Consider the following 114,626-nt stretch of genomic DNA (forward strand, 5'->3'; position numbering starts at 1 on the left):
CCTCTCGGTATTGGGGTGCGTGTGGTAACCACACCGATACCGGAGGTCCTCACCTACTTTCGGAAGCCACGCCGTTCACAACCTGCCTGGTCATTACAACTAGACCACCACGGCGCCGTGGTCGCGGCCCGCCGGGCCCGTTCCGGTCACGCTGCGCCAGGCGCGCGCCAACAGCTCGATGGCCTCGCTGAGCTGGTCGTCGGGCAGCGTGTAGGGCACCCGGATGAAGCGCTCGAGGGTGCCGTCCACCCCGAACCGTGGGCCCGGCGGAATCTCGAGACCCATCCGGGATGCGGCTGCGGACAGCGCGGAGCTCATGGGAGCGGGCAGCCGCACCCACAGCGACATGCCGCCGCGGCTCGGATCGGGGCGCCAGTCGGGCAGGTGCTCCGCGAGGAGCGCCAGCAGAAGTGCGCGCCGTCCGCGCAGGATCTCCCGCCGCTCTGGCAACAGATCGTCGGCTATGCCCAAAAGCCTTGCCGCGGCTAGCTGTTCGACGATCGGCGTCCCCATGTCGACGGCGGGCCGCATGGCGCCGATGGTGATCAGCGCGCTGCGTTCGGCCCGGATCCAGCCGATGCGCAGACCGCCCCAGCACGACTTCGACATCGACCCGACGGTGAGTACCAGATCGCGCCGCGAGGTCATGGACGCGGCGAGCGGCGCTGGGACCGCCTCGTCGAGCCACATGTCGGTGATCGTCTCGTCGACGATCGTGCGGGTGCGCGTCTCGGCGATGATCTGCGCCAGGCGTCGTCGGCCCTCGGGTGGCAGGGTCATCCCCGTCGGATTGTGGTTGTCCGGAATGAGATAGGCCAAATTCGGCGACAGCTGGCGCACCGCAGCGTCGATCGCGTCGAGTTCCCAGCCCTGGTGGGTCATCGCCACCGGGACGGGTCGCAGCCCCTTGGTGGCCATCGCCGCGAGCACGCCGTGGTAGGTCGGCTGCTCGACGAGCACGCGTTCGCCCGGCTGGGTGTAGGTCGCCATGATGAGGCCGATGGCGTGCAGCGCGCCCGTGGTCACCACGATCTCGTCCGGTTCGGTGGGAAGGCCTCTGCGGCAATATCTTTCGGCGATCGCCTCCCGGAGCGGCGCAACCCCGACCAATTCGATGCCGATGTCGTGCAGGTACGGCGTGACCTGTTCGGCGGCCTCGACGAAGGCGCGGGACACGGCGGCGGCGGGCGCGGCCAGGGTCGCGGCGGCGAGGTTCGCCGACGCAGTCCCGACGATGGTGGGAGTGGTGGCGGTGGCCGACACCGGCAGCGCCGTCGTGCTGCGCGCGCCTTGACGCCCCCTGAGGTAGCCGTCCTCGCGCATCTGGGTGTACGCCGCGGTGACCGTCGTGCGTGAGACGCGCAGGGCGTCGGCCAGAGCTCGCTCGCTGGGCACCTGTGCGCCGACCGGCAGTCGGCCGTCGACGATCAGCATGCGAAGCCCGTCGGAGAGCCCCTGGTAGGCCGGTCCGCTGGCGCTGGCGGTACGCCAGTTGCCCAGCTCGCGGGCCAAGAGGTCCACATCGAGCCGCCGCCCCGCCAGTTCTACGCTCATTGAGGCCAGTTTGCCGCAACTGGATATTGATGGCAAGGCCAGTCCTGGCCGAACATGGACTCATGGCACAACACTGGACCTCGAGAATGACCCGCAAGGCACGGGAGCTGGGGCGCGTCTACCGCAATTCACCCCGCATCGGCGACTTCGTCGCGGAGGACTCGGACTCGCGCCGGATCCGCAACGACCTCGACGCCATCCGCGCGCGCTTCCCCGACCACGCGTGAAGCGTGGCTTCGGGCGGGGGGCCGCCCTGCTCGTGGGCCTCGTCGGATACGGCTTCTCGATGGCCGTCATGGTTCGCGCGGGGTTGGGTCTGGACCCGTGGGACGTCTTCCACCAGGGCCTGGCCAACCGCACCGGCATGACGATGGGTGTCGCCACGGCCGTGGTGGGCGTCGCCGTGCTGCTCGCCTGGATCCCGCTGCGCAACCGGCCCGGCATCGGCACCGTCGCCAACGTGATCGTCATCGCGGTGACCGTCGACGCCGCGCTGGCCGTCCTGCCCGAGCCCACCGGTCTGCCGGTGCGCGTCGCGATGATGCTCGGCGCGGTACTGCTCAACGCGGTCAGCACGGTGCTCTACATCGCCGCGGGTCTTGGCCCGGGACCGCGTGACGGCCTGATGACCGGCCTGGTGGCACGCACGGGTCGGTCGGTCCGGCTGGTCCGCACGTCCATCGAGGCGACCGTGCTGGTCGTCGGGTGGCTGCTCGGCGGCACCGTCGGGATCGGCACGGTCGTCTACGCGTTCGGGATCGGCCCGCTGGTGCAGCTGACCCTACGGCTGACGCCGCAACGGTGGCTCGCCGTGAGCGGGTGGGCCGTCACCACACCCCGCCTGACTACGATGAGCGAGTGCCAGCCGACCCCAGCGACCGAGACGACGACGTCGACCCAGACCTGCTGATCGACTTGGCCAAGGTCACGCTCCGACGCGGTGGCAAGACCCTCGTCGGACCCGTCACCTGGGCCGTCGAACTCGACGAACGCTGGGTCGTCATCGGCCCCAACGGGGCGGGTAAGACGTCGCTGCTGCGCATCGCCGCGGCGATGGAGCATCCCTCGACCGGCACTGCGTACGTGCTCGGCGAGCGGCTCGGCAAGACCGACATGGCCGAGCTTCGGGCCCGCGTCGGACTGAGCAGTTCGGCGCTGAGCCAACGCGTCCCCGCTGACGAGGTGGTCCGCGATCTGGTCGTCTCCGCCGGGTACGCCGTGCTCGGGCGGTGGCGCGAGAAGTACGAGGACGTCGACTACGAGCAGGCCGTCGACATGCTGGAGAGCCTCGGCGCCGAACACCTCGCCGAACGCACCTACGGCACCCTCTCCGAAGGTGAGCGCAAGCGGGTGCTGATCGCGCGATCACTCATGACCGACCCGGAACTGCTGCTGCTCGACGAACCGGCCGCCGGACTGGACCTGGGTGGTCGGGAGGAATTGGTGTCCCGGCTGGCCGATCTCGCCGCTGATCCCGACGCCCCCGCCACCGTGCTGGTCACCCACCACGTCGAGGAGATCCCGCCCGGCTTCAGCCACTGCTTGCTGCTGTCGGAGGGCAAGGTCGTCGCGGCCGGCCTCTTGACCGACGTGCTCACCTCTGAGAATTTGTCCACGGCGTTCGGCCAGTCCATCGCCCTCGACGTGATCGACGGCCGCTACTTCGCGCGCCGCACCCGCAGTCGCGCCGCGCACAGGAGGAGAGCCCAGTGACCAGCCCGGTGACCGAAGCCGATCCGCTCGTTCCGAGGCCGGCGGCCACGGTCATGCTCCTTCGCGACGGACGCGGCGGCCCCGCGGGTGACATCGAGGTCTTCCTGATGCGCCGCCACGCCGCCATGGACTTCGTGGCCGGAGTGATGGTGTTCCCGGGCGGCGGGGTCGACGAGCGCGACCGCGGAGCCGACATCGCCTGGTTCGGCCCCGAGCCGTCGTGGTGGGCCGACCGCCTCCACGTGGATCCGGATCTCGCTGAGGCGCTGGTCTGCGCCGCCGCCCGCGAGACGTTCGAGGAGTCGGGGGTTCTCTTCGCGGGACCAGCCGACGATCCCGACCAGATCGTCGGCGACGCCTCGGTGTACGGCGAGGCCCGGATCGCGCTGGCCAACAACTCGTTTTCGTTCGCCGACTTCCTGCGCACGGAGAACCTGGTGCTTCGGGCCGACCTGCTGCGACCCTGGGCCAACTGGGTGACGCCGAAGGAGGAGCGCACCCGTCGCTACGACACGTACTTCTTCGTCGGTGCGCTGCCCGAGGGTCAGCGGGCCGACGGAGAGAACACCGAAACCGACCAGGCGGCCTGGGTGACCCCGCAGGCGGGTCTCGACGACTTCGCCGAGGGGCGGTCCTTCCTGTTGCCGCCGACTTGGACCCAACTGGACTCCCTCAACGGGCACACCGTCGCGGAGGTGCTCGCGGTGCAACGCCAGATCGAGACGGTCGAACCGCACCTGGCGGCCGACAAGGACACCGGCAACTGGGAGATCGAGTTCTTCAACAGCGACCGCTACAACGCGGCACGCAACCGGCGGGGGCCGGCCGGGTACGACAAGCCGTGAGGGAGTTCGTCAGCGCGCACGTCAAGGACGGCATCGGCACCCTGCTGCTGTCCCGCCCACCGACGAACGCCCTGACTCGGCAGATGTACCGCGAGATCGCCTCTACGGCAACGGAACTCGGTGCCAATGCCGACGTCACGGCCGTCGTCGTCTTCGGTGGGCACGAGATCTTCTCAGCCGGAGTCGACGTGTCGGAGGCGCGCACCCTGGACGCCGATGCCACGACCGTCGCCGCGGCGGTCGCGCAGCGGGCGGTGACCGCCGTCGCCGAGATCCCGAAGCCGACGGTTGCCGCGGTCACCGGCTACGCGCTCGGCAGCGGGCTGACCCTGGCTCTGGCCGCGGACTGGCGCATCGCCGGCGACAACGCCAAGTGGGGTGCCACGCAGATCCTCGAGGGCCTGACGCCGTCGGAGGACGAGGCCCGGCGGCTCGCCCGGGCAATCGGTGACGCCCACGCGAAGGAACTGGTGTTCAGTGGGCGCTTCGCCCATGCGCCGGAGGCCCGGGACCTTGGTCTGGTCGACGAGCTGGTGGCCCCGGACCACGTGTACGACGCCGCCGTGGCGTGGGCGCGGCGCTTCGTCGACGTCCCGGTGGAGACGTTGGCGGCGGCCAAGGCGGCATTTCGCCCGACCTCACCGGGCCGTTAGGCTGCCCTACATGACGAGTACCGACCGCGAGCCCAGGTCCGATGTCGCCGCCGGGGCGGCTCCGGCCCCCAACCCGCACGCCACGGCCGAGGAAGTCGAGGCGGCCCGCCACGACACCAAGCTGGCGCAGGTGCTGTACCACGACTGGGAAGCCGAGACCTACGACGACAAGTGGTCGATCTCCTATGACCAGCGGTGCATCGACTACGCGCGGGGTCGCTTCGACGCCATCGTCCCCGACGAGCTGCAGCGCGAGCTGCCCTACGACCGGGCGCTCGAGCTGGGCTGCGGCACCGGGTTCTTCCTGCTGAATCTGGTGCAGTCGGGGGTGGCCCGCCGCGGCTCGGTCACCGACCTCTCGCCGGGCATGGTCAAGGTGGCCGTGCGCAACGGTCAGGGTCTCGGGCTCGACATCGACGGCAAGGTCGCCGACGCCGAGGGCATCCCATTCGACGACGACACCTTCGACCTGGTGGTCGGCCACGCCGTGCTGCACCACATCCCCGACGTGGAACTCTCGCTGCGCGAGGTCGTGCGGGTGCTCAAGCCGGGTGGGCGCTTCGTGTTCGCCGGCGAGCCCACCACCACGGGCAACGTGTACGCGCGCAACCTGTCGACGTTGACCTGGCGGGTGGCCACGACCGTCACCAAGCTGCCGGGGCTCGACGGCTGGCGTCGCCCCCAGGAGGAGCTCGACGAGTCCTCGCGCGCGGCGGCGCTGGAGGCCGTCGTCGACCTGCACACCTTCGAGCCGGGTGACCTGGAGCGGATGGCCACCAACGCCGGCGCCGTCGAGGTCCGCACCGCCAGCGAGGAATTCACCGCGGCCATGCTCGGCTGGCCGATCCGGACCTTCGAGGCGTCGGTGCCTCCCGGCCGATTGGGTTGGGGCTGGGCGAAGTTCGCCTTCAAGAGCTGGACGTCGTTGAGCTGGGTCGACTCCAACGTCTGGCGTCACGTCGTGCCGAAGGGCTGGTTCTACAACGTGATGGTCACCGGGGTCAAGCCGTCCTGAACGGTGGTGGGCTGAGCTTCACCCTCGACGACGTCGCCTATCTCGGCGGCGACCAGGGGGAGGCGGCGCTCGCCAAGGTCGACGCCCTCGCGCTCACCGACGCGAGCCGCATCTCCGACATCGCCTCCGTACGTTCGGGTTTCGGCGATCGGGCGGCCGTCCTGATCGAGACGACGTTGCTTCGGCGCAAGGCGAAGGTCAAGTTCGCCGACGCCGGCCGGTGGTTGTTCACCGCAGAAGCGCTGGAACAGGCCACCGCCGCGGCGGTGGCCGCACACCGTGCACACCGGTTGGCCGGCCGCGCCGTCCACGACGTCACCTGTTCGGTCGGAACGGAACTCGCGGCCCTGGTCGGTCGCGCCGACGGCGTCGTCGGCAGCGACGTCGACGAGGTGCGCGTCGCAATGGCCCGGCACAACGTCGGAGGTGACGGCTCGTCGGTCCTGTTGTGCCGCGCCGACGCGCTGGCCCCCGTCACACGGGGCACCACCGTCGTCGCCGACCCGGCACGACGCAGTGGCGGGCGGCGCACGTTCGACCCGCGCGACTACACCCCGGCGCTCGACGATCTGCTCGACGTGTACGCCGACCGCGACCTGGTCGTGAAGTGCGCCCCCGGAATCGATTTCGACCAGGTCCGTCGACTGGGTTTCGACGGCGAGATCGAGGTGACGTCACTGGGCGGCGGGGTTCGCGAGGCGTGCCTGTGGTCACCGGGGCTGACCACGCGCGGGGTGACCCGACGGGCCACCATCCTGGACCGCGCCGAGGAGATCACCGACGCCGAAGCCGACGACTGCCCCGTCGCCGCGCCGGGCCGCTGGATCGTCGATCCCGACGGCGCGGTGGTCAGAGCGGGTCTGGTGCGGCACTACGGTGCCCGGCACGGACTGTGGCAACTCGACCCGGCGATCGCCTACCTCTCCGGTGACGAATTGCCCACCGGGGTGCGGGGATTCGAGGTGATCGCGGAGTTCGGGCTCGCCGAACGCGCGCTGCGCCGGGAACTCTCGGCCCGCGACGTCGGCGCGCTGGAGATCCTGGTCCGGGGAGTCTCCGTCGACCCCGACGAGCTGCGGACCCGGTTGCGGCTGCGGGGTTCTGCGCGGCTGTCGCTGGTGATCACCCGAATCGGCGCCGGAAGTGCGAGCCGAACGGTGGTCTACCTTTGCCGACCCTCCCGCTGAGCCCGCGGGTAAGGTGGCGTCGGCGGCGCCGGTGCCGCACGTCGATGGAGGCCCGATAGATGCGCATGTCCACGCTGGCGTCGGCCGTCTCGGTGGTCGCGGTGCTCGGTGTGTCGAGCATGGGGGTGGCCGTCGCGGCGCCGCCCAAGTGCGCCGACCTCAACGGTGTCGTCGACGCCAACCAGATCTGCCAGATCCAGGCCACCGACCCCGGATACTCGGTCGACATCAGCTTTCCCGTCGACTACCCGGACGCCACGGCGGCGTTCGACTACGTCAGGGAAACCCGTGACGGGTTCCTCAACGTGGCGCAGATGCCCGACTCCCGCCTGATGCCCTACGAATTGGACACCACTGCCACCTCGTTCGGCTCGACCGTCCCGCCCAGGGCCACCCAGAGCCTGGTGTTCAAGACCTACCAGGGCGTGGGCGGTGCGCACCCGACGACCTTCTACAAGGCCTTCAACTGGGACCAGGTCCTGAAGAAGCCGATCACGATCGACACCCTCTTCCGGGCGGGCACCGCGCCGTTCCCGGTCATCCTTCCGCTGGTGCAGGCCGAGGTCGACAAGCAACTTGGCCAACCGGTGACCATCTCACCCGGGGACGGTCTCGACCCGACGAAGTACCAGAACTTCGCCCTCACCGACGACTCGCTGATCTTCTTCTTCAGCCAGGGCGACGTGCTGCCCGAGGCTGCCGGGGCGCTGCAGGTCGCGATTCCGCGCGGGCCCGTCGCCGCCATGTTCGCCTGACGCGGTCAGGACGGGGCGAAGCCGAACACCCGACCGTCGCTGGTGGCGGTCACGATGCGTCGGTCGTGGCCCACCGACACCCCAACCGGATAGCCCGTGGCGCCCGGCAGCGGATAGCTGTTGAGCGTGTGTCCGTCGGCGGGGTCGAACACCAACAGCGCCATGCCCTCACCGGCACGGGACACCGTATAGGCGGCCGGACCGGCCAGGCTCGACGTCGACAGCGGTTCCACGTCGTCGCGCGTCCACGCGACCTCCCCGTGGTCGCCGCCGTCCTTGAGCGCCACCAATTTGGTGTCGGGGCCGCCGCCGGAGACGATCAGGCCGTCCGGTGACACCGACGGCGGAGTCTGCGGCTGGAAGTTCAGCGGCACCGACCACTTCGGCGTGCCGTCGGTGGTGTTCAGCGCCCACAGGTGGCCGTCGCGTCCGTTGACGTAGACCGTGGTCCCGTCGGCCGACAACACGGGGCTGCCGAGCGGGCCGCCACCCACGGCCGTGCTGGTCCAGTCCCTGGACAGCAACGGGGACTGACCCGGCCGGTACCGCAATCCCACCAGCTCGGGGGCGGGGGCGTCGGGTAGCCACAGTGTCGTCACGACGACGTCCGTCGCCGCCGAGAACGCCGGCGCCGCGGCCACCGGGCACCCCGAGCGGCCCAGCTGGCAGTCGGCGAGGCCGCGCTCGGAATCCTTCGGGTCGACGCCCTCCACCAGGTCCAACGGCGTGCCGACGACGGTGCCGCGGTGTGCGTCGTAGACCAGGACCTGACCGAGGTGCGTCACCACCAGCAGTTCACCGGGGGACAGCAGCCGCGGTGTCTGCGGCAGACCGATCACCGGGTTGCGCCACCGGATCCACTGCGTGGGTGGAAACGACAGAATGGCGCCGGGCTGACCGACGTACAGGTTGTCGAAGCCGTCGAACAAGGGGCTGGAGATGCCGCCGCCCTGCCACAACCGGCTGCACCAGCGCTGCCGGGCCCTGTTGTCGTTCTCCCACACCATCAGTGAGCAGCCGCCGGCGGACTGGGCGTTGACGGCCAGGTAGTCACCGGAGCCCAGGGCGGCCTGCGACTGAACCTGGCCCTTGACCGAGCGGATCCAGTCCAGACGCAGGGTGCGCGCGCCCTCGACGGGGGCGGAACTGCTGTTGGCCGCGTCGCCGTACTGGGCCGACCATCCCTCGGCGGGATGGGCCTCCACCCACGAGTCGGTGTTGCCGCACGAGCTCGTCGAAAGCGTCACGAGCACCGCGGCCGCGACGGCTGCCATCCGGCGCACGGTCTTTCCAGGAGCAGACATCGAGTCCCGACCCTATCGGAGAGGGTGCGACGAAAGTCGCCAGCGCAGCAACGCGGCGAGCCGGAGAGCTGAGGCGCGGGTCCGGCGCTCAAGTAGGCTGTGCCGCCATGACCACGATGTGGGGCGCTCCGATTCACAAGCGCTGGCGGGGTTCGAGACTGCGCGACCCGCGGCAAGCCAAGTTCCTCACCAGGGATTCACTGCGGTGGGTGCTGGCCAACAAGGCGTACTCGCCGTGGTACCTGGTGCGCTACGTGCGGTTGCTCAAGTTCAAGCTCGCCAACCCGCACATCGTCACTCGCGGCATGGTGTTCCTCGGCAAGGGCGTCGAGATCCAGGCGACCCCGGAGCTCTCCTACATGGAGATCGGCCGCTGGGTGCACATCGGCGACAAGAACACGATCCGCTGCCACGAGGGCTCGCTGCGCATCGGCGACAAGGTCGTCCTGGGCCGGGACAACGTGATCAACACCTACCTCGACATCGAGTTGGGCGATTCGGTGCTCATGGCCGACTGGTGCTACGTCTGTGACTTCGACCACCGGATGGACAGCATCGAACTGCCGATCAAGGACCAGGGCATCGTCAAGGCACCCGTGCGGATCGGGCCGGACACCTGGGTTGCCACCAAGGTGACGGTGCTGCGTGGGACGTCGGTGGGTCGCGGGTGCGTGCTGGGCAGCCACGCCGTGGTGAAGGGCGACATCCCCGACTTCTCCATCGCCGTCGGAGCGCCCGCGAAGGTGGTCAAGAACCGAAAGCTCGCCTGGGAGACCTCGGCCGCGCAGCGTGCCGAGCTGGCGGCGGCGCTGGCCGACATCGAACGCAAGAAGGCAGCCCGCTGAGCGGTCGTCGTCAGCCCCGGCCGGGCAACGCGTGCTCCACGATGAGCGCCCGCCGATGTGGTTCGCGCTCACGGCGTTTCGCCGACAGATAGACCTGCGCGGTCTCGGCGGCCACGGTGTGCCAGTCGAACGCCGAGTCGAGGCGTTCGCGGGCGGCCACCGCGTGGCGCTGGGCGGCCGCGGGATCGTCGAGGACCGCGCGCACCGCGGTGGCCAGGGCGGCCACGTCCCGCGGCGGGAACGACCTGCCCGTCTGCCCGTCGAGGACGGCCTCGCCGAGCCCGCCGACGTTGGAGGTCACCAGGGGAGCGCCGGTCGCGGCGGCCTCGAGCGCGACGATGCCGAACGGTTCGTAGTGGCTGGGGAGCACTGCGGCGTCGCACTCGTGTAGAAGGGCGACGAGCTGCTCGTGGTCGACGCGGCCGACGAAGTCGACGGCCTTGAGCACCTTGTGCCTTCGCGCCTGCTCCAGCAGCCAGTCCTGCTGGGTGCCGTCGCCGGCGACGGTCAAGGTGGTGCCGGGATGGGTCCGACGGATGCGCGGCAGCGCCGCAATGGCGTCGTGCACGCCCTTCTCGTACTCGAGGCGGCCGAGGTAGAGCAGTCGTGCCGGTCCCCGCCGTGGCCTGCGACGCGCGAAGGGCCAGAGGCCGGCGTCGATCCCGTTGCGGATCACCCTCGACTCGGACAGTCCCGGGCCGAACAGCGCGGTGATCTCCTCGCCCATCGACGCCGAACACGTGATGAGGGAATCGGATTCGCGCACCAGCCACGACTCCACCGCGTGCACCTGACGGCTGATCTTCCCCGACACCCACCCCGAGTGCCGTCCCGCCTCGGTCGCGTGGATCGTCGAGACCAGCGGGACGTCGAAGTGCTCGGCGAGGGCGATCGCGGGATGGGCTACCAGCCAATCGTGGGCGTGGACCACGTCGGGACGCCAGCCGAGCGCGAGCCCGGCACGGACCATCGAGTGCCCCATGGCCAGCGTCCAGGCCATCATGTCGGTGCCGAAGTCGAACTCGTGGGGATCCTCGGCGGCGGCGATCACGCGCACGCCCTCGCTGACGTCGTCGCCCGAGGGGTGGGTGCTGGGGTCGGTGCCGGTGGGGCGCCTGCTCAGGACGACGACCTCGTGACCCGCGTCGGCCAGGGCGGTGGCGAGGTGGTGCACGTGGCGGCCAAGCCCGCCGATGACGACCGGCGGGTACTCCCACGAGACGAGAAGGACCTTCATGGAACGCTCACCGGGGGAGCCGCCTGGCGTCGAGGGCACCGAACAGCCCGTCGGCGCGGTTCCAGTCAGCCGCAAGCCGTTCGGCGTGCTCGCGCCGGCCCGCCGCGAGCGCGTCGGCGATCTCGCGGGTGGCGTGGGCGTGGAGGTGGGCGCGGTAGCGGGCGTACTCCGCTGCGGTGTCCTTGCTGACCATGAACGGCCAGTCGCTGGACACGGTGAGCAGCGCCTCGCGCAGGATCTGGTCGGCGACGACGTCACGCGGCGTGGGTACGCCCACCGCGGAGTGCTGGGTCAGCGCCTTGTCCACCGCGGCAAGCGCGGTGTCGACGACCTCGGCGTTGAGCCGCACCAAATCGGTGACCCGGTCCCCGTTCCACACCTGCCAGTTCTTGCCCGAACCCCAAGAGCTGGACGGCAATTCGACGGGGGCACCGACGAACCCGCCCTCGACGGCGTCGGACAGCGTGCCGACGCGGACCCCGGCCTCGGGCAGCGCACGCAGCACCCGCTCCAGCCAGACCGGTCCTTCGTGCCACCAGTGCCCGAAGAGTTCGGTGTCGAAGGCCGCCACGACGTGGGCCGGTCGCCCGATGCGCTCGGACTCGGAGACCAGTCTGCGGCGGACGGCGTCGACGAAGTCGGCGACGTGGACGTCGACCGCGTGGTCGGCACGGTCCGGTTCGTAGGCGGCCTTGTCCTCCGACGGCACCGCCCGTCCGGTCACGCGGGCCGGCTTGAGACCGGTGAGGTGGTCGTAGGTGTGGAAGTCCCGGTACGCGGCGTGGCCCGGATAGCCCGACTTCGGCGACCACACGCGATAGCTCACCGTGAGATCGCGTCCGAACGCGACGACGTCGGTGTCGGCGACGGGACGACCCAGGGCGGTGTCACCGTGCAGGGTGGGACCGTCCACCATGAAGTGGGTCACGTCGGCGGCGGCGTACTCGCGTTCCAGTCCCGGCGAGTAGGCGCACTCCGGTGCCCAAATGCCGTGGGGGACATGGGCGAAGCGTTGGCCGGCGTCGGCCAGACCCTCACGCAGGGCAAACTCCCGCAACCGCGGGTGCAGCAGGGGCTGGAACGGGTGCGCCAGGGGGCCGCCGAGCAGCTCGATCGCGTCGGCGTCGACCAGCTGGCGCAGCAGCGGGCTGCCGCCGTGGCGCCAGTGTGAGGAGAAGTCGTCGAGTGCCCGCCCCGCCTCCTCGTATTCGCGAATCCCGAACGCGCGCATCGCCTCCGGAGCCGTGTAGCCGCTGCCGCCGGCGCTACGTCGAACCGCGGCCTCCTGTCCGCGAAGTTGCCAGTTCGCCAGCCAGCTGTGCATGCCGGTGAGGCTGTAGGGGTCGTCCAGCTGGGCGGCCACGACGGGGGTGACGCCCAGGGTGAGCAGGTGACTGCGGCCCTCGTCGGACAGGCGGCGCAGTAGGCGGGTCAACGGCAGGTACGCCGTCGCCCACGACTGGTAGAGCCACTCCTCGCCGACCGGCCACCGTCCGTGATGTGCCAACCACGGCAGGTGGGTGTGCAGAACCAGGGTGAAGAGCCCGGGGGTCGCGGGCGGCGAGTTCACGGTCGCACCGCGATGGCCACCAGATCCAGGCTCTCGTCGACGGGACGCTCGGCGGCGTCGAGCAGGTCGAAGTCCTCGGTGCGCACCGACGCGACGTCGGCCAGCAGCTCGGCCGGCCACGGCGCGTTGGCGACGGCCCGCGCGATCTGGGCGTCGATGATCGAACCCCCGTGCCGGGCGTCGAGTTCGGCGAGTCCGGCGCCGTGGAACACCCCGAGCATGGCCTCGACGCGGAAGCCCGAGTCGGTGAGCAGCTCGGTGAGTTCGGCGGCGTCGAGCTCGCGGGTGTGGAACGGGTTTATCGGGGTGTCGCGGCCGGGCGAGAAGGTGATCCGGTTGGGCGTCGACATCAGCAGGACCCCGCCCGGCCGAAGCACACGGGCGCACTCGTCGACGAACTGCCCCTGGTCCCACAGGTGCTCGATGACCTGGAAGTTCACCACGACGTCCACGGCATCGTCGGCCAACGGCAGCTCGGCCAGATTTCCCTGACGCATGTCGACGCGGGGGTAGCGGGCGCGGACGTGGGCCACCGCGGAGTCGTCGTAGTCCAGCCCGATGACGTGGCGAGCTACGCCGGCGATGAGGTCGGCGCCGTACCCCTCTCCGGATCCGGCCTCGAGCACGACGCGGTCCGCGCAACGCTGCAGCAGCCGCTGGTAGACCACCTCGTGCCGGCGGAACCAGTAATTCTCCTCGGCCAAGCCGGGGACGGTGCGCTCTCCCGTCAGCGGGAGGGCGTCCGCGCTCGAGAGGGCGGCGTCGGAGGAATCGGAATGGGTAAATGCGCTCATTGCCAACGCAGGCTAACCCAGCTATGGCCATTGTCACGGCTTCGCAAGGTTCATAAGCCGGTGGGAGGGGCAGAAGGTTAGACAACACCAGTTATGGTGTGGGGGCATACCGCCCCAAGTTACTGACTAGTAACATGATGGCAGTTGTATCAATCGTGATATGGGCAGGCCGGCTGAGGCCTCATCGAGGAGGACGAACCACACTCATGACGAACATCGTGGTCCTGATCAAACAGGTTCCTGATTACGAGGATCGGCATCTCACCGACGGTGACTGGACCCTTGACCGGGCCGGCAGCGATCCGGTGTTGGACGAGATCAACGAAAAGGCCGTCGAGGTCGCGCTGCAGCTCAAGGAGAAGCACGCGGACGCCGGCTACAACGTGGTCGTGCTGACCGCGGGCCCGGCAAGCGCCGAGACCGCGATCCGCCGGGCACTGTCCATGGGCGCCGACTCCGCCTACCACCTCGTCGACGACGGTCTGCACGGCTCCGACATCGTCCAGACGTCGTGGGCGCTGGCCCGGTCGCTCGGCCAGATCGAGGACATCGGCGTGGTCATCGCCGGCAACGAGACCAGTGACGGCGTCGGCGGCGCGGTTCCCGCGATCCTCGCCCAGTTCCTTGGCCTGCCGCAGTTGACCTCGATGCGCAGCATCGACATCGCCGACGGCAAGGTCACCGGCGAGCGCGAGACCGACGACGGCATCTTCGGCCTCGAGGCGACGCTGCCCGCGATCGTCAGCATCAACGAGAAGGTCGTCGACGACGCCCGCTTCCCCTCGTTCAAGGGCATCATGGCGGCCAAGAAGAAGCCCGTCGAGACCCTGACGCTGGCGGGCATCGGCGTCGAAGCCGACGAGGTCGGTGGACAGTACGCGGGTTCCACCGTGGTCTCGGCCACGCCGAAGCCGCCGAAGACCGCAGGCGAGAAGGTCACCGACGAGGGCGAGGGTGGCAAGCAGATCGCCGACTACCTGGTCGCCCAGAAGCTCCTCTGAGCGTCGCGCACCCGTCCCAGACCCCCACTTCCTAGAGAGCGATCGAGAACCAATGGCTGAAGTACTCGTGCTCGTCGAGCACGCTGAAGGAAATCTGAAGAACGTCACCGGGGAGCTCATCACCGCAGCGCGCGCGCTGGGTGAGCCCTCCGCCGTGGTCATCGGTGCGCCTGGCACCGCGGAGAAGCTGACCGACGGCCTCAAGGAGCTGGGCGCGGCGAAGATCTACGTCGCCGAGTCCGAGCTCGTCGAGCAGTATCTGGTCACGCCCAAGGTGGACGTGCTCAACGCGCTGGTCGAGTCGGCGTCGCCGGTGGCCGTCGTGGTCGTCGCCAGCGCCGAGGGCAAGGAAATCGCCGGACGCGTCGCGGCCGAGACCGGCTCCGGCGTGCTCATCGACCTGGTCGGCATCAAGGAGGGTCCCATCGGGGTGCACTCCATCTTCGGTGGCGCCTACACCACCGAGGCCAAGGCCGAGGGTGACGGACCCGTCCTCGCGCTACGTCCGGGCGCCGTCGAGTCCGAGCCGGCCGCGGGTGCCGGTGAGGTCGTCACCGTCGAGGTGCCGGCACCGGCCGAGAACGCGACCAAGATCACCTCGCGTCAGCCGGCGCAGAAGAGCGCGCGTCCCGAGCTGAGCGAGGCGAAGATCGTCGTCGCCGGTGGCCGCGGCGTCGGCAGCAAGGAGAACTTCGGCATCGTCGAGGAACTCGCGGACGCGTTCGGTGGCGCCGTGGGTGCCTCCCGTGCGGCCGTCGACTCCGGCTTCTACGAGGGTCAGTTCCAGGTGGGCCAGACCGGCAAGACGGTCTCGCCGCAGCTGTACCTGGCGCTCGGCATCTCCGGTGCCATCCAGCACCGCGCGGGCATGCAGACCTCGAAGACCATCGTCGCCGTCAACAAGGACGAGGAAGCGCCGATCTTCGAGATCGCCGACTACGGCATCGTGGGCGACCTGTTCAAGGTCACCCCGCAGCTGACCGACGCGGTCAAGGCGCGCAAGGGCTAAACCCCCACCGTTCGACGCAGACCCCGGTGCACCTCGGTGCGCCGGGGTTTTGCGTTGTCGAGACCCTGGCGTCATCGGACTACGGACTTTCCAGGGGTCGAAAGACACCCACCCGGTGCGAGAGTCGACTGGTCACATCAACCAGAGGGGTTCGACAATGAGGATCACAGTCATCGGGGCCACCGGTCAGGTCGGCTCGAAGGTGGTCGAACTGCTGCGCGCCGGAGGACACGACGTCGTCGCCGCGTCGCGGGAGACCGGCGCCGACGTGCTCACCGGCGCCGGCCTGACCGAGGCACTCACCGGCGCGCAGGTACTCGTCGACGTGGTCAACTCGCCGTCCTTCGACGACGACCCGGTGCTCGAGTTCTTCACCGCCTCGTCGGCCAACCTGGTGGCCGCCGCCAAGAAGACCGGCGTAGGCCACTACGTCGCACTGTCGATCGTCGGCGTGGACGGCCTGCCCGACAGCGGCTACATGCGCGCCAAGATGGTGCAGGAGAAGACGATCGTCGAGTCGGGGCTGCCCTACACGATCGTGCGGGCGACGCAGTTCCAGGAGTTCGCCGAGGCCATCACTGGATCCCTGGTGGTCGACGGCGAGGTGCGTGCGCCCGACGCGCTCATCCAGCCGATCGCGGCAGCAGACGTCTCGGCCACGGTGGCACGCGCCGCCGTCGCCGCGCCCGTCGGCGGGACGGTCGACGTCGGTGGACCGGAGAAGATGTCGTTCGCCGACATGGCCCGTGCCGTTCTGACGACCAAGGGGGCCGAGACGCCCGTCGTCGTCGACCCCTCGGCCACCTACTTCGGCACCCACGTCGAGCAGGACAGCCTGGTCACCGGGCCGGGCACGCCACTGGCTCCCACCCGCTTCGCGGACTGGCTGGCGGCCCGATGAACCAGGGGGAGACCCGCGGGGCCAAGAGTCCCTTCACCGTGATCCAAAGCGTCACACCGCCGTTCATCCCGCCGGACGCCGAGGTAATGACCGTGGTCATCGAATGGCCGGCAGGCAGCCCAGGGGCGCCACCGCACCGGCACCCCGGCGGTCCGGCGTTCGGGTACGTCCTCGAAGGCGAAATGCTGTTCGAGCTCGAAGGTGAGGCGCCACGCGTCATCGGGGCCGGAGAGGCGTTCTGGGAGCCGGGTGGTGACGTCATCCACTACTCGGATGCCAACAACCGCGACGACGGACCGCTGCGCTTCGTGGTGACCATGCTGTGCGTGCCCGGGCAGCCCATGCTCGTTTACGTCGAACCCGACGAGCTGGAACGGTTGACGGACCGGCGGGTGCCCCGCTCGCAGCACTGACCATTCGGGCGCAGACGTAGGGTTGCGCCGTGGACTTGCTTCTCGGAATCGACATGGGCACCGGAAGCACGAAGGGTGTCCTGGTGGACCCGGCGGGCGTCGTGCTGGCGTCGGCGACGATCCCGCATTCGATGAGCCTTCCGCGGCCCGGCTGGGCCGAGGTCGACGCCGAGGCCACGTGGTGGCGCGAGGTGTGCGAGATGAGCAAACGGCTGACGCGGGAGGTGCCTCCCGGGTCCACGGTGGCCGCGATGTGCGTCAGTGGGGTTGGTCCGTGCCTGGTGCTCTGCGACGACGACCTGAACCCGCTTCGGCCGGCGATCCTCTACGGCGTCGACACCCGGGCGACCGCCGAAATACGGTCCCTGACAGAGGAATTCGGGGCCGACGCGATCCTGGAACAAGCCGGCACGCTGCTGTCCAGTCAGGCGGTCGGGCCAAAGCTGGAATGGGTCCGGCGACACGAGCCCGACGTGTTCGCCCAGGCTACGGGGTGGTACGGATCCAACTCCTACGTCGCCGCCAAGCTCACCGGCGAGTACGCGATCGACCACCACACCGCCAGTCAGTGCGACCCGCTGTACGCGACGCGTGACTTCCGGTGGAACACCGAATGGGCGACACGGATCTGTGGACACCTGCCACTGCCCCGCTTGGTGTGGCCCCAGGAGGTCGTCGGGCGCGTGCACGCCGAGGCGGCCGCCGCCACCGGGGTTCCCCGGGGCACGCCCGTGGTGGCCGGCACGGTCGACGCGTACGCCGAGGCGTTCTCGGTCGGCGTCCGAAACCCCGGTGACCAGATGCTGATGTACGGCTCGACCATGTTCCTGGTGCAGATCATCGACGAGTACCACAGCGATCCCGCACTGTGGACGACGGCGGGCATCGAGCCTGGATCGTTGGCGTTGGCGGCGGGCACGTCCACGGCGGGCACCATGATCGGCTGGTTGCAGACCATCACCGGCGGTGCGTCCTTCGACGAGTTGACCGCCGAGGCGGCGGCGGTCCCGGCTGGCTCCGAGGGACTGATCGCGCTGCCGTATCTGGCGGGGGAGCGGACCCCGGTGTTCGACCCCGACGCCCGGGGCCTGTTTGCCGGTCTGACCCTGCGCCACGGACGCGGACACTTGTTCCGAGCGGCCTACGAGGGCATCGGCTTCGGGGTCAGGCAGATCCTGGAGATGTTCGACGACGCGCACACCGGACGCCGGACCGTGGCCGTCGGTGGCGGGCTGCGCAGTCCCGTCTGGGCGCAGGCGGTCAGCGACATCACCGGCCGTCCGCAATTGGTCGCCGAGCAGGGGATCGGTGCGAGCTACGGCGGTGCGCTCATGGCTGCAATCGGTGTGGAACTGGTTGCCCCGCAGACGGACTGGGCCACGATCACCCACGAGATCACCCCGAACCCGGACCACCGTGCGATGTACGACGAACTGTACGGCGTGTGGCGTGAGCTGTATCCCGCCACCAGGTCGCTGGTGCACCAGCTCGGTAAGCTCGGCAGGTGATGTCGGACCCCGCTCCTAGAATGGTGGCATGTCCTCGGCGACAACGTCTTTGAGCTCTCAGGAGCGCATGGAGTTGTTGTTCGGGGAGATGGAGGAGTTGGCCGGGCAGCGCAATGCGATCGACAGTAGGTTGGTGGAGATCGCCGCCGAGATCGAGGGTGACGGGATTTGGGGTGCCACCGGGGTGCGGTCGGTGCCGGCGTTGGTGGCCTGGAAGTTGGGGATTTCGCCGCGCAACGCGGAGACGATGGTGACGGTGGCGCGGCGGCTCGAGGAGTTCCCCAGGTGTGCGGCGATGATGCGCGACGGTCAGCTGTCGTTGGATCAGATCGGGGTGATCGCCGAGCGGGCCGGTGAGGGGTCCGACGAGCATTACGCCCAGCTGGCGTCGGTGGCCACGGTGACCCAGCTGCGTTTTGCGATCACGCTCGAACCCCGTCCCACGCCCGACCGGACGCCGGAGCCGGAGCGGTCGTTCCGTAAGACCGTCGGCGAGACGTCCACCACCTACAAGATCACGCTGCCGAAGGTGGAGGCGGCGAAGTTCGAGGCGGGGTTGGACTCGCACCGCGACGCGTTGATCGCCGAGTGGCGACGCGACCACGGCGGTGACTCCGACACCGACCACTCCGACACCGACCACTCCGACACCGATGCCGATGACTACGTCGGCGACGTGCACGGCGGTGCCCGGCACGGCGAGACTGCGGAGGAAGTCTCGGTTCGGGTGCCGCCGTTCCCCACCACCGTCGACGCGTTCACCAGCCTGGTGGAGGCCGGGTGGGACGCCGACGTGGCGCGGCGTCCGCATGGTCAGCACACCACCGTGGTCGTCCACCTCGACGTCGAGAACCGCAACGCCGCGCTACATCTCGGATCGTTCCTGTCCGACGGGGACCGCCGGCTCCTGATGTGTGAAGCGGATTGTGAGATCTGGCTGGAACGCCACGGCCAGGTGATCGGCTCCGGGCGGGCCACCCGGCAGATCAGCCGCCGCCTGCGCCGGGCGTTGGAGCACCGCGACCGCTGCTGCGTGGTCCCCGGGTGCGGGGCGACCCGCGGTTTGCACGCCCACCACCTCCGGCATTGGGAGGACGGCGGGCCGACCGACCTCGACAACCTGGTGTTGCTCTGCCCCTTCCACCACCGTCTGCACCACAGTGGCGGGATCACCATCACCGGCCCCGCCGCACACCTCGTCGTCACCGACGCCGACGGCGAACCACTGAACCCGGGATCATTGGCCCGCACACCGACCCAACCCCCACCGGCGGTGAAACCGTGCCGCGGCCCGCTCGGGGAACGCGCCCAATGGTGGTGGTACACACCGTTCGAACCCCAACCACCACCCACGACAAGCTGACCGGTCGCACGTCGACGGCGTTGGCGGATAACCAAATTCACGCATGCGCGTGGATCAGTCGTCCATGTGAGATCAGGGATGCGGTCTGCTTGAGCCGCTGGGCGCGGACGCTCACGTCGTAGCTCTGAACGTGCTCGACGGCGGCGAACTCCTCGGAGAGGTAGCGGTAGAGGTGGTCGACGTCGCGGCAAATGGCGATGGCCATCAGGTTGTTTCGACCGCTGATGGCGGCCACTGAGGCAATCTCGGGGTGTGCCGCGATCTGCCGACCGACGCCGTCGAGGTGTGGCGGCGCGGTCGTCAGCCAAATCATCGCGTTGACGTCGAACCCAAGACGTTGGGGCAGGACGTCGAGGTCGTAGGTCAAGGTGCCCGCGGCCTCGAGCGCGGCGAGGCGGCGCGCCACCCGAGGCGTGGACCACCCGGTGTCTTGGGCCAGGCGCGAGTGGGGTGCGCGGCCGTCCGCGGCGAGCGCGTCGAAGAGTGGTTGGTCCTCGTCGGTTGGCGCCGCAGGCCGAACGGTCGGCGGCGCGGCGGTGGACCGCTGCAGGACGTGACGGACCTGATCGGCGTCCAGGGTGTGACCGTAGGCGGTCCACGGTTCGGTGCCCACCTCACCGAACGTGTGGAGGATCAGGTCGACGTCGAGGTCGAGCACCGACGTGGTGCGCGGCAGCCGACGGAGCAGTCCGTCGGGGCCTTCGGCCAGCGGTGCGCGGACGACGCATACCAGCTCGCTCCAGCCCGAGAGGATGTTGGCGTGGGTGACCTCCGGTCGCCGCACCAGGGCCTCGGCGAGGCGTGGGATGTCGTCGGGTTTGGCGTGGACGCGGACCACCCACTGGGCGTCACCGTGCACCCTCGGGTTCAGCAGACCGACGACGCGCACCGCGCCGTCACGGCGCAGCCGGTGGTAGCGGCGGGCCACCGTCTGTTCGGGCGCGTCGACCGTGTCGGCGATCAGGCGGAACGACGCCCTCGGTGAGATCTGGAGCGCGTGAATGATGTGGCCGTCGAGGGCATCGATCATGGGGATAACGGTACGCACTCATGGCGAACGTTGACGATTTCCAACCGTCTCGTGCGGGATCGTGGCTGACTCCCACGTTCCGCTGGCAGGCTCGGGCCATGCACTGGACGGACGACACGATCCTCATCACCGGCGGCGGCAGCGGCATCGGAGCAGGTCTCGCCGCCGCCCTGCACCGGGCCGGCAACCAGGTCGTCATCGCCGGGCGCCGTAGGGAGGCGCTGCACGCCGTGGCGCGCCGGCACCCCGGTATCGCGTACCTGCCGCTGGACCAGAGCGACGCGGGCGCCGTCCGCACCTTCGCCGACGAGGTCCTGAAACGCCATCCGCGGTTGAACGTGCTGATCAACAACGCGGGAATCGTGCGCACCGAAGATCTGCACGCCCCAGATCCGGACGTCATGGGCGACGTGGTCTCGACGAACTTGCTCGGTCCGCTCCTGCTCACCGCGCATCTGCTGCCCGCGCTCGGGCGCAGGCCGTCCGCGGCGATCGTGAACGTCACCTCCTCACTCGCCTTCGTGCCCAAGGCTGACCTTCCCACCTACTGTGCCACCAAGGCGGCGATGCACTCCTACACCGAGTCGCTGCGATTCCAGTTGCGCGACAGCCGGATTCGAGTGATCGAGATCCCGCCGCCCCGGGTCTACACCGAGGAGGACGCGGTCGACGACGACGCTGGCGTGGGCGTGGACGGCTTCGTCCGGGACGTCATGTCGCAGCTGACCTCTCGATCCGCGACGCGCGAGGTCGTCGTCGACGCCGCCGCGCTGCTGCGGTTCGCCGAACGCCGCGGCGACTACCAAGAGGTGTACGCGAAGGTCAACGACAAGGAACTGAAGGGGACCCCATGAAGATTGGCATCGGATTGCCCAACCACATCGCCGAAGTCGCCGGGACGGTGGTCGTCGAGTGTGCGCGTCGCGCCGAGCAGCGTGGGTTCGACGCCGTGACCACGATCGACCGACTGATCTACCCAAGCCTCGACTCGGTGACCACCCTGGCGCTGGCCGCAGGTGCCACCTCGCACGTCGACCTGGTGACCAACGTCCTGCTGGCGCCGCTCTACCCGCCGGTCCTCCTGGCCAAGCAACTGGCGACCCTGTCCGACGCTTCCGGCGGTCGGCTCGTCCTCGGCGTCGGAGTCGGCGCCCGACCCGACGACTATCGCGGTGCCGGAGTCGAGTTCGATTCTCGGGGGCCGATTCTGGACGACGCCGCGAACGTCTGGCGCCGGGTGTGGTCGGGTGAGCCCTTCGACGGTGAGACGGCGCTGTGCCCGGCGCCGGTGACCATCCCCGTGCTGTTCGGTGGAAAGGGGAAACCCACGTTGCGACGGGTGGCCACGCTCGGCGACGGCTGGGCCGGTGGCGCCGTGCGCGACTACGAGACCCAGGCGTCCTTCGCCGAGCAGATCCGCGCGGGGTGGGTGAAGGCGGGCCGTGCGGGCCGTCCGCTGATGCAGACGTCGGTGAACTTCGCCCTCGGCGACGATTCCGTCGTCGCGGAGGGACGGCGCAGCCTGGGCCGGTACTACGGCAACAAGCCGGACTACGCGGCGCTCAACGTCGCGGACATGGTGGCCACGCCGGAGGATGCCCACGGCACGGTGCAGCGGTATCGCGACATGGGCTTCGACCGGTTGCTGTTCCATCCGAGCGTGGCCTCGCTGGACCAGGTCGACCGCCTCGCCGACGCCGTGCTGTAGATCAGTCGGTCAGTGCGGGACTGGTCAAGATGTCGTTGGCCGTCACCGGGTCGGTGACCAGACGGTTGAAGTAACCGCCGCGCGCGCCGGCGATGATCGACTCGACCTTCTCCTTGCCGATGGCCACGGCGATCGTCGCCGGAATGTGCCGCAGGACTTCGAGTTCGACGGCGATCAGGCGGTCGCCGTTCTCGAAGTCGACCGGCTGGCCGTCGCGGTCGTAGAACCGCGAACACACGTCCCCGACGGCGGAGCGCAACGACGTCGAGCCCGTCGGGACGAACCGGGGGATGTCCGAGCGGGTCAGCGGGGGAGCGCCGATGCCCATCAGCGCGCACCGCGCGTGGGGCCAAAGATGAAGCACCCGTTGGATGCTCGGATCGTTCAGCAGCGACTGGTAGAGCTCCACGCCGGGCAGGCCGGGGGCGAAGAGGTAGTTCGCCCGGCCGCCGATCCGGTTGGCGACCAGGCGGGTGATCTCGTTGGTCTGGTACCACTCCTCGGGCTGGTCGTGGCCGCCGACTGTCGGGGCGACGACGACGCCGGGTAGCGGCGTCAGCTCGTACTGGGCCACTTCGTACACCGTGCGTCCGGACGACACCAGCAGCACGTCGCCCGGCAGCAGCCCGGCCTCGCCGAGTGCGCGCGCCACGGCGGGTGCGAGAACGCGTCCCATCACGTCGACGACGGTGCGGCCCGAGCCCGGAGCCGGGAGTTGCGCGCTGAGGTAGACCGACGTGACGTTGAGTGCTCGGGCCAGCCGATCGGCCAGGTCACCGGTGCGCGCCTCGGCGGGTGGCACCACCTCGATGCGGACGATGCCTTGCCGCTTGGCTTCCGACAGCAGCCTGCTGACGGTGGCGCGGCTGGTCCCGAGTCGTTCGGCCACCTCGGCTTGGGTGGCGTCGTCCTCGTAGTACAGCCGGGCCGCCGTGTACAGCAGCGAGGCGGCGAAGTGACTGGCCTCGCCGTCCTGGGGAACGGAGTCGACCGGTTCATTCGCCGGCATGGGCTGAGCCGACCTGGGCATGGACGCAGTATGGCACCGCACCGGAACCCCTGCACATCTGTTCAGAGAAGAATTTTGCTGAACAATCGTTCTGGACAAATGTGCAAGCGCTCGATAATGTGACCTCAGCCACAGCCGAAGGAGCTCCTGAAATGCCCGAACAGATCCCAGAGAAGATGCAGGCCGTCGTCTGTCACGGTCCCAACGACTACCGCCTCGAGGAGGTCGCGGTCCCGCAGCGCAAGCCCGGCGAAGCGCTGATCCGGGTCGAGGCGGTCGGCATCTGCGCCAGCGATCTGAAGTGCTACCACGGGGCGGCCAAGTTCTGGGGTGACGAGAACCGTCCCGCCTGGACCGAGACGATGGTCATCCCCGGCCACGAATTCGTCGGTCGCGTCGTCGAACTCGACGACGCCGCCGCCAGCCGATGGGGCATCGCCGTCGGCGACCGCGTCACCTCAGAGCAGATCGTGCCCTGCTGGGAGTGCCGCTTCTGCAAGCGTGGGCAGTACCACATGTGCCAGCCCCACGACCTGTACGGATTCAAGCGCCGCACCCCCGGGGCCATGGCCGGGTACATGACCTACCCGGTGGAAGCGTTGGTGCACAAGATCTCCGGTGACATCCCGCCCGCACACGCCGCCTTCGTCGAGCCGCTGTCGTGCTCGCTGCACGCCGTCGAGCGGGCCCAGATCACGTTCGAGGACACCGTCGTCGTGGCCGGTTGTGGGCCCATCGGACTGGGCATGATCGCCGGCGCCCGCGCCAAGAATCCGATGCACGTCATCGCGTTGGACATGGCGCCCGAGAAGCTGGCGCTCGCCAAGAAATGCGGTGCCGACATCACGATCAACATCGCCTCCGAAGACGTCGAGAAGATCGTCAAGGACCTCACCGGCGGCTACGGCGCCGACGTCTACCTGGAGGGCACCGGACACCCGTCCGCCGTGCCGCAGGGACTCAACTCCCTGCGCAAGCTGGGGCGGTACGTCGAGTACGGCGTCTTCGGTAGTGACGTCACGGTCGACTGGAGCATCATCAGCGACGACAAGGAGCTCGACGTCCTCGGTGCACACCTCGGACCGTACTGCTGGCCGGCGGCCATCAAGATGATCGAGTCCGGCGTGCTTCCCCTCGACGAGATCTGCACCCACCAACTGCCGCTCAGCGAGTTCCAGAAGGGCTTGGACCTCGTCGGCAGCGGCAAGGAATCGGTCAAGGTCTCCCTGATCCCGGCGTAGTCCACCATCCCCGCAGGACCCCACGAAGGACACGAAGATGAGTCGAGATCGCATATTCCGGGCCGGCCCGGGTGGTCCCCAGATGTCGCGACGAAACATGTTGGCGGCCTTGGGCGTTGCCGGAGCTGCTGCCGCCAGCCTGCCCGTCCTCAGTGCCTGCGGGGTCGGTGGCAAGGCCAGTGCACCCAATGGCGCCGGGGAGGTCAGCGGCGGCTTCGACTGGAAGAAGGCGTCCGGGCAGACCATCAACATCCTGCAGACCCCGCACCCCTACCAGCTGTCGTATCAGCCCCTGCTGGCCGAGTTCACCGAGCTCACCGGCATCACGGTGAACGTCGACCTGGTGCCCGAAGCCGACTACTTCACCAAGCTGAACACCGAGCTGGCCGGGGGGTCGGGCAAGCACGACGCGTTCATGCTCGGGGCCTACTTCATTTGGCAGTACGGGCCACCTGGGTGGGTCGAGGACTTGAATCCGTGGCTGCACAACGCCTCGGCGACCAGCGCCGAGTACGACTTCGAGGACATCTTCGAGGGCCTGCGCACCTCCACCCGGTGGGACTTCACCCTCGGCAACCCGCTCGGCACCGGCGGTCAGTGGGCGATTCCCTGGGGTTTCGAGAACAACGTCGTCGCCTACAACAAGCGGATCTTCGACGAGAAGGGCATCACGAAGCTGCCCGACAAACTCGACGACTTCATCCAGTTGGCCGTCGACCTGACCGACCGTTCGCAGAACCGCTACGGCATCTCCACCCGCGGTTCGAAGTCGTGGGCGACGATTCATCCGGGTTTCATGACGCAGTACACCCGGGAGGGTGCCGTCGACTACACGTTCAACGGTTCCGAGCTGATCGCCGAAATGGACAGCGACAAGGCGATCGCCTTCACCAAGAAGTGGATCGACATGCAGCATCAGGCCGGGCCGACGTCGTGGACCACCTACGACTATCCCAACGCCACCGGCGATCTCGGCGACGGCAAGGCGATGATGGTCTTCGACGCCGACAGCGCCACCTACCCGAAGAACAAGCCCGGTGCGAGCAAGGAGGCGGGCAACCTCGGCTGGTATCCGGGTCCCGCCGGTCCCGACGGCAACTACAAGACCAACCTGTGGACGTGGAGCTGGGCCATGTCCGCCAACAGCCGAAACAAGTTGCCCGCCTGGCTGTTCATCCAGTGGGCCACCGGCAAGGACTCGATGAACAAGGCGGTCGAGGGTGGTACCTACGCCGACCCGGTGCGAAAGTCGGTGTTCGACACCACCTTCAAGAGGGTGGCGGCGGATCAGTTCGGCTATCTCGAGACGTTCGAGACCGTGATCGGCCAGTCCAAGATCCAGTTCACCCCGCAGAAGAAGTTCTTCGACACCACGCAGAACTGGGCCGTAGCTCTGCAGGACATCTACGGCGGCGACGACGCTGCGTCGCGCCTACGCAGCCTCGCCAAGACCAACACCTCCAAGGTCAACCTCTAGGGAGTTCTGGCAGCCATGACCACTCAAACCCCGAAGGCACCGGCGACGTCGCCGGATCGGCCTGCCGACGCGCAGCGGCGCACCCTGCCCGAGGTGCCGACCTGGCGCCGCAAGCTCCGTCCCTACCTGCTGTCGATACCGGCCCTGGTCATCGTCATCGGCATCCTGTACCCGTTCGTGGTGGGCGCCTACTACGCCTTCCTCAACTACGCGGCGGTCAACCCGAACCCGCACTTCGTCTGGTTCGACAACTTCAAGTCCGTTCTCGGGGACCAGGTCTTCTGGTACAGCGTGCGCACGACGGCGATCTTCGCCGTCCTCGCCACCCTGGTCGAGACCGCTCTGGGAGTCGGACTGGCCCTGCTGCTCAACCGCTCCAGCATCATCGGCAAGATCTTCGAGAAGGTCTTGATCCTGCCGCTGATGATCGCCCCGGTGATCGCGGGCGTCATCTGGAAACTGATGTTCAACCCGCAGTTCGGCATCCTGAATCACGTTCTGGGGCTGGGCAACACCTTCGACTGGTTGTCCAGCAGCAACGCCCTGTTCTCGGTGATCCTGGTCGACCTGTGGATCTTCACCCCGTTCGTGGCGATCCTGGTGCTGGCCGGTATCCGGTCGCTGCCGAAGGAGCCTTTCGAGGCGTCCGAGGTCGACGGAGCCAGTTGGTTCTACATGTTCCGCAAGCTCATGCTGCCGATGCTCTGGCCCTACATCCTGGTCGCCGTCATCTTCCGCTTCATGGACAACCTCAAGGTGTTCGACCACATCTACGTGCTCACCGCCGGTGGGCCCGGCGTGGCCACCAGAACCCTGCAGATCGGCGCGTTCGAGGACTCGATCATCAACCTCGACTACTCGCGAGGCAGCACCTACATGCTGCTGCTCTGGATCATCGTGTTCATCACCGCGCGCTATCTCGTCAGCGTGCTCGGCAAGGCGCAGCGTCGTGCTGCGGGAGCGGAGTCCTAATGGCACTCGCGAAGTTCAAGCCCACCCGCAGTGAACTCCTGCCCGGGCAGAAGCGGCTCGGCGTCGGCTCCGTCGTCGCCGACATCGGGGTGGTCGTCTGGTTCGTGTTCTCGCTGTTCCCCATCGTGTGGATGGTGATCCTGGCGCTGAAGAACGCCGAGGAGCAGACCACCACCTACTTCCAGTTCAGTCCCAGCTGGTCGAACTTCGCCACCGTGTTGTCCGACAAGGGCACTCAGATGACCAGCGTCGACTTCAAGACCGCGATGTTGACCAGCCTGATCAACTGCGGCGGCGCCGTCATCGTCTCGCTGGTCATCGGCATCCCCGCGGCGTATGCGGCGGGACGCTGGAAGTACAAGGGCAGCAACGACTTGATGTTCCAGATGCTGTCGTTCCGGTTCGCCCCGGAACTCATGGTGATCGTTCCGCTGTTCGTGATCTACAACCAGATCGGACTCTTCGACACCAAGGTCGGAATGATCTGGGTGCTGCAGCTGGTCACCATGCCGCTGGTGGTGTGGATCCTGCGGTCATACTTCGAGGACCTGCCGGAGGACCTGGAGCAGGCGGCCCTGCTCGACGGCTACAGCCGCACCCGGGCATTCGTCATGGTGGCACTGCCCATCGTGCGGCCCGGCATCGCCGCGGCGGCGCTCCTGGCGTTCATCTTCGCCTGGAACAACTACGTCTTCCCGCTGATCCTGGCCGACAGCAACGCGGGCACGGTGACCGTCGCCATCACCAAGTTCCTCGGCGGCGGTGGGCAGGCGTACTACAACCTGACGGCCGCGGCGGCGATCATCGCCGCGCTGCCACCACTGATATTGGCGCTCACCATCCAGAGATATCTGGTGCGGGGCCTGTCCTTTGGGGCGGTGAAGGCCTGATGGCTACGGTAACCCTCAAGAGTCTGTCCAAGTCCTACGGAAAGACGCAGGCGGTGCGAGACCTCTCGGTCGACATCGCCGACGGCGAGTTCTTCGTCATCCTCGGGCCCAGCGGCGCCGGGAAGACGACGACGCTGAAGTCGGTGGCCGGCCTGGTCGACGTCGACGGCGGCTCGGTGACCATCGGCGGCAACGACGTCACCCTGGTGGAGCCCTACCACCGCAACGTCGCCATGGCCTTCGAGAGCTACGCGCTCTACCCGCAGAAGACGGTCAGCGAGAACCTGGCGTCGCCGCTGAAGTCCGGGCGGACGGGCAAGTACACCGACGCGCAACAGAAGGAGCGCATCGACCAGGTCACCACGACCCTCGGAATCAACCACCTGCTCAAGCGATTCCCGCGAGAACTGTCCAACGGCCAGCGGCAACGGGTGGCGCTCGGTCGGGTGCTGGTGCGTCCCGCCGACGTCTACCTGCTCGACGAACCGCTCAGCCATCTGGACGCGAAGCTGCGGGCGGCGATGCGGGCAGAGCTCAAGCAACTGGGCGCCATGTCGAAGACCACCACGGTCTACGTGACACACGACTACCAGGAGGCACTGGCCCTCGGTGACCGCATCGCGGTGCTGAGGGAGGGTTCGCTGGTGCAGATCGGCACCCCGGAGGAGATCTGGCGCAGTCCCGCCGACACGTTCGTCGCCCGAGCCCTCGGGCAGCCGGAGATCAACCTGCTCGACGGGGAGGTCGAGGACGGCCGAATTCGGCTCGGCGGCGGCGCGTTCGACGTGCCGGTACCCACCGGGGTCGACGTGCGAGGGGGAGACCGCGTGCGAGTGGGGTTGCGGCCCTGCGACCTCCACGTGATCGCCGGTCCGAGTCAGGACGGTTCGGCGCCGCGGCTGACGGGCACGATCACCCTGGCCGAACGACTCGGTCGCAACATCGAGCTGACGGTGGACATGGGCGGCGAGCAGCTGATCGTGCTGGCGTCCGGACGCGAGGGCGTCGACGAAGGCGGCCAGGTCTCGATGACCGTGGCCGAGCACGACGTTCACGTGTTCGCCGCGGGTGAGGGTGACACCTCACGACTGGGCGCGGGCCACGAGACCTTGGAGGCAGCACAGTGACCACCACGACCACCGCCGCGGCGGGTCCCACGACCGCCACGGCCCAGAGCCTGACCCTGACCGACCTGGTGAAGACCTACATGGCCAAGGGGCGGGAGAGCTTCGCAGCGGTGAAGGGCATCAACCTCGACATCGCGCCGGGGGAGCTGATCGCCCTGCTGGGTCCCTCGGGCTGCGGCAAGACCACCACCCTGCGGATGATCGCCGGGCTGGAGACGGTGACCAGCGGCTCGATCAAAATCGGCGACCGGGAGATCTCGCAGCTGCCCGCGTCGAAGCGCGGCATCGGGGTGGGCTTCGAGAGTTACGCGCTGTACCCGCCGATGTCGGTGCGCGAGAACCTTCTGTACGGACTCAAGGCCCGCAAGGTCAAGGGTGCCGAGCAGATGGTGTCGTCGATCAGCACCCGGCTGGAGATGGACGACATGATGGACCTGCGCCCGGCGGGGTTGTCCAGCGGCCAGAAGCAGCGCGTGGCGCTGGCGCGCGCCCTGGTGCGCAACCCGCCCGTGCTGCTGCTCGACGAGCCGCTCAGCCACCTGGATGCCTCGGCCCGGCAACGGGTCCGGCGCGAATTGAAGGTCCTGCAAAGGGAATTCGGCTACACCACGATCGTCGTCACCCACGACCAGGTCGAGGCGCTGTCGCTGGCCGACAGGCTCGCGGTGATGGACGCCGGGGTGGTGCAACAGTTCGGCACGCCCGACGAGGTGTTCGACGACCCGGCCAACCTGTTCGTCGCCCAGTTCGTCGGTGAACCGCAGATCAACGTGGTCCACGGTGTGGCGAGGTCCGACGGCGGCACGGTTCGGGTCGAGATCGGTTCGGACGCAGGATCGTTGGAGACCACCGTGACCGGCGTGGCCGACGGCACCGAGGTCGCCGTGGGCATTCGCCCGCAGGATGCCACGGTGTCGGCCGCGCAGGGGACGGGGCTGCAGACCACCGTCGCGTACTTCGAGCACCTCCTCGAGTTCGGCCTGGCCACCACCACGGTGGCGGGCGTGCAGGAGGGCATCGTCGTGCAGACGCCAGCGCAGGAACGCTACGAACCCGAGCAGAAGGTCGTCGTCGGTGCCCCGCCCGAGCGGGTGTACCTTTTCGACACCGAGACGGGAGATCGACTGCGATGACGAAGCTGTTCAACGACCCTGCGCGGTTCACCGAGGACATGCTCGTCGGGTTCCTGGACGCCAATTCGACGTACGTCGCGGGCGTCCCGGGCGGCGTGGTGCGCGCCCACGAGACCCCGCCGGGAAAGGTGGCCGTCGTCATCGGCGGCGGTTCGGGGCACTATCCGGCGTTCTGCGGAACGGTCGGGCCAGGCTTCGCCGACGGTGCGGTAGTCGGCAACATCTTCACCTCGCCGTCCGCCGAGGAGGCCGCGTCGGTGGCACGCGCCGCCCACGGTGACGCGGGCGTTCTGCTGACCACCGGCAACTACGCCGGCGACGTGATGAACTTCGGTCTCGCCGTGACCCAGCTCCGCGGCGAGGGAATCGACGCCCACTACTTCGCGGTGACCGACGACATCGCCAGCGCGCCCGCCGGTGAGGAAGCCAAGAGACGCGGCATCGCAGGCGATTTCACCGTGTTCAAGTGCGCCTCGGCCGCGGCGGAGGACGGCCTCGACATCGCCGGCGTCATCCGCGTGGCGGAAGCCGCCAACGCGGCCACCAGAACTCTCGGCGTGGCGTTCGACGGGTGCACGCTGCCCGGTGCCGACGCCCCGCTGTTCACGGTGCCCGACAAGCAGATGGGCGTCGGCCTTGGCATTCACGGTGAGCCGGGCGTGCGCGACGAGCCGATGCCGTCGGCCGCCGACCTCGCGGTGACCCTCGTCGAGGGCGTGCTGGAGGACCAGCCGACCACCGACTTCCGGCGGATCGCGGTGATCCTCAACGGGCTCGGTCGCACGAAGTACGAGGAGCTGTTCGTCGTGTGGGGCACGGCGTCCCGGCTGCTGCGGGAGCGTGGCTACGAGGTCGTCGAACCCGAGGTCGGCGAACTGGTCACCAGCCTCGACATGGCCGGGTGCTCGCTGACCGTGATGTGGCTCGACGACGAACTCGAGAAGTACTGGACGGCGCCGGCCGACACGCCGGCATACCGCAAGGGCGTTGCGGGACAGACCGATTCGGGCGAGCGACGCACGGACGCCGCCGCCGATGCGGCGGCCCCCACGCAGGACGTGGCGGAGCTCGCCGACGACGACGGCCGCGCCGGTGGGCGCTTCGTCGTCAAGGCACTCGACGCCGTGGCGGGAATGCTGGCCGGCGTCGAAGAAGAGCTGGGCCGCATCGACGCCGTCGCCGGCGACGGCGACCACGGTCGCGGCATGGTCAAGGGCTCCTCGGCGGCTCGCGTCGCCGCGGCCGCCGCCTCCAAGAGCGGCGCGGGCCAGGGTTCGGTCCTCGCGGCGGCGGGTCGGGAGTGGGCCGCGAAGGCCGGTGGCACGTCCGGGGTGCTCTGGGGCGCGCTGCTCAACGCCGTCGGTGCCCGGCTGGGCGACACCGGGCGGCCCGACTCGGACACCGTCGCGGCGGCGATGCGCGACGGCTACGACGCCCTCATCCAGCTCGGCGGCGCCTCGCCGGGGGACAAGACGATGCTCGACGCCATGCTGCCGTTCGTCGAGGAACTGCAGCGTCGGGTGTCCGACGGCGAGACGTGGCAGGCTTCATGGCGGGCCGCCGCCCAGGTCGCCACCGACGCCGCTCGTGGCACGGCGGACATGCGACCACGGGTCGGGCGGGCCCGACCGCTCGCGGAGCGCAGCGTCGGAACCCCCGATGCCGGCGCGACGTCGTTGGCGATGATCGCCCACACCGTCGCCGATTGCTTCGCACGTAAATCCGAGGGAGAGAGTCAATGACCGGTCTACGAATCGTCGTCGGGTGCGACGACGCAGGATCCGAATACAAGGAGGCCCTCAAGCGGGACCTCATGGCCGACGACCGCGTCTCCGACGTCACCGACGTCGGTGTCGGCACCGACGAACACACCGCCTATCCGCACGTCGCGGTCGCCGCCGCCCGACTCGTCGCCGAGGGGAAGGCCGACCGTGCGCTGCTGGTGTGCGGGACCGGGCTCGGCGTGGCGATCAGCGCCAACAAGGTGCCCGGCATCCGCGCGGTCACCGCGCACGACGGGTTCTCGGTGGAGCGGTCGGTGCTGTCCAACAACGCACAGGTGCTGTGCTTCGGGCAACGCGTGATCGGACTGGAATTGGCGCGGCGCCTGGCCCGTGAATGGCTGGGCTACGAATTCGACCCGACCAGTGCCTCTGCTGAGAAGGTCGACGCGATCTGTGGTTACGAATCGGAGTCCGTCGCGCCCTGATACGCCTCGCGCGCAGTTTGCGACCACATTGATTGGTGACAGCCAAGTCGGCGTACTGAGTGTTCCCGTCGTTGAGCTGGAGTTTCGGCTCGAGGGTGTGGCCTCAGCGACGAAAGGTGCCCGTGACGTGCGGATCCCACGAGCTGCTCTGCCGGGGATCGGCCACCCGACGGGGGGAAGAATATTGTGTGCCATTCGTAGTCAGCGGCTCTGATTCACGGCACAATCTCGATAGCTGGCCTCAATGATGTGGGACGATTGTCGGTAAGTGCCCACCGCGTGGGCCGCTAGCTGGTACGAGGAGGTCGCCTTGTCAACGCATCTGCGCGTCGCTGCGGGCGCCTGCGTGCTCTCGACCGGCTTCATGATCGCCGGTGCCGGCGGAGCGGTCGCCTCGGCGGACGTGGATTCCGACGGTTCGGCGTCCGGCGCGGCAGCCGGCCCCACCCACAACCCGGTGGGGACCTTCGCCGACAACGTGCGCAAGGCCGTGGAGAACTCGTTGCAAGGCACGGTTCAAGGTGTCACCGGCGCGCTGAGCACGCTGACCAGGCCCGGCCAGATTCCGTCGATGATCCCCAAGTCGCCGAAGACGACGTTTGGCGGCAGCCCGACGGTGTACGGCAGCACGGCGCCCACCACCGCGACGCCCGCGACGCCGACGCCGCCGGAGGAGTCGGCGACCACCGCACCCGAACAAGCCGCATCCGACCAGGCCGCGCCCGAGCAGACGGCACCCGAACAGACGGCGCCGGACCAGCAAGTCGATCCGGCTCCGGTGTCGGCGCCCGCCGCGCCCCCGCAGGCCAACAAGAACCCGGGCGCCCCGGTGGCGAACGCGGTTACTTCGCTCGCCAACTCGATCGCCGCGGTCCCCGGCGTCGTCGCCGGCCTCCCGACGTCGACGACACCGATCTCCGACGTGCTCGCCTCCCTCGAGAACGTCCTCACCTCCGCCGGCGACGCCGGTACGTCGCTCACGACGCTGCCGTCCGACCTCGCCGGTCTGCTCGGCGTGGACACGACGGTCGCGACCCCGTCCATCGGAGCCTCGACCGGCCTGCCCCGGCAGATGAGGACCGTCACCCCCGATCCCGCGACACCCGTGTGGTCCGCGGCGCCCGACCTCTCCTCCCTTCTCGGGGCGGCGGGCGACCCCGCCACGGTCGCGCCCGCCCTGCCGGTCGTCCCGATGGACGTCGCGACCAAGGGCCCCGTCAGCGGCCCCGTCGAGGCGACGCCGCCGGCGAGCGCCCCGGAGCCGTCGGGCAAGAACGACGTGCTCTCCACGGTGGAACACGCCATCGGGGCGTTCGTCGCCACGGTGTCGCTCACCGCGCTGGCAGCCTGGGCGCTCCCCGGCATCCTGGGACTGCTCACCACCTGTGCCGCGGGCATCCGCGTCGGTTATCGCCAGGCCAGGGCGGCGTCGGCGTTGCCGAACACGGCCATCTCGCGGTTCGTCGGCTCAGGGCCGGTGGGCGTCGTGCGCTCCAGCTCACAGGTCGAGATGCGTTCGCGCACACCACGTGTCGTGCAGCCCGCGGTCAAGGTCGACCGTCGGCCGGCCCTGCGGGTCGTGGGTTCGGAGTCCTCGACGACGCAGGTCCTCGACAAGGCCGTCTAGGGCTGCCGAGTCCAACTCGTCACCTGGCGTGCATTGACACGTCACGCTGTGCTTGCTCAGGCGCTGTCCTACTGAAGCACCGTGGCCGCCATGAGCACTGCCTCCGTACTCATCGCCGCTGATCAACCCGCCGCTGCAGCCACGACGACGCCGCGCTACACCCTCCTGCTCTCCACCGACCCCACTCTCGTCGACGACGCCCAACGCCTGCGTCACGAGGTGTTCACCTCAGAGCCCGGGTTCGAGCTCGTCGGAGGCGCCGACGGGCGGGACTCCGACCGATTCGACGAATACTGCGACCACCTCCTTGTCAGGGAGGATCACTCGGGCGAACTCGTCGGCTGCTACCGGATGCTGCCGCCGCCAGGCGCGATCGCCGCCGGTGGGCTCTACAGCGCCACCGAATTCGACGTCCGCGAACTCGACGCGCTGCGGCCGTCGCTGGTCGAAATGGGACGAGCCGTCGTGCGCCAGGATCACCGCAACGGCGGTGTCGTCCTGCTGATGTGGGCGGGCATCCTGGCCTACCTCGACCGCAGCGGCTACGACTACGTCACCGGCTGCGTGTCGGTGCCCGTGCAGGGCTCGCCCGACGAGGCGCCGGGCTCCCAGATCCGTGGTGTGCGCGACTTCGTCCGCAAGCGCCACGCGTCGCCCTTCACCGTCCACCCGCACCGACCGGTCGTCCTGGACGGCATGGGGCTCGACGAGATCGCGCCGCCCGCCCGAGCCACCCTGCCGCCGCTGATGCGGGGCTACCTCCGACTGGGCGCCGAGGTGTGCGGCGACCCGGCTCACGACCCCGACTTCGGCGTCGGCGACTTCCCCGCGCTGCTCGACAAGCGCCACGCCGACGTCAGGTACCTGCAGCGTTTGCGGTCGGTGTCGCAGGCGAGCGACATGTCCGACGGGACGGCCCGATGAGCAGCCACACGGTGGTCGACAGCCCATGGCTGCCCAGGGCGTCGTGTGACGCGTCGTGCGTACGGTGCGACACCGTGCACGGCGTGCGTCGCGTCGTGATGATGGCGCGCACGGCCGTTCGCGTCGTGTGCGCACTGTTGGTGCTGCCCACCGCGGTCCTGCTCGCGCTGCCCATGCCCGGCAAGGCGCGCGCACAGCGCCTGTACTGCCGGCTGATGCTCCGCTGCCTCGGCGTGCGGGTCACCACCTCCGGCGGGCCCATTCGCAACCTCAGCGGCGTGCTGGTGGTCAGCGGCCACGTGTCCTGGGTCGACGTCTTCGTCATCGGCGCCGTGCTGCCCGGCTCGTTCGTCGCCCGCGCGGACCTCGTCGACTGGCCCGCACTGGGTGTCCTCGCCCGACTGATGAAGGTCATCCCGATCGAACGCGCCAGCCTGCGACGACTGCCCGAGGTCGTGAGCACCGTCGCCGACCGGTTGGCCGCCGGCCAGACGGTCGTCGCCTTCCCCGAGGGCACGACGTGGTGCGGCGTCGCCTACGGCAGCTTCCGGCCCGCGATGTTCCAGGGCGCCGTCGACGCGGGCCGGCCCGTGCAACCGCTGCGGCTGACCTATCACCACCGCGACGGGCAGCCGTCGACCATCCCCGCCTTCATCGGCGACGACTCGCTCCTGCAGTCGGTCCGGCGGGTCCTCACCGCTCGTCTCACCGTGTGTCAGGTACGCGTGCAGTCTTTGCAGCTGCCCGGCGACGACCGTCGCGAGCTGGCGGCCAGATGCGAGGCCGCGGTGCGTGGTGAGACGGTGCTCGAGGCCCGTCCGGCCCACGGGCACGCGCTGGTCGCCTGAGGCAGACCGGCCTGCCGGTATCCTTGACGGGCCATGAGCGCCGTCTACCTGGATCACGCCGCCACCACCCCGATGCATCCCGCCGCCATCGAGGCCATGACGGCAGCGCTGGCGACGGTCGGCAACGCGTCGTCCCTGCACACTGCGGGCCGCGCGGCCCGTCGCCGGATGGAGGAGGCGCGCGAGACGCTGGCCGGGCTCCTCGGGGCACGCCCCTCGGAGATCATCTTCACCGCCGGCGGCACCGAGAGTGACAACCTCGCCGTCAAGGGCATCTTCTGGGCCCGCCGCGACGCCGAGCCCACGCGTCGCAGAATCGTCACCACCCCGGTCGAGCACCACGCAATCCTCGACGCGGTGGAGTGGCTGGTCGACCACGAGGGCGCCGAGGTCACCTGGCTGCCCGTCGGCCCCGACGGCGGGGTCACCGCGGCCGCCCTCCGGCAGGCGCTCGACGAGCACGACGACGTCGCGCTGGTGACGATCATGTGGGCGAACAACGAGGTCGGCACCATCATGCCGATCCCCGAACTGGCCGCCGTCGCCGCCGAGTTCGACGTGCCGATGCACAGCGACGCCATCCAAGCCGTCGGCCAGCTGCCGGTCGACTTCGCGGCCAGCGGGCTGTCCGCGATGAGCGTGGCGGCTCACAAGTTTGGCGGCCCCACCGGCGTCGGGGCGCTGCTGCTGCGTCGCGACACCGCCTGCGTGCCGCTGCTGCACGGCGGGGGGCAGGAGCGTGACGTCCGCTCTGGCACTCCGGACGTGGCGGGCGCAGTGGCGATGGCTGCGGCAGCTCAGGTGGCCGTCGACGGTCTGGACGTCAACCGGGCGCGCATCTCGGCGTTGCGGGACAGGCTGGTCGACGGGGTGCTGTCGGCCATGGACGACGTGGACCTGAACGGGGCCGACGGCGACGCCCGACTTCCGGGCAACACGCACTTCACCTTTCGCGGCTGCGAGGGCGATGCACTGCTGATGTTGTTGGACGCCAAGGGAATCGAGTGCTCCACCGGGTCGGCTTGCACCGCCGGCGTGGCGCGGCCGTCGCACGTCCTGATCGCCATGGGCGCCGACCCGGTGAGCGCGCGCGGCTCCCTGCGATTCTCGTTGGGGCACACCAGCACCGAGGCCGACGTGGACGCCGTTCTCGCCGTGCTGCCCGCGGCGGTGGACCGGGCCCGACAGGCCGCGTTGGCCAGTGCGGGGCTGAAGTAATCATGCGCGTCCTGGTTGCGATGAGCGGCGGCGTCGACTCGTCGGTGGCCGCCGCGAGGATGGTCGACGCCGGCCACGACGTGGTCGGAGTTCACCTGGCCCTGTCGTCGGCGCCGGGCACGTTGCGCACCGGCTCCCGCGGGTGCTGCTCGAAGGAGGACGCGGGTGACGCCCGGCGGGTCGCCGACATCCTCGACATCCCGTTCTACGTCTGGGACTTCGCCGACCGCTTCAAGGAAGACGTGATCGACGACTTCGTTGCGTCCTACGCACGCGGCGAGACCCCCAATCCCTGTGTGCGATGCAACGAGAAGGTCAAGTTCTCGGCCCTCTCGGCCCGCGCCCTCGCGCTTGGGTTCGACGCGCTGGCCACCGGTCACTACGCCCGCCTCGTCGACGGCCGGCTGCGCCGCGCGGTCGACGGCGACAAGGACCAGTCCTACGTCCTCGGCGTGCTGACCGCCCGGCAGCTGGCGACCGCGATCTTCCCGATCGGGGACACCCCCAAGCCCCGGATCCGCGAAGAGGCCGCCGAGCGCGGCCTGGCGGTGGCGGGCAAGCCCGACAGCCACGACATCTGCTTCATCCCGTCGGGTGACACCAAGGCCTTCCTCGGTGCCCGGATCGGCGTCCGGCGCGGCGCCGTCGTCGACGCGGGCGGCACCGTGCTGGCCGAACACGACGGCGTCCACGGGTTCACGATCGGACAGCGCAAGGGCCTTGGCATCGCCGGACCCGGGCCGGACGGCCTACCCCGATACGTCACGGCCATCGACGCCGAGAGCGGCACCGTCCACGTCGGCGGCGCCGGCGACCTCGACGTGTGGCATCTGGTCGGGGAGCGGCCGGTGTTCACGGCGGGGTCGCCGCTGGACGGGCCCGTGGAGTGCGAGGTTCAGGTCCGCGCCCACGGTGGCATCGCCGCCGCCGTGGCGGAGGTACGCGACGGCACCCTGGTCGCCAACCTTCGGAGCCCGCTGCGTGGGGTCGCAACCGGCCAGACGATGGTGCTCTACCGTCCCGACCCCGAGGGCGACGAGGTTCTCGCGAGCGCCACGATTGCGGTCGCCGACCGGCAGCGCTAATCGGGGATGCGCTCCAGGATGTTCGTCATCACGATGTCGGGCACCGACTCCGGAAATTCGCAGAACGTGACCTCGACCAGGGCCACGGACTTCAGCCGGTAGTCCCGACCGCACTCGCTGCTGGTGCGGGTGCGGATGGCGTCGTGGCCCGCCGTCCAGTCCCCGATGTACCCGGCGGTCGACGATCCGCACGCGTCGACCCGCCCGACCAGGCCGTCGAACGCCTCGCGCGCCGCCGCGACGTCGCGGTACGCCCCCACGCCCTGCGAGATCAACGCGCCCATCGGCGGGTTCTGGTAGGTCGTCTTGTGGAAGTCCTCGAGCTGGCTGCCGAACGTCTGCGTCTCGGCGAACAGCCACGCGCACTGTGGTGGGACGCGGTCGGCGAGCACGCCGACGTCGACTGGCGACTTGCCGTCCATGCTGGGGATGATCGTGAGATCGTCGCCGCCGCCGGTGATGGCCCGCATCCGGGACTGGTCGAGCAGCACGTCGTCCGCGTCGACCGGCGACCGCGACGGCTCGTCGATTCCCGGCGCGGACGCCACGGGAGTGCCGGCGACGGTGGTGCTGCACCCGACCGCGAGCGCGGCCGCGCACACCGCCAGCAGCAACCTCGGGCGGGACGCGGGCATGCTCGACGGTAACTCGCCACTGCGGTCATCGAATAGTGTTGGCCGCGTGAGCGTTTTCGCCGCGGCAACCGGCATCGGATCCTGGCCAGGCACGACGGCCCGTGAGGCAGCCGAAGTGGTGGTCGGTGAGCTGCACGACTTGACGCACCTCGTCGAGCTGCCCGCCCGCGGGGTGGGCGCCGATCTGATCGGTCGCGCGGGCGCCCTGCTGGTCGACGTCGGCATCGACACCGTGCCCCGCGGCTACCGCTTGGCCCCCGGTCGAAGCTCCGCCCTGCGCCGCGCGGTGAGCCTCCTCGACGAGGACGTCGACGCCCTCGAAGAGGCGTGGGAGCGGGCGGGTTTACGGGGTGGATCGCGGACCGTCAAGGTGCAGGCACCGGGGCCGATCACGCTGGCGGCGCACCTGGAACTGCCCAACGGGCATCGCGCGATCACCGATGCGGGGGCGGTGCGCGACCTCGTCGACAGCCTCGCCGAGGGCGTCGCACTTCACCGGTCCGAGCTCGCCCGCCGCCTCGACGTGCCGGTCGTGGTCCAGCTCGACGAGCCGTCGCTGCCCGCCGCGCTGGCCGGGCGCCTCACCGGGGTGACCAGTTTCTCACCCGTTCATCCGGTCGACGAAGCGGTGGCGCAGGGCCTGCTCGACGCGTGCGTCGAGAGAATCGGCGGCGACGTCTCCCTGCACTGCTGTGCCGCTGATCTGCCGTGGAAGTTGTTGCAGCGCAGCACTTTGACTGCGATATCGGTCGACGTCGCCACGTTGTCCGCGGCCGACCTGGACGGCATCGGCGAGTTCGTGGAGTCGGGCCGGGTCGTGATGCTCGGGGTGATCCCCGTGCAGGCGCCCGACCGCCCGACGTCGCCGCGGGAGGTGGCCACGGCTGCCGCGTCGATCACCGACCGGCTGGGCTTCTCCAGGGAGGTGCTGCGCGACCGCACCGGTGTCACGCCGGCCTGCGGTCTCGCCGGCGCCACCCAGGAGTGGGCGCGCACCGCGATCGAGTTGGCACAGAAGGTGGCCGATGGCATCGCCCAGGATCCCAGCGCGGCGTAGGGTTTGCTCAGTTACCCCAATCGGTCAGGGAGCTCCGTGGTCACGTCGTCGATGCGCCTCGCGGCCGGTGTCGCCGTTGCGCTGGCGATCACCATGGCCGGCGGCCCCGGCGCGGCCGTTGCCGTTGCGGACCGGGGGCATTTCGGGTCGCCCTCGGGCCATTCCCGCGACGGTGGACATTCCCGCGGTGACCGCCACGATTCTCGCGGGCCTCGGCAGCAACGCGGACCACGTGGCGACGACCACCCCGGCGGGTCGCAGGGCGGGCACGTCACCGCGGGCAGGGGTTCCCCAAGCCTCGTCGTCGTGCCGGCGACGGCGACATCGACGGCGTCACGGGGGGTCGCCGCCGCGGCGGCGCCACCCGCCGCACCAATCGTCGCGCCCGTCTCTCCGTCGCCCGCCAGGACCGGCCGTGGCGGCGTCAGCCCCGTTCAGCCGGCGGCGGCTCCTCGCCCTCCGCGTGCCGTCTTCGGCAACGGACGCCCACCCGCCCCGGTGCGTGTCCCCACCGTCGTGAGTGAGGCGCCGACCCCACCGCGTTTCGTCGTCGCCGTGCGGCCGCCCGTCGCGCCCATCCTCGCGCCCGTCGCGACGCCTGCGCCCGTGGCCGTGCGGGCCGCTCCGGCACCGCCACTCGAGTTGCCGGCGCCGCCGTCGTGGGCGACGGTGCGGCCGGGCTGGCCCACCGGCACGATATTCGGCATCGCCGGCTTGCTCCTGGCGCCGATCGCCGGCGTGTGGCTGGGTCACCGCCAGGCGCGCGCGACGAAGTCGGCCTCGCAGCTCGTCAGCCGGTAGGCGCGAGTCTTACGGCGTCCGCAGATCCTTGCGCAGGATCTTCCCCGACGCGGACTTGGGGATCGCGTCGATGAAGGCCACCTGTCGCACCTTCTTGTACGGGGCGACGTGCTCGGCGACGAAGTCCATCACCTCGCGTTCGGTCAGTTCGGCACCGGATTGCTTGACTACGAACGCCTTTGGCACCTCTTCGCCCGACTCCGAGTCGGTGACGCCGATGACGGCGGCATCGGCGACGGCGGGGTGGGTGAGCAGCACCGCTTCCAGCTCGGCCGGCGGCACCTGATAGCCCTTGTACTTGATGAGCTCCTTGAGCCGGTCGACGATGTACACGCACCCCGACGAGTCCACGCGGGCGACGTCGCCGGTGTGCAGGAACCCGTCGTCGTCGACGGTCGAGCGGGTGGCCTCGTCGTTGTTCAGGTAGCCGGGCATCACGTTGGGACCCTTGAACCAGAGTTCCCCGGTTTCGCTGAGTCCCGATGCGGGAGGGTCGATTTCGGCGCCGGACTCGTCGACGATCTTGCTGACGGCGTTTGGCACGGTCCAGCCACACGAGCTCAACGGCGCGACGGTGCCGACGAGCTCCAGGCCGCCGTCGAAGGGGGCGACGTGGCTGACGGGGCTGAGCTCGCTCATCCCGTAGCCCTGTACCACCTGGCACCCGAGGCGCTGCTTGACGGCACGGCCCAGATCTTCGTCCAGTGGCGCCGCGCCCGACATGATTCCGCGCAGGCTCGACAGGTCGTACTGCTCGACGACGGGATGCTTGGCCAGGGCGACCGCGACGGGGGGCGCGATGAAGGCGTAGGTACACCTGTGCGTCTGAATGTTGTCGAGGAACTCCAGCAGATCGAAGCTCGGCATGATGACCAACCGGGCCCGGGCGTGCATCGCGGCGTTCAGAAGCACCGTCATGCCGTAGATGTGGAAGAAGGGCAGCACGGCGAGGATCCGGTCGTCGGCCCGCATTCCCTGCAGCGGACGGATCTGCGCGACGTTGGCCGCCAGGTTGCGATGCGTGAGCATCACGCCCTTCGGATTGCCCGTCGTCCCCGAGCTGTAGGGCAGGGCCGCCAGGTGGGTGGCCGGGTCGAAGGTCACCTCCGGCGCGGGGAGTGCGGCGCCGAGCAGGTCGTCGGCGTTGGGATGTCCGTCCGCGGCTTCACCGGGTCCGTCGAGCACGACCACCCGGTCGGCGGTCAGCCCGATCGAGGCGGCGCCGTCGGCGGCCTGGGCCAGCAGCGGCGTCACCGTGATCAGCATCGACGCCTTCGCGTCGGTCAGCTGCTTGGCGACGTCCTTCGCGGTGAACAACGCGTTGATCGTGGTGGCGGTGGCGCCGGCGCGCAGGATGCCGTGGAAGGCGATCGCGAATGCCGAACTGTTGGGCGCCAGCAGACCGACCACGTCGCCGACGCCGACGCCGCGGGCAGCCAGGGCTCCGGCGAACGCGTCGACGCGGGCGACCATGTCGCGGTACGTCGTCTCGGCACCGGACTTGGCGTCGACCAACGCGACGCGCTCGGCGTCCTGGTCGTCGAGGTCGGCGAAGAGGTAGTCGTACAGATTGGTGGTGGGAACGTGGACCTGGGGGAAGGGGCTCGAGAAACTCATCGTGCCTCCGATCGAACCATGGCCCGCTGAGTGCCGGTCATCGGTCGTCGAGCTCCTTCAGTAACCGCTTGGGTGCGACAAGTCGGTAGGACGCGTCGACGAGCTCGCGGACCTCGTCCCAGTCGACCGCGGCGACGGTGAAGTCGAGACCGAGCCAACCGGAAACGCCCACGTAGGCGGGGTAGAAGAACCGCTCGTCCTGCTGCAGCGCCACGCGCTCGGTCTCGTCGACCTTGACCATCACGCAGTGGTTCACCGCTGTCATCTCACCGGTCTGCTTGGTGCTTCCGCCGTACATGGCGAACATCTTGGTGGCGAAGAAGCCGGGCCTGCCGTGGGAGATCCTTTCGTGCGCACCGGGGTAGGCGAGGGCGATCTCACGCAGTGGGGCCAGCCCGGGATCGTCGTCGCGGAACGCGATCGGATGCGACACGTCGCCAGCGTATCGCCGGATTGGGCACCTGACGTCGGCCGTCGTTCCGGAGTCGGCGTTCGGCGGGCGTGTCCCTGGCCTCCGATAACCTTCGAGCGTGAGCTCACCCGACGCCGACGTCCGTCGCGAATGGCAACAGCTGGCCGACGACGTGCGCGGTCACCAGTTCCGCTACTACGTCAAGGACGCGCCCATCGTCTCCGACGGGGAGTTCGACCGGCTGCTCGGCGAGCTGAACGCCCTGGAGGAGCGCCACCCCGAACTGCGGACGCCCGATTCGCCGACGCAGCTCGTCGGGGGAGCGGGTTTCGCGACGGACTTCAGTTCGGCCGACCACCTCGAACGAATGTTGAGCCTGGACAACGTCTTCACCCCCGACGAGCTGGTGGCCTGGGCGTCGCGGTTGACCGGTGAGATCGGCGCCGACCCGGAGTTTCTGTGCGAGCTGAAGATCGACGGCGTGGCGCTGGCGCTGGTGTACCGCGACGGCGTGCTGACCCGCGCCGCCACCCGCGGCGACGGACGCACGGGCGAGGACGTGACGCTCAACGCGCGCACGATCTCCGACATCCCGGAACGCTTGGCGCCCAGCGACGACCATCCCATCCCGGCGGTCCTGGAGGTGCGCGGCGAGGTCTTCTTCCGGCTCGCCGACTTCGAAGACCTCAACGCCGGGCTGGTCGCCGAGGGCAAGGCTCCGTTCGCCAACCCGCGCAACAGCGCCGCCGGCTCGCTGCGGCAAAAGAATCCCGCGGTGACGGCGCGGCGCAAACTGCGGATGATCTGCCACGGCCTCGGGCGTGCGGAGGGCTTCAGCCCCGCCACGCTGCACGACGCCTACCTCGCGCTGAAGGCCTGGGGGCTGCCGGTGTCGGACCACACCACCCGGGTCACGGGCATCGACGCCGTCGCCGAGCGGGTCGCCTACTGGGGCGAGCACCGCCACGACGTCGAGCACGAAATCGACGGCCTGGTGGTCAAACTCGACGACGTGGCGCTGCAGCGTCGGCTGGGCGCGACCTCACGCGCCCCGCGGTGGGCGATCGCCTACAAGTATCCGCCCGAGGAAGCCACCACCAAGCTGCTCGACATCCGCGTCAACGTCGGTCGCACCGGGCGGGTCACGCCGTTCGCCTACATGGAGCCGGTGAAGATCGCCGGGTCGACCGTCGGGCTGGCGACGCTGCACAACGCCTCCGAGGTCAAGCGCAAGGGCGTGCTCATCGGCGACACCGTGGTGATCCGCAAGGCCGGCGACGTCATCCCCGAGGTGCTCGGGCCCGTGGTGGACGTCCGCGACGGAACCGAGCGCGGGTTCGAGATGCCGACCAACTGTCCCGAGTGTGGCACCACGCTGGCCCCCGCCAAGGAGGGTGACGCCGACATCCGGTGCCCCAACTCGCGGACGTGTCCGGCGCAACTGCGCGAGCGCGTGTTCCACGTCGCCGGGCGCGGTGCGTTCGACATCGAGGGGCTGGGCTACGAGGCGGCCGTTGCGCTGCTGCAGTCGGGGGTGATCACCGACGAGGGCGACCTGTTCACGCTCACCGCCGACGACCTGTTGCGCACCCAGTTGTTCACGACGCAGAAGGGTGAGCTCTCGGCCAACGGAAAGCGCCTCCTCGCCAACCTGGACAGGGCGAAGCAGCAGCCGCTGTGGCGCGTGCTGGTGGCGCTGTCCATCCGGCACGTCGGGCCGACGGCGGCCAGGGCGCTGGCCGGCGAGTTCGGCAGCCTCGAGGCCATCGAGGCCGCGAGCGAGGAGCAGCTGGCGGCCAGTGAGGGCGTGGGCCCGACGATCGCCGCCGCGGTGATCGACTGGTTCACCGTCGACTGGCATCGAGCCATCGTCGACAAGTGGCGGGCGGCCGGGGTGCGCATGCACGACGAGCGCGACGAGAGCGTCCCGCGGACGTTGGAGGGCCTGTCGGTGGTGGTGACCGGGTCACTGCCCGGGTTCTCGCGCGACGAGGCCAAGGAGGCCATCCTGGCGCGTGGCGGCAAGGCGGCCGGCTCGGTCTCCAAGAAGACCGCCTACGTGGTGGCGGGCGACGCGCCGGGCTCCAAGTACGACAAGGCGATCGAGCTCGGCGTCCCGGTCCTCGACGAGGACGGCTTCCGACGACTGCTTCAGGACGGTCCCGACGGCGTCTGATCGCCGGTTTGTCCCGTCCGTGTGGGGGAATGCCGTCGGAGACACACCCTCGAGGAGGCGACGATGGCGGCGATCTGCGACACCTGCGGCAACCACTACGACAAGGCGTTCACCGTGACGTGGGCCGACGGCCGCACCGCGACGTTCGACAGCGTCGAGTGCGCCGCGATGCAACTGGCTCCCGAGTGCGCACACTGCGGGTGCTGCATTCTCGGCCACGGCGTGGAGACCGAAGACGCGATGTTTTGTTGCGCGCACTGCGCCCGCAAGGACAGCAACGCCGACGTCAACGACCGTTTTCCGGTGCCGGCCGGCGGCTGAGGGTCAGCGCAGGATCGTCGCGACGATGCCGCTGAGGTAGCCCAGCCGGGCCACCTCGGACGGGCGGAAGGCCGGGCCGCCGGGGCGACCGAGGACCACGGCGGTGGCGTGCTCGCCCAGCGGTGCCGCCGCCAACGTGGTGTCGAAGTCGCGCCACACCTGCGGAATCCATTCGGCCGTGCCGTCCAGCGCCTCGGCGTGCTCGAGCGGCAGCCAGGGCGCGGACTCGGCGGCGGTCTCGGGCACCCCGTGGCTGCCCGCCATCATGTGAATCCCGTCGTCGTCGAGTCGCATGACCATGCACCAGCCCACCCGCAGCACCTTCGGGGCCTCGTCCACCAGCACCTGCAGCTTGCTCTGCTTGCCGGGCGCTGCGGCGATGTGGTCGATCAGCTCCAGCTCGCGGTGGGCCTCCAGCAGTCCGGTGTGCGGTCGGATGCTGTCGACGTAGACGCCGTTGAGCTTCTCGGCGGCCGTGATGAGCATGTCGGGCATGGCGCCGGGCGGCAGGTCGACGACCAGGTCGTCGACGGCGTAGCCGGCCGCGCGCTCCACGACGTCGAGCGACAGGATGTCCGCGCCGACCGAGCCAAGTGCCACGGCCAGAGAGCCCAGGCTGCCGGGCCTGTCTTCCAGTTCGACGCGCAGCAGATATGACGGCACGGGCAACACTGTTTCACGGAGGGCAGGAGCGGAGCGACTCGGGAGATTTCACGGAGGGCAGGAGCGGAGCGACTCGGGAGATTTCACGGAGGGCAGGAGCGCAGCGACTCGAAAGCCGCACCGGCAGGCTCCGGCGCGGCCCGCCCACCACGGTGACTAGGCTTCGGTGTCGTGTCGCAGATCTCGCGGGACGACGTCGCCCACCTGGCACGTCTGGCCCGTCTCACCCTGACCGACGGCGAACTGGATGGTTTCGCCGGCCAACTCGACGCCATCCTGGAGCACGTCAGTGCCATCCAGGCCGTCGACGTCACCGGCGTGGAGGCCACGGACAACCCTCTCAAAGAGGTCAACGTCACCCGGCCCGACGTGGTGCAACCGTGCCTGACGCAGGAGCAGGCCCTGGCCGCCGCTCCCAACGCCGTCGACGGCCGGTTCGCGGTGCCGCGCATCCTTGGGGAGGAGCAGTGAGCGACCTGATTCGTCTGGACGCCGCCACGCTCGGCGCCAAGATCGCGAGCAAGGAGGTCAGCTCGACGGAGGTCGTGCAGGCGCACCTCGACCAGATCGCCGCCACGGACGGCGAGTACCACGCGTTCCTGCACGTCGCGGGCGACGCCGCCCTGGCCGAGGCGGCCCGCGTCGACGCCGCCGTGGCCGACGGCGAGACCCTGCCGTCTCCGCTGGCCGGTGTCCCGCTCGCGCTCAAGGACGTGTTCACCACCGCCGACATGCCGACGACCTGCGGTTCGAAGATCCTCGAGGGCTGGCAGTCCCCGTACGACGCAACCGTCACCGCGCGGCTGCGGGCGGCGGGAATCCCGATCCTGGGCAAGACCAACATGGACGAGTTCGCCATGGGCAGCTCGACCGAGAACTCCGCCTACGGGCCGACCCGCAACCCGTGGAACGTCGAACGCGTGCCAGGTGGCTCCGGGGGCGGCAGCGCCGCGGCGCTCGCGGCCTTCCAGGCCCCGTTGGCCATCGGCTCCGACACCGGTGGCTCCATTCGCCAACCGGCGGCGCTCACCGCCACCGTCGGCGTCAAGCCGACCTACGGCACCGTGTCGCGGTACGGGCTCGTCGCCTGTGCCTCGTCGCTGGACCAGGGCGGCCCCTGTGCCCGCACCGTGCTCGACACGGCGCTGCTGCACCAGGTCATCGCGGGTCACGATCCTCGGGACTCGACCTCGGTGACCGCCGCGGTTCCCGACGTCGTGGCCGCCGCCAAGGCGGGGGCGGCGGGGGACCTCACCGGCGTCCGCGTCGGCATCGTCAAGCAGCTGCGCAGCGGCGAGGGCTACCAGGCGGGGGTGCTGGATTCGTTCAACGCCGCGGTCGAACAGCTCACCGCCCTCGGCGCCGAGGTCAGCGAAGTCGACTGCCCGAACTTCGACCACTCGATGGCGGCCTACTACCTGATCCTGCCGTCCGAGGTGTCGAGCAACCTCGCCCGCTTCGACGCGATGCGCTACGGACTGCGGGTCGGCGACGACGGCACCCACAGCGCCGAAGAGGTCATGGCGATGACCCGGGCGGCCGGATTCGGTCCAGAAGTCAAGCGCCGCATCATGATTGGCACCTACGCGTTGTCGGCGGGCTACTACGACGCGTACTACAACCAGGCGCAGAAGGTGCGGACGCTGATCGCTGGGGACCTCGAGCGGGCCTACCAAAGCGTCGACGTCCTGGTCTCGCCCGCCACCCCGACCACGGCGTTCCGCCTCGGCGAGAAGGTCGACGATCCGCTCGCGATGTATCTCTTCGACCTGTGCACCCTGCCCCTGAACCTCGCCGGGCACTGCGGAATGTCGGTCCCGTCGGGGCTGGCCGAGGACGACGGATTGCCCGTCGGCCTGCAGATCATGGCGCCCGCACTGGCCGACGACCGGCTCTACCGCGTCGGTGCGGCCTACGAGGTCGCCCGCGGTGCGCTGCCGACGGCGATCTGACGGGGGAGGATAGAGGCATGCGGATTGGAGTTCTCACCGGCGGCGGCGACTGCCCCGGCCTGAATGCGGTCATCAGGGCGGTCGTGCGGACGTGCGACGTCCGCTACAAGTCTTCGGTCGTCGGGTTCCTCGACGGCTGGCGGGGCCTGATGGAGGACCGTCGCATCCAGCTCGCCAACGACGATCGCAACGACCGGTTGCTCACCAAGGGCGGCACCATCCTCGGCACCGCCCGGGTCAACCCGGACAAGCTGCTCGCCGGCCTGGACCAGATCAAGCAGACCATGGAGGACAACGGGATCGACGTGTTGATCCCCATCGGCGGCGAGGGCACGCTCACGGCGGCGCACTGGCTGTCCGAGGAGAACGTGCCCGTCGTCGGGGTGCCGAAGACCATCGACAACGACATCGACTGCACCGACGTGACCTTTGGTCACGACACGGCGCTCCAGGTGGCCACCGACGCAATCGACCGGCTGCACAGCACGGCCGAATCCCATCAGCGGGTGATGCTCGTGGAGGTGATGGGCCGCCACGCGGGCTGGATCGCGTTGAACGCCGGCCTGGCCTCCGGCGCGCACATGACCCTCATCCCCGAGCAGCCCTTCGACGTCGAAGAGGTCTGCCGGCTGATCAAGCAGCGCTTCGTCCGCGGTGATTCCCACTTCATCTGCGTGGTCGCCGAGGGCGCGAAGCCGGCCGAGGGCTCGATGCAGTTGCGCGACGGCGGCATCGACGAGTTCGGCCACGTGAGGTTCACGGGCGTGGCTCATCAGTTGGGCGTCGAGATCGAGAAGCGGATCAAGAAGGAAGTGCGCACCACGGTGCTGGGCCACGTCCAGCGCGGTGGCACCCCGACCGCGTACGACCGGGTGCTGGCCACCCGGTTCGGCGTCAACGCCGCCGACGCCGCGCACTCCGGCGAGTACGGAATGATGGTCTCGCTGCGCGGGCAGGAGATCGGCCGGGTGCCGCTGGCCGAAGCCGTGAAGCAGTTGAAGCTGGTGCCGCAGGGCCGCTACGTCGACGCCGCCGACTTCTTCGGCTGACCCTCCTAACTAGGATCGAGTCATGACTGTCGCCTCCGCCGAACTGATCGACTACGACGAGGTCATCTCTCGCTACGAGCCCGTGATGGGCATGGAGGTCCACGTCGAACTGTCGACGGCGACCAAGATGTTCTGCGGGTGTGCGAACAACTTCGGCGCGGAGCCCAACACCAATGTCTGCCCGGTGTGCCTCGGGCTGCCCGGTGCCTTGCCCGTCGTCAACGGCTCGGCCGTCGAGTCCGCCATCCGCATCGGCCTCGCACTGAATTGCGAGATCGCCCCGTGGGGTCGCTTCGCGCGGAAGAACTACTTCTACCCCGATCAGCCGAAGAACTACCAGATCAGCCAGTACGACGAGCCCATCGCCGTCAACGGCTACCTCGACGTCCCCCTCGACGACGGCACCACCTGGCGGGTGGAGATCGAGCGCGCGCACATGGAGGAGGACACCGGCAAGCTGACGCACCTCGGCAGTGTCACGGGCCGCATCGCCGGCGCCACCACGTCGCTGCTCGACTTCAACCGGGCCGGGGTGCCGTTGGTCGAGATCGTCACCAGGCCCATCGAGGGCGCTGGGGCGCGAGCGCCCGAGATCGCCCGGTCCTACGTGACCGCCCTGCGGGACCTGTTGCGCGGCCTGGACGTATCCGACGTCCGGATGGACCAGGGGTCCATGCGCTGCGACGCCAACGTCTCGCTCAAGCTCGTCGGGGCGGCCGAGTTCGGCACCAGGACCGAGACCAAGAACGTCAACTCGCTCAAGAGCGTCGAGGTGGCCGTCCGTTACGAGATGCGAAGGCAGGCCGCCGTTCTCGATGCCGGCGGCGAGATCATTCAGGAGACCCGGCACTTCCACGAGGACGGTTACACCAGTGCAGGCCGTCGCAAGGAGACCGCCGAGGACTACCGGTACTTCCCCGAGCCCGACCTCGAGCCGGTCGCGCCGAGCGACGAACTCGTCGAGCGGCTGCGGGCCACCATCCCCGAGCTGCCGTGGTTGCAGCGCAACCGGATTCAGCAGGACTGGGGCATCTCCGACGAGGTGATGCGCGACCTGGTCAACAACGGCGTCATCGACCTGGTCACCGCCACCGTCGCGGAGGGTGCCTCCAGTGAGGCCGCCCGCGCGCTCTGGGGCAACTTCTTGGTCCAGAAGGCGAACGAAAGGGGCGTGACGGCAGCCGAATTGGCCATCACCCCCAAGCAGGTCGCCGCCGTGGTCAAGCTGATGGACGACGGCAAGCTGTCGAACAAGTTGGCCCGTGAGGTGATCGAGGGCGTACTGGCCGGCGAGGGCGAACCCGAGCAGGTGATGACCGACCGCGGCTTGGCGGTCGTGCGCGACGACTCGGTCATCCAGGCCGCCGTCGACGAGGCGCTCGCCGCCAATCCCGACATCGCCGACAAGATCCGCGGCGGCAAGGTGCAGGCCGCCGGAGCGGTGGTCGGCGCCGTCATGAAGGCCACCAAGGGTCAGGCCGACGCGGCGCGGGTCAGGGAACTGGTACTGGCCGCCTGCGGCGTCACGGGCTGACCGCAGCGCTCAGTGCCGCGGTGCCCGCAACGGACGTCGCTCGACGTGGCCGGTCTCATGGTCTGGCGTGTTCAAGGCCCCCTCCTGCGACCGGTATGCTTTGCCACGACGTGATCGTGGCGTTCGCCCATCGGACCAGCCCGACTGCGGCCATCCCCTCGATTGACCTGCTACCAGGGGATGTGAACGGCAAAGTGGCAAGTGAGCGAACCGTCGTCGCCGCGGTGCCGAACTACAACATGGCCGAACACCTCGATCGGCTCCTGCCGCAACTCTTGCGCCAGGGATACGAGCACATCTTCGTTCTCGACGATGCCTCGACCGACGGCAGCGTCGAGGTCGCAGCCAAGTACGGCGCCGGCGTGACGGTCGTGCGCCACGCCACCAACCGGGGCGCCGCCGCGAATCGCAATCAGATCCTGGCGTGCGTCGGCGGGGAGACCTTGATCCACTTCGTGGACTCCGACATGGACGTGCACACCGACGAGGTCGCGGAGACGGCGAGAAAGCTCGTCGCGCAATACGAGATGTTCGGCGTGGGAGTAATCGGCGGCCTCGTCTGCCGCAGCGACGGATGGCAGGAGCCGTTCAACTACGGTCCGGTGTTCGGGCTGCGGTCACATCTGACCGGCAGCCTTCCGAGGCTGATCGACTGGGCGCGCAAGCGCGACCGGCTCGCCCGCGCCCTCGCCACCCTGACCGCCCGCGGCATGCGTGAGTGGCCGCAGATCCTGACCGAACCGACGGCCACGCCGACCTATTGGGTACACGAGGGCAACATGCTCGTCGCGGCCGAGACCTTCCGCGTCGTCGGTGGATACGACCCGACGATGCGGGAGCACGAGGTCCAGGACCTCGCGATCAGACTGAAACGTGCCGGCGTGGCGTGCTACTTCGACCCCAGCATCAAGCTCGTCCACCACCGTGCCGACGTCAGGGGCAGGACGCGGCCGTGGCAATCCGCAAGGGCCGCATTGCACCTGGTGCGCAAGCACGGTCTTCGGCGATACCTCGTCGACCGCTGACACCACCGGTCGCCCGGTTGGCGGGTGGCCGCTAGGTGTTCTCGGCGTTGGTCCTCGGGAATCCGCCGCCCTGCGGGAACAGCGGGAACACGACGTCGTCGACCTTGTCGGCGTCACCGGAGGTGCGGTTGATCGTCGCGCCCCAGACGTTGCCGTCCGGCGAGAGCTTCAGGGCCCAGGCGTGACCGTGCGTGTCCTGGCGGACCACCTCGGGGTCGCCGGTGACGGCGCCGGTGTCCGGGGCCATGCGGACGGCGACGGTCTGCTTGGTGTTGACCATGTTGACCAGCACGCTGCCGTCGGTGACCGCGCAGCCGGCGATGCCCGGCTTGTCCGGCCACGTCCACACCGTGGAGACGACCGAGTCCTTGGTGATGCGCTGGAGCCGGTCACCGGTCGGTGTCCGATCGGTGACGTATTGGGAACCGTCGGCACGGTCGACGCAGAGGCCGCCGGCGCCGCCGATTCCGGTGAGCGCCGTCGTCGGGGGAGCCTGATCGACGGTCGTCGGCTGCTCGATGCGAATCAGCTTGCCGGCCAGCGAACCTGGATTGGTGGCCTGCGCGGGGTCGCCGGCGTCGCCCGTGAGAAGTTCCAGCGTGGTGGGGCTGGTGAACATCAGCGCGCCCATGTTGTTGGTCGCGCCCTTGGGGATGCCCGTCAGGATCGGCTTGGGCACGTCACCGTCGGCGATCCTGACGATGCGGTTGTCGCTCGCCGTGCTGACGTAGGCGTACATCAGCTTGTCTTGGGCGTAGGTGGGGGACAGGACGATGTCCATCAGCCCGCCGTCGCCGGAGGCGTCGACCGGAATCACCAGCTTGACCTTGGGTTCGGCGTTCGTCGCGATCTCCTTGACCGCACCGGTCGTCCGCTCCGCCACCAACGCCGACTTGCTGTCCGGGCCCATGATGAGACCGCTCGTGCTGTCTAGGCAGCCCTGCATGACCCCCTTCGCGTCGCAGACCTTCGGAAAGGGCTGGCCGGGCAGCGGTGGTGGTGGCGGAGGATCCTCGCTGGGGGGCGGCGCCATCTCCGGCTGGGTGGTGAACGGTTGTGACTGGTTGTCGTCGAAGCGGGCACAGCCCGACCCGACCAGCAACGCCGCGCACAGCAGCACCAGCACTCCTCGCGATTGCCGGTGCACACTCATGCCCGCCAGATTACGGATCGTCGGGCGGTGCGCGCCACGTCGGTCGGTGCGACTCGTGGTCACGGCTTGGCAATAACGGCGCAAAAGCGTCGCGCCAATCCACGTTTCGCACGTAACTAGCACTTACGCTGGGAAACGTGACCAGTACTTCTCACGATCCGCGCGCGTGGCAGAGACCTGAAGACTCCGCCGCGCGTCCTGCGTCGGCGCGCCTGGTCGACCCGGAGGACGACCTCCCCTCATCGACGTACGCGGGCGACTTCGAGACCACCGCGATCCCGCGGTACGACTCGAACCCGCCCAACCCCGAGCGCGCCGGCTACGGGTTGCTCCACGATCCGGAGCCGCTGCCCTACGTCCAGCCGGCGGGCAGGTACCAAACCCCGTCCGCCGAACCGACCGAGATCGAACCCGACGTGGGTTTCGGCACGTCGGACCAGCAGGGCCGTAGGGGTACCCAGGACCTCGGCTTGATGGTGCTCCGAGTGGGTCTCGGTGCGCTGCTGATCGCGCACGGGCTGCAGAAGGCGTTCGGCCTCTGGGGTGGCCAGGGCCTCAACGGTTTTCAGCAGTCGCTCGTCGACATGGGCTACCAGCACGCCAACGTCCTGACCTACGTCGGCGTGGCCGGCCAGATCGGCGCCGGGGTGCTGCTGGTGCTCGGTCTGTTCACACCACTGGCCGCGGCCGGGGCCGTCGCCTACCTGGTCAACGCGCTTCTCGCCGCCGTCGCGGCCCAGCCGGACCGCGGGTACTTCTCCTTCTTCCTGCCCGGCGGCCACGAGTACCTCGTCATGCTCCTGGTGCTCGCCGCCGCCCTGGTCCTCACGGGCCCCGGCAAATACGGCTTCGACGCCGGTCGGGGCTGGTCCCGGCGCCCGTTCGTCGGGTCGGCCGTGGCGCTGGTGCTCGGCATCGGCGTCGGCATCGGTGTCTGGGTGCTGCTCAACGGCGCCAACCCGCTCGCCTGAGGCCTACTCGTACGGGTTGGGCACGCGGCCGTCGGTGGCCGCGGTCAGCTGCGGCAGCGTCGCGAACGTCACCGCGGGAAGCCGCACGTCGGAGCCGTCCTTGAGGTGCGCCGACGCCCACGCGCTGCGGTCGAACCGCAGGCCGTCGACGTCCTCCCACGACACCGTCCGGCTGCCGACCAGTGAGCGGGCCGTGACGGTTTCGCGATCGGCGGTCGTGCGGTAGCGGGCGATCGCCAGCGACGCCGCGACGGGCAGGATCAGCAGCACGGTGAACCACGTGGGGTTGGCGAGCACCAGGGCCAGCAGTCCGAGGGTGAAGATGGCGACCGCGAAGTGGGCCATCGGCGAGATCCGGATGACGACCGGCGCCGTGGATGCGGAAGCAGAGGAAGAACTCACGACGCCATCCTCCCAGTCACCCGCGCGCCGGTGACCGTCGGCCCGAGCTCGGTGATGTCGGAATTTGACCTTTGAGCAGTAAGGAGGCTACCGTCGCTGGTTATGAAGACCGTCTCGATTCTCGTAGTACTTGGTTCGCGCGTTGGAGCGTAACCCGACTGAGTAACCAGTCAGAGCCTACGAGCCGACGCGCAACCCTCGTGCAGCATCCGCTGACGGGGGTTTTTTGTTGCCCGAGAACCCATATCACCCATAAGAGGACGTAGAGGACATCGTGAGCGCACCGACCACGCGACCACCGGAGCCGGGCACCCGAGCCAACGGCTCGCCGGCAGTCGCAAGCCCGACCGCAACGCAGCCGAGAAAGGTTGCCCCGCAACAGATGACGGGCGCCCAGGCCGTCATCCGCTCGCTCGAGGAACTCGACGTTGACGTCATCTTCGGCATCCCCGGCGGCGCCGTGCTGCCGGTCTACGATCCGCTGTTCGACTCGGTCAAGCTCCGGCACGTGCTGGTGCGTCACGAGCAGGGCGCCGGACACGCCGCCAGCGGGTACGCCCACGCCACCGGCAAGGTCGGCGTGATGATGGCCACCTCCGGTCCCGGCGCCACCAATCTGGTGACGCCACTGGCCGACGCGCAGATGGACTCGATCCCCGTCGTCGCCATCACCGGGCAGGTCGGTCGCTCCCTCATCGGCACCGACGCCTTCCAGGAAGCCGACATCTCGGGCATCACGATGCCGATCACCAAGCACAACTTCCTGGTTCGCAACGGCGACGACATCGCCCAGCTGATCGCCGAGGCGTTCCACATCGCCAGGTCGGGCCGCCCCGGTGCCGTCCTGGTGGACATCCCCAAGGACGTGCTGCAGGCGCAGTGCACGTTCAGCTGGCCGCCGAAGATCGACCTGCCCGGGTACAAGCCCAACACCAGGCCCCACAGCAGGCAGGTCCGCGAGGCGGCCAAGCTCATCGCGGCGGCCAGCAAGCCGGTGCTGTACGTCGGCGGCGGCGTGATCCGCGGCGAGGCCACCGACGAGCTCCTGGAGCTCGCCAACCTGACCGGCATCCCCGTGGTCACCACGCTGATGGCCCGCGGCGCGTTCCCCGACAGCCATCCGCAGAACCTCGGCATGCCGGGCATGCACGGCACCGTGGCGGCCGTCGGGGCCCTGCAGAAGAGCGACCTGCTGATCGCACTGGGCACCCGCTTCGACGACCGCGTGACCGGCAAGCTGGACTCGTTCGCGCCCGATGCGAAGGTGATCCACGCCGACATCGACCCCGCGGAGATCGGCAAGAACCGCAACGCCGACGTCCCGATCGTGGGTGACGTGAAGAACGTGATCGCCGACCTGCTCGACGCGCTGCGGCGCGACGGCACGGACAAGGCGACGCTCGACCTCGACGAGTGGTGGGGATACCTGAACGGCGTGCAGGCGACCTTCCCGTTGAGTTACGGGCCGCAGAGCGACGGCAGCATGAGCCCCGAGTTCGTCATCGAGTCGCTAGGCCGGATCGCCGGTCCGGACGCGGTGTACGTGGCAGGCGTTGGGCAGCACCAGATGTGGGCCGCGCAGTTCATCTCCTACGAGAACCCCAAGACGTGGCTCAACTCCGGTGGTCTCGGCACCATGGGCTACGCCGTGCCCGCCGCGATGGGTGCGAAGTTCGCACGTCCGGAGGCCGAGGTGTGGGCCATCGACGGTGACGGCTGCTTCCAGATGACCAACCAGGAGTTGGCGACCTGTGCCGTCGAGGGCGCACCCATCAAGGTCGCACTGATCAACAACGGCAACCTGGGCATGGTGCGGCAGTGGCAGACGCTGTTCTACGAAGAGCGCTACAGCCAGACCAACCTGTCCACGCACAGCCATCGCATCCCCGACTTCGTCAAGCTGGCCGAGGCGCTGGGCTGCGTCGGATTGCGTTGTGAGCGAGCCGAAGACGTCGAGGACGTCATCAACCAGGCTCGGGCGATCAACGACCGTCCGGTGGTGATCGACTTCATCGTCGGCGCCGACGCCCAGGTGTGGCCGATGGTGGCCGCGGGCATGAGCAACGACCAGATCGAGGCCGCCCGGGGGATCCGGCCGCTGTTCGACGATCAGGGCAACGAGGGACACGCCTGATGAGCATCAAGACCCACACGCTGTCGGTGCTCGTCGAGGACAAGCCGGGCGTGCTCGCGCGCGTCGCGTCGTTGTTCTCGCGGCGTGGCTTCAACATTCAGTCGCTCGCCGTGGGTGCCACCGAGCAGAAGAACCTGTCCCGGATGACGATCGTCGTGTCGGTGGAGGACTTCCCGCTCGAGCAGATCACCAAGCAGCTCAACAAGCTGATCAACGTGATCAAGATCGTCGAGCAGGACGAGGACAACTCGGTCTCTCGCGAGCTGGCGCTGATCAAGGTTCGTGCCGACGCCACCACCCGGGGGCAGATCATCGAGGCGGTGAACCTGTTCCGCGCCAAGGTGGTCGACGTCTCCGCCGAGTCGCTGGTGGTCGAGGCGACCGGTACGCCTGGCAAGCTGACGGCGCTGCTGAACCTCCTCGAGCCCTACGGCATCAGGGAGATCGCACAGTCCGGCATGGTGACGCTCTCGCGCGGTCCGCGCGGCATCGTCACCACCAAGTAACGCAGTTTCGACGAAAAACGAACGAAGATAAGGAAATCAAGTGGCAGTTGAGATGTTCTACGACGACGACGCAGACCTGTCGGTCATCCAGGGACGCAAGGTCGGCGTCATCGGGTACGGCAGCCAGGGGCATGCGCACTCGCTGTCGCTGCGTGACTCCGGCGTCGAGGTGAAGGTCGGCCTCAAGGAGGGCTCCAAGTCCCGCGAGAAGGTCACCGAGCAGGGCCTCGAAGTCGACACGCCCGCCGAGGTCGCCAAGTGGGCCGACGTCATCATGTTGCTGGCGCCGGACACCGCGCAGGCGGAGATCTTCTCCAACGACATCGAGCCGAACCTGGTGGCGGGCAACGCCCTGTTCTTCGGCCACGGCCTGAACATCCACTTCAACCTGATCGAGCCGGCCGACGACATCACCGTCGGCATGGTCGCGCCGAAGGGGCCGGGTCACCTGGTCCGCCGTCAGTTCGTCGACGGCAAGGGCGTGCCCTGCCTGATCGCGGTCGACCAGGACCCCACCGGTGAGGGCCAGGCACTGGCACTGTCTTACGCCAAGGCCATCGGCGGCGCCCGCGCCGGCGTCATCAAGACGACGTTCAAGGAGGAGACCGAGACCGACCTCTTCGGCGAGCAGGCCGTACTGTGCGGCGGCACCGAGGAATTGGTGAAGGTCGGCTTCGAGGTCATGGTCGAGGCGGGCTACGCCCCCGAGATGGCCTACTTCGAGGTGCTGCACGAGCTCAAGCTCATCGTCGACCTGATGTACGAGGGCGGCATCGCCCGGATGAACTACTCGGTGTCCGACACCGCGGAGTTCGGCGGCTACCTGTCCGGTCCGCGCGTCATCGACGCCGACACCAAGGAGCGCATGCGCGCCATCCTCAAGGACATCCAGGACGGCACCTTCGTCCGGGAGCTCGTCGCGAACGTCGAGGGCGGCAACAAGCGCCTGGAGAAGCTTCGCAAGGAGAACGCCGAGCACCCCATCGAGGTCACCGGCAAGAAGCTGCGCGACTTGATGAGCTGGGTCGACCGGCCGATCACCGAGACGGCTTAGCACCACGCGATTTCGGCGCGCTCGACCGCGATCACCGCGGTTGGGCGCGCCGAAGTCATGCCGGGGCCAGGTTCGGCAGCGTCGTAAGCCCGAATTCGCGGCGCAGCAGGGTGCGGGCCGCGTAGTACCCGGCCATGCCGTGCACGCCGGTACCCGGCGGCGTGGCCGACGAGCAGAGGTACGCCTTCGGGATCGGCGTGGTCCACGGGTCGAGACGCAGCGTCGGCCCGATCAGCGCGCCGAACAGGGTCGCGCCGCCCACGATGATGTCGCCACCGACGTAATTGGCGTTGTGATCGGCCATCTGGGCGGCGGGCACGCAGCGTGCCGCCACCACCAAGTCCCGGAAACCTGGCGCGGCCCGCTCGAACATGTCGGTGATCGTCTCGACGAGATTGGCCGTGGAGCCCGACGGGACGTGGGCGTAGGTCCACAGCGGCCGGCGTCCGTGCGCGTCTATCCGGGACGGATCCGACACGTGCGGCAGGGCCGCCAGCGTCATCGGCCACGAGGCGTGGCGACCCGCGTTGACCTCGCGTTCGGCCTGGGCCATCTGCGCCCGGCTGCCGCCCATGTGCACAGTCGACGCCCGCCCGAGGCGCTCGTCGAGCCACGGAATCTCACCCGACAGAACGAAGTCGACCTTGCAGACGCCTGGCCCGAAACGGTAGCGGCGCAAGGCCTTTGCATACCTGGGCGGGACGGCGTCACCGTAGACGTCCAACAGGGCCGTCGGCGCGGTGTCGTAGACGACCACACCGGGCGGGGGAGTGGTCACCGGCTCCCCGACCACCACCTCCCCACCGTGCGCGAGCAGGTCGGCGATGAGCGCGTCGGCGATCGTCTGGGTGCCCCCGACGGGCACGGGCCACCCCGCGGTGTGCGCCACGGTCCCGAGCATCAACCCGGCCCCGCTGTTGACCGGGGATGGCATCGTCGAGATGGCATGGGCGCCAACGCCAGTGAACAACGCCCGCGCGTCCTCGCCGCGGAGCACCCCCCACGCCGGGCTGCCCTGGGCCAGCACCCTCAGGCCCGTGCGCACCGTCGTCGCCAGGTCCGGCGGCAGCGAGCGCTTGTCGCCGAGAAAGAAACCGAGCACGCCGTCGACGTGGTCGACCAACGGGCCGAAGAGGCGCCGCCACGAACCTCCGTCGTCGAGCTCGGCGCACGTCCGGTCCAACGAGCGGTAGGCCACCGCCGCGGACCGGCCCGGCAGCGGGTTGGCGTAGGAGATCTCCGGCGCCGTCAGCCGAACGCCGCGCGCGGCCAGGTCGAACTCGGCGAAGAACGGTGACGCCACCCCGAGCGGGTGCACCGCCGAGCAGACGTCGTGACTGACGCCGGGGTACTCCGGGTCGGGCATGGTCCGCGCGCCGCCGCCAGCGGTGGGCTGCGCCTCGATCACCCGCACGCGCAAGCCGGCCCTGGCGCAGATGACGGCCGCGCTCAGCCCGTTGGGTCCACTACCGACGACCGTGACGTCCATCTAGTTATTACAGCCCACTACTCTGTTCGCGTGAGCCTGCCCGTTGTTTTGATCGCCGACAAACTCGCCGAATCGACAGTTGCCGCCCTGGGGGACCAGGTCGAGGTGCGCTGGGTCGACGGCCCCGACCGGGAGAAGCTGCTGGCCGCAGTCCCGGAAGCCGACGCCCTGCTGGTGCGCTCGGCGACGACGGTGGACGCCGAGGTCCTCGCCGCGGCACCCAAGTTGAAGATCGTCGCCCGCGCCGGCGTCGGCCTCGACAACGTCGACGTGGACGCCGCCACCGCACGTGGCGTACTGGTCGTCAACGCGCCGACGTCGAACATCCACAGCGCCGCCGAGCACGCACTGGCGCTGATGCTGGCCGCGGCCCGCCAGATCCCCGCGGCCGATGCGACTCTGCGCGAGCACACCTGGAAGCGGTCGAAGTTCTCCGGCGTGGAGATCTTCGGCAAGACGGTCGGCGTGGTCGGGCTCGGGCGCATCGGGCAGCTCGTCGCGCAGCGGCTGGCCGCGTTCGGCGCCCACATCACCGCGTACGACCCCTATGTCTCGCAGGCCCGCGCCGCGCAGCTCGGCATCGAGCTGCTGTCGCTCGACGAGCTCCTCGGGCGCGCCGACTTCATCTCGGTGCATCTGCCCAAGACCAAGGAGACGGCCGGCCTCATCGGCACCGACGCCCTGGCCAAGACCAAGCCGGGTGTCATCATCGTCAACGCCGCCCGCGGCGGACTGGTTGACGAGCAGGCCCTGGCCGACGCGATCACGAGCGGCCACGTCCGCGGCGCCGGACTGGACGTCTTCTCGACCGAACCGTGCACCGACAGCCCGCTGTTCGAGCTGCCCGAGGTCGTCGTCACCCCGCACCTCGGTGCGTCGACGGCCGAGGCGCAGGACCGCGCGGGCACCGACGTCGCGGCGAGCGTGCGGCTGGCGCTGGCGGGGGAGTTCGTGCCCGACGCCGTCAACGTCGGCGGCGGTGTGGTCGGCGAGGAGGTCGCCCCGTGGCTGGACCTGGTGCGCAAGCTGGGTCTGCTGGTGGGTGCGCTGTCCGCGGAGTTGCCCACCAACCTGTCCGTTCAGGTCCGTGGCGAGCTGGCGTCCGAAGAGGTCGACGTCCTGAAGCTCTCGGCGTTGCGGGGACTGTTCTCCGCCGTCATCGAGGACCAGGTGACGTTCGTCAACGCCCCGTCACTGGCTGCCGAGCGCGGGGTGGAGGCCGCGATCACCACGGCGCCGGAGAGCCCCAACCACCGCAGCGTCGTCGACGTGCGGGCCGTGGCCGCCGACGGGTCGACGGTCAACGTGGCGGGCACCCTCTCGGGTCCGCAGCAGGTGCAGAAGATCGTCCAGATCAACGAGCGGAACCTCGACCTGCGCGCCGAGGGCGTGAACCTCATCGTCAACTACAGCGACGTACCGGGGGCGCTGGGCACGATCGGTACGAGGCTGGGCGGCGCCGGGGTCAACATCCTCGCCGCCCAACTCAGTCAGGACGCCGACGGTGACGGCGCCACGATCATGCTGCGGCTGGACCGCCAGGTCCCCGACGACGTGTTGACCGCGCTCGGCGCCGACGTCAGCGCCACGACCCTGGAATTGGTGGACCTGTCATGAGACTGGCCGTCATCGCCGGAGACGGCATCGGACCCGAGGTCGTCGACGAGGCGCTCAAGGTGCTCGACGTCGTCACCCCGGGAGTCGAGAAGACCACCTACGACGTCGGCGCCCGGCGCTACCACGCCACCGGCGAGGTCATGCCCGACGGTCTGGTCGACGAACTGCGTACCCACGACGCAATCCTGTTGGGCGCCATCGGCGATCCATCGGTGCCCAGCGGCGTGCTCGAGCGCGGACTGTTGCTGCGGATGCGGTTCGAGCTCGACCACCACGTCAACCTCCGCCCGTCGAAGCTCCATGCCGGGGTCACCAGCCCGTTGGGTGAGGTGGACCTCGACTTCGTGGTCGTCCGCGAGGGCACCGAAGGCCCGTACACCGGCAACGGCGGTGCGATCCGCGTCGGCACGCCGCACGAGGTGGCGACCGAGGTCAGCCTCAACACCGCGTTCGGCGTCGAGCGCGTGGTACGCGACGCCTTCGCGCGGGCGGCCACTCGCCGCAAGCACCTGACGCTGGTGCACAAGACCAACGTGTTGGCGTTCGCGGGCAAGCTGTGGTCGCGTGTCGTCGACGAAGTGGGCCAAGAGTTTCCCGACGTCGAGGTCGCCTACCAGCACGTCGACGCCGCCACGATCCACATGGTCACCGACCCGGGACGCTTCGACGTGATCGTCACCGACAACCTGTTCGGCGACATCATCACCGACCTCGCGGCAGCGGTGTCCGGCGGCATCGGGCTGGCCGCCAGTGGCAACATCGACGCGACGCGGACCAACCCGTCGATGTTCGAGCCGGTGCACGGCAGCGCGCCCGACATCGCGGGCAAGGGCGTCGCCGACCCGACCGCGGCGGTCATGTCGGTCGCCCTTCTGTTGGCGCACGTGGGTGAGGACGCCGCGGCAGCGCGGGTCGACGCGGCGGTGGCCAAGCACCTCGCCACGCTCGACGGCGCGAAGCTCTCGACGTCGGAGACCGGCGACCGCATCGTGGGTCTGCTCTGACCTGATCGCCTGATACTCAGGCTGATCCAAAGGGTGGAGACCGGCCGATCGTGCTCCTAGCGTCGAGGTGTCAGACGCAAGGAGTATCGATTGACCACGAAAACCGTTCGTGCGGCCAGAGATTCGGCGCTTCACCCGCTTGACGACCCCGTTCGGTCGTCGTTGCGCGGTGCACACGCGCGGTTCGCGGTCTGGTCCGGACGCATCGCCAGGTACGACTCGGAGGTCGCCGGATTCGTCGGCCATCCGCCCCGGCTGGACGCGGGAGACTGGGCGGATCTGGCCGAGTTGGCCGGCCCGGCGGCGGAGGTGTCGTTGCGCGGGGCCCACGTGCCGCCCGCCGGCTGGGACCTCCTCGGGCAACTGGGGTCGGTGCAGCTCGACGGGTCGGACCTCGAGGTGGCTCCCGACCCGGACGTCGTCGTCCTGGGATCCGACGACGTGCCGCAGATGCTGGACCTGGTCGCGCGCACCGAACCCGGTCCGTTCCGGGTGCGGACGATCGAGATGGGAACCTATCTTGGGTTCGTCGACGACGGCAGGTTGGTCGCGTTGGCCGGTGAACGCATGCATCCCGACGGATGGACCGAGATCAGCGCGGTGTGCACCGATCCGCGATTTCGCAGGCGAGGTCTGAGCACCCGCCTGGTCCGTGCGGTGGGATACGGAATTCGCGCGCGGGGCGCGATTCCGTTCTTGCATGCGAGAGCCGACAACGTCTCGGCCATCCGGCTCTACGAGTCGTTGGGGTTCACGCTTCGGCAGCGCTCGGTGCTGACCCGGCTCCGCACTCCCGGGGGCGGTGAGCGGTGACCGCGGTGGCGCCCAACGCTTCCGGCGCGGCCGTCGACGACGATCCGGGGATCGACGCCGACGCCCTGACCGTGGCCCGCACCTGGCACCCGTGGCGGTGGGTGATCGGCGCGGCGACACTCGTGGTGCTCGCCCAGTTCGTCCACGGTCTGGCCACCAACCCCGGGTGGGACTGGGGCACCTTCGCCCAGTACTTCACTGCCAAGTCGGTGATGGCCGCACTCTGGCTGACGATCCAGTTGACGTTCTGGGGCACTCTAATCGGCTTCGCCCTCGGCATTGCCATCGCCGCCGCCCGGCTGTCGCACAACCCGGTGCTGCAAGTGATTTCGTGGTGCTACGTCTGGGCGTTTCGCTCCATCCCGTTGATTGTGCAGCTGCTGTTCTGGTTCAACATCGCCTACCTGTACCGGACGCTGAGCGTCGGCGTCCCGTTCGGACCCGCCGTCTTCACCTTCGACGTGAACGGCGTCATCAGCGGCCCGATGGCGGCGATCATCGGTCTCGCGTTGCATCAGGCCGCGTACTCGGCGGAGATCGTCCGCGCCGGGATCATCTCCGTCGACCAGGGCCAGCTCGAAGCGTCTGCGGCGCTGGGCATTCCCAAGCGCCGAGAGTTCTTCAAGATCGTCTTGCCGCAGGCGATGCGAGGGATCCTGCCGAACGCGGCCAACGAGGTGATCTCGTTGTTCAAGGGGACGTCGATCGTCTCGGTGATGGCGATCGCGGAACTCTTCTATCAGGTTCAGGTCATCTACGGCCGCAGCGGACGAGTGGTGCCGCTGCTCATGGTGGCCACCGTCTGGTACATCGTCCTCACCTCGTTGCTGTCGATCGTGCAGTTCTACGTCGAGCGTCACTATGCGAGGGGCGCTCTGCGGACGGTCCCGCTCACCCCCATTCAGGCACTCCGCAGAAGGCTTGAGGCACTTCCCCTTTCGCCGCGGGGGGCGACCCGATGACCGGCTTCGCGGTCGAGGTGCGGGGAGTGCGCAAGTCCTACGGGGCGCTCGAGGTCCTCAAGGGCGTCGACCTGACGGTGCGCCCCGGTGAGGTCACGGCGATCCTCGGGCCGTCGGGTTCGGGGAAGTCGACGCTGTTGCGGGTGCTGAACCACCTCGAGAAGGTGGACGCGGGGCTGGTCAGGGTCGACGGCGAGCTGGTCGGCTACCGGCTCAAGGGCCGCACGTTGCACGAGCTCAAACCTCGCGAGATTCTGCGGCAGCGCAGCCAGATCGGCTTCGTGTTCCAGAACTTCAACCTCTTCCCGCACCTGACCGTGCTGGAGAACGTGATGGAGGCGCCGGTGTCGGCACAGGGCCGGCGCCGTGACGAGGTCCGGGCGCAGGCCCTCGAACTGCTCGAGCGCGTCGGGGTCGGCGACAAGGCCGACGACTATCCCCGTCGGCTGTCCGGCGGCCAACAGCAGCGCGTCGCGATCGCCCGCGCACTCGCGCTGCGCCCCAAGGTGATCCTCTTCGACGAGCCCACGTCGGCACTCGATCCCGAACTGGTCGGGGAGGTGCTCGAGGTCATCCGCCAACTTGCCCGCGACGGCGCGACGCTCGTCATCGTCACCCACGAGGTGGGCTTCGCCAGGGAAGTCGCAGACACCGTCGTCTTCATGGACGGCGGCGTCATCGTCGAACAGGGCTCGCCCGAGGCGGTGTTCGACCGACCGGCGCACGCCAGAACCCGCGAATTCCTGTCCCACGTCCTCTGATCGTCGACGTCGAACCTCCGAAAGAGCCCTCCCGTGAGAACACTTCGTACTGTCATGGCCCTCCTTGCCGCGTCGACCGCCGTCGCGCTGGTCACGTCGTGCAGCGAGCCCACCGTCGGTGACACCGTCACCGCGGACAACGGTCAGACGTTCGACCTGACCCCCGAACAAAAGGGGCGGATCGTGACCGAGAAGGTGGACTCGATCGCCGCGCTGGTTCCGGCACCGATCCGTGACCGCGGCGTCCTTCGGGTCACCGCCAACGTCGGATCGACGCCGCCGCTGGACTTCTACGCCAGTGACAACGCCACCATCGTCGGCAGCGAGGTGGACGTCGCACACCTGGTCGGCGACGTCCTCGGATTGAAGGTGGAGAACACCAACGCCGACTGGGCGCAGAACTTCGTGCGGATCGACTCGGGAGAGGCCGATGCGTTCATCTCCAACGTGACGGTCACCGAGGAGCGCAAGGAGAAGTACGACTTCTCGACTTACCGGTTGGACAACCTGGCCCTGGAGGCGCCCGCCGACTCGACGTGGACCTACCACGACCGAAAGGACATCGCCGGCAAGCGGATCGGTGTCACCTCCGGTACCAACCAGGAACAGCTGCTGGTCGACTGGAATGCGCAGAACGCCGCCGACGGGCTGAAGCCGGCGGAGATCGTCTACTACCAGAACAACGCCGACTACTACCTCGCGTTGGCCTCCAAGCGAATCGACGGCTATCTGGGTCCGAACCCCTCGGCGGTGTACCACTCGGCCAGCGCGAAGGAGACGAAGATCCTGGCCACGTACTCCGGTGGCGGGGACGCGCTGCAGGGCGAGATCGCCGTTCTGACCAAGAAGGACAACGGGTTGATCCAGGCGGTCAACCAGGCGCTCAACCACGTGATCCAGAACGGCACGTATCGCAAGGCCCTCGATCGCTGGGGTCTCGGCGGCGAGGCGGTTCCGCAGTCGGAGATCAATCCGCCGGGGCTGCCCAAGAAGTCGTGACGACGACTGGGTGCCGGCTCACCGAGGGGGCGAGGTAGGTTCGGCGTCATGGGCACGTCGAGGCTGCGGTCGGCGGTGACGCTCACCCATCAATGCTGGCTGTTCGTCATCGGATCGGCGTTCTTCGCGGCGGCCACGGCCCCCGGCGTGGCCGCGGTGGCCGGCCCTGGTGCGGCCAACGCGCTGTGCTTCGTCGGCTCCTGGTTCTTCACCAGTGCGGCATGGATTCAGCTGGTGTTGTCTCAGCCCGAGGACAGTACCGAATGGCGTTCCGCCGCGGTCCAATTCGGCGGCACCGTCCTGTTCAACGTCAGCACCGGGGCGGCGGTGTGGGCGCACGAGGTGATGGCCGAGCGGCGCCTGGTGTGGGCGCCGGACGCGACGGGATCGCTGGCCTTCCTGGTCAGCGCCGTACTGGGCATCGTCGCCGTGACGGCCAGCGTGGGCCCCTGGCGGCCGGCATCCCGCGACTGGCAAGCCGGCTGGGTCAACATGGTCGGCTGCGTCGCCTTCGCGGCAAGTGCGGTCGGGGCGTTCGTCTACCGGACGGGCAGCGTCGCCGACGAGGCCCTCGCCAACCTCGGCACGTTTCTCGGGGCGCTGTGCTTCTTGGCCGCCGCGCTGCTGGTCCTGCCGCGGGCCGCGGCCGTCACGGCGTCGGGGTGAGGAAGCCGCCACGGTCGACGGCGACGGCGCCGTCCTTGATCACCAGCAGGATGTTCTCGGGCTTGCCAAGGGATTCGACGTCGGCCAGCGGGTCACCACGGACCACCACCACGTCGGCGATCTTTCCCGCCTCGACGGTGCCGAGCACGTCCGCCAGCCCGCATAGTTCCGCCGACGTCCGCGTTCCCGCCACGATCGCCTCCATCGGCGTGAGGCCACCGAACCGCACCAGCAGACCGAGTTCTTGAAGGTTGGTGCCGTGGTCGGGGCTCAGCCCGGCATCGGTGCCGACCGCGATCTTGACGCCCGCGGCAGCCGACGCCGCCACCGCCTCGTGGGCGATCCGATGCCAGCGCACGCTCTTCTCGCGCGCCACGGGCGACACGGTGACGTCCGACATCGTCTCCAGGAGCGTGGGTACCAGGAATATCCCCTGATCCACCATTCGCCTTCGCAAGGTGTCGTCGAGCTGGTATCCGTGTTCGATGCTCGTCACGCCCGCCTCCACGGCGGCCTCGATCCCGGCGTATCCGATGGCATGGGCGGCGACGGGCTTGTTCCCGTAGGCCTTCGCCTCGGCGACCACGGCGGCGATCATCTCCGTGCGCATGCCAAGCCATTCGGGTTGATCGCTGGGGGAGGCGATGCCGCCACTGGAGGCGATCTTGAGGACGTCGGCGCCGGCGGCGACGAGTTCCCGAGTGCGACGGCGCGCTTCGTCGACGCTGTCGACCAGCGAGCCACCCACCAGCGGGGTCAGGTCGACGCCGGAGGGCAGGTGAAAGTCGGCGTGTCCGGACGTCTGGCTCATCATGTCGATCGCGACGAGCAGCCGCGGACCCGCGACCAGTCCGTCGGCAACGGCTTGGCGCACCCCGGCGTCGACGCCCATGAGGTCCCGCGCGGTCGTGACGCCGTTGTGCAGCGTGACCCGCAGGCGTTCGACGAGCTGAAAGTAGTGGTAGGACAACGGATGCAGGATGCGATCCAGGGGTAGCCCACCCGCGCCGGGCAGCCCGAGGTGGACGTGGCAGTCGAAGAAGCCGGGGCAGATCGTGTTGCCGGCCAGGTCGACTGGCGTCGGCGGGTCGGCGGACGGCCCGGTGGGAGGTCCGCCTCGGGGCCGGCCCAGGCGATCTTGCCGTCGTCGACCAGGACTACGGCCGACGGAATCGGAGCGCTCCCGGTGCCGTCGACGAGGGTGGCGTTGCGAAGGAGTAGCGATGACATCGGGTTCGACTTCACCAGTCGGTCCGGATCTTGGCAAGGGATCCCGTCACTCGGCGGGTGACCGCCGAGCTCGCAGCGGATCGGCGTCCACGGGCACCAGTGGCAGCGCCACCAGTGGGAACAACGCGCACACCGCGAACGCCAACGGGTAACCGGCCACCGTGATCAGCGCGCCGAACACGGGCGGCACGATGCCTGCGGTCAGTAGTTGGCTGGTGTTCTGCGTGCCCAGGGCCCGGCCACTCCAGAACGGACCCGCGAGTTCGGCGATCGCGGTGAACGCCAAGCCGTTGTCGGACACGGTGATGACCGACGCCGCGACCATCACCGCGATGGACAGCGGAGAGTGGATCAGGTCCGTCGCGGCGAGGAGGGCCATCGCAACGGCCGCGCCGATGGCGATGGTGCGGATGGGATGTAATCGCGAACCCGCCTTGTCCGACCACCGGCCGGCGGCGATTCTGCCCGCTGCGCCGAGGATTTGGGCGAAGGTGACCATCGCACCCGCCGAGGCCGCCGACCATCCACGGTCGGTCATCAGCCACACCAGGGTGAACGTCCACACCACGCACTGCGGTGCGACGAGCAGCACCGAGACGGCGTGGATGCGCCACAGCGTGGACGACCCGCGGTAGGGGTTGACCAGATCCTCGGCGGGCGCCTCCGCCCGGGGCGGACGGGGTGGGTCGACGACGCCGACCGCGCTCACCACGGCCGCCGCGGCGCACGCGATCGCGGGGAACGTCAGCGCCGCGGACACCCCACTGCCCTGGGCGAGTTGAGGAATCACCAACGCGCCCAACCCGACTCCCAGGGGCTGTGCCGTCTGGCGGATGCCCATCACCAGGCCGCGCTGGTGGGGCGGAAACCACCCGACGACCAGGCGCCCGCTGGCCGAGTTGCTGCTCGCGGCCGCCATGCCACCGAGGAACAGGAAGACGCCGACCGCCACCAGCGAGTCGACGGAGGCTGCGGCGAAGGCCGCGGCGGCGGTCAGCGCCGACCCGACCGTCAACACGACGCGCTCGCCGAACCTGTCGACCAGGTAACCCCAGGCGATCAGCGTGACGACCATCCCGAAGCTGGGGAGCGCGGAGACCAGGCCCGCCTCGGCCAGGTCGAGACCGCGCTCGACGTGCAGGGTCGGGATGAGGAACGCCACCCCGTTGATGAAGACGTTGGCGCACAGGGTCGTGGCGAGCGCGATGACCAACATCGACCAGCGGCGTGCGGTCCCGACGACGGGTTCGGACATGACTCCATCGTGGCACGGTAATCCCACCATGCCGAATGGTCATCTCAAGATGTGGAATTGGAGAACGAAAATGCCCCTCCTCCGCCGGTTGGCGGAGGAGGGGCATCTGGTGTCGTGCGAGGTCAGCTCGCGCTGGACGAACCCGAACCCGAAGAGCCCGAGCTGGATCCGGCCGAGCTGGATCCCGCGGAGCTCGACCCCGTCGAGCCCGAGCTCGAGGAGCCCGCCGACGTGTCCTTCTTCGAGTCGGCGGCCTTGCTGGCGCTGCTGCCGGTCGACGACGTCGTGCCCGAGGTCGCCGAGCTCGACGACGCGGTGCCCTTGGACGAGGGCTCCTTGTCGTCCGACGACGTCGTGCTCGACGGCTTGGTGCTCGTCGAGCCACTTGCCGTCGAGCCACTTGCCGTCGAGCTGCTGGTCGACGATGCGGCCGAGGGCTCGGAGTCCGATCCGCCGTCGGTCTTGGTGGTGCTGGTGGCGGATTCCGTCGTCGATTCCGTCGCGGTGCTAGACGTTGGCGGTGTGGACGTTGCGACCGGTTCGGTGCTTGCCGGTTCGGTGGCTGCCACCGGGGCGGTCGTGGCCTCGGTCACCGGCTCGGCCGCATTGGCCTCCGTTGCGGCGGACGACGCCTTGGCCGCCACCTCGCCGGTGGCAGCACCGGTCGAGCCCACCTCAGAGGGCGCTGCCGCCAGGCTGACCAGGTTCGACGCCGTCGGCAAGGCCGACACCGCAGCCGCCGCAGCGGGTGCCGGCGCACCTAGCGCCTGGGCGATGATGTCGCGCGCATTCAGCAGGTTGGCGATCAACCCGCCATCCGCCAACGGGCTGAACACCCCGGGTATGAACTGGGGCGGGTACCCGTTGAGGAAGGCGTTGGTCACGATGGCGGGGATGTTGACCAGAGCGCTGAGCGCCCCCGCCACGTCACCCGCCCGGGCCGCGTCGATGACGGCCTGGCCGGCGTCGCCGAACGAGTAGATGGCACCGGCGATCGGAGAAATCGCGGCAAGCCCCACGGGCAACAGCACATTCGGGATGGCGGCGACGACGTTCGCGAAGTTCTGGGCGGTGTCGGTGACGATCGACGTCGCACCGATCAGGCTGATCGCGGGAGCCAGAATGAGGCCGATGCCAGCCTGGAAGAGGGTGCCCACCGCCGCGCTGAACTGACCGGCGGCGAGCTGCTGAGCCGCCAGCAGCGTGGCCGACGGAAGTGCGGTGAGTCCGGCCACCAGGCCACCTGCCGCACCCCCGAGGGCCGTCGACAGAGTGGCGGCGTTCGCCAACTGGTTCGTCAGGATCTGCTGCAGGATGGGCGCCGGATCACTCTGAAACTGCTGTCCCAGGGCGGCCACGTTGGTGAACGTGTTCTGGACCACGGTGACCCATTCGGCGATCGGGTTCGCCAGTGCCGCAAGCTCGACCGCGGCCGAGGACGCATGGATCGCTGGCAGGTGGATCTCTGGTGGCGGCACCGCGAGCGGCGCGGCGATCAGGGCGGTGGCGCCCACCATCGCGACGCCGGCCGTCAGGTATGACCGAAACGCTACTTGCACTGGCATTTTTCTCCCTTTGTCGAACGGACCCCCGTGGCGGAGACGGTAGCTGAACTTACCAGCGGGTAAGGACTAAATGGGTCAACCAATTTTTGGGTGCAATGGGCCGCACGTGATCGTCCCGTGATGTGCGAGTGATCTTGGATAGTTGCTGCTGGAGACTCTAAGACGTGCCCAAAGGTGCCATTGAATTCGACGAAATGCGAGGCGATGGCCCATCCATTTAGGCGGCACCTTACCGCGCGGTAATGAAGCGAAGTTTGCTGTAACTGTCGCGGTCGACAATTTTGCGCGTCGCCGAGCCGGGCGAATCTGGCGAAGATTTCTTCGTCCGAGGGCGTCGGTGAGATCCCCTCCGACGATGTCGGCGGCGGCAGCCGGTGTCCTAGGGTGGGAAAAATGCGCCTCGGTCGAATTGCCAGTCCAGATGGGGTCGCCTTCGTGAGCATCGAAGGCGACGTCGCGAACGGTGCCCTCGAGGCACGAGCCCGCGAAATCGCCGAACATCCGTTCGGCACTCCGACGTTCACCGGTCGGTCCTGGCCGCTCGCCGACGTGCGACTGCTCGCACCGATTTTGGCGAGCAAGGTCGTGTGCATGGGCAAGAACTACGCCGCCCACGCCGCCGAGATGGGTGGCGTGGCACCGGAGGACCCGGTGATCTTCCTCAAGCCGAACACCGCGATCATCGGGCCGAACGTGCCCATCCAGCTCCCCGCGGACGCCCACCCCGTGCATCACGAAGGCGAGTTGGCCGCCGTCATCGGCAAGCCGTGCAAGGACGTTCCCGCGTCGAAGGCCGCCGAGAACATCCTCGGGTACACCATCGCCAACGACGTCTCCGCGCGCGATCAGCAGAAGAAGGACGGACAGTGGATGCGTGCCAAGGGGCATGACACCTTCTGCCCGGTCGGTCCGTGGATCGACACCGACGTCAACCCGTTCGACCTGGATCTGCGCACCGAGGTCAACGGCGAGCTACGGCAACACAGCCGAACCTCGCTGATGATCCACGACATCGGCGCCATCATCGAGTGGGTCTCGGCGGTGATGACCCTGCTGCCGGGTGACCTGATCCTGACCGGGACGCCGGAGGGCGTCGGTCCCATCGAGGACGGCGACACCGTGAGCATCACCGTCGAGGGAATCGGAACGCTCACCAATCCCGTTGTGCGCAAGGGTAAGTCATGACCTCCACCGGAGCTGGCGTGCGGGTCCGATTCTGCCCATCGCCGACGGGAACCCCTCACGTGGGCCTGGTGCGGACGGCGCTCTTCAACTGGGCGTACGCGCGCCACACCGGTGGCGCCTTCGTGTTCCGCATCGAGGACACCGACGCCGCCCGGGACAGCGCGGAGAGTTATGCCGCCATTCTGGATGCGCTGCGCTGGTTGGGTCTCGACTGGGACGAGGGGCCCGAGATCGGCGGTCCGTACGAGCCGTACCGGCAATCGCAGCGCGGCGAGATCTACCGCGACGTCGTCGCCAAACTCCTCGAAGCGGGCGAGGTGTACGAGGCCTACTCCACCGCCGAGGAGGTCGAGGCCCGGCACGTCGCCGCCGGCCGTAATCCGAAGCTGGGCTACGACAACCACGACCGCACCCTGACCGACGCCGACCGTGCCCGGTTCGCCGCCGAGGGACGCGCGCCCGTCCTCCGGCTCCGCATGCCCGACGAGGACATCACGTGGAACGACCTCGTGCGCGGCCCGACGACGTTCGCCGCCGGCATCGTGCCCGACTTCGCGATCACCCGCGGCAACGGGGATCCGCTGTACACGTTGGTCAATCCGGTCGACGACGCCCTGATGAAGATCACCCACGTCCTTCGCGGCGAGGACATCCTGCCGTCGACCCCCCGCCAGATTGCGCTCTACCAGGCACTGATCCGGATCGGCGTCGCCGACCGCGTGCCCGAGTTCGCCCATCTGCCAAGCGTTCTGGGTGAGGGGAACAAGAAGCTCTCCAAGCGTGATCCGCAGTCCAACCTCTTCCTGCATCGCGACCGTGGCTTCATCCCCGAGGGGCTGCTGAACTATCTGGCGCTGCTGGGGTGGGGGATCGCCGACGACCACGACCTCTTCAGCCTCGACGAGATGGTGGCCGCCTTCGACGTGGCGAACGTCAACTCCAATCCGGCCCGCTTCGACCAGAAGAAGGCCGACGCGATCAACGCCGAGCACATCAGGATGCTCGACGTCGCGGACTTCACCGCGCGGCTGCGGGACTACTTCGTGGCGCACGGTCACGACACCGGCTTGGACGACGCCGGTTTCGCCGAGGCCGCCGCCCTCGTGCAGACGCGCATCGTGGTGCTCGGCGACGCGTGGGGGCTGCTCGAGTTCTTCGACGAGGGGTCCTACGCGCTCGACGAGAAGTCCGCGGCCAAGGAGTTGCGCGCCGACGCCGTACCCGTGCTGGACGCAGCCCTGGGAGCGCTGCAGGAGGTGGCCGACTGGACCACTGCCGCCATCGAGGCGGCGCTGAAGGCCGCGCTGCTGGACGGCCTCGAGCTCAAGCCGCGCAAGGCGTTCGGCCCCATTCGGGTGGCGGTCACCGGCTCCTCGGTCAGCCCGCCGCTGTTCGAGTCGATGGAACTGCTGGGCCGCGAGCGCAGCTTGGCCCGGCTGCGGGGTGGACGTGACCACGCGTCGGCCCAGGCGTGAAATCGGGCGCCGAAATCTTTGGTAGTGTGCTCGTCGGTCGGTGATTGCACGCGCTGGTTCGCCCCAGCGGGTGATCACTCTCCGAAACGTCCATGACCAGCGGTTTTGGACGGCAATTGGGGTATGGTGTAATTGGCAACACAGCGGTTTCTGGTACCGCCATTCTAGGTTCGAGTCCTGGTACCCCAGCCAATTTCGGTAGGTCTGCACGCGGTGTCGAGCGATTAGGTCGACGCAGTTCACCTGAGCTATGCTGACCAACCGGAATTAGTTCTAGCCCCCGTCGTCTAGCGGCCTAGGACGCCGCCCTCTCACGGCGGTAGCGTGGGTTCGAATCCCATCGGGGGTACCACCGGTGAAGGCGTCTACCCGTAGGGGTAGGCGCCTTTCGTCGTCGAGGGGTCGTCGGCGTCACAGGCGTTTGGTGAGGGCCTCGGCCGCGGCCAGCAGATCGGCCGCCCACCGTGCGCCGGGCCGCCTCCCCATCCGGTCGATCGGCCCGGACACCGAGATGGCGGCCACCACCGAACCCTGCGCGTCCCGCACGGGCGCCGAGACGCTCGCCACGCCGGGCTCCCGCTCTGCCGCGCTTTGCGCCCATCCGCGCTTGCGGACCTCCGCCAGGGTGCGGTCGGTGAACTTGGCCGTGGCAAGCACGGACTGCTGGGTGGCGGGGTCGCTGTAGGCCAGGAGCACCTTGGCCCCCGAGCCCGCCGTCATCGGCAGGCGTGTGCCGACGGGCACGGTGTCCCGCAGTCCTGCAGGCGGCTCCAGGGCCACGACGCACACCCGGGACATGCCCTCCCGTCGATACAGTTGCACGCTCTCGCCGGTGATTTCGCGAAGCCTGGGCAGTACTGCCGCGCTCGCGGCGAGCAGCGGATCGTCGACCCGGCCGGCGAGTTCGTTCAAGGCCGGGCCGAGGCACCACCGACCCTCGGTGTCGCGGGCCAGCAGTCGGTGCACTTCGAGGCCCGCGGCCAGCCGGTGGGCGGTGGCCCTCGGGAGGCCCGTGCGCTCGCACAGATCGGCGAGACCACAGGGTGACTCGGCTATGACGTGCAGTACGCCCACCGCTTTGTCGAGCACGCCGATACCGCTATCCTGTCTCATAGGGAGATACTAGCGTCCCGTATGTTGAGACGCCCCGTCACCGAAACCGGTGCGACTGCAGCGCCCTCTGCCGTCGCCCGAAGGGATGAAGAGAGTCATGACCGGAACCCCAGGCACACCACGCACCATGGCAGAGAAGGTGTGGGCCGACCACGTCGTGGCCCACGGCGCGGGACAGGACGCCGCGCGCGAGCCCGATCTCATCTACGTCGACCTGCACCTCGTCCACGAGGTCACCAGCCCGCAGGCGTTCGACGGACTTCGGTTGGCGGGACGGCCCGTTCGCCGCACCGATCTGACCATCGCCACCGAAGACCACAACGTGCCGACGAAGGACATCGACAAGCCGATCGCCGATCCGATCTCGCGCACCCAGGTCGAGACGTTGCGGCGCAACTGCGCCGAGTTCGGGGTCCGCCTCTATCCGATGGGTGACGTCGAACAGGGCATCGTCCACATCATCGGGCCGCAGCTGGGCCTGACCCAACCGGGTATGACGATCGTCTGCGGTGACAGCCACACCTCGACCCACGGTGCGTTCGGGGCCCTCGCGATGGGCATCGGCACCTCCGAGGTCGAGCACGTGCTCGCCACGCAGACCTTGCCGTTGCGGCCCTTCAAGACAATGGCGGTCAACGTCGACGGGGTGCTGCCCCCGGGCACCAGCGCCAAGGACGTCATCCTGGCCGTGATCGCCAAGATCGGCACCGGCGGTGGGCAGGGCTACGTCATCGAATACCGCGGCAGCGCCATCGAAGCGCTGTCGATGGAGGGTCGGATGACCGTCTGCAACATGAGCATCGAGGCGGGCGCGCGCGCCGGCATGGTGGCACCGGACGAGACCACCTTCGCCTACCTGAAGGGCCGTCCGCATGCCCCCGCGGGCGCCGACTGGGACGCCGCCGTCGAGGCATGGAGCCAGTTGCGCACCGACGAGGGAGCCGAATTCGACACCGAGGTCTACCTCGACGCCGCCGAGTTGAGCCCATTCGTCACCTGGGGCACCAACCCCGGCCAGGGTGTCCCGCTGAGCGCCTCGGTCCCCGATCCAGAACTGATGTTCGACGAAGGGGAGCGTCAGGCGGCCGAGAAGGCGTTGGCGTACATGGATCTTCAGCCGGGAACCGCGATGCGCGACATCAAGATCGACACGGTGTTCGTGGGCTCCTGTACGAACGGCCGCATCGAAGATCTGCGGATCGTCGCGGACATCCTGCGGGACAGAAAGATCGCCGACGGGATGCGGATGCTGGTCGTGCCAGGGTCGATGAAGGTCCGGGTGCAGGCCGAATCCGAAGGGCTGGGCGACATCTTCGTCGCGGCCGGGGCCGAATGGCGACAGGCCGGCTGCTCCATGTGCCTCGGCATGAATCCCGATCAGCTCGCACCGGGGGAGCGCTGCGCGGCGACGTCGAACCGAAACTTCGAAGGGCGGCAAGGCAAGGGCGGCCGTACCCACCTCGTCTCGCCCGCGGTGGCCGCGGCAACGGCCATCCGCGGCACCCTGTCCTCACCCGCCGACCTGCCCCAGAATCGCTAGGAGACAGCCATGGAAGCCTTCCGTACCCACACCGGGATCGGCGTTCCCCTGCGCCGCACCAACGTCGACACCGACCAGATCATCCCCGCGGTGTACCTGAAGCGGGTCACCCGAACGGGTTTCGAGGACGGGCTGTTCGCCGCCTGGCGCAACGACCCCTCGTTCGTCCTGAACCTCCCGCCGTTCGACAAGGGTTCGGTTCTGGTGGCGGGCCCCGACTTCGGCACCGGGTCCTCCCGCGAGCACGCCGTGTGGGCGCTCATGGATTTCGGATTCCGGGTGGTGATCTCGTCCCGGTTCGCCGACATCTTCCGCGGGAATTCGGGGAAGGCGGGTCTTCTGGCCGCCGAAGTCGCCCAGGACGATGTGGAAATCCTGTGGAAGTTGATCGAGCAGCAACCGGGCCTGGAAATCACTGTGAACCTGGAGGATCGAAGCATCCACGCGGGAACGGTCATGGTGCCGTTCACGATTGACGACTACACCGCATGGCGACTGCTCGAGGGCCTGGACGATATAGGCCTTACGCTGCGCAAACAGGACGACATCACCGCCTTCGAGGCGGACCGGCCGAGCTGGAAGCCGCGCACCGTTTCGGTGTGACGGGGGGTCTGGCGGGGCCGAAATCACCCCCAGCAAGCCCGTTTTGGGACCGCCGTACCACCGGTGGTGTGGGGCAACCCGATTGCCGAATTTGGCGCCAGCTATTCCTGAAATTGGGCGTGGCTCTTGGAAATCAGCGGTGTAAAGGTTTACCGTAGCTTTCAGTTGGCTCAAGGTGGGCCACAGGCTTCGGAGGTTTTGCATGAACAAGGCAGAGCTCATCGACGTCCTCACGGACAAGTTGGGCACCGATCGTCGGCAGGCGACCGCCGCCGTGGAGAACGTCGTCGACACCATCGTGCGTGCCGTCCACAAGGGCGACAGCGTCACCATCACCGGCTTCGGCGTGTTCGAGCAGCGTCGCCGCGCCGCCCGTGTTGCGCGAAATCCGCGCACCGGTGAGACCGTCAAGGTCAAGCCGACGTCCGTCCCGGCATTCCGTCCAGGGGCACAGTTCAAGGCGGTTGTGTCTGGCGCACAGCGTCTCCCGTCGGAGGGCCCCGCCGTGAAGCGCGGTGCCACCGCCGCACCCGCCAAGAGGACCGCCGCCAAGAAGGCAGTCAAGAAGGCTGCGACGAAGGCGCCGGCCAAGAAGACGGCCGCCACGAAGGCGCCCGCGAAGACCGCCGCCACCAAGGCGCCGGCCAAGAAGACCGCCGCCACGAAGGCGCCGGCCAAGACCGCCGCCACCAAGGCGCCGGCCAAGAAGACCGCCGCCACCAAGGCGCCGGCCAAGAAGACCGCCGCCACCAAGGCTCCGGTCAAGAAGGCTGCCGCCACCAAGGCGCCGGCCAAGAAGACCGCTGCCACGAAGGCTCCGGTCAAGAAGGCTGCCGCCACCAAGGCGCCGGCCAAGAAGACCACCGCCACCAAGGCACCCGCGAAGAAGGCTCCCGCCAAGAAGGGCCGCAAGTAGCAGCAGTTCCGGATTCACTTCCGGTACAAGGCACGCCGTGGATCGCTCAGATCCACGGCGTGTCTGCGTGTGGGGACTACCCGTCGGCGGCCAGGGGGCTGCCGATGTGATCGGCGGCGATCAGCGTGCCGCCGGCCAGCGACAGCACCCAGGTGCTGCCCTTGCGATTGCGTGACTTGTCCGGTCGCACGCCGTCGCGATCGCACCACCACGCGATGAGATCCGGAATCACCTTGCCCTGCGAGCAGACCACCGGCGTGCCGTCGGTCGTGGCGATCTCGAGGAGGCGCCGTCGGGCCGGACCGTGACTGTCGGCGTACGCCTCTTCGGTCAGCGTGGGCTCGTCCTGGATCGGCACGCCCAACTCCTCGGCCAGCGGGCCCACCGTCTGCTCACACCGCACCCGCGGGGCTGCGTGCACCTCGGTCGCACCGAAGGCCAACAGCTGCCCCACCAAGGATTCGGCCTGCGCCCGCCCGTGCTTGTCCAACGGGCGATTGCGGTCGTCACCCTTGTATCTGGCCTTGCTGCCTGCGGTTCCGTGCCGGACGACGAGCACCGTACGGGTGTCGGCCGGCTTCTTGACGAAGCGCCGCAGTACCTTCCGGTCGAGGGGATACTGCAGTCGTTTGAGGGCGTCGGCGGGGGACAACCAGACGAGCTGGTCGACCTCGTCGTTGGGGGCGAACTCGCCGCCGATCGCGCGCGCGGCCCAGTACCGCACGTGTTTGACACCGGAGTCCACGGGATAGCTGACCGCAGCGAGCCGCCGGCCCAACTCCGATGCGTAACCGGTCTCCTCGAGGACTTCGCGCACCGCGGTCACGGGTTCGGTCTCACCGGGGTCGACCTTGCCCTTGGGCAGTGACCAGTCGTCGTAGCGCGGTCGGTGCACGACCGCCACCACCGGTGTGGTGGCGTCACTCGAGCTCTCGTCGTCGGGTCGCCACAGCACGGCGCCCGCCGCCGAGGTCACCTTGGTGGCCGTCGACGACGGCGATTTCTTCGTCACCTCAACTCCTGCAGGTCATTCGAGAACGTGACGACCAACACGCCACCCGCCGGCGATGCGACGGCGTCACGGATGCCGGTGACGTTCCATCAGCGAGACCTGGTGGTCTCGCACCGTCTGACCCTCCTGCGGCGACGCGGTCCAGTGACCGTCGGGCGCCAATTCCCAGCACCTGGTCGTCGGGTCCATGGCCGACTCGAATACGTCATTGAGTTGTTCGGACAACCGCGGATCCTTCACCTGTGCCATCACCTCGACGCGACGGTCGAGATTACGATGCATCATGTCGGCACTGCCGATCCAGAACTCGTCGATGGCGCGAAAGTGAATGATTCGCGAATGCTCGAGGAACCGCCCGAGAATCGACCGGACGGTGACGTTCTCGGAAAACCCTGGAACTCCCGGCCGGAGCGCGCAAATCCCACGCACCACGACCTCCACCGGCACCCCTGCCTGCGAGGCCCGGTAGAGCGCGTCGATGACCTGCTCGTCGACGAGTGCGTTGGCCTTCACCCGAATACGCGCATCGGCGCCGTCTCGGTGTGCCGCGATCTCGCGTTCGATCCGCTCGACGATGCCCCTGCGGACTCCGTACGGAGCGACCAGCAGATTGCGGTACGACACCTTGCGGGAGTACCCGGTAAGGGAATTGAACAGATCGGTGAGGTCGGCACCGATGTCGGGGGACGCCGTCAACAACCCCACGTCCTCGTACAGGCGCGAGGTCTTCGGGTTGTAGTTGCCCGTGCCGATGTGGCAGTACCGCCGAATGGTCGAGCCCTCACGGCGCACGACGAGGCATGTCTTGCAATGGGTCTTGAGACCGATCAGGCCGTAGACGACGTGGACGCCGGCCTGTTCCAGGGCGCGGGCCCACTTGATGTTGGCCTGCTCGTCGAAGCGGGCCTTGATCTCGACGAGTGCCACGACCTGCTTGCCCGCCTCGGCGGCGTCGATGAGCGCGCTGACGATTGGCGAATCGCCCGACGTGCGGTACAGGGTCTGCTTGATGGCAAGGACGTTCGGATCCGCGGCCGCCTGCTCGATGAAGCGTTGCACCGTCGTGGAGAACGAGTCATACGGGTGGTGCACCAACACGTCACCGTCGCGCAGGGTCGCGAAGATGCTCTTGGGCGTCTCCCGCTCGCCGAACGCCGGCGGCGTCGCGGGCACGAAGGGCGGATCCTTGAGGGCGGGCCGGTCGACCCCGTAGATCTGCCACAGCGACGACAGGTCGAGCAGGCCCGGCACCTCGATTACGTCGCCCGGGTGGACGTCGAGTTCTCGCAGCAGGAGTTCGAGCATGTTCTCGGTCATGTCGTCGGCGACTTCCAGCCGCACCGGCGAGCCGAACCGGCGACGCGCGAGTTCACGCTCGAGTGCCTGCAGGAGGTCCTCGTCGCGGTCCTCCTCGACCTCGAAGTCGGCGTTGCGGGTGATGCGGAAGGCGTGGTGCTCCACGACCTCCAACCCGGGGAACAGCACCGAGAGGAACGCCGAGATCAACTCTTCCATCGGGAGGAAGCGGATGGCCGCGCCACCCTCGCGCGGACCGAGTTCGACGAAGCGGTCGACGTTGTCGGGGACCTTGATTCGGGCGAAGTGTTGCGTGCCGTCCTCGGGCTGCCGGACGGTGATCGCCAGGTTCAGGCTCAACCCGCTCACGAAGGGGAACGGGTGGGCGGGGTCGACGGCCAGTGGCGTGAGGACCGGGAACACCTGCTCGTGGAAGTACACCGACAGCCGGGCGCGCTCGTCGTCGTCGAGTTGGGCCCACGTCACCACGATGATGCCCTCGTCGGCGAGCGCGGGCCGCACCGACTCCATGAACACCTTGGCGTGCCTGCTGGCCAACTGCTGCGTGCGTTCGCCGATGCGCCGCAACTGCTCGCGCGGCGACAATCCGTCGGCCGAGCGAACGGACAGTCCCATCTCGTCGCGGCGCTTGAGACCGGCGACGCGAACCATGTAGAACTCGTCGAGATTCGACGAGAAGATCGCCAGGAACTTGGCCCGCTCCAACAGCGCCAGCGACGGATCGGCCGCCAGCGCGAGCACGCGCGAGTTGAAGTCGAGCCAGCTCAGCTCGCGGTTGAGGTAGCGGTCGTCGGGCAGGGCTTCGGACTCGGAGGTGTCGACCACACCCGTCGTGGTGGCCGGCGGGGCGTCGGGCGTGCTGCCGTCCGATACCCAGCCTGCGGTGGAAGGTCGTGTCTCGGCTTCGGTCACAGAGGAGATCATCCCCCATGTCCGGTCGGGCGTGCTAGGTGCCGCCGACAGTGTTCTTGGTGACGGCTCCCACCCCGAGGCCGAGCGCCGTGGCAAGGTCGTCGGGGGTGTCGATGTCGCAACGCAGTCCCGGCCACTCACCCGTCAATTCGACCGCGCCCGAATCCCGGTGCAGCCGTGCGGAATCCGCACCCAAGAGGGGCGCCAACGGGACGCCGAAGGCAAACAGGGCCGAGGTTCCCGTGCCGTGCCGGTCACTGACGAAGCTGCGCTCGTGATGCCGGGCCCTGGCGATGGCCTCCGCGAGTTCGCGCGGTTGAAGCGCAGGCAGATCGCCTTGCAGCACGCCGACGTTCGGGGTCTCCGAGCGGATCGCCGCCTCGGTCACCGAGATTGCGTTGTTCAGCGGGTCGGGGTGTCCCGCGGGGGTGGGGTCGACCAGGACCCGGGCACCCAGCTCGCGGACCGCCTCGGCGGCCACGGGGTCCGGGGTCACCACGGTGATGGTGCGGACCGCCATCACCGACGACGCGGCGGTGATGGTGTCGACGAGCATGGCCAGGACGACGCCCTCGCGGTCGCCGGGCGAGAACGCCGAGGCAAGGCGGGTCTTGGCGGCGCTCAATCGCTTGACGGCAATGATCAGCCCGAGGTTGGCCGTTCGCGCGCTGCTGGGACCGCTCATGCCCGTCATCCTGCCAGCAGCGCAAGTCAGGCTAGATTTGTTCCCGTGGTCAAGGCAGCGGTGATGGGTGCTGGGGCGTGGGGTACCGCTCTGGCCAAGGTGCTCGCCGACGCGGGCAACGAGGTCACGCTGTGGTCGCGGCGCGCCGAGCTGGCCGACGAGATCAACGACACCCATCGCAACACCCGCTACATCGGCGAGGTCGAACTGCCCGCGTCGATCCGTGCGACCGGTGACGCCGCCGACGCCCTCGACGGCGCCTGCACCGTCTTGCTCGCCGTGCCCTCGCAGACGTTGCGCGCCAACCTGGAGCCGTGGCGCGACCGCATCGGTGCCGACACCACGCTGGTGAGCGTCGCCAAGGGCATCGAACTCGACACCCTGCTTCGGATGAGCCAGGTGATCGTCCAGGTGACCGGGGTCGACCCGTCCCGGGTCGCCGTGGTGACCGGTCCCAACCTCGCCAGCGAGGTGCTCGACGAACAACCGGCGGCCACGGTCGTCGCGTGCACTGACTCCGGTCGCGCGGTGACCCTGCAACGCGCCTTCTCCACCGGGTACTTCCGGCCGTACACCAACTCCGACGTCGTCGGCGCCGAGATCGGCGGCGCGTGCAAGAACGTCATCGCGCTCGCCAGCGGGATGGCGGCCGGCGTGGGGTTGGGGGAGAACACCGCCGCGGCGATCATCACCCGAGGCCTGGCCGAGATCATGCGGCTGGGACTTGCCCTGGGCGCCAAGGGCACCACGCTCGCAGGGCTTGCCGGCGTCGGCGACCTGGTGGCCACCTGCACCTCACCGCGGTCGCGCAACCGGGCGTTCGGCGCGCGTCTCGGCCGCGGCGGGACCATGGAGTCCGCGCTCCGCGACGCCGGTGGCCACGTCGCCGAAGGCGTCACCTCCTGCCAGTCGATCCTGGCGCTCGCCGCCAGTTACGACGTCGAGATGCCGCTCACCGACGCCGTGCACCGGGTGTGCCACCGAGGGTTGTCCGTCGACGAGGCCGTCGCACTGCTCCTCGGCCGCAGCACCAAGTCGGAGTAGAGGTCATGAGCGGTCAGTACGGAGACTCCACCCGCAGCGTCAAGGCCGCTGCCTCACAACACGTTCCGGGTCAGCCGGTCTCCTCGCCACCGGTACCCGTCTCGGCCTACCACCTCTCGGCCGACGAGTCGCAGCCCGGCGACACCTACGGGCGCAGCTCCAATCCGACCTGGCGCCAACTGGAATCGGCGCTCGCCGAGCTCGAGGGGGCGACGTCAGCGCTGTCCTTCGGTTCGGGGATGGCGGCCATCACCTCGGTGCTGCGGGTCCTAGCCAAACCGGGCACCACCCTGGTGGTCCCCGCCGACGGCTACTACCAGGTGCGCCTCTACGCAGGGGAATACCTGGCCCCCCTCGGCGTGACCGTCCGCGAGGTAGCCGCCGGCGAGATGCGCGAGGCAGCCGAGTCCGCCGACGTCATCATCGCGGAGACGCCGGTCAACCCGACGCTCGACGTCGTCGACCTGCACGCCTTGGCGATCACCTGCCGCAGCCGCGGCGCCACCCTCGTCGTCGACAACACCGCTGCCACACCCCTTGGGCAGCAACCGCTTTCCCTCGGCGCGGACCTGGTGGTGGCCAGTGCCACCAAGGGGCTGTCGGGCCACAGCGATCTGCTCGCGGGGTACGTCGCGAGCTGTCACACCGACGTGATGGCGGCCGTGGAACGCGAACGTCTGCTGGCCGGCGCCATCCTGGGCCCGTTCGAGGCGTGGCTGGCGCTGCGCAGTCTCGGCAGCGCCGGGCTGCGCGTCGAACGCCAGTGCCACAACGCCCTGGCGACGGCGCTGATGCTGCGGGAGCACCCGGCGGTACGGTCGGTGCGGTACCCCGGGCTGCCCGAGGATCCGGCCCACGCGGTGGCGTGCACCCAGATGCGGCGCTTCGGCGGCCTCGTCGCCTTCGAACTGGCCGACGCCGCCGCGGTGCACCGTCTGGTCGAGCGCAGCGACCTGCTGGTCGCCGCCACCAGTTTTGGAGGGCTGCACACGTCGGTGGACCGGCGGGCGCGCTGGGGCGACCCCGTGCCGGACGGGTTCGCCCGGATGTCGCTGGGCATCGAGGACACCGACGATCTGATCGCCGACATCACCGCGGCACTGGCCTAGCGGTAGCCTCTCTAGGTTGTGACCGACAGCTCGAGCCCCCGCGTCCGCGTCGCCGTCGTCTACGGCGGACGAAGCTCCGAGCACGCCATCTCGTGCGTTTCGGCTGGCAGCATCCTGCGCAACCTCGACCCGGACCGCTTCGACGTGGTCGCCGTCGGCATCACGCCCGAGGGGTCCTGGGTGCTGACCGACGGTGGGCACGAGTCGCTCGCCATCACCGACGGCCAGCTCCCCGAGGTCACCAGCGCGGCGGGCACGGCACTTGCGCTCGCCGCCGACCCCGGTCGACGCGGCGAACTGCTGTCCCTCGGCAAGGGCCCGGGTGACGTCCTCGCGGCCGTCGACGTGGTGTTCCCCGTGTTGCACGGACCATATGGCGAGGACGGCACCATCCAGGGGCTGCTCGAGCTCGCCGGGGTGCCCTACGTCGGGGCCGGTGTGCTGGCCAGCGCGGCGGGCATGGACAAGGAGTTCACCAAGAAGCTGCTCGCCGCCGAGGGTCTGCCCATCGGTGACCAGGTGGTGCTGCGCGCCCACGACGAGACCCTCGAGCTGGAGGACCGCGAGCGGCTCGGCCTGCCGGTGTTCGTCAAGCCCGCGCGGGGCGGCTCGTCGATCGGCGTCAGCCGTGTCACCTCCTGGGACGATCTCGCGGCGGCCGTCGCCAACGCGCGCCGGCACGACCCCAAGGTGATCGTCGAGGCCGCGGTGCCCGGTCGTGAACTGGAGTGCGGCGTCCTCGAGTTCCCGGACGGTCGCGTCGAGGCCAGCACCGTCGGGGAGATCCGGGTGGCCGGCGTCCGTGGCCGGGAGGACGCGTTCTACGACTTCTCCACCAAGTACCTCGAAGATGCCGCCGAGCTGGACGTGCCCGCCAAGATCGACGACGAGATCGCCGACCAGATAAGGCAATTGGCGATCAAGGCGTTTCGGGCCATCGACTGTCAGGGCCTCGCCCGCGTCGACTTCTTCCTCACCGACGACGGTCCGGTGATCAACGAAATCAACACCATGCCGGGCTTCACCACGATCTCGATGTATCCGCGGATGTGGGCCGCCAGCGGCGTCGACTATCCGACACTGCTGGCCGCGATGGTCGACACCGCGGTGGCACGGGGTACCGGCCTGCGTTAACGCAACGGTCCCGGATCGGGGGTGACCGCGGGCATCGCCTTGGCCACCGCTCCCGACAGCAGCTGGATCGGCGTCGGCCCCGACCCGTCGGGCAGCGTCAGCGCGACGTAGACCGGCCGGTCGACGGCGACCCAGGTGGTGCGGCCCTCCCCGGGGATGCGGAACCACAGCACGTCGTCGACGCCCTGCAGGGGCGCGCTCGCGGAGAAGTCGTCGGGCCGGTCGATTCCGCAGCGCAGGACCACCAGGTCACCTCCTGGCTCCGCCTGCCACGCGGCGGTGCTTTGCGGGGCGGGTGCCATCGCCTCGGCCCGGTGGTAGTCGTCGAGGTCGTCGGGGAGGGCCGCCATCAGGGCCTTGCATCCCTCGCTGTCGGCCTGGGGTGCCGGTGCGGCGGCGATGGCGACGGGCGCCGGCGGGGGAGTCGCCTCCCGGGTGGCCGCCACTGCGAGCAGGCCCACGACCGCCGCGACCGCGACGCCCACTGCCGCGATCAGGACTCGTCGGGGAGGTCCGTCGGATTCGGTGTCGGGATCTGCGGGGGGAACGAACTCGGTCACCACTGCACTCTAGGAGTGGGCCGCCTCGGCGATCGGACAGGTCAGGGTGCGGGTGATTCCCGTCACCCCTTGGACGCTCGGCACGACGACCGACTGCAACTCCGACGCGGTCTCGGCCGCCACGCGAACCACGACGTCGTAGGGGCCGGTGACGTACTCCGCCGACGACACCCCCGCCAGCGCCGCGAGTTGCTTGGCCACGACCTCGGCGCGACCCACCTCGGTCTGAACCAGCATGAATGCCTCGACCACTCGCGCCGTCCTCCGTTCGGGCTGCATAGACTCCACGCCGCAGGGACCAAACCTACCGCAGGTCGCGCCGGTGTTCAGGACACGCAACCAAGGGGTGACATGACCGACGACGAGCGCGCCGAGACGCTGGCGGACCTCGGCGAGTTCGTCGTGATCGACCGGCTCGTCCAGGGCCGGACGCATCCTCCCGGCGTGCTCGTCGGGCCCGGTGACGACGCGGCGGTGGTGACGGCGCCGGACGGCCGGGTCGTGGTGTCGACCGACATGCTGGTCGAGGGCAGGCACTTTCGGCTGGACTGGTCGACGCCGCACGACGTGGGCCGCAAGGCGATCGCACAGAATGCCGCCGACGTCGAGGCGATGGGTGCTGCGGCCACGTCGTTCGTCGTGGCGTTCGGCGCGCCGGCGGCGACCCCCGGGGCTGCCGCGGAGGAACTCTCCGACGGCATGTGGGCCGAGGCCCGCGCGTTCGGGGCGAGCATCGTCGGAGGCGATCTCGTCGCCGCGTCGCAATGGGTCGTCTCGGTGACCGTGCTCGGCGATCTGGCGGGTCGTGCGCCGGTGCTGCTCGGTGGTGCCCGACCGGGTGACACGGTGGCCGTCGTCGGCAGCCTCGGCCGGTCGGCAGCCGGCTATGCCCTGTGGCGCAACGATATTCGCTCATTTCCCGAGTTGCGGCGCGCTCATCTGGTGCCGTCGGTGCCGTACGGCCAGGGCAGGGTGGCCGCCGACGCGGGTGCCACGGCGATGACGGACGTCTCCGACGGGCTGCTGGCCGACGCGAGACACGTCGCCGACGCCTCGGCCGTCGGCGTCGACCTGTCGCGGGATGCGCTCGCGGCCGATCACGGCGCCGTCGCGGCGGCAGCCGCCGCAGCGGGGGAGGACCCCTGGGGGCTGGTGCTCGGCGGTGGTGAGGACCACGCGCTCGTCGCGACGTTCCCCGGTGCCGTGCCCGCCGGCTGGCGCGCGATCGGCGTGGTTCGCGACGGCCCCGCGCGGGTGCTGGTCGACGGGGCCCCGTGGACCGGACCCGGGGGCTGGCGGTCGTTCTGACCGCACGGGCACGCTAGGTTGACCTCTCGTGACTGCACGCCCCCTCTCCGAACTCGTCGACCCCGGCTGGGCCACCGCCCTGGCGCCGGTCGAGGACCACGTCGCCCAGATGGGCGAGTTCCTCCGATCCGAGATCGCGGCGGGCCAGCGCTATCTGCCCGCGGGGGAGAACGTGCTGCGTGCCTTCACCTTTCCCCTCGAGAAGGTGCGCGTCCTCATCGTCGGGCAGGATCCGTACCCGACCCCCGGGCACGCGGTCGGTCTGAGTTTCTCGGTGGCACCCGAGGTGCGTCCGCTGCCGCGCAGCCTGGACAACATCTTCAAGGAGTACGCCACCGATCTGGGCCATCCCGCGCCGAGCTGTGGCGACCTGACGCCATGGGCCGAGCAGGGCGTGATGATGCTCAACAGGGTGCTGACGGTCCGATCGGGCAGCCCGGCGTCACATCGCGGCAAGGGCTGGGAAGCCGTCACCGAGTGTGCGATTCGCGCCTTGGTGGCCCGGCCGTCGCCGATGGTGGCGGTGCTGTGGGGTCGCGACGCACAGACGTTGAAGCCGATGCTGACGGGTGCCCACTGCGCGACCATCGAGTCGGTGCATCCGTCGCCGCTGTCGGCGTCACGGGGGTTCTTCGGGTCCCGGCCGTTCAGCCGCGCGAACGAGCTACTCGCGGAGCTGGGTGGGGAACCGGTCGACTGGCGACTGCCCTAGAGGGAGTCCACAAATTCAAGTGTGCCGTGAGATCGCGATCCGACGAATCGGGACGATCTCACCGCACACTCGACGAGAGAAGAAGAGGTGGAGCGGCACTCAGCCGCGCGCGACCTTGCCCGCCTTGATGCAGGAGGTGCAGGCGTTGATGCGCTTCTTGTTGCCACCGGGGCGAGAGACGGCGTGCACCGTCTGGATGTTCGGATCCCACCGGCGGTTCGTCCGACGATGGGAGTGCGACACCGACTTGCCGAAGCCGGGGCCCTTTCCGCAGACATCGCAAACCGCAGCCATGTGAAACTCCTTGATCGGTACTGGGGGCCAACGACCGCAACGCGGGTGACCCAACAACCTGACCAGGATACCGGCCGCCCCTGGGATCACCAAAACGATGTCCACCGACGCCCGAGCTCGTGGATGACCGCGGCGAGGAGGGGGACTGGTCGGACACACTGGCTAGGCTGGCGCGCACGCGGCCGCGTTGAGTCGAGGGAGAGGCGGTTGGGCATGTCCGCACGCCGGCTCGACGCCACCGCGTTGAGGGAGTGGGCGCACACCGCCGTCACCCACCTGATCGCGCGCACCGACGAGATCAACCGACTCAACGTGTTTCCCGTCGCCGACGCCGACACCGGGACCAACATGCTCTTCACCATGCGGGCGGCCGGAGCCAGGGCGGAGTCACTGCACTCCACCGACGTCGCCGAGGTGGCCGCCGCCCTCGCCGAGGGCGCCCTCCAAGGGGCGCGCGGCAACTCCGGGGTGATCCTCTCCCAGATCCTGCGCGGCCTCGCCGACGTCGCAGGCGGAGCCGCCGAGGAACGCGAGGGAGCGCTCGCCGACGTCGACGGACCGCTGCTCGCGTCGGCGTTGCGGCACGCCGTCGTGCTCGCCGACGCCTGCGTGAGCCACGCCGTCCCTGGCACCATCGTCTCGGTTCTCGCGGCCGCCGCGCGCGCCGCCGAGGGGGCCGCCGACGACGGCACGGACGTCGCGGAGGTCGTCGCGACCGCCGCCGACGCCGCCGTGGTGGCGCTCGAAAAGACCACCGAGCAGCTCGACGTGCTGGCCGATGCGGGCGTCGTGGACGCCGGCGGTCGAGGGCTGCTCGTCCTGCTCGACGCCCTCACCGCCACCCTTACCGGGCACGCCCCGCATCGCGCGACCTACGAGCGGTCCGGGCCCGACGCCTCCCCGGCCGACGTCTCGACCGGGGCGCCACCGCAGTTCGAGGTGATGTACGTCGTCGACGGCTGCGACCACCCCGGTCTCGACGATCTGCGGCTGCGACTGGAGCGGCTCGGCGATTCCGTCACCATCGCCGCGTCGGGGACCGACGGCCGCTACTCGGTGCACGTACACACCGACGACGCGGGCGCCGCCGTCGAAGCGGGCTTGAGCGCGGGCACCCCGAGCCGGATCCAGATCACCGCGCTCACCGGCGGCGGGTCCCATCCCTCCGGTGGGTGGACCCGTGACCGCGCCGTCCTCGCCGTGGTCGACGGCGACGGTGCGTCGGCCCTGTTCGAGGGCGAGGGTGCACACGTCCTCCGCCAGGACGGCGACGCCGCGATCAGCGCCAACCAACTCCTGCGCGCCCTGATCGACGCGGGCGCGGCACAGATCCTGGTGCTGCCCAACGGCTACGTCGCGGCCGAAGAACTGGTGGCCGGTTGCACGGCCGCGATCGGATGGGGCATCGACGTGGTGCCCGTGCCCGCGGGGTCGATGGTCCAGGGCCTGGCCGCGCTGGCCGTCCACGACGTCACCCGCCAGGCCGTCGACGACGGGTACACGATGGCCCGGGCCGCGGCCGGGGCCCGGCACGGATCGGTGCGCGTGGCGGCAGAGAAGGCGCTCACGTGGGCCGGCGCGTGCCGACCCGGGGACGGCCTGGCCATCTCCGGTGACGAGGTCCTGATCGTCGCGCGCGACGTGACCGCCGCGGGCGCCGGTCTGATCGACCTGTTGCTCAGCGCCGGCGGCGAACTGGTCACGGTGCTCACCGGGGACGGGGTCGACCCCGCGGTGGGCGACGCGCTGCGCGACCACGTGCACCACAACCACCTCGGCGCCGAGTTGGTGACCTATCAGACGGGCCACCGGGGCGACGCGCTGCTGATCGGAGTGGAGTAGGGGTGGTCAACCTCACCGACACGCTGGACCGGGTCATCGGCGCCAAGTCCGCCAAGCCGCTGGAGGAGCACCTCGGCCTGCGCACGGTCGACGACCTGTTGCGGCACTATCCGCGCACCTACAGCCACGGCGTGTCGGTGCTCGACGAGGGCTGGGAGCCCCCCGCGGAGGGCGAACACGTCACCTTCGTCGACGAGATCGCCAAGGCCGACGTCCGCTGGACCAACCGCCAACCCAAGCGCGAATTCCTGGTCATCACCCTGGCCAACCGCAAGCCCAGGGTCACCGCCACCTTCTTCAACGCGAAGTTCAGCAAGAAGATCCTGGTCCCGGGCACCCGGCTGATGCTGTCGGGCGAGGTCGGGTTCTTCAACGGCGCGATGCAACTGACGCATCCGGCGTTCCTGGTGCTGGAGGGCACCGGCCAGGGCAAGGGCAGCAAGTCGCTTGCCAAGATCGCCGAGACCTCGCGCGCAGCCGACGGGGAAGTACTGCTCTCGGCCTTCGAGCGGGACTTCTTTCCGATCTACCCGGCGTCGGCGAAGGTACAGAGCTGGGATCTCTACGCATGCGTCCGTCAGGTCCTCGACGTGCTGGATCCCGTCGAGGATCCGCTCCCGGAATCCGTCCGGGAGCAGTGGGGTCTGGTCTCCGAGGACGAGGCGTTGCGGGCGATCCACCTCGCCGAGCGCGAAGACGACAGGGAGTTCGCCCGCCAGCGGTTGGCGTTCGACGAGGCCGTCGGGTTGCAGTGGGCGCTGGTGGAACGCCGCCACGGCGAGTTGAGCGAGGCGGGCCCCTCGGCGCCCCCGCGGCCCGGGGGGCTGGCGGCCGCGCTGAGTCAGCAGCTGCCGTTCGACCTCACCGAAGGCCAGCGTGACGTCCTCGACGTGCTGACCGTCGAACTGGCCGACGTCAGGCCGATGCACCGCATGCTGCAGGGCGAGGTGGGTTCGGGCAAGACGATCGTCTCGGTGCTGGCGATGGCGCAGATGGTCGACGCCGGGTACCAGTGCGCGTTGCTCGCCCCGACGGAAGTGCTTGCCGTCCAGCACTTTCGGTCGATCCGTGACGTGCTGGGTCCGCTGGCCTCCGGTGGGGAACTTGGCGGTTTGGAGGGGGCGACCAGGGTCGCGCTGCTGACCGGGTCGATGACCGCCGCGCAGAAGCGCGACGTGCGCAACGAGGTGGCCAGCGGTGAGGCGGGCATCGTCATCGGCACCCATGCACTGCTGCAGGACGCCGTCGAATTTCGCAATCTCGGTATGGTCGTCGTCGACGAGCAGCACCGGTTCGGCGTCGAGCAGCGAGACCGCCTGCGCGCCAAGGCCGTCGCGGGCATCACCCCGCATCTGCTGGTGATGACCGCGACGCCGATTCCGCGGACGGTCGCGCTCACCGTCTACGGCGACCTCGAGACGTCGGTTCTTCGCGAGCTGCCGCGGGGGAGGCAGCCGATCGCCACCAACACCATCTTCGTCGGCCAAAAGCCCGCGTGGCTGCAGCGGGCCTGGCAGCGCATCATCGAGGAGGTCGACGCCGGCCGCCAAGCCTACGTCGTCGCCTCCCGCATCGACGAGAACGACGGGGCGGCAAAGGATTCCGGCAAGAAGAAACAGACGGCCAGCGAGGCGGGTCCACCGGTCACCTCCGTCGTGGAGCTGTTCGAAAGGCTGGGCGCAGGCCCGCTCGCCGGCCTGCGACTGGGTCTGATGCACGGCCGGCTGCCCGCCGAGGAGAAGGACGCCGTCATGATGGCGTTCCGCGCCGGCGAGGTCGACGTGCTGGTGTGCACCACCGTGATCGAAGTCGGCGTCGACGTGCCCAACGCCACCGTGATGGTCGTGATGGACGCCGACCGGTTCGGCATCAGTCAGCTGCACCAACTGCGCGGCCGCATCGGGCGCGGCGAGCATCCCAGCCTGTGCCTGCTGGCGACCAATCTTCCCGAGGAGTCCAAGGCGGGTGCACGGCTGAAGGCCGTCGCCTCCACCCAGGACGGCTTCGTGCTCGCCGACCTGGACCTGCAGGAGCGGCGCGAGGGCGACGTGCTGGGACTGAGCCAGTCCGGCCGGCCCATCACGTTGAAGATGCTGTCGCTGGCCGAGCACCGCGAGATCATCGAGGCCGCCCGGACGTTCGCCGAGGAGGTCTACGAGGCGGACCCGAAACTCGTCGACCACCGCGGAATCGAGGTGCTGGCAGCACCGTTCGCCGAGACCGAGCGCGTCGAGTACCTGGACAAGGCGTGAGGTCGCCCGGCTGGCTGGTGGCGGCGGTCGCGGTGGCCGTCGTGGTGGCCTTCCAGGTCACCACGGCCGCCGGCCGCGAAGACCGATTCGTCGCCGGCGCCGACGTCCCCGTCGTGGCGCCCGGGGTCGACGTCCTCGCCGGAATCCCGTCGATCCCGGCCCGGGTGCACGAACGGGACTACCGCCGAATCGCCTTCGGCGAGGCCTGGACCGACGACACCACCGCACCCGGCGGCCACAACGGCTGCGACACCCGCAACGACATCCTCGACCGCGACTTGGTCGACAAGACCTTCACGGTCATCTCGCGATGCCCCATGGCCGTCGCCACCGGCACCCTGTACGACCCGTACACCAACGACACCGTCGCGTTCACCCGGGGCAATCAGGTGGGTGCCTCGGTGCAGATCGACCACATCGTGCCGCTGGCACTGGCGTGGGATCTCGGCGCCAGGAACTGGACCGACGACATGCGCAGACGGTTCGCCAACGACCCGGCGAATCTGCTTGCGGTGCAAGGCAAGGCGAACCAGGACAAGGGCGACAAGGAGCCGGCACTGTGGATGCCGCCCAACCACGCGTTCTGGTGTCAGTACGCGGTGCAGTTCGCGTCGGTGTTGAGGGGATACGCCCTGCCGGTCGACGACAGGTCGGCGATGGTGTTGCGCGACGCCACGAGCACCTGCCCGGCGGCTTAGCTCCCGGTGTAGGTGGCCGGGTCGGGCCGGAAGCGGGTGCCCTCGTCGAGGCCGTTCAGCGCGTCCATGTGCTCGGCCGCGAGCTCGAACTCGAACACGTCGGCGTTCTCCACGATGCGCTCCGGCGTGGCCGAGCGGGGAATCACCACGTTGCCGAGCTGCAGGCTCCACCGGATCAGCACCTGTGCCGGGGACTTGCCGTACTGTCCGGCGATCGAGGTGACGGTCGGGTTGTCGAGCAGGCGACCGACGCCCAGCGGTCCGTAGGCCTCGGTGACGATGTCGTGTTCGGCGTTCGCCGCGCGCAGCGCCGCCTGGTTGAGCAGCGGATGCAACTCGATCTGGTTGATCGCCGGCGCGACGTAGGACAGCTCGACGAGGTTGGAGAGATCCTCGGCCGAGAAGTTGCACACGCCGATCGACTTGGCGAGGCCGTCCTCGCGCAGCTTCAGCATGCCGCCCCAGCTGTGCAGGTAGACCCCGGGATCACCGCCCGGCCAGTGGATCAGATAGGCGTCGACGTACTCGGTGCCGAGGCGCTCGATGCTGGCCCGGCACGCGTCCTGCGCCGCCCGGAAGCCCTGGTCTGTGGTCGCCAGCTTCGTGGTCACGAAGATCTCCGCGCGCGGCACGCCCGACGCGGCAATGGCGCGTCCCACCGCCGCCTCGTTGCCGTAGGCCGCCGCCGTGTCGATCAGCCGGACGCCGATCTCCAGTGCGGTGGTCACGGCGCGTTCGGTTTCGGCGTCGGACAGCTCGCCGACGCCGATCCCGAGAGACGGGATGCTGTTCTCGTCGTTGAGTGCCACCGCTGGAATTGCCGCCGAGGTCATGTCACCTACCCTGTGAAGTTGAAGGTCCGTGGATCGGGACCCAGTCGAGTCCCGTCTTCGAGCGAGGCGATGGACGCCAGGTCCGATTCGGCGAGTTCGAAGTCGAACACGTCGAAGTTGCTCGCAATCCTGTCGGGGTTCACCGATTTCGGGATGACGATATTACCGAGCTGGACGTGCCACCTAATCAGCACCTGCGCTGGCGTTTTTCTCTTGGCCTCGGCAATGGCGGCGACGGTCGCGTTCTCCAGCAGCGAGCCCTGCCCCAGCGGGCTCCACGCCTCGGTGGCGATGCCCATCCTGGCGTGCACCTCCCGCAACTCCCGTTGCGGCAGTAGGGGATGCAGCTCGATCTGGTTGACCGCCGGCACGATCCCGGTCGCGTCGACCAGGGTGGTCAGGTGTTCGGGCTCGAAGTTGCTGACGCCGATCGAGCGAATTCGACCCTTATCCCGCAGGTGCGCGAAGGCCTTGAACGTGTCCACGAAGCGGTTGACCTCCGGCAGCGGCCAGTGCACGAGGTAGAGGTCCAGGTAGTCCAGGCCCAGCTTCTCCATGCTCAGGTCGAAGGCCCGCAGCGTCGAGTCGTATCCCTGGTCGGCGTTCCACAGCTTGGTGACGACGTAGACGTCGTCCCTGGCCAGGCCGCCGTTCGCCGCGGCGGCGAGCGCCTTGCCCACCTCCGCTTCGTTGCCGTACGCCGCCGCCGTGTCGACGTGCCGATAGCCTGCGTCCAGCGCGGCGCCGACGGCGCGTTCGGTCTCTCCGGCCGGGGTCTGCCACACTCCCAGGCCGATGGTGGGGATCGAGTGCCCGTCGTTCAGCGCGACCGAGGGAACCGACGTGTTCGAAGGAGAAGCCATGACGGGAAGTCTGCCAGTCGTATCCGTGCCGCACGCGGAGGCCGCTCGTCCCGGGCGGGCCCGGCTGGCGATGGTCAACGCCTCCAGTCAGGTGATGCTGCGGCTGCTGCCGCACCTGCCCGACGCCGTCAAGCGGCTCCTGCTGGGCCGTCGCACGGTGACGATCGACGGGAACACCCTGGACACGACGCTGCAGTTCATGCTCGCCGCGCAGCGCTCGGCGGGCGTCAACGGGCTGGTGGCCAGCAGTGACGTCCTCGTCGCCCGGTCCCAGCTGCGCACGCTGTCGGCGATGATCGACGCCGGCATCGCGGTCGGCGTCCGGGACGACTCCATCCCCGGCCCGGCGGGGCCGCTGCCGGTGCGGCACTACACCCCGGTCGACGCGTCTGCCGGGCCCCCGGCACCCCTGATGGTGTTCTTCCACGGCGGCGGCTTCGTCGTCGGGGACCTCGACACCCACGACGCCCTGTGCCGGTTGCTGTGCCGCGACGCCGGAATTCACGTGATGGCGGTCGACTACCGGCTCGCCCCGGAGCATCCCGCGCCCGCTGCAGTCGACGACTGCTTCGCCGCCTACCGCTGGGCGCTCGAGCACGCCGCCGAGCTCGGGGCCGACCCGTCCCGGGTGGCCGTCGGCGGCGACAGCGCGGGCGGCAACCTGTCGGCGGTGGTGTCGTTATTGGCGCGCGACGGCGGGATCGCGCTGCCCGCGTTGCAGGTGCTGCTCTACCCGGCCACCGACTTCAGCAGCGACACCAGGTCCAAGACCCTCTTCGCCGACGGCTTCTTCCTGACCAAGACGGACATGGACTGGTTCCGGGACAACTACCTGGCCGGGTCGGCGCTGGACACCGACGACCCGCGCATCTCGCCGTTGCGGGCCGACGACCTCTCCGGGCTGCCGCCGGCGATGGTGCTCACGGGAGGCTTCGACCCGTTGCGCGACGAGGGCAATCAGTATGCCGAGGCCCTCGCCGCGGCGGGTGTCACCGTCGACCACCGGCAGTTCGGTCCGCTGGTGCACGCGTTCGCCAACTTCTTCCCCCTCGGGGGCGCCAGCGCGACCGCCACCGCCGAGGTGGTCTCCGCCGTTCGGGCTCACCTGAGCCGGGGCTGAGGGAGCCGCCGCAGACCGCCGGTACCCTAGGGCCGTGGCCACGAAACCGAAGAAGACCGCCAGCTACGACCTGAAGGCTGCGGACCGCAGGCGCAACGTGATGATTCAGGTCGGACTCACCGCGGTCGTGATCATCTTCGCCGTGGCCTTGGTCGCCTACATCGTCACCTCTGGCAGCACCAAACCCGCAGGGGGCGAGTCGAAGTCGATCCGCGTGGCGACGAGCAACGTGATCACCAAGGAGGGCACCACCGAGCCCAAGGCCGTGGTGTCGCTCTACGAGGACTTCCTGTGTCCGGTGTGCGGGAACTTCGAGCAGACCTTCGGGCCGACGATCAGCAAGCTGATCGACAGCGGCGCGATCGCCACCGACTTCTACATGGTCGCGATCCTGGACCGGCCGTCCAACCAGAACTACTCCTCGAGGGCGGGCGCGGCCGCCTACTGCGTGGCCGACGAGGACACAACCCCCGACAAGCAGGCCTTCCGACGCTTCCACGCCGCGATGTACGCCCAGCAGCCCAGTGAGACGGGCACGTCGTTCCCCACCAACGCGCAGCTGATCGAGACCGCGCGTCAGGCCGGGGTCGTCGGCAAGGTGCCGGAGTGCATCAACAACGGCCGCTACCTCGACATGGTGAAGGGTCTCGCGGCCGCGACCAACGTCACCGGCACCCCGACCGTGCGCATCAACGGCGAGGACTACAAGTTCTCGACCCCCGACGCGTTCGTGGCGAAGATCAAGCAGATCGTCGGCGACATCCCCGGCGCGACCGCCGCACCTGCCGCGCCCGCCCCGATCCAGCCGGGCGGCACCCCCACCGCCACCGCCCCGCCTGCTGCCGCGCCCGCCCCGGCGCCGACCGGGAGCCCGACCCCCACGACCACGCGATGACGACCACCGCCGCGGACGAGACGGCGTCGGACCTGCCGGCGCGGTCGGGCGCCGGAGCGAGGGTGCGGGTGCCGAGCGCGGTTTGGGTGCTGATCGCCGGGATCGTCGGGCTCACCGCGGCGATCACGCTGACGATCGAGAAGATCAAGCTGCTGCAGAATCCCGCGTACGTTCCGTCGTGCAGCATCAACCCCGTGCTGTCCTGCGGCTCGGTGATGGTCACCCCGCAGGCGGCGGCATTCGGATTCCCCAATCCGCTGATCGGCATTGCGGCGTTCACCGTCGTCGTCGTCGCCGGCGTGCTGGCGGTCGCCAAGGTGTCTCTGCCGCAATGGTTTTGGACCGGGCTCGCCGTCGGCACGCTCCTCGGCGCCGTCTTCGTCCACTGGCTGATCTATCAGAGCCTCTACGTCATCGGAGCTCTCTGCCCGTATTGCATGGTGGTGTGGTCGGTGACGATCCCGCTGCTGGTGGTGGTGTCCTCGATCGCGCTGCGACCCTTGGCGGGCAACGGCTTTGCCCGCGCCCTGTATCAGTGGCGGTGGTCGCTCGTCGCGCTGTGGTTCACCGGACTGATCCTGCTCATCCTGGTCCGATTCTGGGCCTACTGGTCGACGCTGATCTAGACCGGGCCGGACGACGGCCACGTTAGGGTAGCCCGCGTGATCTCCAAACTCCTGGTCGCCAATCGCGGTGAGATAGCCATTCGGGCGTTCCGTGCCGCCTATGAGATGAACATCGCGACGGTTGCGGTGTACGCCTACGAGGACCGCAACTCGGCGCACCGTTTGAAGGCCGACGAGTCGTATCAGATCGGTGAGCCGGGGCACCCGGTGCGCTCGTACTTGTCGATCGACGAGATCATCCGCGTTGCCCGGCACTCGGGTGCCGACGCGGTGTACCCGGGGTACGGGTTCCTCTCGGAGAATCCGGAACTCGCCGCCGCGTGCGCGGAGGCGGGCATCACCTTCGTGGGCCCGGGTGCCCATGTGTTGGAGCTGACGGGAAACAAGGCCAGGGCGATCGCCGCGGCGCGGGAGGCCGGTCTGCCGGTGCTGGCGTCGTCGGCGCCGTCGGACTCGGTGGACGAGCTGGTTGCCGCCTCGGCGGACATGGACTTCCCGCTGTTCGTCAAGGCGGTGTCGGGCGGCGGTGGCCGCGGCATGCGGCGGGTCACCGATCCCGAGTCGTTGGCCGAGGCGATCGAGGCCGCCAGCCGGGAGGCGGAGTCGGCGTTCGGCGACGGCAACGTCTACCTCGAGCAGGCGGTGCTCAACCCGCGTCACATCGAAGTGCAGATCCTCGCCGACGGCAAGGGCAACGTCATCCACCTCTTCGAGCGGGACTGCAGCGTTCAGCGCCGCCACCAGAAGGTCATCGAGCTCGCGCCGGCGCCCAACCTGTCCGACGAGCTGCGGGCCAGGATGTGCGGCGATGCGGTCGCCTTTGCCCGGCAGATCGGCTACTCGTGCGCCGGGACCGTCGAATTCCTACTCGACGAGCGCGGCAACCACGTCTTCATCGAGATGAACCCTCGCATCCAGGTCGAACACACCGTCACCGAGGAGATCACCGACGTCGACCTGGTCGCGAGTCAGTTGCGCATCGCCGCGGGGGAGACGCTCGCCGACCTGCAGCTGAGCCAGGACTCGATCCACATTCGCGGCGCGGCCATGCAGTGCCGCATCACCACCGAGGACCCGGCCAAGGGCTTCCGCCCGGACACCGGCCGCATCACCGGGTACCGGTCCCCGGGCGGGGCGGGCATCCGGCTGGACGGCGGCACGACGCTGGGTGCGGAGATCGGCGCACACTTCGACTCGATGCTGGTGAAGCTGACGTGTCGGGGCCGGGACTTCTCCACCGCGGTGGCCCGGGCGCGGCGGGCGCTGGCCGAGTTCCGCATCCGGGGGGTGTCGACCAACATTCCGTTCCTGCTGTCGGTGGTCGACGATCCGGACTTCCGGGCCGGGCGGGTGACGACGTCGTTCATCGACGAACGACCCCAACTGCTGACCGGGCACGCCTCGGCCGACCGTGGCACGAAGATCATCAACTACCTCGCCGAGGTGACGGTCAACTCGCCCTTCGGCGACCGTGACCGGGTGTATCCGCAGGACAAGCTCCCCGACGTGGACCTTGATTCCGTCCCGCCGCCTGGCAGCAGGCAGCGGCTGATTCAGTTGGGGCCCGACGGTTTCGCGGCGTGGTTGCGGGATTCTCCCGCGGTGGGGGTCACCGACACCACCTTCCGCGATGCGCATCAGTCGTTGCTCGCCACCCGGGTGCGCACCTCAGGTCTGCTGGCGGTGGCACCGTACATCGCGCGGATGACCCCCGAGCTGCTGTCCATCGAGTGTTGGGGCGGGGCGACCTACGACGTGGCGCTGCGGTTCCTCAAGGAGGACCCGTGGGAGCGGCTCGCGGCCTTGCGCGAGGTGGTGCCCAACATTTGTCTGCAGATGCTGCTGCGGGGTCGCAACACCGTCGGGTACACCCCGTATCCCGAGACGGTCACCGATGCGTTCGTCGAGGAGGCCACGGCCACGGGCGTCGACGTCTTCCGCATCTTCGACGCGCTGAACAACGTCGACTCGATGCGCCCGGCGATCGACGCGGTCCGCGCGACGGGTACCGCGGTGGCCGAGGTGGCGATGAGTTACACCGGTGACCTGTCCGACCCCGCCGAGACGCTCTACACCCTGGACTACTACCTGGGGCTGGCCGAGCAGATCGTCGAAGCGGGCGCGCACGTATTGGCGATCAAGGACATGGCGGGCCTGCTGCGGGCACCTGCGGCGGCGACGCTGGTGTCGGCGTTGCGCAGCCGGTTCGATCTGCCGGTGCACGTGCACACCCATGACACCCCTGGTGGGCAGTTGGCGACCTACACCGCGGCGTGGCAGGCGGGCGCCAGCGCGGTCGACGGGGCGGCGGCGCCGTTGGCGGGCACCACCAGTCAGCCGGCGCTGTCCTCGATCGTGGCCGCGGCGATGCACACCCCGTACGACACCGGGCTCTCGCTGCGCAACGTATGCGACTTGGAGCCGTACTGGGAGGCGCTGCGAAAGGTGTACGCGCCCTTCGAGAGTGGGCTGCCCGCGCCAACCGGTCGGGTGTACAGCCACGAGATTCCCGGCGGGCAGCTGTCGAATCTGCGCCAGCAGGCCATCGCACTCGGGCTGGGCAACCGGTTCGAGGACGTCGAGAACGCCTACGCCGGTGCCGACCGGGTGCTGGGTCATCTGGTGAAGGTCACGCCGTCGTCGAAGGTGGTCGGCGACCTGGCGCTGGCGTTGGTCGGCGCAGGCGCGACGGCCGACGAATTCGCCGCCGACCCAGCGCGATTCGACATCCCGGAGTCGGTCATCGGGTTCCTGCGTGGCGAGCTGGGGGATCCGCCGGGGGGGTGGCCGGAACCGTTGCGCACCAAGGCGTTGGCCGGCCGGTCGCCGGCCAAGCCGACCGCGGAGCTCAGCGCGCAGGACGAGGCCCTGCTGGCCGAGCCGGGCGCGGTTCGGCAGCGGACGCTGAACCGGCTGCTGTTCCCCGGGCCCACCAAGGAATTCGAGGCGCACCGCGAGGCCTACGGGGACACCTCGCGGTTGAGCGCCAACCAGTTCTTCTACGGTCTGCGCTACGGCGACGAGCACCGCATCCAGATCGACCGCGGCGTGGACCTGATCATCGGGCTGGAGGCCATCTCCGAGCCCGACGAGCGCGGGATGCGCACGGTGATGTGCATTCTGAACGGGCAGCTGCGTCCGGTCGTGGTGCGCGACGAGAGCATCGCCGACACGGTGCCGGCCGCGGAGAAGGCGGACCGGACCAACGCCGACCACGTCGCGGCGCCGTTCGCCGGGGTGGTGACCGTCAACGTCGAGGCCGGCGCGAGTGTCGAGGCGGGGGAGACCATCGCGACCATCGAGGCGATGAAGATGGAGGCGGCGATCACCGCGCCCAAGGCGGGCACCGTCGAGCGGGTGGCGGTCTCGGCGACGGCACAGGTCGAAGGTGGAGACCTCCTGGCGGTGATCCACTGACCCGGATCATCGGGGGTCGGTTCGGGGGTCGTCGCATCGCGGTGCCGCAGGGGCGTTCCGGGACGGGTACCCGCCCGACCACCGACCGGGTCCGCGAGTCGTTGTTCAACGTCCTGGCGGCTCGGCTGGACTTCGCAGGCAGCTCGGTGCTGGACCTCTACGCGGGCTCGGGAGCGCTTGGGCTGGAGGCGCTTTCGCGAGGCGCCGACACCGCACTCTTCGTCGAGGCCGACCGCCGCGCGGCGGCCGTCATCTCCGAGAACGTGGCGGCGCTCGGCGTGACTGGCGCACGGGTGCGGTGCGGCACGGTTGCCTCGGTGCTGGCCACGCGCAACGAGCGACCGGCAGACCTGGTGTTCGCCGATCCGCCGTACGAGGTGTCGTCGGCCGACGTGGCGGCGGTGCTCGCGGCGCTGGTCGACGGGGGCTGGGTGGCGCCTGGCGCCGTCGCGGTCGTCGAGCGTCCGGCGTCGGCGCCCCCGCTGGCGTGGCCCACCGGGTGGACCGCGGGCCGGGACCGCCGCTACGGAGACACCCGCCTGGAGTTCGGGGAGATCGCGTAGCGTCGTCGGACATGAGTGGCGCCGTATGCCCGGGCTCGTTCGATCCCGTCACCCTCGGTCACGTCGACGTGTTCGAACGGGCGGCAGCTCAGTTCGACGAGGTCGTCGTCGCCGTGCTGGTCAACCCCAACAAGTCGGGCATGTTCACCCCCGACGAGCGCATGGAGCTGATCCGCGAGTCGACCGCGCACCTGCCGAACGTGCGGGTGGAGAGCGGCACCGGGCTCGTCGTCGACTTCGTGACCTCCCGTGGAATCTCGGCGATCGTCAAGGGGCTGCGATCGGGCACCGACTTCGAATACGAGCTGCAGATGGCGCAGATGAACAAGCACGTCGCGGGCGTCGACACGTTCTTCGTGGCCACCAACCCGCGGTATTCCTTTGTGTCGTCGTCGCTCGCCAAGGAGATCGCCCTGCTCGGCGGCGACGTCTCGGAGCTGCTGCCGGAGGCGGTGAACGCGCGGCTGCGCGCCAAGCTCGCCTCGCGCTGACCCCCGTCGCCGCGTCTCCCGGCACTTTCGTCGGGGGAGCGGTGTGGTGGGCGAATGCGCGACTCACCGGCGTGGCGTACCGAGTCACACGAGTAACACCAGGCACACTGGTAACGACCAACTAGGCCGGGAGGGTGTTGCCGTGTACCGAGTATTCGAGGCGCTAGACGAGCTCGGAGCCATCGTCGAGGAAGCCCGCGGTGTGCCGATGACGGCCGGCTGCATGGTTCCCCGAGGCGACGTGCTCGAACTGCTGGACGACATCAAGGACGCCATCCCCGGCGAACTCGACGACGCCCAAGACGTGCTCGACGCCCGCGACGGCATGTTGCGCGAGGCCAAGGATCATGCCGACTCCATGGTGGCCAATGCCACCGCGGAGGCCGACTCGCTGCTCAACCACTCCCGCGGTGAGGCCGACCGCATCCTCGCCGACGCCAAGGCGCAGGCCGACCGCATGGTCGGCGAAGCTCGCCAGCACAGCGAGCGGATGGTCGGCGAGGCCCGCGAAGAGGCGAACCGGATCATGTCGACCGCCAAGCGCGAGTACGAGGCCAGCACCGGACGCGCCAAGGCCGAAGCCGACCGCCTCATCGAGAACGGCAACCTCTCCTACGAGAAGGCCGTCCAGGAGGGCATCAAGGAACAGCAGCGTTTGGTCTCGCAGACCGAGATCGTGCAGACCGCGACCTCGGAGGCCACCCGCCTGATCGACACCGCTCACGCCGAGGCCGATCGCCTGCGCGGCGAGTGCGACATCTACGTGGACAGCAAGCTGGCCGAATTCGAGGACTACCTCAACGGCACGCTGCGTTCGGTCGGACGGGGACGCCACCAGTTGCGGACCGCCGCCGGCACGCACGACTACGCCCAACGGTAGACACGCCCCGCCCGCGATCGGATTCGGGACGGGTGGGGCCGTCGCCGTAGGATCGACGAATGGCCGGATCGAAGCGTGGTGCCCGTGAGCGCACGAGGGGCGGCCATCAATCGCCCTTCGTGCTCGACATTTCGCGGCTAGGCATGCGGCCCGGTTCGATGATCACCTACTCCGAGACGGTGCCCGCCCCGTCGCGAATCGGCATCGAACTGATCGCCATCCCCGAGGGCGCTCCAGTCACCCTCGACCTGCGCCTGGAATCGGTGTCCGAGGGCGTGCTGGTCAGCGGTCCGGTGTCGGCGCCGACGAGCGGCGAGTGCGCCCGCTGCCTGACCCCGGTGTCGGGCGACGTCGAGATCTACCTCACCGAGTTGTTCGCCTACCCCGACAGCGCCACCGAAGCCACCACCGACGACGACGACGAGGTGGGACGCGTCGTCGACGACACGGTCGACGTCGAGCAGCCCATCATCGACGCCGTCGGGATGCAGCTGCCGTTCTCCCCGGTGTGCCGCGAGGACTGCCCCGGCCTGTGCCCGGAGTGCGGAGTTCCGTTGGCCGAGTTCGAGAACGACGCCGAGCCGCACGGCCACGACGTCATCGACCCGAGATGGGCCAAGCTCGCGGCGCTGAAGACCGTCGAGGAGGATCCGGCAGCTGGGGATCGCGAGTGACGGTCGACCGGACACCTCTGCTCGAAGCGCTCGGCGTCGACCTTCCCGACGATCTGCTGACCCTCGCGCTGACCCACCGCAGCTACGCCTACGAGGCGGGCGGCCTGCCCACCAACGAGCGGCTCGAATTCCTCGGCGACGCCGTACTCGGGTTGGTGATCACCGCCGAGATCTTCACCAAGTACCCGGACCGCAGCGAGGGCGAACTGGCCAAGCTGAAGTCCGCCGTGGTCAACACCCAGGCACTGGCCGGGATCGCCAGGACGCTGACCCCCGACGGCCTCGGCGCCTACCTGTTGCTGGGTCGCGGCGAGATCGGCAGCGGCGGCGCGCACAAGGCCAACCTGCTCGCCGACGCCGTGGAGTCGCTGCTGGGGGCGACCTACGTCCACCACGGCCACGAGGTGGCCGGCGACGTCGTCATCCGGCTGTTCTCCGACGTGCTGGAGGCCGCGGCAAACCTGGGTGCGGGCCTGGACTGGAAGACCAGCCTGCAGGAACTGGCGGCGGTCCGCAGGCTGGGCGTCCCGGCCTACGTCGTCTCGTCGACCGGCCCGGAACACGACAAACGCTTCACCGCCCGGGCCGTCGTCGGCACCGACGATCTGGGCCACGGCGAGGGCCGCACCAAGAAGGAGGCCGAGCAGCAGGCGGCCGCCGCGGCCTACAAGGCGATCCAGGCGCTGGGCACCGAAGCGCGGAATGCCTGAGCTACCCGAGGTCGAGGTCGTCCGCCGCGGTCTCGCCGCCCACGTCGTCGGGCGCACGATCACCGCGGTACGGGTGAACCACCTTCGCGCCGTGCGCCGGCACGTGGAGGGCCCTGCCGATCTGACCGCGCGGCTGCTCGACAACGTCGTCACCGGGACGGGCCGGCGCGGCAAGTACCTGTGGCTGACGTTGTCCAGCGGCGAGGCCCTGGTGGTGCATCTCGGCATGAGTGGGCAGATGCTGTTGGGGCCGGTGGCGAAGACCGAACACCTCCGGGTCGCCACCCTGCTCGACGACGGAACGGCGATGAGCTTCGTCGACCAGCGCACGTTCGGCGGCTGGATGCTGACCGAGCTCGTCACCGTCGACGGTACCGAGGTGCCCCTGCCCGTCGCGCATGTCGCGCGCGACCCGCTGGACCCCCTGTTCGATCGGGCGGCGGTGGTGAAGGTGTTGCGCGGCAAGCACTCCGAGATCAAGCGACAACTGTTGGACCAGACGGTGGTCTCCGGCATCGGCAACATCTACGCCGACGAGTCGCTGTGGCGGACGAAGGTCAACGGTGCGCGGATCGCGGAGACGCTGACCAAGCCGACGCTGGCCGCCCTGCTCGGACATGCCACCGACGTGATGACCGACGCGCTCGGCCAGGGCGGTACGTCGTTCGACTCGCTCTACGTCAACGTCAACGGCGAGTCGGGCTACTTCGACCGGTCGCTGGACGCCTACGGCCGGGAGGGTCAGCCGTGCCGACGCTGCGGCACCGCCATCACGCGCGAGAAGTTCATGAACAGGTCGTCGTACTACTGCCCGAAATGCCAGCCCCGCCCGCGTCGGTCCTCCTGACCGCAGGGGCTCGATTCCGTGCGAGACCGATTGTCGATTGGCGGTTCCCGTCGATGCCACCACCCATTACTGTGAGTTACCTGTGCGCGAGGGTCGCGAACGGGCGACTGGTGGAGGCCCCGATGAAGAACAGTCCGATCGAGATCTGCTCGGGGCCCGACCTGGAGTTGTGCGAGTCCGCGATCGACCCCGAGTGGATCATCGAGGGTGACCCGGTGGGCCGCAGTGGCTGGTGGTCCAGTAGCTCGGACGGCATCGTCGACAACTACGTCTGGGAGTGCACTGCCGGGCGGTTTCGCTGGCACTTCTGTTCCGACGAGACCGTTCACATCATCGAGGGCGAGGTGGAGGTCTCGGGAGAGGGCATATCACCGACGTGGCTTCGCGCTGGGGATGCCGCGTTGTTCCGGGCCGGGACGTGGGCCACCTGGTACGTGCCAAAGTACGTGCGAAAACACGCCATCCTCCGCAGGGAACTGCCGGGACCGATTCGCCGTCAACTGGCCTACGGTCGCCGGGCCAAGCGGTACCTCGGCCGCGTCATCGGCCATTCGGCCCCCCGTGACGACGTGCAGCCGTCGCGTCGTCTCTAGGACCACCCGGCGTCGACGCCGCATCGGGGATGAACCGTCGATCACGCCCTGTTTCAATGGTGCGTCGACATGGTGGGCACCCGTGTGCCTCGACGGAAAGAGGACTGATGACCGATCTGTGGGTAGAGCGCACCGGAGTGCGTCGCTATACGGGCCGCAGCAGCCGAGGGGCGGAGGTGCTGGTCGGCTCCGAGGACGTCGAGGGCGTGTTCACTCCCGGTGAGCTGCTCAAGATCGCCCTCGCTGCGTGCAGCGGCATGAGCAGCGACCATCCCCTTCGGATGCGCCTCGGCGACGACTACGCCGCCACCGTGCACGTGTCGGGCCCGGCCGACCGCGAGCAGGAGCTCTACCCGCTGCTCGAGGAGAAGCTCGACGTCGACCTGTCGGCGCTGTCGGAGGACGAGATCCGCAAGCTCGTCGTGATCGTCGAACGGTCGATCGACAAGGTGTGCACAGTCGGCCGCACGCTCAAGGCCGGCACCGAGGTGACCTTCGAGGTCGTCCAGAAGTGACCCAGCCGTCGGACCAGGAGGTTCGCCTCAGCGCGTGGGTGCACGGCCGCGTGCAGGGCGTCGGGTTCCGATGGTGGACGCGGTCACGGGCGTTGGAACTCGGGCTGACGGGGTTCGCGGCAAACAAGGACGACGGCCGCGTGCACGTCGTCGCGCGGGGACCCCGCGCCTCGTGCGAGCGGCTGCTCGAACTGCTCCGTGGTGGCGCCACCCCGGGCAGCGTCGACCTGGTCGTGGACGACTGGTCCGGGCCCGGCGATCCGATCGAGGGCTTCACCGAGCGGTAGCAACCTCGCAGGTAAGCTCGCACGTCATGCATCTGAAGAGTCTGACGCTGAAGGGCTTCAAGTCCTTCGCCTCGCCGACGACTCTGCGCTTCGAACCGGGCATCACCTGTGTCGTCGGACCCAACGGATCGGGCAAGTCGAACGTCGTCGACGCCCTCACCTGGGTGATGGGCGAGCAGGGTGCGAAGACCCTGCGCGGCGGCAAGATGGAGGACGTCATCTTCGCGGGGACGTCCTCGCGCGCGCCGCTGGGCCGCGCCGAGGTGACCCTCACCATCGACAACTCCGACAACGCCCTGCCGATCGAGTACTCCGAGGTGTCGATCACCCGGCGGATGTTCCGCGACGGCGCAGGCGAATACGAGATCAACGGCAGCAGCTGCCGGCTGATGGACGTCCAGGAACTGCTGAGCGACTCCGGCATCGGCCGGGAAATGCACGTCATCGTCGGCCAGGGCAAGCTCTCCGAGATCCTCGAGTCGCGGCCCGAGGACCGGCGCGCGTTCATCGAGGAAGCCGCCGGGGTGCTCAAGCACCGCAAGCGCAAGGAGAAGGCGGTCCGCAAGCTCGACTCGATGTCGGCGAACCTGAACCGCCTCAGCGACCTGACCAGCGAGCTGCGCCGTCAGCTCAAACCCCTCGGGCGCCAGGCCGAGATGGCGCGGCGGGCGCAGACCATCCAGGCCGACCTGCGCGACGCGCGGCTGCGGCTGGCCGCCGACGACCTCGTCGCCCGGCGCACCGAGTTCGACGACACCAACCAGGCCGAGACGACGCTGCGGCGCGAGCACGACGAGATCACCACCCGGCTGGAGACGGCGACCTTCGAGCTGAGTGCGCACGAGGCGGCGGTGTCCGATCTGAGCGGCCGGGCCGAGGCGGCGCAGCAGACGTGGTTCCGGCTGTCGGCACTCGCCGAACGCGTCAGCGCGACCGTGCGGATCGCCAGCGAACGCACGCAACTCCTCGACGCCGACGTCGAGGCGTCCCAGGGCCCCGATCCCGACGAACTCGACGCCGAGGCCGAGATGGTCGCCGAGCACGAGGAGGAGCTGCTCGCCGAGCTCGAGGAGTGCCGGGCCCGCCAGGAAGCGGCGCGCGCCGAGCTCGGCGAACGCGAACGACTGGCCGCCGAGGCCGAACGCGCGCACCTCGCCGCCGCCCGAGCGGAGGCCGACCGCCGCGAGGGTCTGGCCCGGCTGTCGGGTCAGGTCGACACCATGCGGACCCGGGTGGAGTCGATCGACGAGGGCGTGGCCCGACTCACTGTCAGCCTCGAAGAGTCCGCGATGCGGGTCGAGCAGTCCAGGACCGCCTTCGAGACGGTGCAAAGCCGCGTCGGCGAACTCGACGAGGGCGAGGTCGGCCTCGACGACCAGCACGATCGCACCGTGGCCGCCCTTCGCGTGGCCGACGAGCGGGTCTCGGAACTGCAGGCCGGCGAGCGTGCCGCCGAACGCCAGGTGGCGTCGCTGCGGGCGCGCATCGACGCCCTGTCCGTCGGCCTCGACCGGCGCGACGGCGCCGCGTGGCTGCAGAAGAACCACGACGGGTCGGGGCTGCTCGGTTCGGTGGCCACGATGCTGCGGGTGCGCCCGGGCTACGAGGCGGCGGTCGCGGCCGTCCTCGGTTCGGCCGCCGACGCGGTGGCGGCCGACAGCTTCGGCGCGGCCAGGTCTGCCGTGGCGGCGCTCAAGGCCGCCGACGGTGGTCGTGCCGCGATCGTTCTTGGCGATTGGCCCGAAGGCGCTGCGCCGCAAGGAAAGTCGGAGCTGGACCTGCCCTCCGACACGGTCTGGGCGGTCGACCTGGTCGAGCCCTCGGCGCGGTTGCGCGGCGCCACCGCGGCCATGCTCGCCGACGTCGTCGTGGTGCCCGACCTGACCGCGGCGCTCGACCTCGTCGCAGCCCGTCCTGGCTTGCGCGCGGTGACCACCGACGGGGATCTCGTCGGCGCGGGCTGGCTCACCGGGGGGTCCGACCGCAAGCCGAGCACGCTGGAGATCACCGGCGAGATCGAGAAGGCACGTGCGGAGTTGGAGGCCGCAGAGCGGCAGGTCTCCGAGCTGTCGGCCGCGCTGTCCGGTGCGCTCGCCGAGCAGGCGGCCCGCCGAGATGCCGCCGAGGACGCGCTCGCGGCGCTCAACGAATCCGACGCCGCGATCTCGGCCATCTACGAGCAGCTCGGCAGGCTCGGCCAGGAGGCCAGGGCCGCCGAGGACGAGTGGCGGCGACTCAACGACCAGCGCAACGAGCTCGAGGCCGGCCGGATGAAGACCGTCGAGGAGATGGCCGCCCTCGAAGAGCGGCTGCACAACGCCCAGGAGGTGCCCACCTTCGACTCCGAGCCCGTCGACCGCCAGGAGTCGGTGGCCGCCGCGGAGGCCGCGAGGGCCGCCGAGTTCGAGGCTCGACTGGCGGTGCGCACCGCCGAGGAGCGAGCGAACGCCGTTCGCGGACGGGCGGATTCGCTCCGCCGCGCGGCGACGGCCGAACGCGAGGCCCGGCTGCGGGCGCAGCGGGCTCGCGTCGCCAGGGAACACGCCGCCGCGGTGGCGGCCGCGGTCGCGGAGTCGGGCCGTCTGGTCGCCGCGCGGTTGGCCACCGCGGTCGCCGTCGCCGGTCGCACCAGGGACGGCCTGGCCGCCGAGCGTGGCCACCGCGTCGAGGCGCTCGACCGGGTGCGCCACGAGGTGAACGAACTCAGCGCCAGGATCACCGCGCTGACCGACTCGCTGCACCGCGACGAGGTCGCCAAGGCCCAGGCGGCCCTGCGCATCGAACAACTCGAGCAGCAGGCGCTGGAACAGTTCGGCATGGCGACCGACGACCTCGTCGAGGAATACGGCCCGCACGTCCCGTTGCCGCCCACCGAGTTGGAGATGGCCGAATACGAGCAGGCCAAGGAACGTGGCGAACAGGTCACCGCACCCGCGCCGATGCCCTTCGACCGCCCGACCCAGGAGCGGCGGGCCAAGAAGGCCGAGCGCGAGCTCACCGAACTGGGCCGGGTGAACCCCCTCGCCCTGGAGGAGTTCGCGGCGCTGGAGGAGCGCTACAACTTCCTCTCCACCCAGTTGGAGGACGTGAAGGGCGCCCGCAAGGACCTCCTCGACGTGATCACCGACGTCGACGACCGCATCCTGCAGGTCTTCACCGAGGCGTACGCCGACGTGGAGCGCGAGTTCACCCAGGTGTTCGCGACGCTGTTCCCCGGCGGTGAGGGGCGTTTGGTGCTGACCAACCCGTCGGACATGCTGACCACCGGCATCGAGGTCGAGGCCCGCCCGCCCGGGAAGAAGATCAAGCGGCTGTCACTGCTGTCCGGCGGCGAGAAGTCGCTGACGGCGGTCGCGATGCTGGTGGCGATCTTTCGGGCGCGCCCGTCGCCCTTCTACGTGATGGACGAGGTCGAGGCCGCGCTGGACGACGTCAACCTGCGGCGCCTGATCAGTCTCTTCGAACAGCTTCGGGAGGTTTCGCAGCTCATCGTGATCACCCACCAGAAGCCGACCATGGAGATCGCCGACGCGCTGTACGGCGTCACCATGCAACAGGACGGCATCACCACCGTCATCTCGCAGCGGATGCGCGGCCAGGAACTGGTCACCACGACCCCGTGAGTCGACCACCTGACTCCGGCCGGGGATCCCACCCTGAGAGAATGACCCGGTGACACAAGGTCAGCTGTTAGGTCTCTACATCGCCCTCGCGGTCATCGCCGTCCTCGTCGTGGTGGCGCTCGTCGTCGGGCTGGTGCGATACCGGCGGCGTCGGATCAGCCTGTCGTCGACCGATACGACGGCCCTCGAGAAACCCGTCGACAAGTCCGGCGGGTACACGGCGTCGTCGACGATCTCCTTCACCGAGGCCCCTGGCACCGTCACGCCACCCCCGACGAGACCCAAGGACCTGCTGGACGTCGAGGGCCTTCCCGCCGTCGGCGACGACGCGACGATCCCGCGGGACGCGCCGAAGCGGTCGATCTCCGAGGTGCAGCTGCCGGAGCCACCGGCGCCGGAGGCGCCTCCCGAGGCCCCCACGGCCCCCGAAGCACCCGAAGCCGAGGTCGTCGAGGCGGCCCCCGAGGCGCCCCCGGCCGTGCCGGAGATCGACCCGATCGCGCCCACCGACGGCCGGCTGGAACGCCTCCGCGGGCGGCTCTCCAAGTCGCAGAACGCCCTCGGACGCAGCATGCTCGGCTTGCTCGGCGGCGGCGACCTCGACGAGGACTCCTGGGAGGAGATCGAGGACACCCTCTTGGTCGCCGACCTCGGTCCGGTGGTCACCGAGTCCGTGGTCACCGCCCTGCGGGCCAAGATGGCCGCGGCCAGCGTCCGGTCCGAGGCCGACGCCCGAGCCGTGCTGCGGGAGGTCCTGATCAGCGAGCTGCGACCCGATTTGGACCGCGCGATCCGGGCGCTGCCGCACGCCGACAAGCCCTCGGTGCTGCTGGTCGTCGGCGTCAACGGGACGGGCAAGACGACGACGGTCGGCAAACTGGCCCGCGTCCTGGTCGCCGACGGGCGCCGCGTCGTCCTGGGCGCGGCCGACACCTTCCGCGCCGCGGCGGCCGATCAGTTGCAGAGCTGGGCGTCCCGGGTCGGCGCGGAGGTGGTGCGCGGTCCCGAGGGCGCCGATCCCGCGTCGGTGGCGTTCGACGCCGTCGACCAGGGCATCGCCACCGGTGCCGACGTGGTCGTGATCGACACGGCGGGCCGGCTGCACACCAAGACCGGTCTGATGGACGAGCTCGGCAAGGTCAAGCGGGTGGTCTCCAAGCGTGCCGTCGTCGACGAGGTGCTGCTCGTGCTCGACGCCACGATTGGCCAGAACAGCCTGCCCCAGGCCCGGGTGTTCGCCGAGGTCGTCGAGATCACCGGCGTCGTCCTGACCAAGCTCGACGGTACGGCCAAGGGTGGCATTGTCTTTCGCGTGCAACAGGAACTCGGCGTCCCGGTGAAGCTGGTCGGGCTCGGGGAAGGCCCCGACGATCTGGCACCGTTCGAACCCGCAGCCTTCGTGGATGCGCTCCTCGGCTGAACCTTCCCACCCCCGTCGCAGACCGCTGACGAGCTGGTTAACCCGGACGAAACGCAATCGCCCGATCCGTTCACGTCGGCGAAACACGGGCGGCTCATTGGCGAAACAACGAGTGCGCATTGTCTTGGCCTAGGTCAACGGTGCCTGCCGGTGGCATGGGCGAAGGAGGAAACTGCGAGTGGATGGCTTCCCGATAATGGGTGTCCCCGACACGGGGGACACCGCATGGATGCTGGCGAGCTCCGCCTTGGTGTTGCTGATGACACCGGGTCTGGCGTTCTTCTACGGCGGCATGGTGCGCGCCAAGGGCGTCTTGAACATGCTGATGATGAGCATCAGCGCCATGGGCGTCGTGACGGTGCTGTGGGTGTTGTACGGCTACTCGATGGCCTTCGGCAACGACAGCGCGCACTTCGTCGGCAACCCGGCGCAGTTCTTCGGGTTGAAGGGCTTGATCGCCGGCAACGCGGCGGCAGCCGTGCCCGCAGACCCCTCCACGGGAACTGCAGCGGTCGACGCGACGAACATCCCTCTGCTGGGCACGATCCCGATGCTCGTGTTCGTGATGTTCCAGCTGATGTTCGCCATCATCACCGTCGCCCTCATCTCGGGCGCCGTTGCCGATCGGTTGAAGTTCGGTTCCTGGCTCCTCTTCGCGGGTCTGTGGGTGACGGTCGTGTACTTCCCCGTTGCACACTGGGTATTCGACTTCGACGCGAAGGATGCCGCTGGCAACATCGTCCATCACGGCGGTTGGATCGCCAACCAGCTGAAGGCAATCGACTTCGCCGGTGGTACTGCGGTCCACATCAACTCGGGTGCTGCCGGCCTGGCTCTGTGCCTCGTCCTCGGTCGCCGCAAGGGGTGGCCCGGTAGCCCGATGCGGCCGCACAACCTGCCCTTCGTGATGCTCGGCGCAGGTCTGCTGTGGTTCGGTTGGTACGGCTTCAACGCCGGTTCCGCACTGAGCTCGGGCGGGATTGCCGCGACGACGTTCGTCACCACCACGGTGGCCACCGCAGCCGCGATGCTGTCGTGGCTGCTGGTCGAGAAGATTCGTGACGGGCATGCGACGTCTCTGGGCGCCGCGTCCGGCGTCGTCGCCGGCTTGGTGGCGATCACGCCGTCCTGTTCGTCGGTGAACGTCCTCGGGGCGCTCGCAATTGGCGTCATCGGTGGAGCCGTCTGTGCGTTGGCCGTCGGGCTCAAGTTCAAGCTCGGATTCGACGACGCGCTCGACGTGGTCGGTGTGCACCTCGTCGGTGGTTTGACCGGTACGCTGCTGATCGGTCTGTTCGCCACCTCGGAAGCGCCTGCTGCGGTCAAGGGACTGTTCTACGGCGGCGGTGTGGACCAACTGTGGCGGCAGGCCGTCGGTGCGTTCGCGGTTCTCGCCTACTCGTTCATCGTGACGACTATCTTGGCGATGATCCTGAAATTCACGATTGGTCTGCGCCTCGGTGAAGAAGACGAGGTCAACGGTATCGACGAAGCCGAGCACGCGGAAACCGGCTACGACTACGCGTCGGTAGGCGGCGGATCGGTAATCGGCAAGCACCCCGGCCTGGAGGTATAGGAAAGTTATGAAGCTGATCACTGCGATCGTCAAGCCGTTCACTCTGGAGGACGTCAAGACCGGTCTCGAGCAGGCGGGCATCCTCGGGATGACCGTCAGCGAGGTGCAGGGCTATGGCAGGCAGAAGGGTCACACCGAGGTGTACCGAGGCGCGGAGTACTCCGTGGACTTCGTGCCGAAGGTGCGGGTCGAGGTCCTGGTGGACGAAGCCGCCGTCGACAAGGTGGTGGACGTCATCGTGCAGGCCGCCCGCACCGGCAAGATCGGCGACGGCAAGGTGTGGGTCAGCCCCGTCGACACGGTGGTGCGAGTGCGCACCGGCGAGCGTGGGGCCGACGCCATTTGACGCCAGAACGGTGATCTAGGCGTCGTCTCCCGGACACGCACCAAGCACGTGGTTGACAGATGACCAACAGCGAGTCCGGGGAGGACCGAGATGACCAGGCAGACACCAGATCCCGCCGCAGACGCCCCTCGTTGGGTGGCGCCTGCGGCGGGATCGTCGCGTCCGGCGAAGGATCTGGCCACCGCGGCCGACCAGCTGCTCACCGGCGGCGCGCGACTGGACTCCGCGGCACTGCGTGACGCGCTGCTCGATCTGCACGAATTCTGGCTGACCACCAAGGCGGCCGAGATCGGCATCACGGCCACCAGCGGCTTCGCCATCGTCGCCACCGGCGGGCTGGGACGCGGCGAGCTGCTGCCGTACTCGGATCTGGACCTGACCCTCGTCCACGACGACATGCCTCGCGACGTCGTGTCCCAGGTCGCCGAATTGCTGTGGTATCCGTTGTGGGACGCCAACATTCACATCGACCACAGCGTCCGCACGGTCCCGGAGGCGCTCAAGGTCGCCAGCGAGGACATCTCGGCGGGACTGGCCATGCTCGACGCGCGACACATCGCCGGCGACTCCGACCTCTCGCAACTGTTGGTCGGGGGCGCGCGTCGGCAGTGGCGCACCGGTATCGCGCCGCGGTTCGAGGAACTGGTCGCGCACACGCGGGCCCGGTGGGATCGCAGCGGTCAGATCGCCCACCGCGCCGAACCGGACCTGAAGAACGGACGTGGCGGCCTGCGCGACGTTCAACTGCTCAACGCGCTCGCCATCGCGCAACTCGCCGACGCCTATCCGAGCCGATCGCTCGCCTCGCCGACGGGATCGCTGGGCGACGCGCACCTCGCACTTCTCAACGTGCGCACCGAACTCCACCGCGTCTCGCGTCGGGGCCGGGAGATGCTGCTGGCGCAGTACGCCGACGAGATCGGCGCCGCCCTGCACATCGGGGACCGATTCGACCTCGCCCGGATGCTCAGCGACGCCGCCCGCACCATCAGCTACTACGTCGACGCCGGAATCCGGACCGCGTCGAATGCGTTGCCGCGCCGCGGTTTGGCCGTGCTGCGTCGGCCCGTGCGACGCCCAGTCGACGAGGGCGTCATCGAGTACGGCGGGGAGATCATGCTGGCCCGCGACGCCCGTCCCGAACGTGATCCCGGGTTGATCCTGCGCGTCGCGGCGGCTTCGGCGACCACCGGACTGCCGATGTCGTCGTCGACGCTGGCCAGGCTCGCCGAGACGGCGCCCGAGCTGCGTACCCCGTGGCCCCGGCAGGCGCTGAAGGACCTGCTGGTAATGCTCGCCGCGGGTGGGGCCAGTGTCTCCACGATCGAGGCCTTGGACCGAACCGGATTGTGGGGCAGGCTCTTCCCCGAATGGGGCGCGGTGCGGGACCTTCCGCCCCGCGACGTCGTCCACATCTGGACCGTCGACCGGCACCTCGTCGAAACCGTCTCGCGCGCAAGCGCGTTCACCACCCGGGTGTCGCGACCCGATCTGCTGGTGCTCGGTGCCCTCGCCCACGACATCGGCAAGGGCCGCGGCGGCGACCACAGCGTCATCGGTGCCGATCTGGCGACCCAGATCGGCACCCGGCTGGGACTGTGGCCGTCCGACGTCGCGCTGCTGTCCAAGATGGTGCGCTACCACCTCCTGCTTCCCGACACCGCCACCCGTCGCGACCTGCAAGACCCCAAGGTGATCGCGTCGGTGGTCGACGCGCTCGACGGCGACCCGGTGCTCCTCGAGCTGCTGCACGCGCTTGCCGAGGCCGATTCCCTGGCCACCGGTCCCGGCGTCTGGGGGGACTGGAAGGCGTCGCTGATCGGCGATCTGGTGCGCCGCTGCCGGCTGGTCATGGCGGGGGAGCCGCTACCCACGCCGGATCCGATTGACCCGCGGCATGTGTCGTTGGCCGCCGACCGCGGCGTGCACGTCGAGTTGGCGGCGTCGGACAGTCCGCACGTCTTCGACGTCGTGATGATCGCGCCCGACCGCCGCGGTCTGCTGGCCAAGGCCGCCGGCGTGCTGGCGCTGAACTCGCTGCGCGTGCACTCGGCGTCGGTCACCATTCACGAGGGTGTCGCGATCACCACCTTCGTCGTCTCACCGCACTTCGGCTCGCCACCGGCCGCCGAGCTGCTGCGCGAACAGTTCGTGCTGGCCTTGGCGGGGGACCTCGACGTGATCGGTTCGCTGGAACGCCGCGACCGCGAGAGTGCCACGGTGAACACGACCAGGGCCGGGGACATCCCGGACGCCGTGCCGATCAACGCGCCCGCGCCGCCGCGGATCCTCTGGTTCGACGGCACGTCGCCCGGTGAGTTCGTGCTGCAGATCCGCAGCACGGACCGGGCGGGGCTGCTGGCCCGGCTCACTGCCGTCGTCGAACGCGACGGCGTCGACATCGCCTGGGCGAAGGTCACGACGCTCGGATCGACGGTCGTGGACGCCTTCGGCATCGTGGTGCCCGCGCTGGCCACCGACGACGTGACCCGCGACGTGTCGGAGGCCCGCAAGGAACTCGAGCGCGACCTCTACGCCGTCCTGCCGACACCGGCCCCGCCGAAGGCAGTGCCGGAGGCCAGTTAGTGGACCGCCAGCTAGGCTAACCACGTGTTTGAATCGCTTTCCGACCGATTGACCGGGGCCCT

The 114,626-nt window shown here is 69.2% G+C and carries 107 protein-coding genes, 2 tRNA genes and 1 pseudogene (1 of these 110 running past the window's edge); 84 read left to right on the forward strand and 26 right to left on the reverse strand.

Annotated features, from left to right (window positions below; genetic code table 11):
• Positions 1 to 99: 99 nt before the first annotated feature.
• Positions 100 to 1,554, reverse strand: a complete 1,455-nt coding sequence (gene yczR, locus H7J06_RS06440) for a MocR-like transcription factor YczR (protein ID WP_264037855.1) — start codon at positions 1,552 to 1,554, stop codon at positions 100 to 102.
• Between the two features lie 62 nt (positions 1,555 to 1,616).
• On the opposite strand from yczR, the gene H7J06_RS06445 reads away from it, so the two are divergent.
• Genes H7J06_RS06445 through H7J06_RS06480 form a run of 8 tightly spaced genes read left to right on the forward strand, consistent with a single transcriptional unit; the run spans position 1,617 to position 7,722 of the window.
• On the forward strand, positions 1,617 to 1,781 hold the full coding sequence (locus tag H7J06_RS06445; protein ID WP_264037856.1) for a hypothetical protein: 165 nt from the start codon (positions 1,617 to 1,619) through the stop codon (positions 1,779 to 1,781).
• Positions 1,778 to 2,464: a membrane protein YczE gene (gene yczE / locus H7J06_RS06450; protein ID WP_264037857.1), complete on the forward strand. Its 687-nt coding sequence runs from the start codon at positions 1,778 to 1,780 to the stop codon at positions 2,462 to 2,464. Before H7J06_RS06445 ends, yczE begins: the two co-directional genes overlap by 4 nt.
• Positions 2,413 to 3,267, forward strand: a complete 855-nt coding sequence (locus tag H7J06_RS06455) for an ABC transporter ATP-binding protein (protein ID WP_264037858.1) — start codon at positions 2,413 to 2,415, stop codon at positions 3,265 to 3,267. The genes yczE and H7J06_RS06455 overlap by 52 nt, the downstream gene beginning before the upstream one ends.
• Before the next feature lie 53 nt (positions 3,268 to 3,320).
• Positions 3,321 to 4,112: an NUDIX hydrolase gene (locus H7J06_RS06460; protein WP_264038074.1), complete on the forward strand. Its 792-nt coding sequence runs from the start codon at positions 3,321 to 3,323 to the stop codon at positions 4,110 to 4,112.
• Complete coding sequence (locus tag H7J06_RS06465; RefSeq protein ID WP_264037859.1) at positions 4,109 to 4,765, forward strand: enoyl-CoA hydratase; 657 nt, start codon at positions 4,109 to 4,111, stop codon at positions 4,763 to 4,765. The genes H7J06_RS06460 and H7J06_RS06465 overlap by 4 nt, the downstream gene beginning before the upstream one ends.
• Positions 4,766 to 4,775: 10 nt before the next feature.
• Positions 4,776 to 5,780, forward strand: coding sequence for a class I SAM-dependent methyltransferase (locus H7J06_RS06470; protein WP_264037861.1), 1,005 nt, complete (start codon positions 4,776 to 4,778; stop codon positions 5,778 to 5,780).
• Positions 5,738 to 6,967, forward strand: a complete 1,230-nt coding sequence (locus H7J06_RS06475; RefSeq protein ID WP_443678418.1) for a THUMP-like domain-containing protein — start codon at positions 5,738 to 5,740, stop codon at positions 6,965 to 6,967. Before H7J06_RS06470 ends, H7J06_RS06475 begins: the two co-directional genes overlap by 43 nt.
• A 59-nt stretch (positions 6,968 to 7,026) precedes the next feature.
• Positions 7,027 to 7,722, forward strand: coding sequence for an esterase (locus H7J06_RS06480; protein WP_264037862.1), 696 nt, complete (start codon positions 7,027 to 7,029; stop codon positions 7,720 to 7,722).
• Between the two features lie 5 nt (positions 7,723 to 7,727).
• Here H7J06_RS06480 and H7J06_RS06485 read toward each other — a convergent pair whose 3' ends face one another.
• The gene (locus tag H7J06_RS06485) at positions 7,728 to 8,996 is read right to left on the reverse strand and encodes a BamB-related PQQ repeat family beta-propellar protein (RefSeq protein WP_372515263.1); all 1,269 of its coding nucleotides are present in this window, start codon (positions 8,994 to 8,996) and stop codon (positions 7,728 to 7,730) included.
• A 137-nt stretch (positions 8,997 to 9,133) separates the two neighbouring features.
• On the opposite strand from H7J06_RS06485, the gene H7J06_RS06490 reads away from it, so the two are divergent.
• The gene (locus H7J06_RS06490) at positions 9,134 to 9,871 is read left to right on the forward strand and encodes an acyltransferase (protein ID WP_264037864.1); all 738 of its coding nucleotides are present in this window, start codon (positions 9,134 to 9,136) and stop codon (positions 9,869 to 9,871) included.
• Between the two features lie 10 nt (positions 9,872 to 9,881).
• On the opposite strand, the gene H7J06_RS06495 is transcribed toward H7J06_RS06490, so the two are convergent.
• The 3 genes from H7J06_RS06495 to H7J06_RS06505 are packed head-to-tail and all read right to left on the reverse strand — an operon-like array spanning position 9,882 to position 13,472.
• Positions 9,882 to 11,108, reverse strand: a complete 1,227-nt coding sequence (locus tag H7J06_RS06495) for a glycosyltransferase family 4 protein (RefSeq protein WP_264037865.1) — start codon at positions 11,106 to 11,108, stop codon at positions 9,882 to 9,884.
• A gap of 7 nt (positions 11,109 to 11,115) precedes the next feature.
• Positions 11,116 to 12,678: a 1,4-alpha-glucan branching protein domain-containing protein gene (locus H7J06_RS06500; protein WP_264037866.1), complete on the reverse strand. Its 1,563-nt coding sequence runs from the start codon at positions 12,676 to 12,678 to the stop codon at positions 11,116 to 11,118.
• Entirely contained in the window at positions 12,675 to 13,472 is a 798-nt protein-coding gene (locus tag H7J06_RS06505; RefSeq protein ID WP_264037867.1) for a class I SAM-dependent methyltransferase, read from the reverse strand. The genes H7J06_RS06500 and H7J06_RS06505 overlap by 4 nt, the downstream gene beginning before the upstream one ends.
• Before the next feature lie 206 nt (positions 13,473 to 13,678).
• On the opposite strand from H7J06_RS06505, the gene H7J06_RS06510 reads away from it, so the two are divergent.
• From H7J06_RS06510 to H7J06_RS06535, 6 genes are all read left to right on the forward strand, one after another.
• Entirely contained in the window at positions 13,679 to 14,473 is a 795-nt protein-coding gene (locus tag H7J06_RS06510; protein WP_264037869.1) for an electron transfer flavoprotein subunit beta/FixA family protein, read from the forward strand.
• A 52-nt stretch (positions 14,474 to 14,525) separates the two neighbouring features.
• A complete protein-coding gene (locus tag H7J06_RS06515; protein ID WP_264037870.1) occupies positions 14,526 to 15,482 on the forward strand; it encodes an electron transfer flavoprotein subunit alpha/FixB family protein in 957 nt (318 codons plus the stop codon).
• 157 nt (positions 15,483 to 15,639) lie between these two features.
• A complete protein-coding gene (locus H7J06_RS06520; protein ID WP_264037871.1) occupies positions 15,640 to 16,383 on the forward strand; it encodes an SDR family oxidoreductase in 744 nt (247 codons plus the stop codon).
• A complete protein-coding gene (locus H7J06_RS06525; protein ID WP_264037872.1) occupies positions 16,380 to 16,796 on the forward strand; it encodes a cupin domain-containing protein in 417 nt (138 codons plus the stop codon). Before H7J06_RS06520 ends, H7J06_RS06525 begins: the two co-directional genes overlap by 4 nt.
• 29 nt (positions 16,797 to 16,825) lie before the next feature.
• A complete protein-coding gene (locus tag H7J06_RS06530) occupies positions 16,826 to 18,304 on the forward strand; it encodes an FGGY-family carbohydrate kinase (RefSeq protein WP_264037873.1) in 1,479 nt (492 codons plus the stop codon).
• Between the two features lie 28 nt (positions 18,305 to 18,332).
• Positions 18,333 to 19,667: an HNH endonuclease signature motif containing protein gene (locus H7J06_RS06535; protein WP_264037874.1), complete on the forward strand. Its 1,335-nt coding sequence runs from the start codon at positions 18,333 to 18,335 to the stop codon at positions 19,665 to 19,667.
• 37 nt (positions 19,668 to 19,704) lie between these two features.
• Here the strand turns inward: H7J06_RS06535 and H7J06_RS06540 are convergent, their stop codons facing one another.
• Entirely contained in the window at positions 19,705 to 20,697 is a 993-nt protein-coding gene (locus H7J06_RS06540; RefSeq protein WP_264037875.1) for an Lrp/AsnC family transcriptional regulator, read from the reverse strand.
• A gap of 98 nt (positions 20,698 to 20,795) precedes the next feature.
• On the opposite strand from H7J06_RS06540, the gene H7J06_RS06545 reads away from it, so the two are divergent.
• Positions 20,796 to 21,551 (forward strand): SDR family oxidoreductase, encoded by a 756-nt coding sequence (locus H7J06_RS06545; RefSeq protein WP_264037876.1) that lies wholly within the window; start codon positions 20,796 to 20,798, stop codon positions 21,549 to 21,551.
• Positions 21,548 to 22,405, forward strand: a complete 858-nt coding sequence (locus H7J06_RS06550) for an LLM class flavin-dependent oxidoreductase (RefSeq protein ID WP_264037877.1) — start codon at positions 21,548 to 21,550, stop codon at positions 22,403 to 22,405. Before H7J06_RS06545 ends, H7J06_RS06550 begins: the two co-directional genes overlap by 4 nt.
• 1 nt (position 22,406) lies before the next feature.
• Here H7J06_RS06550 and H7J06_RS06555 read toward each other — a convergent pair whose 3' ends face one another.
• Positions 22,407 to 23,435, reverse strand: coding sequence for a sugar-binding transcriptional regulator (locus H7J06_RS06555; RefSeq protein ID WP_264037878.1), 1,029 nt, complete (start codon positions 23,433 to 23,435; stop codon positions 22,407 to 22,409).
• Positions 23,436 to 23,566: 131 nt separating this feature from the next.
• Between H7J06_RS06555 and eltD the strand changes: the two genes are divergently transcribed.
• From eltD to mnmA, 13 genes are all read left to right on the forward strand, one after another.
• Positions 23,567 to 24,655, forward strand: a complete 1,089-nt coding sequence (eltD, locus tag H7J06_RS06560; RefSeq protein ID WP_264037879.1) for an erythritol/L-threitol dehyrogenase — start codon at positions 23,567 to 23,569, stop codon at positions 24,653 to 24,655.
• Between the two features lie 37 nt (positions 24,656 to 24,692).
• Positions 24,693 to 26,132 carry an extracellular solute-binding protein gene (locus H7J06_RS06565; protein ID WP_372515248.1) on the forward strand — a complete coding sequence of 480 codons (1,440 nt, stop codon included), beginning with the start codon at positions 24,693 to 24,695 and terminating at the stop codon, positions 26,130 to 26,132.
• Between the two features lie 15 nt (positions 26,133 to 26,147).
• A complete protein-coding gene (locus tag H7J06_RS06570; RefSeq protein ID WP_264037880.1) occupies positions 26,148 to 27,104 on the forward strand; it encodes a carbohydrate ABC transporter permease in 957 nt (318 codons plus the stop codon).
• On the forward strand, positions 27,104 to 27,994 hold the full coding sequence (locus H7J06_RS06575) for a carbohydrate ABC transporter permease (protein ID WP_264037881.1): 891 nt from the start codon (positions 27,104 to 27,106) through the stop codon (positions 27,992 to 27,994). The genes H7J06_RS06570 and H7J06_RS06575 overlap by 1 nt, the downstream gene beginning before the upstream one ends.
• Positions 27,994 to 29,121 carry an ABC transporter ATP-binding protein gene (locus H7J06_RS06580; RefSeq protein ID WP_264037882.1) on the forward strand — a complete coding sequence of 376 codons (1,128 nt, stop codon included), beginning with the start codon at positions 27,994 to 27,996 and terminating at the stop codon, positions 29,119 to 29,121. Before H7J06_RS06575 ends, H7J06_RS06580 begins: the two co-directional genes overlap by 1 nt.
• The gene (locus H7J06_RS06585) at positions 29,118 to 30,254 is read left to right on the forward strand and encodes an ABC transporter ATP-binding protein (protein WP_264037883.1); all 1,137 of its coding nucleotides are present in this window, start codon (positions 29,118 to 29,120) and stop codon (positions 30,252 to 30,254) included. Before H7J06_RS06580 ends, H7J06_RS06585 begins: the two co-directional genes overlap by 4 nt.
• Positions 30,251 to 31,996, forward strand: coding sequence for a D-erythrulose 4-kinase (gene derK, locus H7J06_RS06590; protein WP_264037884.1), 1,746 nt, complete (start codon positions 30,251 to 30,253; stop codon positions 31,994 to 31,996). The genes H7J06_RS06585 and derK overlap by 4 nt, the downstream gene beginning before the upstream one ends.
• Positions 31,993 to 32,463 (forward strand): ribose-5-phosphate isomerase, encoded by a 471-nt coding sequence (locus H7J06_RS06595; RefSeq protein ID WP_264037885.1) that lies wholly within the window; start codon positions 31,993 to 31,995, stop codon positions 32,461 to 32,463. The genes derK and H7J06_RS06595 overlap by 4 nt, the downstream gene beginning before the upstream one ends.
• A 310-nt stretch (positions 32,464 to 32,773) precedes the next feature.
• Positions 32,774 to 34,090, forward strand: a complete 1,317-nt coding sequence (locus H7J06_RS06600; RefSeq protein ID WP_264037886.1) for a hypothetical protein — start codon at positions 32,774 to 32,776, stop codon at positions 34,088 to 34,090.
• Between the two features lie 90 nt (positions 34,091 to 34,180).
• Entirely contained in the window at positions 34,181 to 35,014 is an 834-nt protein-coding gene (locus tag H7J06_RS06605; RefSeq protein WP_264037887.1) for a GNAT family N-acetyltransferase, read from the forward strand.
• On the forward strand, positions 35,011 to 35,862 hold the full coding sequence (locus tag H7J06_RS06610) for a lysophospholipid acyltransferase family protein (protein ID WP_264037888.1): 852 nt from the start codon (positions 35,011 to 35,013) through the stop codon (positions 35,860 to 35,862). The genes H7J06_RS06605 and H7J06_RS06610 overlap by 4 nt, the downstream gene beginning before the upstream one ends.
• Positions 35,863 to 35,895: 33 nt before the next feature.
• Complete coding sequence (locus tag H7J06_RS06615) at positions 35,896 to 37,080, forward strand: cysteine desulfurase family protein (protein WP_264037889.1); 1,185 nt, start codon at positions 35,896 to 35,898, stop codon at positions 37,078 to 37,080.
• Positions 37,081 to 37,082: 2 nt separating this feature from the next.
• Complete coding sequence (gene mnmA / locus H7J06_RS06620) at positions 37,083 to 38,165, forward strand: tRNA 2-thiouridine(34) synthase MnmA (protein ID WP_264037890.1); 1,083 nt, start codon at positions 37,083 to 37,085, stop codon at positions 38,163 to 38,165.
• Here mnmA and H7J06_RS06625 read toward each other — a convergent pair.
• A complete protein-coding gene (locus H7J06_RS06625) occupies positions 38,162 to 38,800 on the reverse strand; it encodes a sensor domain-containing protein (RefSeq protein ID WP_264037891.1) in 639 nt (212 codons plus the stop codon). The genes mnmA and H7J06_RS06625 overlap by 4 nt on opposite strands.
• A gap of 46 nt (positions 38,801 to 38,846) precedes the next feature.
• Between H7J06_RS06625 and H7J06_RS06630 the strand changes: the two genes are divergently transcribed.
• Positions 38,847 to 39,857, forward strand: coding sequence for a uroporphyrinogen decarboxylase/cobalamine-independent methonine synthase family protein (locus tag H7J06_RS06630; protein WP_264037892.1), 1,011 nt, complete (start codon positions 38,847 to 38,849; stop codon positions 39,855 to 39,857).
• 36 nt (positions 39,858 to 39,893) lie between these two features.
• Positions 39,894 to 40,658 (forward strand): hypothetical protein, encoded by a 765-nt coding sequence (locus H7J06_RS06635; protein ID WP_264037893.1) that lies wholly within the window; start codon positions 39,894 to 39,896, stop codon positions 40,656 to 40,658.
• Between the two features lie 9 nt (positions 40,659 to 40,667).
• Here the strand turns inward: H7J06_RS06635 and H7J06_RS06640 are convergent, their stop codons facing one another.
• Positions 40,668 to 42,275 (reverse strand): 4-coumarate--CoA ligase family protein, encoded by a 1,608-nt coding sequence (locus H7J06_RS06640; protein WP_264037894.1) that lies wholly within the window; start codon positions 42,273 to 42,275, stop codon positions 40,668 to 40,670.
• A gap of 37 nt (positions 42,276 to 42,312) precedes the next feature.
• On the reverse strand, positions 42,313 to 42,708 hold the full coding sequence (locus H7J06_RS06645) for an MmcQ/YjbR family DNA-binding protein (RefSeq protein WP_264037895.1): 396 nt from the start codon (positions 42,706 to 42,708) through the stop codon (positions 42,313 to 42,315).
• A 97-nt stretch (positions 42,709 to 42,805) separates the two neighbouring features.
• Between H7J06_RS06645 and ligA the strand changes: the two genes are divergently transcribed.
• Positions 42,806 to 44,863, forward strand: coding sequence for an NAD-dependent DNA ligase LigA (gene ligA, locus H7J06_RS06650; protein ID WP_264037897.1), 2,058 nt, complete (start codon positions 42,806 to 42,808; stop codon positions 44,861 to 44,863).
• 63 nt (positions 44,864 to 44,926) lie between these two features.
• A complete protein-coding gene (locus H7J06_RS06655; RefSeq protein ID WP_264037898.1) occupies positions 44,927 to 45,184 on the forward strand; it encodes a metallothionein in 258 nt (85 codons plus the stop codon).
• Positions 45,185 to 45,187: 3 nt separating this feature from the next.
• Here the strand turns inward: H7J06_RS06655 and H7J06_RS06660 are convergent, their stop codons facing one another.
• Complete coding sequence (locus tag H7J06_RS06660) at positions 45,188 to 45,856, reverse strand: ACT domain-containing protein (protein ID WP_308205715.1); 669 nt, start codon at positions 45,854 to 45,856, stop codon at positions 45,188 to 45,190.
• 162 nt (positions 45,857 to 46,018) lie between these two features.
• Between H7J06_RS06660 and gatC the strand changes: the two genes are divergently transcribed.
• The 5 genes from gatC (at position 46,019) to H7J06_RS06685 (ending at position 51,407) form a co-directional block, all read left to right on the forward strand.
• Positions 46,019 to 46,318, forward strand: coding sequence for an Asp-tRNA(Asn)/Glu-tRNA(Gln) amidotransferase subunit GatC (gene gatC, locus H7J06_RS06665; RefSeq protein ID WP_264037900.1), 300 nt, complete (start codon positions 46,019 to 46,021; stop codon positions 46,316 to 46,318).
• Positions 46,315 to 47,799, forward strand: a complete 1,485-nt coding sequence (gene gatA, locus H7J06_RS06670) for an Asp-tRNA(Asn)/Glu-tRNA(Gln) amidotransferase subunit GatA (RefSeq protein WP_264037901.1) — start codon at positions 46,315 to 46,317, stop codon at positions 47,797 to 47,799. Before gatC ends, gatA begins: the two co-directional genes overlap by 4 nt.
• Positions 47,800 to 47,816: 17 nt before the next feature.
• Positions 47,817 to 48,848 (forward strand): ATP-dependent 6-phosphofructokinase, encoded by a 1,032-nt coding sequence (locus H7J06_RS06675; RefSeq protein WP_264037902.1) that lies wholly within the window; start codon positions 47,817 to 47,819, stop codon positions 48,846 to 48,848.
• Between the two features lie 22 nt (positions 48,849 to 48,870).
• Positions 48,871 to 50,382, forward strand: a complete 1,512-nt coding sequence (gene gatB / locus H7J06_RS06680) for an Asp-tRNA(Asn)/Glu-tRNA(Gln) amidotransferase subunit GatB (RefSeq protein WP_264037903.1) — start codon at positions 48,871 to 48,873, stop codon at positions 50,380 to 50,382.
• 194 nt (positions 50,383 to 50,576) lie between these two features.
• Positions 50,577 to 51,407, forward strand: coding sequence for a glycosyltransferase family 2 protein (locus H7J06_RS06685; RefSeq protein ID WP_264037904.1), 831 nt, complete (start codon positions 50,577 to 50,579; stop codon positions 51,405 to 51,407).
• Positions 51,408 to 51,438: 31 nt separating this feature from the next.
• Here the strand turns inward: H7J06_RS06685 and H7J06_RS06690 are convergent, their stop codons facing one another.
• Positions 51,439 to 52,560 (reverse strand): PQQ-dependent sugar dehydrogenase, encoded by a 1,122-nt coding sequence (locus H7J06_RS06690; protein ID WP_264037906.1) that lies wholly within the window; start codon positions 52,558 to 52,560, stop codon positions 51,439 to 51,441.
• A 137-nt stretch (positions 52,561 to 52,697) separates the two neighbouring features.
• On the opposite strand from H7J06_RS06690, the gene H7J06_RS06695 reads away from it, so the two are divergent.
• Positions 52,698 to 53,531, forward strand: coding sequence for a DoxX family protein (locus tag H7J06_RS06695; protein ID WP_264037907.1), 834 nt, complete (start codon positions 52,698 to 52,700; stop codon positions 53,529 to 53,531).
• A gap of 3 nt (positions 53,532 to 53,534) precedes the next feature.
• Here H7J06_RS06695 and H7J06_RS06700 read toward each other — a convergent pair whose 3' ends face one another.
• Positions 53,535 to 53,876: a PH domain-containing protein gene (locus tag H7J06_RS06700; RefSeq protein WP_264038077.1), complete on the reverse strand. Its 342-nt coding sequence runs from the start codon at positions 53,874 to 53,876 to the stop codon at positions 53,535 to 53,537.
• A gap of 331 nt (positions 53,877 to 54,207) precedes the next feature.
• On the opposite strand from H7J06_RS06700, the gene H7J06_RS06705 reads away from it, so the two are divergent.
• The 3 genes from H7J06_RS06705 to ilvC are packed head-to-tail and all read left to right on the forward strand — an operon-like array spanning position 54,208 to position 57,627.
• A complete protein-coding gene (locus H7J06_RS06705; protein WP_264037908.1) occupies positions 54,208 to 56,067 on the forward strand; it encodes an acetolactate synthase large subunit in 1,860 nt (619 codons plus the stop codon).
• Entirely contained in the window at positions 56,067 to 56,573 is a 507-nt protein-coding gene (gene ilvN / locus H7J06_RS06710; protein WP_264037909.1) for an acetolactate synthase small subunit, read from the forward strand. Before H7J06_RS06705 ends, ilvN begins: the two co-directional genes overlap by 1 nt.
• 52 nt (positions 56,574 to 56,625) lie before the next feature.
• On the forward strand, positions 56,626 to 57,627 hold the full coding sequence (ilvC, locus tag H7J06_RS06715; protein ID WP_264038079.1) for a ketol-acid reductoisomerase: 1,002 nt from the start codon (positions 56,626 to 56,628) through the stop codon (positions 57,625 to 57,627).
• A 55-nt stretch (positions 57,628 to 57,682) separates the two neighbouring features.
• Here the strand turns inward: ilvC and H7J06_RS06720 are convergent, their stop codons facing one another.
• A complete protein-coding gene (locus H7J06_RS06720) occupies positions 57,683 to 59,116 on the reverse strand; it encodes a phytoene desaturase family protein (protein WP_264037910.1) in 1,434 nt (477 codons plus the stop codon).
• 30 nt (positions 59,117 to 59,146) lie between these two features.
• Between H7J06_RS06720 and serA the strand changes: the two genes are divergently transcribed.
• From serA to H7J06_RS06755, 7 genes are all read left to right on the forward strand, one after another.
• Positions 59,147 to 60,733 (forward strand): phosphoglycerate dehydrogenase, encoded by a 1,587-nt coding sequence (gene serA / locus H7J06_RS06725; RefSeq protein WP_264037911.1) that lies wholly within the window; start codon positions 59,147 to 59,149, stop codon positions 60,731 to 60,733.
• A complete protein-coding gene (locus H7J06_RS06730; protein ID WP_264037912.1) occupies positions 60,730 to 61,737 on the forward strand; it encodes a 3-isopropylmalate dehydrogenase in 1,008 nt (335 codons plus the stop codon). Before serA ends, H7J06_RS06730 begins: the two co-directional genes overlap by 4 nt.
• Positions 61,738 to 61,827: 90 nt before the next feature.
• Positions 61,828 to 62,550 carry a GNAT family N-acetyltransferase gene (locus H7J06_RS06735; protein ID WP_264037914.1) on the forward strand — a complete coding sequence of 241 codons (723 nt, stop codon included), beginning with the start codon at positions 61,828 to 61,830 and terminating at the stop codon, positions 62,548 to 62,550.
• A gap of 5 nt (positions 62,551 to 62,555) precedes the next feature.
• Complete coding sequence (locus tag H7J06_RS06740; protein WP_372515250.1) at positions 62,556 to 63,512, forward strand: amino acid ABC transporter permease; 957 nt, start codon at positions 62,556 to 62,558, stop codon at positions 63,510 to 63,512.
• Complete coding sequence (locus H7J06_RS06745) at positions 63,509 to 64,273, forward strand: amino acid ABC transporter ATP-binding protein (RefSeq protein ID WP_264037915.1); 765 nt, start codon at positions 63,509 to 63,511, stop codon at positions 64,271 to 64,273. Before H7J06_RS06740 ends, H7J06_RS06745 begins: the two co-directional genes overlap by 4 nt.
• A 54-nt stretch (positions 64,274 to 64,327) precedes the next feature.
• Positions 64,328 to 65,272 carry an ABC transporter substrate-binding protein gene (locus H7J06_RS06750; protein WP_264037916.1) on the forward strand — a complete coding sequence of 315 codons (945 nt, stop codon included), beginning with the start codon at positions 64,328 to 64,330 and terminating at the stop codon, positions 65,270 to 65,272.
• 48 nt (positions 65,273 to 65,320) lie between these two features.
• The gene (locus H7J06_RS06755; RefSeq protein ID WP_264037917.1) at positions 65,321 to 65,938 is read left to right on the forward strand and encodes a hypothetical protein; all 618 of its coding nucleotides are present in this window, start codon (positions 65,321 to 65,323) and stop codon (positions 65,936 to 65,938) included.
• On the opposite strand, the pseudogene H7J06_RS06760 reads toward H7J06_RS06755, so the two are convergent.
• From H7J06_RS06760 to H7J06_RS06770, 3 genes and pseudogenes are all read right to left on the reverse strand, one after another.
• A pseudogene (locus H7J06_RS06760) lies at positions 65,922 to 67,168 on the reverse strand (amidohydrolase family protein). The gene H7J06_RS06755 and the pseudogene H7J06_RS06760 overlap by 17 nt on opposite strands.
• Positions 67,169 to 67,214: 46 nt before the next feature.
• A complete protein-coding gene (locus tag H7J06_RS06765; protein WP_264037919.1) occupies positions 67,215 to 68,423 on the reverse strand; it encodes an MFS transporter in 1,209 nt (402 codons plus the stop codon).
• Positions 68,424 to 68,545: 122 nt separating this feature from the next.
• Positions 68,546 to 69,988: a hypothetical protein gene (locus tag H7J06_RS06770; RefSeq protein ID WP_264037920.1), complete on the reverse strand. Its 1,443-nt coding sequence runs from the start codon at positions 69,986 to 69,988 to the stop codon at positions 68,546 to 68,548.
• Between the two features lie 393 nt (positions 69,989 to 70,381).
• Here H7J06_RS06770 and H7J06_RS06775 point away from each other — a divergent pair, with 393 nt between their 5' ends.
• The 4 genes from H7J06_RS06775 to H7J06_RS06790 all read left to right on the forward strand — a co-directional run bounded on the left by H7J06_RS06775 (position 70,382) and on the right by H7J06_RS06790 (position 73,000).
• Positions 70,382 to 71,173, forward strand: coding sequence for a fumarylacetoacetate hydrolase family protein (locus tag H7J06_RS06775; RefSeq protein ID WP_264037921.1), 792 nt, complete (start codon positions 70,382 to 70,384; stop codon positions 71,171 to 71,173).
• Entirely contained in the window at positions 71,170 to 72,648 is a 1,479-nt protein-coding gene (gene gltX, locus H7J06_RS06780; RefSeq protein ID WP_264037923.1) for a glutamate--tRNA ligase, read from the forward strand. The genes H7J06_RS06775 and gltX overlap by 4 nt, the downstream gene beginning before the upstream one ends.
• 117 nt (positions 72,649 to 72,765) lie before the next feature.
• Positions 72,766 to 72,840 (forward strand) — tRNA-Gln (locus H7J06_RS06785).
• An 84-nt stretch (positions 72,841 to 72,924) separates the two neighbouring features.
• Positions 72,925 to 73,000: transfer RNA gene (locus H7J06_RS06790), tRNA-Glu, on the forward strand.
• A gap of 59 nt (positions 73,001 to 73,059) precedes the next feature.
• Here H7J06_RS06790 and H7J06_RS06795 read toward each other — a convergent pair.
• On the reverse strand, positions 73,060 to 73,761 hold the full coding sequence (locus tag H7J06_RS06795; RefSeq protein WP_264037924.1) for an IclR family transcriptional regulator: 702 nt from the start codon (positions 73,759 to 73,761) through the stop codon (positions 73,060 to 73,062).
• A gap of 97 nt (positions 73,762 to 73,858) precedes the next feature.
• Between H7J06_RS06795 and leuC the strand changes: the two genes are divergently transcribed.
• The 3 genes from leuC (at position 73,859) to H7J06_RS06810 (ending at position 76,820) form a co-directional block, all read left to right on the forward strand.
• Positions 73,859 to 75,301 carry a 3-isopropylmalate dehydratase large subunit gene (gene leuC, locus H7J06_RS06800; protein ID WP_264037925.1) on the forward strand — a complete coding sequence of 481 codons (1,443 nt, stop codon included), beginning with the start codon at positions 73,859 to 73,861 and terminating at the stop codon, positions 75,299 to 75,301.
• A gap of 9 nt (positions 75,302 to 75,310) precedes the next feature.
• On the forward strand, positions 75,311 to 75,904 hold the full coding sequence (leuD, locus tag H7J06_RS06805; RefSeq protein WP_264037926.1) for a 3-isopropylmalate dehydratase small subunit: 594 nt from the start codon (positions 75,311 to 75,313) through the stop codon (positions 75,902 to 75,904).
• Positions 75,905 to 76,106: 202 nt separating this feature from the next.
• On the forward strand, positions 76,107 to 76,820 hold the full coding sequence (locus H7J06_RS06810) for an HU family DNA-binding protein (RefSeq protein ID WP_149478523.1): 714 nt from the start codon (positions 76,107 to 76,109) through the stop codon (positions 76,818 to 76,820).
• A gap of 76 nt (positions 76,821 to 76,896) precedes the next feature.
• Here H7J06_RS06810 and mutT1 read toward each other — a convergent pair whose 3' ends face one another.
• From mutT1 to cofC, 3 genes are all read right to left on the reverse strand, one after another.
• Positions 76,897 to 77,832 carry an 8-oxo-(d)GTP phosphatase MutT1 gene (gene mutT1 / locus H7J06_RS06815; RefSeq protein ID WP_264037927.1) on the reverse strand — a complete coding sequence of 312 codons (936 nt, stop codon included), beginning with the start codon at positions 77,830 to 77,832 and terminating at the stop codon, positions 76,897 to 76,899.
• 66 nt (positions 77,833 to 77,898) lie between these two features.
• Positions 77,899 to 80,073, reverse strand: a complete 2,175-nt coding sequence (locus tag H7J06_RS06820; protein ID WP_264037928.1) for an RNA degradosome polyphosphate kinase — start codon at positions 80,071 to 80,073, stop codon at positions 77,899 to 77,901.
• 22 nt (positions 80,074 to 80,095) lie between these two features.
• Entirely contained in the window at positions 80,096 to 80,755 is a 660-nt protein-coding gene (cofC, locus tag H7J06_RS06825; RefSeq protein ID WP_264037930.1) for a 2-phospho-L-lactate guanylyltransferase, read from the reverse strand.
• 36 nt (positions 80,756 to 80,791) lie between these two features.
• Between cofC and H7J06_RS06830 the strand changes: the two genes are divergently transcribed.
• Genes H7J06_RS06830 through H7J06_RS06840 form a run of 3 tightly spaced genes read left to right on the forward strand, consistent with a single transcriptional unit; the run spans position 80,792 to position 84,033 of the window.
• A complete protein-coding gene (locus H7J06_RS06830; RefSeq protein ID WP_264037931.1) occupies positions 80,792 to 81,790 on the forward strand; it encodes an NAD(P)H-dependent glycerol-3-phosphate dehydrogenase in 999 nt (332 codons plus the stop codon).
• Between the two features lie 5 nt (positions 81,791 to 81,795).
• Positions 81,796 to 82,899: a cystathionine gamma-lyase gene (locus H7J06_RS06835; RefSeq protein ID WP_264037932.1), complete on the forward strand. Its 1,104-nt coding sequence runs from the start codon at positions 81,796 to 81,798 to the stop codon at positions 82,897 to 82,899.
• A gap of 18 nt (positions 82,900 to 82,917) precedes the next feature.
• Positions 82,918 to 84,033 carry a D-alanine--D-alanine ligase family protein gene (locus H7J06_RS06840; RefSeq protein WP_264037933.1) on the forward strand — a complete coding sequence of 372 codons (1,116 nt, stop codon included), beginning with the start codon at positions 82,918 to 82,920 and terminating at the stop codon, positions 84,031 to 84,033.
• Here H7J06_RS06840 and H7J06_RS06845 read toward each other — a convergent pair.
• Both H7J06_RS06845 and H7J06_RS06850 read right to left on the reverse strand, forming a co-directional pair.
• The gene (locus H7J06_RS06845; protein WP_264037934.1) at positions 84,030 to 84,593 is read right to left on the reverse strand and encodes a DUF3515 domain-containing protein; all 564 of its coding nucleotides are present in this window, start codon (positions 84,591 to 84,593) and stop codon (positions 84,030 to 84,032) included. The genes H7J06_RS06840 and H7J06_RS06845 overlap by 4 nt on opposite strands.
• Before the next feature lie 9 nt (positions 84,594 to 84,602).
• Positions 84,603 to 84,845: an Lrp/AsnC ligand binding domain-containing protein gene (locus H7J06_RS06850; RefSeq protein WP_264037935.1), complete on the reverse strand. Its 243-nt coding sequence runs from the start codon at positions 84,843 to 84,845 to the stop codon at positions 84,603 to 84,605.
• Between the two features lie 99 nt (positions 84,846 to 84,944).
• Between H7J06_RS06850 and H7J06_RS06855 the strand changes: the two genes are divergently transcribed.
• Both H7J06_RS06855 and H7J06_RS06860 read left to right on the forward strand, forming a co-directional pair.
• Entirely contained in the window at positions 84,945 to 85,901 is a 957-nt protein-coding gene (locus H7J06_RS06855; protein WP_264037936.1) for a thiamine-phosphate kinase, read from the forward strand.
• A 28-nt stretch (positions 85,902 to 85,929) separates the two neighbouring features.
• Entirely contained in the window at positions 85,930 to 86,613 is a 684-nt protein-coding gene (locus H7J06_RS06860; protein ID WP_264037937.1) for a uracil-DNA glycosylase, read from the forward strand.
• Positions 86,614 to 86,712: 99 nt separating this feature from the next.
• On the opposite strand, the gene rpmB is transcribed toward H7J06_RS06860, so the two are convergent.
• On the reverse strand, positions 86,713 to 86,907 hold the full coding sequence (rpmB, locus tag H7J06_RS06865; RefSeq protein ID WP_079926245.1) for a 50S ribosomal protein L28: 195 nt from the start codon (positions 86,905 to 86,907) through the stop codon (positions 86,713 to 86,715).
• 213 nt (positions 86,908 to 87,120) lie between these two features.
• Between rpmB and H7J06_RS06870 the strand changes: the two genes are divergently transcribed.
• Genes H7J06_RS06870 through H7J06_RS06880 form a run of 3 tightly spaced genes read left to right on the forward strand, consistent with a single transcriptional unit; the run spans position 87,121 to position 91,699 of the window.
• Entirely contained in the window at positions 87,121 to 88,749 is a 1,629-nt protein-coding gene (locus H7J06_RS06870) for a fatty acid kinase ATP-binding subunit FakA (RefSeq protein ID WP_264037939.1), read from the forward strand.
• A 2-nt stretch (positions 88,750 to 88,751) separates the two neighbouring features.
• Positions 88,752 to 91,001, forward strand: coding sequence for an ATP-dependent DNA helicase RecG (recG, locus tag H7J06_RS06875; protein ID WP_264037940.1), 2,250 nt, complete (start codon positions 88,752 to 88,754; stop codon positions 90,999 to 91,001).
• The gene (locus H7J06_RS06880; RefSeq protein ID WP_264037941.1) at positions 90,998 to 91,699 is read left to right on the forward strand and encodes an HNH endonuclease family protein; all 702 of its coding nucleotides are present in this window, start codon (positions 90,998 to 91,000) and stop codon (positions 91,697 to 91,699) included. The genes recG and H7J06_RS06880 overlap by 4 nt, the downstream gene beginning before the upstream one ends.
• On the opposite strand, the gene H7J06_RS06885 is transcribed toward H7J06_RS06880, so the two are convergent.
• Positions 91,696 to 92,532, reverse strand: coding sequence for an aldo/keto reductase (locus tag H7J06_RS06885; RefSeq protein WP_264037942.1), 837 nt, complete (start codon positions 92,530 to 92,532; stop codon positions 91,696 to 91,698). The genes H7J06_RS06880 and H7J06_RS06885 overlap by 4 nt on opposite strands.
• 5 nt (positions 92,533 to 92,537) lie before the next feature.
• Positions 92,538 to 93,395, reverse strand: a complete 858-nt coding sequence (locus H7J06_RS06890; protein WP_264037943.1) for an aldo/keto reductase — start codon at positions 93,393 to 93,395, stop codon at positions 92,538 to 92,540.
• Between H7J06_RS06890 and H7J06_RS06895 the strand changes: the two genes are divergently transcribed.
• The 19 genes from H7J06_RS06895 to ffh form a co-directional block, all read left to right on the forward strand.
• Positions 93,394 to 94,515: an alpha/beta hydrolase gene (locus tag H7J06_RS06895; protein WP_275079071.1), complete on the forward strand. Its 1,122-nt coding sequence runs from the start codon at positions 93,394 to 93,396 to the stop codon at positions 94,513 to 94,515. The two genes, H7J06_RS06890 and H7J06_RS06895, sit on opposite strands and share 2 nt — an antisense overlap.
• A gap of 34 nt (positions 94,516 to 94,549) precedes the next feature.
• Positions 94,550 to 95,410, forward strand: a complete 861-nt coding sequence (locus tag H7J06_RS06900; protein ID WP_264037944.1) for a DsbA family protein — start codon at positions 94,550 to 94,552, stop codon at positions 95,408 to 95,410.
• Positions 95,407 to 96,036 (forward strand): vitamin K epoxide reductase family protein, encoded by a 630-nt coding sequence (locus tag H7J06_RS06905; RefSeq protein WP_264037946.1) that lies wholly within the window; start codon positions 95,407 to 95,409, stop codon positions 96,034 to 96,036. The genes H7J06_RS06900 and H7J06_RS06905 overlap by 4 nt, the downstream gene beginning before the upstream one ends.
• Before the next feature lie 36 nt (positions 96,037 to 96,072).
• Complete coding sequence (locus tag H7J06_RS06910; RefSeq protein ID WP_264037947.1) at positions 96,073 to 99,453, forward strand: pyruvate carboxylase; 3,381 nt, start codon at positions 96,073 to 96,075, stop codon at positions 99,451 to 99,453.
• On the forward strand, positions 99,450 to 100,016 hold the full coding sequence (rsmD, locus tag H7J06_RS06915) for a 16S rRNA (guanine(966)-N(2))-methyltransferase RsmD (protein WP_264038083.1): 567 nt from the start codon (positions 99,450 to 99,452) through the stop codon (positions 100,014 to 100,016). The genes H7J06_RS06910 and rsmD overlap by 4 nt, the downstream gene beginning before the upstream one ends.
• Positions 100,017 to 100,027: 11 nt before the next feature.
• Complete coding sequence (gene coaD / locus H7J06_RS06920; RefSeq protein WP_264037948.1) at positions 100,028 to 100,507, forward strand: pantetheine-phosphate adenylyltransferase; 480 nt, start codon at positions 100,028 to 100,030, stop codon at positions 100,505 to 100,507.
• 142 nt (positions 100,508 to 100,649) lie between these two features.
• Positions 100,650 to 101,387: a cell division protein SepIVA gene (sepIVA, locus tag H7J06_RS06925; protein ID WP_264037949.1), complete on the forward strand. Its 738-nt coding sequence runs from the start codon at positions 100,650 to 100,652 to the stop codon at positions 101,385 to 101,387.
• 59 nt (positions 101,388 to 101,446) lie between these two features.
• Complete coding sequence (locus tag H7J06_RS06930; RefSeq protein WP_264037950.1) at positions 101,447 to 102,061, forward strand: YceD family protein; 615 nt, start codon at positions 101,447 to 101,449, stop codon at positions 102,059 to 102,061.
• A complete protein-coding gene (gene rnc, locus H7J06_RS06935) occupies positions 102,058 to 102,771 on the forward strand; it encodes a ribonuclease III (RefSeq protein WP_264037951.1) in 714 nt (237 codons plus the stop codon). Before H7J06_RS06930 ends, rnc begins: the two co-directional genes overlap by 4 nt.
• Positions 102,764 to 103,618: a bifunctional DNA-formamidopyrimidine glycosylase/DNA-(apurinic or apyrimidinic site) lyase gene (gene mutM / locus H7J06_RS06940; RefSeq protein ID WP_264037952.1), complete on the forward strand. Its 855-nt coding sequence runs from the start codon at positions 102,764 to 102,766 to the stop codon at positions 103,616 to 103,618. The genes rnc and mutM overlap by 8 nt, the downstream gene beginning before the upstream one ends.
• A gap of 122 nt (positions 103,619 to 103,740) precedes the next feature.
• Positions 103,741 to 104,211, forward strand: a complete 471-nt coding sequence (locus H7J06_RS06945) for a cupin domain-containing protein (RefSeq protein WP_264037954.1) — start codon at positions 103,741 to 103,743, stop codon at positions 104,209 to 104,211.
• Between the two features lie 107 nt (positions 104,212 to 104,318).
• Positions 104,319 to 104,726, forward strand: coding sequence for an OsmC family protein (locus tag H7J06_RS06950; protein WP_264037955.1), 408 nt, complete (start codon positions 104,319 to 104,321; stop codon positions 104,724 to 104,726).
• The gene (locus H7J06_RS06955) at positions 104,723 to 105,013 is read left to right on the forward strand and encodes an acylphosphatase (protein WP_264037956.1); all 291 of its coding nucleotides are present in this window, start codon (positions 104,723 to 104,725) and stop codon (positions 105,011 to 105,013) included. The genes H7J06_RS06950 and H7J06_RS06955 overlap by 4 nt, the downstream gene beginning before the upstream one ends.
• Before the next feature lie 26 nt (positions 105,014 to 105,039).
• On the forward strand, positions 105,040 to 108,636 hold the full coding sequence (gene smc, locus H7J06_RS06960) for a chromosome segregation protein SMC (RefSeq protein ID WP_264037957.1): 3,597 nt from the start codon (positions 105,040 to 105,042) through the stop codon (positions 108,634 to 108,636).
• A 49-nt stretch (positions 108,637 to 108,685) separates the two neighbouring features.
• Complete coding sequence (gene ftsY, locus H7J06_RS06965; protein WP_308205717.1) at positions 108,686 to 110,056, forward strand: signal recognition particle-docking protein FtsY; 1,371 nt, start codon at positions 108,686 to 108,688, stop codon at positions 110,054 to 110,056.
• A 178-nt stretch (positions 110,057 to 110,234) separates the two neighbouring features.
• Entirely contained in the window at positions 110,235 to 111,632 is a 1,398-nt protein-coding gene (locus H7J06_RS06970) for an ammonium transporter (protein ID WP_264037958.1), read from the forward strand.
• Positions 111,633 to 111,639: 7 nt separating this feature from the next.
• A complete protein-coding gene (locus H7J06_RS06975) occupies positions 111,640 to 111,978 on the forward strand; it encodes a P-II family nitrogen regulator (protein ID WP_149478580.1) in 339 nt (112 codons plus the stop codon).
• Positions 111,979 to 112,068: 90 nt separating this feature from the next.
• Positions 112,069 to 114,564, forward strand: a complete 2,496-nt coding sequence (locus H7J06_RS06980; RefSeq protein WP_264037959.1) for a [protein-PII] uridylyltransferase — start codon at positions 112,069 to 112,071, stop codon at positions 114,562 to 114,564.
• Between the two features lie 24 nt (positions 114,565 to 114,588).
• Positions 114,589 to 114,626 carry the 5' portion of a signal recognition particle protein gene (gene ffh, locus H7J06_RS06985; protein WP_264037961.1) on the forward strand. 1,531 nt of this gene lie beyond the right edge of the window, so 38 of the gene's 1,569 nt are visible here — the first part of the coding sequence; the start codon lies at positions 114,589 to 114,591; its stop codon lies beyond the right edge, outside the window.

Source organism: Mycolicibacterium hodleri, assembly GCF_025822245.1.
Classification (GTDB): Bacteria; Actinomycetota; Actinomycetes; order Mycobacteriales; family Mycobacteriaceae; genus Mycobacterium; species Mycobacterium hodleri.

Excerpts from the sequence above, each read along its gene's own strand:
- H7J06_RS06575 (WP_264037881.1), top strand. The coding sequence starts at position 27,104 with ATGGCACTCGCGAAGTTCAAGCCCACCCGCAGTGAACTCCTGCCCGGG.
- H7J06_RS06495 (WP_264037865.1), bottom strand. The coding sequence starts at position 11,108 with ATGAAGGTCCTTCTCGTCTCGTGGGAGTACCCGCCGGTCGTCATCGGC.
- ilvN (WP_264037909.1), top strand. The coding sequence starts at position 56,067 with ATGAGCATCAAGACCCACACGCTGTCGGTGCTCGTCGAGGACAAGCCG.
- H7J06_RS06580 (WP_264037882.1), top strand. The coding sequence starts at position 27,994 with ATGGCTACGGTAACCCTCAAGAGTCTGTCCAAGTCCTACGGAAAGACG.
- H7J06_RS06655 (WP_264037898.1), top strand. The coding sequence starts at position 44,927 with ATGGCGGCGATCTGCGACACCTGCGGCAACCACTACGACAAGGCGTTC.
- H7J06_RS06610 (WP_264037888.1), top strand. The coding sequence starts at position 35,011 with ATGAGCAGCCACACGGTGGTCGACAGCCCATGGCTGCCCAGGGCGTCG.
- H7J06_RS06820 (WP_264037928.1), bottom strand. The coding sequence starts at position 80,073 with ATGATCTCCTCTGTGACCGAAGCCGAGACACGACCTTCCACCGCAGGC.
- H7J06_RS06775 (WP_264037921.1), top strand. The coding sequence starts at position 70,382 with ATGCGCCTCGGTCGAATTGCCAGTCCAGATGGGGTCGCCTTCGTGAGC.
- H7J06_RS06605 (WP_264037887.1), top strand. The coding sequence starts at position 34,181 with ATGAGCACTGCCTCCGTACTCATCGCCGCTGATCAACCCGCCGCTGCA.
- H7J06_RS06720 (WP_264037910.1), bottom strand. The coding sequence starts at position 59,116 with ATGGACGTCACGGTCGTCGGTAGTGGACCCAACGGGCTGAGCGCGGCC.
- yczR (WP_264037855.1), bottom strand. The coding sequence starts at position 1,554 with ATGAGCGTAGAACTGGCGGGGCGGCGGCTCGATGTGGACCTCTTGGCC.
- cofC (WP_264037930.1), bottom strand. The coding sequence starts at position 80,755 with ATGACGGGCATGAGCGGTCCCAGCAGCGCGCGAACGGCCAACCTCGGG.
- H7J06_RS06885 (WP_264037942.1), bottom strand. The coding sequence starts at position 92,532 with ATGACCTCGGCGGCAATTCCAGCGGTGGCACTCAACGACGAGAACAGC.
- H7J06_RS06555 (WP_264037878.1), bottom strand. The coding sequence starts at position 23,435 with ATGCCCAGGTCGGCTCAGCCCATGCCGGCGAATGAACCGGTCGACTCC.
- H7J06_RS06640 (WP_264037894.1), bottom strand. The coding sequence starts at position 42,275 with ATGAGTTTCTCGAGCCCCTTCCCCCAGGTCCACGTTCCCACCACCAAT.
- ilvC (WP_264038079.1), top strand. The coding sequence starts at position 56,626 with ATGTTCTACGACGACGACGCAGACCTGTCGGTCATCCAGGGACGCAAG.
- H7J06_RS06445 (WP_264037856.1), top strand. The coding sequence starts at position 1,617 with ATGGCACAACACTGGACCTCGAGAATGACCCGCAAGGCACGGGAGCTG.
- coaD (WP_264037948.1), top strand. The coding sequence starts at position 100,028 with ATGAGTGGCGCCGTATGCCCGGGCTCGTTCGATCCCGTCACCCTCGGT.
- H7J06_RS06810 (WP_149478523.1), top strand. The coding sequence starts at position 76,107 with ATGAACAAGGCAGAGCTCATCGACGTCCTCACGGACAAGTTGGGCACC.
- H7J06_RS06950 (WP_264037955.1), top strand. The coding sequence starts at position 104,319 with ATGACCGATCTGTGGGTAGAGCGCACCGGAGTGCGTCGCTATACGGGC.
- H7J06_RS06890 (WP_264037943.1), bottom strand. The coding sequence starts at position 93,395 with ATGGCTTCTCCTTCGAACACGTCGGTTCCCTCGGTCGCGCTGAACGAC.
- smc (WP_264037957.1), top strand. The coding sequence starts at position 105,040 with ATGCATCTGAAGAGTCTGACGCTGAAGGGCTTCAAGTCCTTCGCCTCG.
- mnmA (WP_264037890.1), top strand. The coding sequence starts at position 37,083 with ATGCGCGTCCTGGTTGCGATGAGCGGCGGCGTCGACTCGTCGGTGGCC.
- H7J06_RS06535 (WP_264037874.1), top strand. The coding sequence starts at position 18,333 with ATGTCCTCGGCGACAACGTCTTTGAGCTCTCAGGAGCGCATGGAGTTG.
- H7J06_RS06750 (WP_264037916.1), top strand. The coding sequence starts at position 64,328 with ATGGCCCTCCTTGCCGCGTCGACCGCCGTCGCGCTGGTCACGTCGTGC.
- mutM (WP_264037952.1), top strand. The coding sequence starts at position 102,764 with ATGCCTGAGCTACCCGAGGTCGAGGTCGTCCGCCGCGGTCTCGCCGCC.
- H7J06_RS06945 (WP_264037954.1), top strand. The coding sequence starts at position 103,741 with ATGAAGAACAGTCCGATCGAGATCTGCTCGGGGCCCGACCTGGAGTTG.
- H7J06_RS06835 (WP_264037932.1), top strand. The coding sequence starts at position 81,796 with ATGAGCGGTCAGTACGGAGACTCCACCCGCAGCGTCAAGGCCGCTGCC.
- H7J06_RS06690 (WP_264037906.1), bottom strand. The coding sequence starts at position 52,560 with ATGAGTGTGCACCGGCAATCGCGAGGAGTGCTGGTGCTGCTGTGCGCG.
- H7J06_RS06565 (WP_372515248.1), top strand. The coding sequence starts at position 24,693 with ATGAGTCGAGATCGCATATTCCGGGCCGGCCCGGGTGGTCCCCAGATG.
- H7J06_RS06930 (WP_264037950.1), top strand. The coding sequence starts at position 101,447 with ATGGCCGGATCGAAGCGTGGTGCCCGTGAGCGCACGAGGGGCGGCCAT.
- H7J06_RS06490 (WP_264037864.1), top strand. The coding sequence starts at position 9,134 with ATGACCACGATGTGGGGCGCTCCGATTCACAAGCGCTGGCGGGGTTCG.
- H7J06_RS06675 (WP_264037902.1), top strand. The coding sequence starts at position 47,817 with ATGCGGATTGGAGTTCTCACCGGCGGCGGCGACTGCCCCGGCCTGAAT.
- H7J06_RS06545 (WP_264037876.1), top strand. The coding sequence starts at position 20,796 with ATGCACTGGACGGACGACACGATCCTCATCACCGGCGGCGGCAGCGGC.
- H7J06_RS06625 (WP_264037891.1), bottom strand. The coding sequence starts at position 38,800 with ATGCCCGCGTCCCGCCCGAGGTTGCTGCTGGCGGTGTGCGCGGCCGCG.
- H7J06_RS06615 (WP_264037889.1), top strand. The coding sequence starts at position 35,896 with ATGAGCGCCGTCTACCTGGATCACGCCGCCACCACCCCGATGCATCCC.
- leuD (WP_264037926.1), top strand. The coding sequence starts at position 75,311 with ATGGAAGCCTTCCGTACCCACACCGGGATCGGCGTTCCCCTGCGCCGC.
- H7J06_RS06510 (WP_264037869.1), top strand. The coding sequence starts at position 13,679 with ATGACGAACATCGTGGTCCTGATCAAACAGGTTCCTGATTACGAGGAT.
- H7J06_RS06480 (WP_264037862.1), top strand. The coding sequence starts at position 7,027 with ATGCGCATGTCCACGCTGGCGTCGGCCGTCTCGGTGGTCGCGGTGCTC.
- gltX (WP_264037923.1), top strand. The coding sequence starts at position 71,170 with ATGACCTCCACCGGAGCTGGCGTGCGGGTCCGATTCTGCCCATCGCCG.
- H7J06_RS06595 (WP_264037885.1), top strand. The coding sequence starts at position 31,993 with ATGACCGGTCTACGAATCGTCGTCGGGTGCGACGACGCAGGATCCGAA.
- H7J06_RS06525 (WP_264037872.1), top strand. The coding sequence starts at position 16,380 with ATGAACCAGGGGGAGACCCGCGGGGCCAAGAGTCCCTTCACCGTGATC.
- H7J06_RS06870 (WP_264037939.1), top strand. The coding sequence starts at position 87,121 with ATGTCCGCACGCCGGCTCGACGCCACCGCGTTGAGGGAGTGGGCGCAC.
- H7J06_RS06485 (WP_372515263.1), bottom strand. The coding sequence starts at position 8,996 with ATGGCAGCCGTCGCGGCCGCGGTGCTCGTGACGCTTTCGACGAGCTCG.
- H7J06_RS06550 (WP_264037877.1), top strand. The coding sequence starts at position 21,548 with ATGAAGATTGGCATCGGATTGCCCAACCACATCGCCGAAGTCGCCGGG.
- H7J06_RS06980 (WP_264037959.1), top strand. The coding sequence starts at position 112,069 with ATGACCAGGCAGACACCAGATCCCGCCGCAGACGCCCCTCGTTGGGTG.
- H7J06_RS06570 (WP_264037880.1), top strand. The coding sequence starts at position 26,148 with ATGACCACTCAAACCCCGAAGGCACCGGCGACGTCGCCGGATCGGCCT.
- eltD (WP_264037879.1), top strand. The coding sequence starts at position 23,567 with ATGCCCGAACAGATCCCAGAGAAGATGCAGGCCGTCGTCTGTCACGGT.
- H7J06_RS06540 (WP_264037875.1), bottom strand. The coding sequence starts at position 20,697 with ATGATCGATGCCCTCGACGGCCACATCATTCACGCGCTCCAGATCTCA.
- H7J06_RS06520 (WP_264037871.1), top strand. The coding sequence starts at position 15,640 with ATGAGGATCACAGTCATCGGGGCCACCGGTCAGGTCGGCTCGAAGGTG.
- H7J06_RS06505 (WP_264037867.1), bottom strand. The coding sequence starts at position 13,472 with ATGAGCGCATTTACCCATTCCGATTCCTCCGACGCCGCCCTCTCGAGC.
- H7J06_RS06855 (WP_264037936.1), top strand. The coding sequence starts at position 84,945 with ATGACCGACGACGAGCGCGCCGAGACGCTGGCGGACCTCGGCGAGTTC.
- rpmB (WP_079926245.1), bottom strand. The coding sequence starts at position 86,907 with ATGGCTGCGGTTTGCGATGTCTGCGGAAAGGGCCCCGGCTTCGGCAAG.
- leuC (WP_264037925.1), top strand. The coding sequence starts at position 73,859 with ATGACCGGAACCCCAGGCACACCACGCACCATGGCAGAGAAGGTGTGG.
- H7J06_RS06770 (WP_264037920.1), bottom strand. The coding sequence starts at position 69,988 with ATGCCAGTGCAAGTAGCGTTTCGGTCATACCTGACGGCCGGCGTCGCG.
- H7J06_RS06975 (WP_149478580.1), top strand. The coding sequence starts at position 111,640 with ATGAAGCTGATCACTGCGATCGTCAAGCCGTTCACTCTGGAGGACGTC.
- H7J06_RS06745 (WP_264037915.1), top strand. The coding sequence starts at position 63,509 with ATGACCGGCTTCGCGGTCGAGGTGCGGGGAGTGCGCAAGTCCTACGGG.
- gatB (WP_264037903.1), top strand. The coding sequence starts at position 48,871 with ATGACTGTCGCCTCCGCCGAACTGATCGACTACGACGAGGTCATCTCT.
- derK (WP_264037884.1), top strand. The coding sequence starts at position 30,251 with ATGACGAAGCTGTTCAACGACCCTGCGCGGTTCACCGAGGACATGCTC.
- H7J06_RS06730 (WP_264037912.1), top strand. The coding sequence starts at position 60,730 with ATGAGACTGGCCGTCATCGCCGGAGACGGCATCGGACCCGAGGTCGTC.
- H7J06_RS06795 (WP_264037924.1), bottom strand. The coding sequence starts at position 73,761 with ATGAGACAGGATAGCGGTATCGGCGTGCTCGACAAAGCGGTGGGCGTA.
- H7J06_RS06755 (WP_264037917.1), top strand. The coding sequence starts at position 65,321 with ATGGGCACGTCGAGGCTGCGGTCGGCGGTGACGCTCACCCATCAATGC.
- H7J06_RS06895 (WP_275079071.1), top strand. The coding sequence starts at position 93,394 with ATGACGGGAAGTCTGCCAGTCGTATCCGTGCCGCACGCGGAGGCCGCT.
- H7J06_RS06700 (WP_264038077.1), bottom strand. The coding sequence starts at position 53,876 with ATGGCCCACTTCGCGGTCGCCATCTTCACCCTCGGACTGCTGGCCCTG.
- H7J06_RS06905 (WP_264037946.1), top strand. The coding sequence starts at position 95,407 with ATGACGACCACCGCCGCGGACGAGACGGCGTCGGACCTGCCGGCGCGG.
- H7J06_RS06765 (WP_264037919.1), bottom strand. The coding sequence starts at position 68,423 with ATGTCCGAACCCGTCGTCGGGACCGCACGCCGCTGGTCGATGTTGGTC.
- H7J06_RS06470 (WP_264037861.1), top strand. The coding sequence starts at position 4,776 with ATGACGAGTACCGACCGCGAGCCCAGGTCCGATGTCGCCGCCGGGGCG.
- H7J06_RS06515 (WP_264037870.1), top strand. The coding sequence starts at position 14,526 with ATGGCTGAAGTACTCGTGCTCGTCGAGCACGCTGAAGGAAATCTGAAG.
- H7J06_RS06460 (WP_264038074.1), top strand. The coding sequence starts at position 3,321 with ATGCTCCTTCGCGACGGACGCGGCGGCCCCGCGGGTGACATCGAGGTC.